99 protein-coding genes and 2 pseudogenes (1 of these 101 running past the window's edge) are annotated in these 115,343 nt (G+C 52.5%); 64 read left to right on the forward strand and 37 right to left on the reverse strand.

Annotated features, from left to right (window positions below; genetic code table 11):
• From OK409_RS21620 to OK409_RS21635, 4 genes and pseudogenes are all read left to right on the forward strand, one after another.
• Positions 1 to 1,660, forward strand: a pseudogene (locus tag OK409_RS21620) (hypothetical protein); the annotation flags it as partial.
• 393 nt (positions 1,661 to 2,053) lie between these two features.
• Complete coding sequence (locus tag OK409_RS21625) at positions 2,054 to 3,268, forward strand: TolC family protein (protein WP_071778629.1); 1,215 nt, start codon at positions 2,054 to 2,056, stop codon at positions 3,266 to 3,268.
• A gap of 142 nt (positions 3,269 to 3,410) precedes the next feature.
• Positions 3,411 to 5,633, forward strand: a complete 2,223-nt coding sequence (locus OK409_RS21630) for a type I secretion system permease/ATPase (RefSeq protein WP_256850032.1) — start codon at positions 3,411 to 3,413, stop codon at positions 5,631 to 5,633.
• A complete protein-coding gene (locus tag OK409_RS21635) occupies positions 5,630 to 6,874 on the forward strand; it encodes an HlyD family type I secretion periplasmic adaptor subunit (protein WP_010257175.1) in 1,245 nt (414 codons plus the stop codon). Before OK409_RS21630 ends, OK409_RS21635 begins: the two co-directional genes overlap by 4 nt.
• A gap of 62 nt (positions 6,875 to 6,936) precedes the next feature.
• On the opposite strand, the gene OK409_RS21640 is transcribed toward OK409_RS21635, so the two are convergent.
• Positions 6,937 to 7,254, reverse strand: coding sequence for a NirD/YgiW/YdeI family stress tolerance protein (locus tag OK409_RS21640; protein WP_033760000.1), 318 nt, complete (start codon positions 7,252 to 7,254; stop codon positions 6,937 to 6,939).
• A 40-nt stretch (positions 7,255 to 7,294) separates the two neighbouring features.
• The gene (locus OK409_RS21645; protein ID WP_264367523.1) at positions 7,295 to 10,192 is read right to left on the reverse strand and encodes an autotransporter outer membrane beta-barrel domain-containing protein; all 2,898 of its coding nucleotides are present in this window, start codon (positions 10,190 to 10,192) and stop codon (positions 7,295 to 7,297) included.
• Positions 10,193 to 10,703: 511 nt separating this feature from the next.
• Between OK409_RS21645 and OK409_RS21650 the strand changes: the two genes are divergently transcribed.
• Complete coding sequence (locus OK409_RS21650; RefSeq protein WP_264367524.1) at positions 10,704 to 11,063, forward strand: DUF333 domain-containing protein; 360 nt, start codon at positions 10,704 to 10,706, stop codon at positions 11,061 to 11,063.
• 537 nt (positions 11,064 to 11,600) lie between these two features.
• On the opposite strand, the gene OK409_RS21655 is transcribed toward OK409_RS21650, so the two are convergent.
• From OK409_RS21655 to OK409_RS21665, 3 genes are all read right to left on the reverse strand, one after another.
• Entirely contained in the window at positions 11,601 to 11,804 is a 204-nt protein-coding gene (locus OK409_RS21655) for an Hha/YmoA family nucleoid-associated regulatory protein (protein ID WP_010257166.1), read from the reverse strand.
• Between the two features lie 234 nt (positions 11,805 to 12,038).
• Positions 12,039 to 12,482: a PACE efflux transporter gene (locus OK409_RS21660; RefSeq protein ID WP_033744181.1), complete on the reverse strand. Its 444-nt coding sequence runs from the start codon at positions 12,480 to 12,482 to the stop codon at positions 12,039 to 12,041.
• 602 nt (positions 12,483 to 13,084) lie between these two features.
• Positions 13,085 to 14,095 (reverse strand): LacI family DNA-binding transcriptional regulator, encoded by a 1,011-nt coding sequence (locus OK409_RS21665; RefSeq protein WP_264367525.1) that lies wholly within the window; start codon positions 14,093 to 14,095, stop codon positions 13,085 to 13,087.
• Positions 14,096 to 14,203: 108 nt separating this feature from the next.
• Here OK409_RS21665 and OK409_RS21670 point away from each other — a divergent pair, with 108 nt between their 5' ends.
• From OK409_RS21670 to OK409_RS21685, 4 genes are all read left to right on the forward strand, one after another.
• Entirely contained in the window at positions 14,204 to 15,217 is a 1,014-nt protein-coding gene (locus tag OK409_RS21670; RefSeq protein WP_264367526.1) for a Gfo/Idh/MocA family oxidoreductase, read from the forward strand.
• 143 nt (positions 15,218 to 15,360) lie between these two features.
• On the forward strand, positions 15,361 to 15,897 hold the full coding sequence (locus OK409_RS21675; protein ID WP_010257155.1) for a tetratricopeptide repeat protein: 537 nt from the start codon (positions 15,361 to 15,363) through the stop codon (positions 15,895 to 15,897).
• Between the two features lie 87 nt (positions 15,898 to 15,984).
• On the forward strand, positions 15,985 to 16,434 hold the full coding sequence (locus OK409_RS21680; protein ID WP_033786312.1) for a sigma-70 family RNA polymerase sigma factor: 450 nt from the start codon (positions 15,985 to 15,987) through the stop codon (positions 16,432 to 16,434).
• Positions 16,431 to 17,216, forward strand: coding sequence for an anti-sigma factor family protein (locus OK409_RS21685; protein ID WP_264367527.1), 786 nt, complete (start codon positions 16,431 to 16,433; stop codon positions 17,214 to 17,216). Before OK409_RS21680 ends, OK409_RS21685 begins: the two co-directional genes overlap by 4 nt.
• Before the next feature lie 26 nt (positions 17,217 to 17,242).
• Here OK409_RS21685 and OK409_RS21690 read toward each other — a convergent pair whose 3' ends face one another.
• On the reverse strand, positions 17,243 to 17,821 hold the full coding sequence (locus OK409_RS21690; protein WP_031292304.1) for a YceI family protein: 579 nt from the start codon (positions 17,819 to 17,821) through the stop codon (positions 17,243 to 17,245).
• 697 nt (positions 17,822 to 18,518) lie between these two features.
• Here OK409_RS21690 and arnB point away from each other — a divergent pair.
• From arnB to arnF, 7 genes are read left to right on the forward strand one after another with little or no spacing between them, the layout of a single operon-like run.
• A complete protein-coding gene (gene arnB / locus OK409_RS21695) occupies positions 18,519 to 19,655 on the forward strand; it encodes a UDP-4-amino-4-deoxy-L-arabinose aminotransferase (RefSeq protein ID WP_264367528.1) in 1,137 nt (378 codons plus the stop codon).
• Position 19,656: 1 nt separating this feature from the next.
• Entirely contained in the window at positions 19,657 to 20,640 is a 984-nt protein-coding gene (gene arnC / locus OK409_RS21700; RefSeq protein ID WP_060678746.1) for an undecaprenyl-phosphate 4-deoxy-4-formamido-L-arabinose transferase, read from the forward strand.
• The gene (gene arnA / locus OK409_RS21705) at positions 20,637 to 22,616 is read left to right on the forward strand and encodes a bifunctional UDP-4-amino-4-deoxy-L-arabinose formyltransferase/UDP-glucuronic acid oxidase ArnA (RefSeq protein WP_061902466.1); all 1,980 of its coding nucleotides are present in this window, start codon (positions 20,637 to 20,639) and stop codon (positions 22,614 to 22,616) included. The genes arnC and arnA overlap by 4 nt, the downstream gene beginning before the upstream one ends.
• Positions 22,616 to 23,518, forward strand: a complete 903-nt coding sequence (gene arnD, locus OK409_RS21710; RefSeq protein WP_163790196.1) for a 4-deoxy-4-formamido-L-arabinose-phosphoundecaprenol deformylase — start codon at positions 22,616 to 22,618, stop codon at positions 23,516 to 23,518. The genes arnA and arnD overlap by 1 nt, the downstream gene beginning before the upstream one ends.
• Positions 23,518 to 25,185: a lipid IV(A) 4-amino-4-deoxy-L-arabinosyltransferase gene (arnT, locus tag OK409_RS21715; RefSeq protein ID WP_264367529.1), complete on the forward strand. Its 1,668-nt coding sequence runs from the start codon at positions 23,518 to 23,520 to the stop codon at positions 25,183 to 25,185. The genes arnD and arnT overlap by 1 nt, the downstream gene beginning before the upstream one ends.
• Entirely contained in the window at positions 25,185 to 25,505 is a 321-nt protein-coding gene (gene arnE, locus OK409_RS21720) for a 4-amino-4-deoxy-L-arabinose-phosphoundecaprenol flippase subunit ArnE (RefSeq protein WP_010257131.1), read from the forward strand. Before arnT ends, arnE begins: the two co-directional genes overlap by 1 nt.
• Complete coding sequence (arnF, locus tag OK409_RS21725) at positions 25,502 to 25,867, forward strand: 4-amino-4-deoxy-L-arabinose-phosphoundecaprenol flippase subunit ArnF (protein ID WP_022624285.1); 366 nt, start codon at positions 25,502 to 25,504, stop codon at positions 25,865 to 25,867. Before arnE ends, arnF begins: the two co-directional genes overlap by 4 nt.
• Before the next feature lie 104 nt (positions 25,868 to 25,971).
• Here the strand turns inward: arnF and OK409_RS21730 are convergent, their stop codons facing one another.
• On the reverse strand, positions 25,972 to 26,157 hold the full coding sequence (locus tag OK409_RS21730) for a hypothetical protein (RefSeq protein ID WP_033774126.1): 186 nt from the start codon (positions 26,155 to 26,157) through the stop codon (positions 25,972 to 25,974).
• 183 nt (positions 26,158 to 26,340) lie between these two features.
• Here OK409_RS21730 and OK409_RS21735 point away from each other — a divergent pair.
• The 3 genes and pseudogenes from OK409_RS21735 to OK409_RS21745 all read left to right on the forward strand — a co-directional run.
• Positions 26,341 to 26,616, forward strand: a pseudogene (locus tag OK409_RS21735) (SAM-dependent DNA methyltransferase); the annotation flags it as partial.
• A 119-nt stretch (positions 26,617 to 26,735) separates the two neighbouring features.
• The gene (locus OK409_RS21740) at positions 26,736 to 27,068 is read left to right on the forward strand and encodes a type II toxin-antitoxin system RelE/ParE family toxin (protein ID WP_031292300.1); all 333 of its coding nucleotides are present in this window, start codon (positions 26,736 to 26,738) and stop codon (positions 27,066 to 27,068) included.
• Positions 27,065 to 27,355, forward strand: coding sequence for a helix-turn-helix domain-containing protein (locus OK409_RS21745; protein ID WP_022624282.1), 291 nt, complete (start codon positions 27,065 to 27,067; stop codon positions 27,353 to 27,355). Before OK409_RS21740 ends, OK409_RS21745 begins: the two co-directional genes overlap by 4 nt.
• A gap of 269 nt (positions 27,356 to 27,624) precedes the next feature.
• Here OK409_RS21745 and OK409_RS21750 read toward each other — a convergent pair whose 3' ends face one another.
• From OK409_RS21750 to pqiB, 3 genes are all read right to left on the reverse strand, one after another.
• Complete coding sequence (locus tag OK409_RS21750; protein WP_010257115.1) at positions 27,625 to 27,912, reverse strand: type II toxin-antitoxin system RelE family toxin; 288 nt, start codon at positions 27,910 to 27,912, stop codon at positions 27,625 to 27,627.
• Positions 27,909 to 28,160: a type II toxin-antitoxin system Phd/YefM family antitoxin gene (locus OK409_RS21755; RefSeq protein ID WP_039387444.1), complete on the reverse strand. Its 252-nt coding sequence runs from the start codon at positions 28,158 to 28,160 to the stop codon at positions 27,909 to 27,911. Before OK409_RS21755 ends, OK409_RS21750 begins: the two co-directional genes overlap by 4 nt.
• Positions 28,161 to 28,300: 140 nt before the next feature.
• Complete coding sequence (pqiB, locus tag OK409_RS21760; protein WP_264367530.1) at positions 28,301 to 29,953, reverse strand: intermembrane transport protein PqiB; 1,653 nt, start codon at positions 29,951 to 29,953, stop codon at positions 28,301 to 28,303.
• Between the two features lie 594 nt (positions 29,954 to 30,547).
• Between pqiB and OK409_RS21765 the strand changes: the two genes are divergently transcribed.
• From OK409_RS21765 to yahO, 3 genes are all read left to right on the forward strand, one after another.
• Entirely contained in the window at positions 30,548 to 30,874 is a 327-nt protein-coding gene (locus tag OK409_RS21765; RefSeq protein WP_245115324.1) for a DUF3302 domain-containing protein, read from the forward strand.
• 1 nt (position 30,875) lies between these two features.
• Entirely contained in the window at positions 30,876 to 32,012 is a 1,137-nt protein-coding gene (locus OK409_RS21770; RefSeq protein ID WP_033786324.1) for an HlyD family secretion protein, read from the forward strand.
• A gap of 275 nt (positions 32,013 to 32,287) precedes the next feature.
• A complete protein-coding gene (yahO, locus tag OK409_RS21775) occupies positions 32,288 to 32,557 on the forward strand; it encodes a DUF1471 family periplasmic protein YahO (protein WP_010257103.1) in 270 nt (89 codons plus the stop codon).
• 313 nt (positions 32,558 to 32,870) lie between these two features.
• Here the strand turns inward: yahO and OK409_RS21780 are convergent, their stop codons facing one another.
• Positions 32,871 to 33,821: a sulfonate ABC transporter substrate-binding protein gene (locus tag OK409_RS21780; RefSeq protein WP_264367531.1), complete on the reverse strand. Its 951-nt coding sequence runs from the start codon at positions 33,819 to 33,821 to the stop codon at positions 32,871 to 32,873.
• Positions 33,822 to 33,916: 95 nt separating this feature from the next.
• The gene (locus OK409_RS21785) at positions 33,917 to 35,806 is read right to left on the reverse strand and encodes a sigma-54-dependent Fis family transcriptional regulator (RefSeq protein WP_122459966.1); all 1,890 of its coding nucleotides are present in this window, start codon (positions 35,804 to 35,806) and stop codon (positions 33,917 to 33,919) included.
• Between the two features lie 274 nt (positions 35,807 to 36,080).
• Between OK409_RS21785 and ssuD the strand changes: the two genes are divergently transcribed.
• From ssuD to OK409_RS21810, 5 genes are all read left to right on the forward strand, one after another.
• Positions 36,081 to 37,253: an FMNH2-dependent alkanesulfonate monooxygenase gene (gene ssuD, locus OK409_RS21790; protein ID WP_033759967.1), complete on the forward strand. Its 1,173-nt coding sequence runs from the start codon at positions 36,081 to 36,083 to the stop codon at positions 37,251 to 37,253.
• Between the two features lie 19 nt (positions 37,254 to 37,272).
• Positions 37,273 to 38,685: an FAD/NAD(P)-binding protein gene (locus tag OK409_RS21795; RefSeq protein WP_264367532.1), complete on the forward strand. Its 1,413-nt coding sequence runs from the start codon at positions 37,273 to 37,275 to the stop codon at positions 38,683 to 38,685.
• A 68-nt stretch (positions 38,686 to 38,753) separates the two neighbouring features.
• Entirely contained in the window at positions 38,754 to 40,163 is a 1,410-nt protein-coding gene (locus OK409_RS21800) for an LLM class flavin-dependent oxidoreductase (protein ID WP_033781083.1), read from the forward strand.
• Between the two features lie 358 nt (positions 40,164 to 40,521).
• A complete protein-coding gene (locus OK409_RS21805; RefSeq protein WP_033781082.1) occupies positions 40,522 to 41,982 on the forward strand; it encodes an MFS transporter in 1,461 nt (486 codons plus the stop codon).
• On the forward strand, positions 41,975 to 43,192 hold the full coding sequence (locus OK409_RS21810; RefSeq protein WP_264367533.1) for a monooxygenase: 1,218 nt from the start codon (positions 41,975 to 41,977) through the stop codon (positions 43,190 to 43,192). The genes OK409_RS21805 and OK409_RS21810 overlap by 8 nt, the downstream gene beginning before the upstream one ends.
• 297 nt (positions 43,193 to 43,489) lie before the next feature.
• On the opposite strand, the gene OK409_RS21815 is transcribed toward OK409_RS21810, so the two are convergent.
• Positions 43,490 to 43,960, reverse strand: a complete 471-nt coding sequence (locus tag OK409_RS21815) for an SgcJ/EcaC family oxidoreductase (RefSeq protein ID WP_045139858.1) — start codon at positions 43,958 to 43,960, stop codon at positions 43,490 to 43,492.
• Positions 43,961 to 44,893: 933 nt separating this feature from the next.
• On the opposite strand from OK409_RS21815, the gene OK409_RS21820 reads away from it, so the two are divergent.
• Positions 44,894 to 45,931 (forward strand): tyrosine-type recombinase/integrase, encoded by a 1,038-nt coding sequence (locus OK409_RS21820; RefSeq protein ID WP_010671927.1) that lies wholly within the window; start codon positions 44,894 to 44,896, stop codon positions 45,929 to 45,931.
• A 436-nt stretch (positions 45,932 to 46,367) separates the two neighbouring features.
• Here OK409_RS21820 and feoB read toward each other — a convergent pair whose 3' ends face one another.
• The 3 genes from feoB to OK409_RS21835 form a co-directional block, all read right to left on the reverse strand.
• Positions 46,368 to 48,695, reverse strand: coding sequence for a Fe(2+) transporter permease subunit FeoB (feoB, locus tag OK409_RS21825; RefSeq protein WP_050680248.1), 2,328 nt, complete (start codon positions 48,693 to 48,695; stop codon positions 46,368 to 46,370).
• On the reverse strand, positions 48,695 to 48,919 hold the full coding sequence (locus OK409_RS21830) for a FeoA domain-containing protein (protein WP_022624265.1): 225 nt from the start codon (positions 48,917 to 48,919) through the stop codon (positions 48,695 to 48,697). Before OK409_RS21830 ends, feoB begins: the two co-directional genes overlap by 1 nt.
• Positions 48,920 to 49,402: 483 nt before the next feature.
• On the reverse strand, positions 49,403 to 49,783 hold the full coding sequence (locus OK409_RS21835) for a YgiW/YdeI family stress tolerance OB fold protein (protein ID WP_010257071.1): 381 nt from the start codon (positions 49,781 to 49,783) through the stop codon (positions 49,403 to 49,405).
• Between the two features lie 971 nt (positions 49,784 to 50,754).
• On the opposite strand from OK409_RS21835, the gene OK409_RS21840 reads away from it, so the two are divergent.
• The 3 genes from OK409_RS21840 to OK409_RS21850 all read left to right on the forward strand — a co-directional run bounded on the left by OK409_RS21840 (position 50,755) and on the right by OK409_RS21850 (position 52,005).
• Positions 50,755 to 50,991: a YgdI/YgdR family lipoprotein gene (locus tag OK409_RS21840; protein WP_010257065.1), complete on the forward strand. Its 237-nt coding sequence runs from the start codon at positions 50,755 to 50,757 to the stop codon at positions 50,989 to 50,991.
• A gap of 63 nt (positions 50,992 to 51,054) precedes the next feature.
• Entirely contained in the window at positions 51,055 to 51,597 is a 543-nt protein-coding gene (locus tag OK409_RS21845; protein ID WP_033770122.1) for a YfaZ family outer membrane protein, read from the forward strand.
• 105 nt (positions 51,598 to 51,702) lie between these two features.
• Positions 51,703 to 52,005, forward strand: coding sequence for a hypothetical protein (locus OK409_RS21850; RefSeq protein WP_029519489.1), 303 nt, complete (start codon positions 51,703 to 51,705; stop codon positions 52,003 to 52,005).
• Between the two features lie 52 nt (positions 52,006 to 52,057).
• On the opposite strand, the gene OK409_RS21855 is transcribed toward OK409_RS21850, so the two are convergent.
• Positions 52,058 to 52,243: a DUF2256 domain-containing protein gene (locus OK409_RS21855; protein ID WP_010671932.1), complete on the reverse strand. Its 186-nt coding sequence runs from the start codon at positions 52,241 to 52,243 to the stop codon at positions 52,058 to 52,060.
• A gap of 872 nt (positions 52,244 to 53,115) precedes the next feature.
• Between OK409_RS21855 and OK409_RS21860 the strand changes: the two genes are divergently transcribed.
• Positions 53,116 to 53,517 (forward strand): H-NS family nucleoid-associated regulatory protein, encoded by a 402-nt coding sequence (locus OK409_RS21860; protein WP_010257055.1) that lies wholly within the window; start codon positions 53,116 to 53,118, stop codon positions 53,515 to 53,517.
• A 229-nt stretch (positions 53,518 to 53,746) separates the two neighbouring features.
• Here OK409_RS21860 and OK409_RS21865 read toward each other — a convergent pair whose 3' ends face one another.
• Together OK409_RS21865 and OK409_RS21870 are read right to left on the reverse strand one after the other, a co-directional pair.
• Complete coding sequence (locus OK409_RS21865) at positions 53,747 to 54,193, reverse strand: VOC family protein (protein WP_264367534.1); 447 nt, start codon at positions 54,191 to 54,193, stop codon at positions 53,747 to 53,749.
• A gap of 68 nt (positions 54,194 to 54,261) precedes the next feature.
• The gene (locus tag OK409_RS21870) at positions 54,262 to 55,824 is read right to left on the reverse strand and encodes a sensor domain-containing diguanylate cyclase (RefSeq protein WP_264367535.1); all 1,563 of its coding nucleotides are present in this window, start codon (positions 55,822 to 55,824) and stop codon (positions 54,262 to 54,264) included.
• 275 nt (positions 55,825 to 56,099) lie between these two features.
• On the opposite strand from OK409_RS21870, the gene OK409_RS21875 reads away from it, so the two are divergent.
• A complete protein-coding gene (locus OK409_RS21875; RefSeq protein WP_010257048.1) occupies positions 56,100 to 56,501 on the forward strand; it encodes an H-NS family nucleoid-associated regulatory protein in 402 nt (133 codons plus the stop codon).
• 91 nt (positions 56,502 to 56,592) lie between these two features.
• On the opposite strand, the gene OK409_RS21880 is transcribed toward OK409_RS21875, so the two are convergent.
• Together OK409_RS21880 and OK409_RS21885 are read right to left on the reverse strand one after the other, a co-directional pair.
• Positions 56,593 to 57,585 carry a GlxA family transcriptional regulator gene (locus OK409_RS21880; RefSeq protein WP_033781074.1) on the reverse strand — a complete coding sequence of 331 codons (993 nt, stop codon included), beginning with the start codon at positions 57,583 to 57,585 and terminating at the stop codon, positions 56,593 to 56,595.
• Between the two features lie 75 nt (positions 57,586 to 57,660).
• Complete coding sequence (locus OK409_RS21885; protein ID WP_264367536.1) at positions 57,661 to 58,440, reverse strand: MBL fold metallo-hydrolase; 780 nt, start codon at positions 58,438 to 58,440, stop codon at positions 57,661 to 57,663.
• A gap of 350 nt (positions 58,441 to 58,790) precedes the next feature.
• On the opposite strand from OK409_RS21885, the gene OK409_RS21890 reads away from it, so the two are divergent.
• A complete protein-coding gene (locus tag OK409_RS21890) occupies positions 58,791 to 59,459 on the forward strand; it encodes a DUF2268 domain-containing putative Zn-dependent protease (protein WP_060678730.1) in 669 nt (222 codons plus the stop codon).
• 49 nt (positions 59,460 to 59,508) lie between these two features.
• Here the strand turns inward: OK409_RS21890 and ahr are convergent, their stop codons facing one another.
• Both ahr and OK409_RS21900 read right to left on the reverse strand, forming a co-directional pair.
• Complete coding sequence (gene ahr, locus OK409_RS21895) at positions 59,509 to 60,525, reverse strand: NADPH-dependent aldehyde reductase Ahr (protein ID WP_264367537.1); 1,017 nt, start codon at positions 60,523 to 60,525, stop codon at positions 59,509 to 59,511.
• A gap of 104 nt (positions 60,526 to 60,629) precedes the next feature.
• Entirely contained in the window at positions 60,630 to 62,603 is a 1,974-nt protein-coding gene (locus tag OK409_RS21900; protein WP_264367538.1) for a methyl-accepting chemotaxis protein, read from the reverse strand.
• Positions 62,604 to 62,962: 359 nt separating this feature from the next.
• Here OK409_RS21900 and OK409_RS21905 point away from each other — a divergent pair, with 359 nt between their 5' ends.
• Entirely contained in the window at positions 62,963 to 63,202 is a 240-nt protein-coding gene (locus tag OK409_RS21905) for a type II toxin-antitoxin system RelB/DinJ family antitoxin (RefSeq protein ID WP_010257033.1), read from the forward strand.
• Positions 63,202 to 63,489 (forward strand): type II toxin-antitoxin system RelE family toxin, encoded by a 288-nt coding sequence (locus OK409_RS21910; RefSeq protein ID WP_010257030.1) that lies wholly within the window; start codon positions 63,202 to 63,204, stop codon positions 63,487 to 63,489. The genes OK409_RS21905 and OK409_RS21910 overlap by 1 nt, the downstream gene beginning before the upstream one ends.
• Before the next feature lie 44 nt (positions 63,490 to 63,533).
• Here the strand turns inward: OK409_RS21910 and OK409_RS21915 are convergent, their stop codons facing one another.
• Positions 63,534 to 63,719 carry a hypothetical protein gene (locus OK409_RS21915; protein WP_033786345.1) on the reverse strand — a complete coding sequence of 62 codons (186 nt, stop codon included), beginning with the start codon at positions 63,717 to 63,719 and terminating at the stop codon, positions 63,534 to 63,536.
• 124 nt (positions 63,720 to 63,843) lie between these two features.
• Here OK409_RS21915 and OK409_RS21920 point away from each other — a divergent pair, with 124 nt between their 5' ends.
• Positions 63,844 to 64,020, forward strand: a complete 177-nt coding sequence (locus tag OK409_RS21920) for a general stress protein (protein WP_010257023.1) — start codon at positions 63,844 to 63,846, stop codon at positions 64,018 to 64,020.
• A gap of 63 nt (positions 64,021 to 64,083) precedes the next feature.
• Here OK409_RS21920 and OK409_RS21925 read toward each other — a convergent pair whose 3' ends face one another.
• Positions 64,084 to 64,980: a LysR family transcriptional regulator gene (locus OK409_RS21925; protein WP_010257019.1), complete on the reverse strand. Its 897-nt coding sequence runs from the start codon at positions 64,978 to 64,980 to the stop codon at positions 64,084 to 64,086.
• A 202-nt stretch (positions 64,981 to 65,182) separates the two neighbouring features.
• On the opposite strand from OK409_RS21925, the gene OK409_RS21930 reads away from it, so the two are divergent.
• Both OK409_RS21930 and OK409_RS21935 read left to right on the forward strand, forming a co-directional pair.
• Positions 65,183 to 66,307 (forward strand): MFS transporter, encoded by a 1,125-nt coding sequence (locus OK409_RS21930; RefSeq protein WP_264367557.1) that lies wholly within the window; start codon positions 65,183 to 65,185, stop codon positions 66,305 to 66,307.
• A 68-nt stretch (positions 66,308 to 66,375) separates the two neighbouring features.
• Positions 66,376 to 67,401: an alpha/beta hydrolase gene (locus tag OK409_RS21935; protein ID WP_264367539.1), complete on the forward strand. Its 1,026-nt coding sequence runs from the start codon at positions 66,376 to 66,378 to the stop codon at positions 67,399 to 67,401.
• Positions 67,402 to 67,460: 59 nt separating this feature from the next.
• On the opposite strand, the gene OK409_RS21940 is transcribed toward OK409_RS21935, so the two are convergent.
• Positions 67,461 to 70,565 (reverse strand): efflux RND transporter permease subunit, encoded by a 3,105-nt coding sequence (locus OK409_RS21940; protein WP_045139847.1) that lies wholly within the window; start codon positions 70,563 to 70,565, stop codon positions 67,461 to 67,463.
• 290 nt (positions 70,566 to 70,855) lie between these two features.
• Here OK409_RS21940 and OK409_RS21945 point away from each other — a divergent pair, with 290 nt between their 5' ends.
• Together OK409_RS21945 and yajD are read left to right on the forward strand one after the other, a co-directional pair.
• Complete coding sequence (locus tag OK409_RS21945; protein WP_009093121.1) at positions 70,856 to 71,023, forward strand: hypothetical protein; 168 nt, start codon at positions 70,856 to 70,858, stop codon at positions 71,021 to 71,023.
• 334 nt (positions 71,024 to 71,357) lie between these two features.
• Complete coding sequence (yajD, locus tag OK409_RS21950; protein ID WP_003850685.1) at positions 71,358 to 71,705, forward strand: HNH nuclease YajD; 348 nt, start codon at positions 71,358 to 71,360, stop codon at positions 71,703 to 71,705.
• Between the two features lie 173 nt (positions 71,706 to 71,878).
• Here the strand turns inward: yajD and OK409_RS21955 are convergent, their stop codons facing one another.
• Complete coding sequence (locus tag OK409_RS21955; protein WP_235194763.1) at positions 71,879 to 72,409, reverse strand: cyclophilin-like fold protein; 531 nt, start codon at positions 72,407 to 72,409, stop codon at positions 71,879 to 71,881.
• 267 nt (positions 72,410 to 72,676) lie between these two features.
• On the opposite strand from OK409_RS21955, the gene OK409_RS21960 reads away from it, so the two are divergent.
• The 3 genes from OK409_RS21960 (at position 72,677) to OK409_RS21970 (ending at position 77,235) form a co-directional block, all read left to right on the forward strand.
• Entirely contained in the window at positions 72,677 to 75,004 is a 2,328-nt protein-coding gene (locus tag OK409_RS21960) for an FdhF/YdeP family oxidoreductase (RefSeq protein WP_010671945.1), read from the forward strand.
• 237 nt (positions 75,005 to 75,241) lie between these two features.
• Positions 75,242 to 76,357 carry a metallophosphoesterase gene (locus OK409_RS21965; RefSeq protein WP_033770144.1) on the forward strand — a complete coding sequence of 372 codons (1,116 nt, stop codon included), beginning with the start codon at positions 75,242 to 75,244 and terminating at the stop codon, positions 76,355 to 76,357.
• Between the two features lie 77 nt (positions 76,358 to 76,434).
• On the forward strand, positions 76,435 to 77,235 hold the full coding sequence (locus tag OK409_RS21970) for an MBL fold metallo-hydrolase (RefSeq protein WP_010671947.1): 801 nt from the start codon (positions 76,435 to 76,437) through the stop codon (positions 77,233 to 77,235).
• Between the two features lie 55 nt (positions 77,236 to 77,290).
• On the opposite strand, the gene OK409_RS21975 is transcribed toward OK409_RS21970, so the two are convergent.
• Both OK409_RS21975 and OK409_RS21980 read right to left on the reverse strand, forming a co-directional pair.
• Positions 77,291 to 79,216 carry a methyl-accepting chemotaxis protein gene (locus OK409_RS21975; protein ID WP_010671948.1) on the reverse strand — a complete coding sequence of 642 codons (1,926 nt, stop codon included), beginning with the start codon at positions 79,214 to 79,216 and terminating at the stop codon, positions 77,291 to 77,293.
• A gap of 604 nt (positions 79,217 to 79,820) precedes the next feature.
• A complete protein-coding gene (locus OK409_RS21980) occupies positions 79,821 to 81,479 on the reverse strand; it encodes a methyl-accepting chemotaxis protein (RefSeq protein WP_050680263.1) in 1,659 nt (552 codons plus the stop codon).
• Between the two features lie 642 nt (positions 81,480 to 82,121).
• On the opposite strand from OK409_RS21980, the gene OK409_RS21985 reads away from it, so the two are divergent.
• A complete protein-coding gene (locus OK409_RS21985; protein ID WP_010256979.1) occupies positions 82,122 to 82,451 on the forward strand; it encodes a hypothetical protein in 330 nt (109 codons plus the stop codon).
• A 75-nt stretch (positions 82,452 to 82,526) separates the two neighbouring features.
• Here OK409_RS21985 and OK409_RS21990 read toward each other — a convergent pair whose 3' ends face one another.
• Positions 82,527 to 82,760, reverse strand: a complete 234-nt coding sequence (locus tag OK409_RS21990; RefSeq protein ID WP_033781058.1) for a hypothetical protein — start codon at positions 82,758 to 82,760, stop codon at positions 82,527 to 82,529.
• 958 nt (positions 82,761 to 83,718) lie between these two features.
• Between OK409_RS21990 and OK409_RS21995 the strand changes: the two genes are divergently transcribed.
• The 3 genes from OK409_RS21995 (at position 83,719) to OK409_RS22005 (ending at position 86,277) form a co-directional block, all read left to right on the forward strand.
• On the forward strand, positions 83,719 to 84,936 hold the full coding sequence (locus OK409_RS21995) for a diguanylate phosphodiesterase (RefSeq protein ID WP_010256973.1): 1,218 nt from the start codon (positions 83,719 to 83,721) through the stop codon (positions 84,934 to 84,936).
• A gap of 171 nt (positions 84,937 to 85,107) precedes the next feature.
• On the forward strand, positions 85,108 to 85,317 hold the full coding sequence (locus OK409_RS22000; protein ID WP_010256969.1) for a CsbD family protein: 210 nt from the start codon (positions 85,108 to 85,110) through the stop codon (positions 85,315 to 85,317).
• A gap of 195 nt (positions 85,318 to 85,512) precedes the next feature.
• Positions 85,513 to 86,277 (forward strand): MerR family transcriptional regulator, encoded by a 765-nt coding sequence (locus tag OK409_RS22005; protein ID WP_010256962.1) that lies wholly within the window; start codon positions 85,513 to 85,515, stop codon positions 86,275 to 86,277.
• Positions 86,278 to 86,350: 73 nt separating this feature from the next.
• Here the strand turns inward: OK409_RS22005 and OK409_RS22010 are convergent, their stop codons facing one another.
• Both OK409_RS22010 and OK409_RS22015 read right to left on the reverse strand, forming a co-directional pair.
• Complete coding sequence (locus tag OK409_RS22010; protein ID WP_010256958.1) at positions 86,351 to 86,839, reverse strand: Hsp20 family protein; 489 nt, start codon at positions 86,837 to 86,839, stop codon at positions 86,351 to 86,353.
• Positions 86,840 to 87,014: 175 nt separating this feature from the next.
• Positions 87,015 to 87,254, reverse strand: a complete 240-nt coding sequence (locus OK409_RS22015; RefSeq protein ID WP_022624236.1) for a hypothetical protein — start codon at positions 87,252 to 87,254, stop codon at positions 87,015 to 87,017.
• Between the two features lie 368 nt (positions 87,255 to 87,622).
• On the opposite strand from OK409_RS22015, the gene OK409_RS22020 reads away from it, so the two are divergent.
• The 4 genes from OK409_RS22020 (at position 87,623) to OK409_RS22035 (ending at position 92,000) form a co-directional block, all read left to right on the forward strand.
• Positions 87,623 to 87,847, forward strand: coding sequence for a DUF3606 domain-containing protein (locus tag OK409_RS22020; protein WP_010256955.1), 225 nt, complete (start codon positions 87,623 to 87,625; stop codon positions 87,845 to 87,847).
• Between the two features lie 520 nt (positions 87,848 to 88,367).
• A complete protein-coding gene (locus OK409_RS22025; protein ID WP_010256951.1) occupies positions 88,368 to 90,152 on the forward strand; it encodes a GGDEF and EAL domain-containing protein in 1,785 nt (594 codons plus the stop codon).
• A gap of 200 nt (positions 90,153 to 90,352) precedes the next feature.
• Entirely contained in the window at positions 90,353 to 90,562 is a 210-nt protein-coding gene (locus OK409_RS22030) for a YdgH/BhsA/McbA-like domain containing protein (RefSeq protein ID WP_033759908.1), read from the forward strand.
• Between the two features lie 250 nt (positions 90,563 to 90,812).
• Positions 90,813 to 92,000, forward strand: a complete 1,188-nt coding sequence (locus OK409_RS22035; protein ID WP_022624234.1) for a diguanylate phosphodiesterase — start codon at positions 90,813 to 90,815, stop codon at positions 91,998 to 92,000.
• Between the two features lie 1,361 nt (positions 92,001 to 93,361).
• Here the strand turns inward: OK409_RS22035 and OK409_RS22040 are convergent.
• Positions 93,362 to 94,435 (reverse strand): RepB family plasmid replication initiator protein, encoded by a 1,074-nt coding sequence (locus OK409_RS22040; protein WP_010256943.1) that lies wholly within the window; start codon positions 94,433 to 94,435, stop codon positions 93,362 to 93,364.
• 2,058 nt (positions 94,436 to 96,493) lie between these two features.
• On the opposite strand from OK409_RS22040, the gene OK409_RS22045 reads away from it, so the two are divergent.
• The 7 genes from OK409_RS22045 to OK409_RS22075 all read left to right on the forward strand — a co-directional run bounded on the left by OK409_RS22045 (position 96,494) and on the right by OK409_RS22075 (position 105,384).
• Entirely contained in the window at positions 96,494 to 97,696 is a 1,203-nt protein-coding gene (locus OK409_RS22045) for an AAA family ATPase (RefSeq protein ID WP_010256940.1), read from the forward strand.
• Positions 97,693 to 98,664, forward strand: a complete 972-nt coding sequence (locus tag OK409_RS22050) for a ParB family protein (RefSeq protein ID WP_010256937.1) — start codon at positions 97,693 to 97,695, stop codon at positions 98,662 to 98,664. The genes OK409_RS22045 and OK409_RS22050 overlap by 4 nt, the downstream gene beginning before the upstream one ends.
• A 219-nt stretch (positions 98,665 to 98,883) precedes the next feature.
• Positions 98,884 to 99,810 (forward strand): aminoimidazole riboside kinase, encoded by a 927-nt coding sequence (locus tag OK409_RS22055; RefSeq protein WP_264367540.1) that lies wholly within the window; start codon positions 98,884 to 98,886, stop codon positions 99,808 to 99,810.
• A 157-nt stretch (positions 99,811 to 99,967) separates the two neighbouring features.
• Positions 99,968 to 101,503, forward strand: a complete 1,536-nt coding sequence (locus OK409_RS22060) for a carbohydrate porin (RefSeq protein ID WP_264367541.1) — start codon at positions 99,968 to 99,970, stop codon at positions 101,501 to 101,503.
• A gap of 67 nt (positions 101,504 to 101,570) precedes the next feature.
• Entirely contained in the window at positions 101,571 to 102,941 is a 1,371-nt protein-coding gene (locus OK409_RS22065; protein ID WP_089415091.1) for a sucrose-specific PTS transporter subunit IIBC, read from the forward strand.
• Positions 102,941 to 104,350, forward strand: coding sequence for a sucrose-6-phosphate hydrolase (locus OK409_RS22070; RefSeq protein WP_052271891.1), 1,410 nt, complete (start codon positions 102,941 to 102,943; stop codon positions 104,348 to 104,350). The genes OK409_RS22065 and OK409_RS22070 overlap by 1 nt, the downstream gene beginning before the upstream one ends.
• A 29-nt stretch (positions 104,351 to 104,379) precedes the next feature.
• Positions 104,380 to 105,384, forward strand: coding sequence for a substrate-binding domain-containing protein (locus OK409_RS22075; protein ID WP_039387344.1), 1,005 nt, complete (start codon positions 104,380 to 104,382; stop codon positions 105,382 to 105,384).
• A 20-nt stretch (positions 105,385 to 105,404) separates the two neighbouring features.
• On the opposite strand, the gene OK409_RS22080 is transcribed toward OK409_RS22075, so the two are convergent.
• Positions 105,405 to 106,595 carry a cytochrome P450 gene (locus OK409_RS22080; protein ID WP_264367542.1) on the reverse strand — a complete coding sequence of 397 codons (1,191 nt, stop codon included), beginning with the start codon at positions 106,593 to 106,595 and terminating at the stop codon, positions 105,405 to 105,407.
• Positions 106,596 to 106,617: 22 nt separating this feature from the next.
• Positions 106,618 to 107,163 carry a chorismate mutase gene (locus OK409_RS22085; protein ID WP_033781041.1) on the reverse strand — a complete coding sequence of 182 codons (546 nt, stop codon included), beginning with the start codon at positions 107,161 to 107,163 and terminating at the stop codon, positions 106,618 to 106,620.
• 382 nt (positions 107,164 to 107,545) lie between these two features.
• On the opposite strand from OK409_RS22085, the gene OK409_RS22090 reads away from it, so the two are divergent.
• Positions 107,546 to 107,791: a hypothetical protein gene (locus tag OK409_RS22090; RefSeq protein WP_010256916.1), complete on the forward strand. Its 246-nt coding sequence runs from the start codon at positions 107,546 to 107,548 to the stop codon at positions 107,789 to 107,791.
• A 1-nt stretch (position 107,792) separates the two neighbouring features.
• On the opposite strand, the gene OK409_RS22095 is transcribed toward OK409_RS22090, so the two are convergent.
• Positions 107,793 to 108,704 carry a GNAT family N-acetyltransferase gene (locus tag OK409_RS22095; protein WP_033774047.1) on the reverse strand — a complete coding sequence of 304 codons (912 nt, stop codon included), beginning with the start codon at positions 108,702 to 108,704 and terminating at the stop codon, positions 107,793 to 107,795.
• A 518-nt stretch (positions 108,705 to 109,222) separates the two neighbouring features.
• Between OK409_RS22095 and OK409_RS22100 the strand changes: the two genes are divergently transcribed.
• Both OK409_RS22100 and OK409_RS22105 read left to right on the forward strand, forming a co-directional pair.
• Positions 109,223 to 109,396: a hypothetical protein gene (locus tag OK409_RS22100; protein WP_010256913.1), complete on the forward strand. Its 174-nt coding sequence runs from the start codon at positions 109,223 to 109,225 to the stop codon at positions 109,394 to 109,396.
• A gap of 398 nt (positions 109,397 to 109,794) precedes the next feature.
• Positions 109,795 to 111,378, forward strand: a complete 1,584-nt coding sequence (locus OK409_RS22105) for a diguanylate cyclase (RefSeq protein WP_122460005.1) — start codon at positions 109,795 to 109,797, stop codon at positions 111,376 to 111,378.
• A 24-nt stretch (positions 111,379 to 111,402) separates the two neighbouring features.
• Here OK409_RS22105 and OK409_RS22110 read toward each other — a convergent pair whose 3' ends face one another.
• Positions 111,403 to 113,184: a GGDEF and EAL domain-containing protein gene (locus OK409_RS22110; protein ID WP_264367543.1), complete on the reverse strand. Its 1,782-nt coding sequence runs from the start codon at positions 113,182 to 113,184 to the stop codon at positions 111,403 to 111,405.
• Between the two features lie 346 nt (positions 113,185 to 113,530).
• Between OK409_RS22110 and OK409_RS22115 the strand changes: the two genes are divergently transcribed.
• The gene (locus tag OK409_RS22115) at positions 113,531 to 114,964 is read left to right on the forward strand and encodes a methyl-accepting chemotaxis protein (protein WP_061703016.1); all 1,434 of its coding nucleotides are present in this window, start codon (positions 113,531 to 113,533) and stop codon (positions 114,962 to 114,964) included.
• A 361-nt stretch (positions 114,965 to 115,325) separates the two neighbouring features.
• Positions 115,326 to 115,343, forward strand: partial view of a hypothetical protein gene (locus OK409_RS22120; RefSeq protein ID WP_010256895.1) — the 5' end (the start) only. The gene runs 222 nt beyond the window's last position; 18 of the gene's 240 nt are visible here — the first part of the coding sequence; the start codon lies at positions 115,326 to 115,328; its stop codon lies off the right edge, out of view.

Below are 115,343 nucleotides of genomic sequence, written 5' to 3' on the forward strand. Positions count from 1 at the left end.
TGCCATCGTGGTGTGGCAGTCGGCGAGCGGAGACGGCTCCGGCAGCTGCGTCAAGGGTCAGCTGCTGGATGCGAAAGGTCAGCCGGTCGGGGCGGAGTTCACGGTGAACGCCACCACAGCGGGCGACCAGATCACGCCGCAGGTTACCGTGCTGTCAGATGGCACTTTCCAGGTGGTGTGGAGCACGGATTCCGGTGCGCATATCAAGGGTCAGGGTTATACCTACAGCTACGACGGTGCGGGTAACGTGAACGGCGTCGTGACTAATGGCGCAGAGTACAATGTGGACTCCAGCACCGCCGCCAGCAAAATGCGCGTTCCGGTGATCACTTCGCTGGAAGACGGCGGTTATCTGGTGGTTTGGGAAGCGAGCCTGAACGGCAACTGGACGGTTTATGGCCGTCAGTATGACGCAAACGGCACGCCGGTCACGGCGGAGACCGTGCTGGCAACCACGACCCTGAACGCAAATGCCATCATTCCTGAATGGGAGCCGTTACCATCTGTTACAACGCTGGAAAATGGCCAGGTTGCGATTACTTATGCGATTAAAGCCACCGGATATGATGTTGGTGTGTCAGTTTATGATCCGTCAACGCATGCTGTAACAGGCAGCTTCGTAGCGAACCAGACCCTGACTAACAATCAGGCGTCATCCGCAGTCAGTGCGCTGCAAAACGGCAACTACGTGGTGACCTGGGACTCTAACGATACCAGCGGACCGGATCAGAATGGTTACAGCGTCTGGGGCCGCATCTACGCGGCAGACGGTACGGCGCTGACCAGCGAGTTCCTGATCAACACCACGACGGCTGGCGATCAGCACATGGCGAGGGTGGTCAGTCAGGCTGACGGCAGCTTTATTGCCGTTTTCCTGTCAACAACCGACATCGCACCGGGTGCAGGTACCAGCGGTATCTACGCACAGTACTTTGATGCAGCGGGTAATAAAGTGGGCCAGCAGATCCAGATCAACCAGCTGACCTATGGTGAGCAGGTTGAAGTCGATGCGACCTTCCTTGCGGGCGGTCAGCTCTACGTGACCTGGACCGATCAGGGCGTGGGCGACGGCGATGGCTCAGCAATCAAAGGCCGCTTAGTTGATCTGAACGAGACACTGGGACTGACGTCTGAAACGGGATCGACGCATATTGAGTATCAACCTGCTCAGTACGATCTTAATGGCACTTCAGGTAATGATGTACTGGATGCACGCGGCGCGAATTCCGTCGATGCAAAAGAGGGCGATGATACTATCGTCATTAACAGTACTCATTTTAGCAGTGTGAAAGGAGGAGAGGGTCACGATACGCTGGTCTGGGATTCTAATAACGATTTAGAACTCGGAACGGTATCAGGCAAAATTAGTGGAATTGAAGCTATCCATCTGGGTAATAACACGGCGCAGACATTATTTATCAGCGCCAGCGATGTGCTCGAAATTACTAAAGATAATGGTAGTGAAGCGAACACATTACATATTACGGGAGATGTGGGAAGCTCAAACAATAGTAATGCAACTGATACCGTTAATATTGGAAAGTCAGAATGGACGGCTTCGGCCGCACAAACTGAAAATGGCGTTAATTATGACGTCTATACCAATAATGATGACACCACTGTCAAGCTGTTAATCCAGCATGGCTTAAACGTTATCTGATAGAACTGGCGATGACTTCGGTCATCGCCAGCTTTTTTTCACATCAAACTCACCTGATGGGCCTGTTTAAGGCAGGCCCATCAGGTGAGCCCCAGATCTGATTGCGCAGATGAAAAAAATAAATAAAGGCATGTGAGCAGCATGTAAAACCTAAATATTTCTTTTTAGCAGAATTAACGTTGCCATATGACATGTCGGGCGGTTAAAACAGTTCCGGTCGCAGGATTGAATTAGCGACAGAGAAATTAGCCATCCCACTTTATTTGTTATTTTGAGTTAACTATGAAAAAAAACTTGTTCACTACAAAATCCAGATGTTCGCTGCATGGTTTAATTGCGGGGTTGCTATTTTTTAATCCCCTGTTAAATGCCCATGCAACGGACTTTATTGAAATGATTCGTATGACAGCCGACCATCCGTCGGTAAAGTCTGCTTTATCAAACAGCACCGGTGCTATGTATGATATCGATCAGGCAAAAGCCGCTGATGGTTTTCAGGTCAGCACGGGTATCAGCGCATCAGGATATTCAGGTCAACCCGGTTATGAGAATAACCCTGTCTCCCCGCATATCACTGTAAGTAAATTACTTTACGATCACGGACGTACTGATGCGAGCGTTGCCGGAAAGCAGGCTGCTTATTCCATGCAGCAGGCTCAGGTAAATGTCACGCGCGAAAATCTCAACGAGCAGGTGCTTTCTCTTTTTACCTCTGCAGCCACTAATGCCACAGTTGTCGCTGTGCTGGATAAAGAAATTAACGCACTGCAGGATCTACTTAATCGGGTAAAGAATATTGCCAGTATTGATAGCGGCAGAGCTTCTGAGATCAATCAGGTTGCGACTCGCCTCAATTCGGTGATTGCCAGTCGTGAAATGAGCTACACCACCTATATACAAGCGCAGCAGCAACTCAGCTCGCTGCTGAACCACGAGATTGTTATCACCAGAGGCCTGCCCGATCTGAAAAAAGCGGGTCTGTTGCCCGCGTCACTGGCACAGGCACAACAGGTACTGAAAGAAAATCCCAACTGGGCGGTCTCACGCGAGCGTAAAGAGGAGGCGAGAGCCGCAGTGGATCTGGCCTCTAAGTGGAACAGGCCGAAATGGAGTGTGCAACTGAGTATGGACAGTCCAAAGCGCAACGGTGAAATGGAACCGTTTAAAGCGGTGACGTTACAGGTGAGCAGCGATATCAATCTTTGGGATGGTGGGGCTGGCAGGGCAAATGCCAAAGCTGAAACTCAGCGACTCATTGCCGCAGAGGCGGATCAGGATGCAACACTCCGGACATTGAAACAGCAGCTGGATCAGCTGTGGGTCTCCTTACCGCTTCGTGAACGCCAGCTCAATGCATTACAGAGACAGTCAGAAACCGCGTTGAAAACCTGGAAAGCGGGGGAGGTACAGTTCTTCGCGGGGCAGCGTCCGTTAACGGATTTAATCTCGTTTGCTACCGACTATTACACCAGTCTCGCAAGTTATCAGGAGCAGCAGATGCAGTACCTGGCTGCGCAATGGAACATCGTTGCGGCACTGGGTAAAACCAGCCAACTGGTGCAGAAGGTTAACGCTTTACCAGCGAATACCATCGAAGCGGTGCACTAATCACGCTGACGTAAAAAACGAGTATTTCTGGCCGCTGTCATGCTTTGCCGCCAGACCAGAATGAATTAGTTGTCCAGGGGACGCCATTGTGACTGATATACAATTTGAGCCTGCTGGCTCTGAACTGAATGCTGAAAACAGAGTGTTATCCAGATCGCCATCAGATACGCAGGAGACTTTGCTGGTTGCACTGCAAAGCGCACTGCGCCTGTTTGACGTCCGGCTTACGCTAAATGCTTTACGTGTGGGTATGCCTGCATTTCCACCAGACGCTGATATCAGCGCCCAGAATGACTGGGCATTGCGCACGCTGCAGAGCCGCGGCATGAGTGCTGCCTGGCAGAAGATTGACCTGACGGATGTGAAAAGCTTTGTTCTCCCCGCCATCATGCGTCTGGAAACGGGCTACTGCGTGCTGACACAGTGTAGCGAAAAGAAGTGCGCCATTATCGATCCCGCACTGGGCAGCCAGCCTGTTGAGGTCGATTTCGCTCGCCTGGCTCAGCACTATAGCGGCGAGTTGCTGCTGCTGCGACCTAAGTCTTATCTTGATCATCGTGCCGATGACATTGTCCATGTCGGTAAAGGGCACTGGTTCTGGAATACTTTGTGGGGATTCAAACGTTATATCTTTGAAGCCGCCGCATTGTCAGTCGTTATTAACCTGCTCGTTCTGGCGATGTCCGTATTCACCATGACGGTTTATAACCGGGTACTGCCTAACCAGACCTACGTAACACTCTGGACGATGGCTATCGGCGTGAGTCTGGCGTTGTTGTTTGAACTGGCTGCACGGCTGGGTCGGGCCTGGATTACCGATCGCGCCGGTAAAAAGATCGATCTGGTGTTGGGCGCACAACTTTTTCGTCACGTGCTGAACGGCAAAATGTCGGGTCGAGCCCAATCCAGCGGTGCATTTGGCAATGTCATGCAAAGCTTTGACAGCGTCCGCGAGCTTACTACGTCAGCCGCTTTAACGACGGTTGCTGACTTACCCTTTGTTTTACTCTTCCTGGTTGTAATCCATCTGGTTGCCGGGCCACTGGTCTGGTGTGTGATCCTGATATTAGTGGTCATCGTGGCGATGGTGCTGCTGATGCAGATCCCTTTGAAACGCCACGCTGAAGAGTCAATGAAAATAGGCAGTAACCGTTACGGTCTGGTTATTGAATCACTGGATAATCTTGAGACCATCAAAGTTCTGCGTGCTGAAAACCTGGTCGCCTCTAAACACGATGTTGCCAGCGTAAAACTCTCTGCAGTGAATATGAAATCGCGGTTCCTTGCCACTATGGGCTCAAGCGTCATTCAGACGACCCAGCAGTTTGGTACCGTTATTCTGCTGGTCTGGGGTGCTTATCTGGTCGGTGATGGTGATATCTCAATGGGAGGCATCATTGCCACTATGACCCTGATGGGGCGCGCCATAATGCCCATAGCAACGCTTGCCGCGCTGGGATTGCGTATTCAGCAGGCAAAAACCTCGCTGGCCATCCTCAATAAAGTGATGCAGGCCCCTGCTGAACGCGATAATGAGAAGGTTTATGTGCAGCTTCCCCAGGGCAGCCAGACCGGGATTGTCTGTCAGGGCGTTTCATTACGTTATAAAGACGATTTACCTGCCATCGTTGAGCAGCTAGATGTCCGGTTCTGTCAGGGCGAGCGGGTTGCCATACTGGGCAAAATGGGCAGCGGTAAATCTTCGCTGCTGCGCATGCTGGTTGGGCTATATCCACCCACAACAGGCACGATCACCATTGCTGGCGTAGATATAGGCCAGGTCGAGCCGGTGGAATTACGGACTCGTATCGCGCTGGTCAATCAGGAACCACGTTTTATGTATGGTTCGCTGCGTGACAACCTGGTGATGGGAGCACCCTATGCCAGCGACGAAGAACTGATGGCCGCTGCAAAAATGACCGGGGTGAGTGATATTGTCGCGGCCCATCCCATGGGCTTTGGTATGCCTGTCAGTGAGCGAGGTGAAAACTTTTCCGGTGGACAAAAGCAGGCGATAGCCCTGGCTCGCGCCATTCTGTCGAATCCGGATGTTCTGCTACTGGACGAACCTACATCGGGGATGGATATGGGGTCGGAACGCACTATCCTGCAGGCGCTCATCCCGGCAATGGAAGGCCGAACCGTGATTATCGTGACCCACCGTCCGGCAGTGCTGAAATACGTTGATCGGGTGATTGTGATGGATGAAGGCATCAAAGTAGCTGATGGGCCGCGTGAAGAGATTATCGGTTTATTAAACAGCGGGAAGATCCCGGCCGCATCGGTGCTGCGTAACGCAGCGAAACATGCTGGCGTTGAGATAAGCACAGAGCGTCAGCCACAATCTGGCGAGGTAACAGTATGAGCAGCCTGTCCCCTGATAAAAACGTTGATCAAAAGCGCCTGACCGAACATACAGCCAGTGACATGGTGAGGGCCGCCCGTCAGGATCGCTGGGAAGGCTGGCTATTTATTGCCTGGGGCAGCGTGGCGTTAATGGTGCTGGTAATCGTCTGGGCCGCCAATTTCAACATCGAAGAGGTGACAACCGGGTCAGCCAAAATTGTTCCCAGTTCCCGCGAACAGGTTTTGCAAAGCCTTGAGGGCGGTATTTTGCAGGAGTTAATGGTGCATGAAGGCGATACGGTTGAAAAAGGTCAGGTTGTGGCCAAAATCGATCCCACGCGCGCCGAAGCCTCCTTCCGCGAAAGCGCTAACCGCCTGCTGGCACTGAAAGCCCAGGCCGCGCGTCTTGAAGCAGAAGCGACCGGCAGCGAGCTTGTGTTCCCGCCAGAGGTCATGAAAGTACCTGAACTGGTTACCCGTGAAACCGATGCCTGGAAACTACGTAAAAGGGCGGTAAATGAGTCAATTGAAGGCTATCTGAAGTCAAAAACATTGCTGCAGAAAGAGCTTGAAATGGCGCGACAGCTCTCAGCCAGATCGCTGCTGTCAAAAACTGAGGTTCTGAAACTTGAGCGTCAGATGAATGATGCCGAATTGCAAATTACCGAGCGAAAAAACCGCTACCGTAACGAGGCTAACGATGAACTGTCCAAAGTCGATGTTGAGATGACAAGCCTGCAGGAAACTGCCCATGGCCGCCATGATACGCTTGAGCGTACTGAAGTTCGCACGCCAGTACGAGGCATTGTTAACAGTATTAAAATCAATACGCTTGGCGGTGTGATCCAGCCTGGTGCCGCAATAATGGAGGTGACACCATTGGATGATCAACTGCTGGTGGAAACCCGTATCCGGCCCTCTGATGTGGCTTTTCTGGCGCCCGGTCAGGAAGCTGTGGTAAAAATTTCTGCCTATGACTATTCGATTTATGGCGGCCTGACCGGACATGTTCAAAGTATCAGTTCGGGCGCGCTAAAAGATGAGGAAAGTAAGGCTGCCCGCAGGCCAGGCGTCGATGATACTTATTACCGGGTGATGGTATTAACGGAAAATAATACGCTGACGAAAAGCGGCAGTCAGGAACTACGGGTTATTCCCGGTATGACGGCCACCGTTGATATTCGTACGGGCGAGAAGAGCCTGCTGCAATATCTGTTGCGTCCTCTGTTGCGCGTACAGGAAGCGTTTCGCGAAAAGTAAAACCTGCCCTGAATGTAAAAAAGCCAGCGCTATAGCTGGCTTTTTTACACAGAAGTCCGGAATTATTTCAGAATGAAGAGCCGATCAACATCGATTTCGCTATGCCCGTCATCGCGATCTACCTCACCCGTTATCCGTACCTTTTTACCAATAAGGAAGCCGTCGTCGTCTTCGTCATCTTCGTCGACATCAATACGGATACGACCCGTTGAGTCCTGTAACCAGTAGTGGTCATCGTCAGCCCGTCCACTAATCGTACCGGTAAGGGTAACATGACGTTCGTCTCGCATGTTTTTTGCTTCTGCGATGGTGGACTCCTGCCGTGCGAAAGCGGATCCTGAGCAGATCAAGGCCAGCAGCATCCATAATGTTTTTTTCATTAACACCTCCTGTTATACGAGCGCTTGCTGCACGCTGATTCTAAAAACTAAAACGGTAGCCAGCATTAACCTGACGTTGGTTAAAACGTTTTCCGTCTACCATATCGGCCTCCAGGAAGAGCGTATGGCTGCTGATTTGGGCACTCAGGCCGACGCCGTTATTCCATCCATTTCCTTTAAAGGAAAGACGTTCATTTGATCCGTTCAGAGCATAAGCAGCATCCCCGGCATACTCGCGCATTACACCCGTTTTTACATAGGTGTTGAGTTTGTAATTGCTCTGATTGATTTCATACCCTGCCAGCACGCTTGCCCGGCTCATCAGTGATTTGTAGCTTGAAAGTGTGATATTGAGACCATTAGACGCACCTACGGAAGCACCATCCTGATGACCTGCTGTCAGCTGTAGTTGCGGTTCAAGATAAAAACCTGCCAGCCGATCAGAGAAGCTGAACTTTTTGCCCGCCTCAAGCGATCCGCTCAGACCTGAAGAGACACCGTTACCGGATACCTGGTTATTCTGTGTATCGTGAACATTGAACTGATTCCTCAGCCGGTTGACTTTCACAACGCCATCAACATAGAAACCGGCATCATTTACCCAGGTGGTGTAGAAGCCATAATGCTCAGAACGGATGTTGCCGTTACCATTTTGGTAATGAGGCGATCCTTCAGTTACCCCCATGAACAGGCCCAGATAGATCGGAATTTCATCGGACAAACGTTTATCGACCCCAAACTGATAACCGGTGTAGTTCAGGCTGAAACGGCTCAGCTTGCCATTATCAAAGCCGCTGAACCGTCCATCTATAGCGCGCAGCCAGACATTTCCGGCTGTCTTCCCCTGACGAACATCACCCATACGCTGCATCAGCGTCTGCATTTCGGCATAGTTCATCAGATAGCCAGTGTTGAGGAAGTTAGCCCCTGCGTTGGCCGTGCTGGTAATGGGGGAAGTTGCGTTGTCTTGCCCGGCAGGCGCCGTGCCACCGTTATCGGCTGGAGTCGCGGCAGGCTCATTAGCAGGAGTCGCGGCAGGTTCATTAGCAGGAGTCGCGGCAGGCTCATCCGCAGGGATAACGGCCGGATCATCTGCTTCAGGGGTTTCTGATGCTTTAGGTGAGGAGAGTACCCAGTTGTTGCCTTGCTTATTGACCGAGTAAACATAGCCACCAAGTTCCACGTCGGCGTTGCCTTTAAAGGTGGCGATGCCATCAGTCGTTTCAACCACAGTCAGTACTTCGTTGCCAGTGGTGACGGCACTGCCGCGGTTCTGTATGGTCAGACCGTAATCACCGGAACTACTCTCTGTCACCACAACTTTATCGCCAATGTTATTCACGCCAGCACCATCGCCTGCCAGATTGGTGCGCAAGGCGAAGTCGCCGCTGCCGCTGAGGTTGGCGATAGTCAATGTTGAATAGGTTGCGTCATCCGAGGCTGCAGAGAGGTCAACCAGCGAGTTACTCAATGTCAGATTATCGACATTGGATGTTCGCGATACATTCCAGGTGCTGTCGGTCAGATTAACGTTCAGATGGCCATTATTGACGTTATCGCTGCTGGCGCTGCCAGACCAGAGTGAACCCGATGTCAGATTGAGGTCGATGAGTCCGGCCCGGGATAAAACGCTACCAACGATCTGCGCTTTTCCGTCGGTGGTAATGACACCTGCTGCATAACCATCATCATATTGCGTAGCCATGGCTATCCCATCCGGGGAGCCCATATCAATGGTCAAATCACCCGTAAGATTCGCTTTACCACCAGCCATGGCGTAGACACCTGTAGCATTCTCCGGGCCGGTAATGGTCACTGCATCACCGTTAACTGTGCCACCGCTTGTGGACCAAATACCCAGGGTCATGGTATCCACATTTTTCATCATAATATCGGTGTTCTGCAGATTAATGGTTGCGCCGGTTGACTGTGCGGATACGCCATAAAAACCTGCTGAATAGACCGTATTGCGTTCTTCTTCACTGCCAATGAAGTTAACGATGGCATTGTCGCCCATAGCCACAATGCCGCCAGTCTGATCAGAGGAGATCACGCTACCAGCACCAATGTTTGAGAGGCTGTTGTCACGGCCTGACAGACCTGCAGAGGTCTCACCCGCAGTACTGATTGTCAGATGATCGGCCTTCAGCTCACCCCAGCTCCAGATGCCAGCAGAAAGATCCCCAGTGGTAATAATGGTCGAGTTGCTGCCCAGATCAATCGAACCATTATCCTGGATATTAATACCCTGCGAATTATTGCCAAGGGTGTTGATCGTCAATGCATTTGCTTTCAACGTGGCCACGCCATTAATCGACTCACCGGTCAGGTTATCAACCTGAACGGCATTACTGTTAAGACCATTCGTCTGTAAATTACTGTCGTCGCCCAGACTGGCGTGACTTCCGTAACCACTGACGCGCAGAGCCGTTCCGCCAGTGCCCTGGGTGCTTATTTGCAGGTTATTTGCCTGCAGCGAGGAACTATTGCTGACAACGACGCCCTCGGCGAAAGAATCACCTGATGCTACCGTGGTGACCGAGGAACCTGATCCTAAACTGGCGGTTACATTTTTTCCGCCGAACTCAATGCCGACCGCTGTTTTACCGGAAACGTTGAGGGTTAACTTATCTGCAGTAAATTCACTGTTTGCCGCTTCAATAAAAATCCCTTTTGCATAACGTTCAGCATCTGTCACGCGAACTGTGCTGCCGCTGCCGATGGTAACCGTTGCGGCGGTAGCGCCATTAACCAGGATGCCATAATAACCGTCGCCAGATGACTGGTCGGCAATCAGCGTGGTGCCATCAGTTAAGATGATCTCATTGCCTGTCTGGCTTCCGATGACTGCAGCATAGCTAATCAGAGGCACAACCCCCATCCCACTTGCCAGCATTAATGCTTTTGCGATTTTATTTCGCGGGAATTTATTATTCATCTCAGTCACTCTTCCTTAAGAATTTATTGATAGTCTGATCGTTAAATGGCACCTGAATCGTGAGTTGTTATTCAGGTGTTAAGCAGCAGCGATATTTAAGCGATACCAATAAGTTGTAGGTTTTATTGATCCCATTAATGGCAGTGCGCATACAAATGTTGCGGGATTATGCAGCGGGAAAAGGATTTATGTAAAGGCATCGCAAGTGTGCCTGTTTTAAGTAAACGTTAAAGGCGATGCCGTATCCGCGATGAATTTCCATTAAAAATTAAGATAATGCATCGATTGTAATAATGGGGTTTTTGTTAATTCTCTTCACATGCATTCTAATTTTGGCTTTATTCATTTTTTAATCACTGCATTAAAGGTCTATCTGCTTATGTGTCGCGTGAGGTTGTTAAGCGCGGGTTTAGTGGCAGCACGCTATAATTATGCATCGATACCCATAGTGGTGAGTGCAGAGTGGACGGCAGAATGGAAACATGATGATTGTCACCCCTGAGGTTAACATGTGGCAGGAGAAAGGAGGATTCCTGATAAAGTCGTTGTTGTGCTATCAGACTTAATCACACCACTGGAGGGTAAATGCTTAATTCAAAAAAATAAGGTTAAGAGAGGTTTTATGATCGTCACAAACAGGTTAGCAGGAGTTTCACTGATGTTACTGGCTTCACTACTTATCGCCTGCACACCGCACAGCAAACAACCGCAGCGTTTAACAATGCGTAATCCAGCCAGTGAATATTGCGTTAATCGCGGTGGTCAGCAGGTCCAGGAAAAATCTTCGGCAGGTATAACAACCTATTGCCTGCTACCCTCTGGAGAAAGGATTGAGCAGTGGGCTCTGTATCATCGTGACCATCTGAAATGAATTCCCGTTTTGTTCGCCTGCATGCTCCCTGTTCGGGCGAACAACATTTAAAAGTAATGGTATTGCATCATCTGAATCTGCTTAATACATCCTTGGTTAACGACTGAGCAGATTTTTTATCGCCCTGACACGATTTGCCGTTCCGGGATCGGTGCTGGTGGATCATGAGCTATATTGGCAGCATATCGCCTGAACAGATAATCATTATCGTAGTCGTGTGAGTCCGGAAGGCATTATTAGTACGAGCTTTCTCTGAATACGACAGATGAAGCCAGTTTTGGCGTCCTATTTAAAACGGTTTACAGTGGTCTGGCAGGTTTGTCTTACTATTTCTTACAGCGCTTTATGTCGTGCGTTTGTTGAGAATGACAGAGCATCACAGCACTAAAGGTGATGCTCTGATTTATCTGTTCACCGATTCTGCCCGACGGAGATCAAAATGCATCGCGCCAGGATTATCAGGAATTGATGATCTGCAGGGTGATCAGCCCTCAGCAGATAATGGGTTATGAGTGATCCTGCCCTCCTTTTTACGCCTCAGCACACTAGTCTCCATACTTCTGAAGGAACTTCACTATAGGTTTCATTCATTATTAGTTCGGCTTTACGATGATCGTAAGCGCCTTCAAATGAAGAGAGGTCGTCACCAGGCAGTTTTTTCCGCATATAGCTTGTTACGATATCCAGAATATCGGTTGACGGGCAGTTCCTTAACTTATTCAGATAGTAGACTTTGTCCATAATATTCTTGCTGCTTTAACCTGTGAAATGAGCTTATACGCAGTCTGAACTTAATTTATGCAGACGCGCCGTTATATCAATGCTGCCAGGCGAGAGTAAGCTTCTCCTGACAACAGATATACTTGTTTCCTTACGCATCGGATACATTCGGGCGCGATCACTCGCACGCGAAGTTCCATTAGCCGGCTAAGCGAAAGGTTAATTTCTGAAAGTAAATTTTAATGGCATGATACATTAATTTAATATCTTCATTGATTTTGCTGATCTTCCCCAATCCCATAACAAATTGAACAGAAAAGCATAGGTCAGAAAAAATAGCACCAGTCCGGATTCAAGTCTCAATGCTGAGAATAGCGTAATATCCAGCCACCATGCTGCAAAGGGGATTAACACTAATAACAGACCCGCCTCAAACAGAACGGCATGGAGGCATCTCACTCGCAAGTTCTTTTTAAATCCTGTTTTTAGCTGAACACTGTCAAACATCAGGTTGAAAAGGTAGTTCCATCCCATAGCCAGAGTTGATGAAACCAATGTAAGCAACAACGACTGCGATGGTGCTGCGGAGGTAAAAATAATCAGGATAAAGAAAACCAGCACATTAGCGACAACTTCGAATACCACCGCGTGCAGCACTCTCTCAGTTCTGGTACGCACCGGATATAAACACTTTTCCAAATCATACGCTCATTAATTAGTCAGGCACCGAACTGGCGCAGGAAAAATTCAGGGTGGCCGTAATATCAGTGAAACGGTTCTTCATACTGCCCTGTTTTAAACCGACGAGAACTTAGCATCAACCTGGCAGAAAGTGAAACCCAATAGGAATATGACGATAAAAACCCATTAAGTTTTGATATTGATCAACTCTGCAAAGTACGCTTTTAATGGCTAACCGTTCAGGACTGCGAGTGTTATTCCTGCTCTGTTTCCGCACCTCTGTCGCACATTAATTCACCCGTTTCACTTCGCTGTTTGTTCAGTCGGATACGATATTAACGTCATCAGCCTGCATCTGAATATTAAAACCATAAAAAATGCATATATAGATTTATCTTTTAATATTTAGATGATAGTTAGATTTTTTATCTGACATAAAGGGGCGGTTTCAGCTTGTCACTGCGATCAGATTATCTGTGGCAGGCTGTTTTTTATGCACTTCTGAGCCAGTGAGCCACTTTCCCGGGCACTGTCTCGCGCGGGAAATAGTGCTGAATGCAATGATCGACGGCAGGTAAAGCATATTTCTTTACCGGTGGATATGACACAACGGGCAATTGTTACAGACAGTTTTCTGCCGTATAAATGATGAAATCCACTTTTCCTTTAATGTAGATATCGGGTTTCTCTCCCTGCTCCAGATAATTCAGCATCAGCTGCAGCGCGAGCTGGGCATGCTGCCGGGTGTTTTGATCCAGTGTCAGCGCAACGCTCTGCTGCGCCATCAGCGTGCGGGTGGTGGCGTAAAGCTCATGAGTGATCCAGATGCACTGATTCAGCCGACGATGTCGTGCCAGCGCCTGCCCGATCTCGGTATTCCCCAGCCCGGTGTTATAAATGCCCTGCAGATGACCGCTCTGTACCAGCTGCTTCTCCAGCAACTTACTGAGGGTGTCGCGATTTTCCTGGGCGGCCAGAACTTCACGTAACTGAAGATGGGGAAACCGACTGGTTATCAGGTCACGAAACCCTTCAATACGCTGACGATGCGCACTGTAATCCCGGTGCCCACTGACCATCAACACCTCACCGGGCTGATGCAGCATTTTGCCCATCAGCTGAGCGGCTGTACGTCCGGCCTGCAACTGATTGATCCCCACATGACAGAGCCGGGCGGCACCGGGTAAATCGGTGACCAGCGAGATCACCGGTACGCCACGTGCCTGGCAATGGTCCAGCGCCTCATAGATCGCCGGATGTTCATGGGCAAAAACGATCAGACCATCCCGCGTTTCACCGCCCTGCCTGATAAGCTTTGCCAGACGTTCTGGCTGAGCCTCGGGGACAAAAGTGCGGCGCAGCGTTAACCGGCGATAGCCCAGATGCGAGGCAACCTCAGTAAAATCCTGTGCCAGCTGCTTAAAGAAAAATGAATCGTTGCTGCTCAGCAGCAGTTCTATATGCCACGGATGACGATGCTCTTCCGGCAGGATCCGCTTCAGCCCGACTTCACGTGCTGCCTGCAGCACCCTGTGAACCGTCTCCGGCGCGACGCCGCCACGTTCATTGAGCACCCGATCCACGGTTGCCAGTCCCACACCTGCCCGTCGGGCGACCTCTTTCAGCGACATGCCGATCTCCTCTGAGGTAAACACCTCAAAACACCGTGCCGCCAGTGTAAAACGCAGCGTTATCCTGCAGATGCATCTTTCTGCCGGACTATGATGGAGTTCAAAAAAATGAATAAAAAGCAACGTGTTGCCCTGCTGGGGTGTGGCTTTATTGGTGAAGTTCATGCCGCGAATCTTCAGGCGCACCCCGGAGTTGAGTTGGTATGGGTTGCGGATGCGGATACCGCGCGCGCCGCCGCCTTTGCGACCCGCTTTGGTGCCCGGGCCGCGTCTGTCACTGAGGCGATAAATGATGAGCAGATTGATATGGTGCTGATCGCCAGCGCGACGCCGACCCATGCTGACTTACTGGAAGCCGCAGCCCGCGCCGGTAAAGCCATCTACTGTGAAAAACCGGTCGATCTCTCTCTTGATCGGGCCCGCTCTGCCGTGGCTAATGTTCTTCCTTACAACGTGCCGGTCACAGTAGGGTTTAATCGGCGTTTTGATGTCAGCCATCAGCAGCTGAAGCAACAACTCCGCCAGGGGCGGATCGGCCCGGCGGAACTGATTCAGATGGTCTGCCGCTCCTCAGCCATGCCGCCGCTGGCCTATCTTCAGGCGTCCGGGGGACAGATGCGCGATCAGGCTATCCACTTTTTTGACCTGCTGCGCTGGCTGACTGAAGAGGAGGTGAAAGAGGTGGCAGCGATGGGTGCAGCGCTGGCTCTGCCCTCGATCAGCGAATTTGACGACGTGGACACCAGCACGCTGCTATTGCGGCTGCAGGGCGGGGCGCTGGCACAGCTCGATAATGTCCGCCGCACCGGCTATGGCTACGATGAACACATCAGTGTGATGGGACCGCACGGGATGCTGGAATCAGCCTCTCAGCCACAGCGCGGCGTCAGCTGCTATCAGGGTGCGCAGATTCAGCAGCCAGGCTTGTTGCCCGACTGGTTCAGCCGGGTGCAGCCAACTTACTATGCTCATCTGGATGCGTTTATCCGATCGCTGAACGGTGAGCAGGTTGACGATCTTCCTGGCCTTGAGGATGGACTGAAAGCCCAGGCGATTGCGGAAGCTGCGGTGATTTCCCTGGCGGAACGGCGTTTCTGTGCGGTGGAAAAACTACCGTTCTGATTCAGCGTGGCACCCTGGCAAAAAATAATTTTATTTTTATCGAATAGAAACCGGCGCTGAGCTGTTTACCGTACAGCGCCGCGCTAGCGGACTGCATCCGGCGGGCTTTATCGCCTGTCTCACAGACCCGATAAGGATAAATTATGACAACGCGTTCTGGTTTTTCTCTGCTTGCCGTTCCGGCACTGCTGCTGATGCTGCACTCTCCGCTGAGTATGGCGATGGGCGACAATGACAGTGATAAAAAGACGCCTGACTGCCCCAAAGGTCAGGTCTATGACAGTCACACTAAAAGTTGTGTGCCTGAGAAGACCAGCAAGCTGAGTGACGACGATAAAACCCGCTATGCATGGCATCTGGCGAAAAAGGGCGAATATCAGGCGGCGCTGAACCTGCTGGATACGCTGAAAAATCAGGATACCCGCGAAGCCTGGAACTATCGTGGTTACGCTACCCGTAAACTGGGCCGCACGGACGAGGGCATTGGCTATTATCAGCGCGCCATTGCACTTGATCCCCGTTACGCTAAAGTGCGTGAATATCTGGGCGAAGCCTGGATGATCAAAGGGCGTCCGGATCTGGCGCGCGAACAGTTAAAAACCATTGCCGGGATTTGTGGCACAGACTGCGAGGAATATCGCGATCTGCAGGCCGCGATCAATGGCCACCCCGAGGTCTGATGCGGAAGGGAGGAGCGAAAAATCACTCACAGTGACATCCGTCAGCACCTTGCGGAACATCTGACGCGGCTCTGGCGTTACGGCTATGTGCTGTCACACAACCGTGACATGGCAGAAGAGCTGGTGCAGTCAACCTGCGTACGCGCGCTGGAACGCAGCGCGCAGTTCACGCCGGGCACACGCATTGATCGATGGCTTTTTTCGATCCTTCACTCCATCTGGGCCAGTGATTTACGGGCGCGAAAGGTCCGGCAGGGACAGGGATTCGTGGATCCCGATGCGCTGCTGGCCGCAGACAACCACACCAACAGCGACGACAACCGCCATTTCCAGCGCATTATGCTACAGGTTAACGTCTTACCCGAGGCGCAGCGTAATGCACTGTTTCTGGTGTATGTCGAAGGGCTGACCTATCAGGAGGCGGCAGAGACGCTCTCGGTTCCCATTGGCACTATTATGAGCCGTCTGGCCGCCGCACGTGCCACGCTGGCCAGACAGCCGGCGACCTCGCCCGCACAGCAGGAGAAACGGAGATGAACAGGGAAACTTTTACGCCACCGTGGCGTGACGAGGCGATCGTTGCCTGGCTGGATGGTGAGATGACGCCACAGGAAGCCGTGCAGTTTGAGCAGGCGATGGCAGGGGATCCCGAACTGGCGGCACGGGTTGAGCATTTACAGCACAGTAATCTCGATTTTGAACAGGCTTTTGCGCCGCTGCTGGAACAGGCACCGCAGGCCAGAATGGCACAGCAACTGGCAGCCATCACGGCACCAGAGTCAATGCCAGCCAAAGGCTACAGCCGTCGGGCACTGATTGCTGCGTCTGTCAGCTTTTTGCTGGTGGGCAGCGGCATCGGTTTCCTGGCAAGACCGGAAGATGATGAGAAAGATGAAAGCCAGAATATCCGCGATCTGGAGGCGCGTTATATGTCGCTCTACAGTGCTGAAACGCTGGCCGATACGCCTGATGACGCCGCCATGCTGCAGAAGGGGCTGGACCGAACCCGACTCGATTTAGGATTGCAGCTGCATCCACAGCAACTCAGCCTGCCAAGAGCTGAACTGAAAATGGTGCGGATCCTGCGCTACGAACGGACGTCGATTGCACAAATCGCCTGGCTGCATGCTGATTATGGCCCGATGGCGCTCTGTATCTCGCCTGAGCCGGACAGCGCGAATCCCATCGCCCATGAAAAGCGCCATGGCATGCAGCTGGCCTGGTGGAAGCGTGACGGCTATCAATATGTGCTGATTGGCCGCAACCCACCGGCTCAACTGGCTGCCACAGCGGAAACATTGCAGACAGCACTCAGTTAATCCGGCGGACCCTTCAGCGGTTACCGCTACAGCGGCTTTCTGCCCTGCGCGGCAATGGCCAGCGCAATGTTGACGCGATCATCAACCACCCCGACCAGCCGATCCATTCCGAAGGCTGAGCGGGAGATGGCGGTGGTGGCATGCAGCGCCAGCGAGCCTGAAGCCGGATCAATTGTCTTTCCGCTGTCCAGCGAGGCCAGCATCACGACTGGCCGGCTGACATTTTTAACCGTCAGCACACCAAAAATACGGTAATTCCCGCCACCCAGTGAGGCCACGCGACTGCTGACAAAGTGAATGTTTGGGTAACGCTCTGCATCAAAAAACAGATTACTTTTCAGTTGCCAGGTTAACAGGCTGTTCGAGGCCACCAGCGTCCCTACCGGAATAGTCACTTCAATACGATCGTCACGGTCTTCATCAGGATTGAGTGTCACCGTACCGGTCACACCCTGCAGTCTGGCCTGCGAAAATTGGTGACCAAAGGCGCGCCATGAAAGGCCTATCGACGTTTTATCGGGGGTAATGGCATAGGTTACCGGCGCGGCGTAAAGCACCGGGCTGAGCAGGGCTAACAGAGTGCATAAACAGGCGGCACGCATCATCACTATTTTCTCTTTTTTAGGCAGACCCAACGTTAACGCCTGAAACCGCGATCCTATTCACTTTTTTTAGCACTGTTTTTACCTTACAGGCACAGATAATCTGACAGATATTAACTGACTGTCACCTGAGAATCACCAAAGTGTAATGATTATTGCCAGGGCAGAACATTAATAACGAAAAATATTAAGAATACATTAAGACGGCTTTATTAATCTGTGATTCATTCTGAGATGAGCGGAGCGCTATTTTTTCGATGTGATACTGTGAGTAGCAGGCTGAATTTAGCCCAGCAATATCAGCGTGTTAATTTTTCTCTCCAGAAGTGACTTCATCAGGATGAGCTGAACCCTGCTCTGGTGACTGACAGAGCCTGCTGTTTTTAAACAAAATATCAATAAATCAAAAAGAGTTGAGGCCAGAGCTATTATTAGCCATTTAATTGTGAACTTTTTCTGAAGTCCTTAACTTGCTCTCCCTTGATTTTATTTAAATTCACACTCTTCATTTAATGTTCAGTTAACTTTCATACGGTAGTTTGTATTAGCAGTCCGGTAACCTTAATTCCAGAACGGGAAAGCGTGGTGTCGATAACACCCTGGCCGACTGTGAGTCATTCGCTATTTCAATTATTTTCTGGCGTTGTGCCTGATTAACAACGCGCGACAGCTTATGGGTTTGATCTGCAGGAGTTTTAGCATGGATTTTTTGCCATTTTCCCGGCCTTCATTCGGTGATGAAGAGCTGGCTGCTGTTAAAGCGGTATTTGACTCTGGCTGGATAACGACCGGGGCAAAATGCGCCGAACTGGAGCAGGCCTTTGTTCAGATGACCGGCAACCAGCACGCCATTGCAGTAAGCTCTGCCACTGCCGGAATGCATGTCACGCTGATGGCGATGGGGATCGGGCCTGGCGATGAGGTGATCACGCCGTCCATGACCTGGGTCTCTACCCTGAACCTGATCACGCTTCTGGGTGCCACGCCGGTGATGATTGATGTGGATCCCGACAACCTGATGGTCACGCCGGACCGGATAGCGCAGGCGATTACGCCCCGCACCCGCGCGATTATTCCGGTGCATTACGCTGGTGCACCTGCCGATCTCGCGCCAATCTATCAACTGGCTCAACAGCATGGCATCGCCATTATTGAAGATGCGGCTCACGCGGTGGGTACCACTTATTACCAAAAACCGGTCGGGCATCGCGGCACGGCGATTTTCTCTTTCCACGCCATCAAGAATATCACCTGCGCGGAAGGGGGCCTGGTGGTGACCGATGACGCCACTCTCGCCGATCGTATACGCAGCCTGAAGTTTCATGGCCTGGCAGTAGATGCGTTTGATCGTCATACCCAGGGGCGTCTGCCGCAGGCGGAAGTCATGATGCCGGGCTTTAAATATAATCTGCCCGATATCAGCGCGGCGATTGCGCTGGTGCAGTTACAGAAACTGCCGGGCTTTATTGCCCGCCGCCGTGAGATTGCTGAACGCTATTTTGAAGCGCTGCGCACGCTGCCGTTCACGCCGCTGTCACTGCCCGCCTGGCCACATCAGCATGCGTGGCACCTGTTTATTATTCGCATTGATGAACAGCGCTGCGGTCTGTCGCGCGATGCCTTTATGCAGGCACTGAAGACGCGGGATATCGGCAGCGGATTGCATTTCCGTGCGGCGCATACCCATAAATATTATCGCGAGCACTATCCCGATTTACGTCTTCCCGCCAGTGAACTTAACAGCCAGCAGATGTGTTCGATTCCACTGTTTCCGTCAATGACGGATCAGGATGTCGAACGTGTGATTCAGGCTTTACATGACATTGCCGGAGCCTGAGATGCGCGATATCAAACCGATCAACATGCTCTCCGTGGTCATCCCGGTCTATAACGAGCAGGAGAGTCTGCCGGAGCTGCTTCAGCGCACCTGCGCCGCCTGTGACTCAATTAAGATTGAGTATGAAATTCTGCTGGTGGATGACGGCAGCAGCGATCGTTCTGCCGAACTGATTGAACAGGCCGCCACCGTTCCCGGCAGCCGGATAACCGGCGTGCTGCTCAACCGCAACTACGGTCAGCATTCCGCCATCATGGCCGGATTCAGCCAGGTCCGTGGCGATGTGATTATTACGCTGGATGCCGATCTGCAGAACCCGCCGGAAGAGATCCCGCGGCTGGTTGACGCCGCGCGTCAGGGTTATGACGTGGTGGGTACCGTCCGTCAGCAGCGCCAGGACAGCTGGTTCCGTCGGAAGGCCTCGCGCACGCTCAACCGGCTGATTCAGCGGGTCACCGGTAAGGCGATGGGCGATTACGGCTGCATGCTGCGCGCCTATCGTCGCCACATCGTCGAGGCGATGCTCAACTGTCACGAGCGCAGCACTTTTATTCCGATCCTGGCCAACACCTTTGCCCGACACACCATTGAGCTGCCGGTGATCCATGCCGAGCGCGCTTTTGGCGATTCGAAATACAGCTTTATGCGGCTGATTAACCTGATGTACGACCTGGTGACCTGTCTGACCACCACGCCGCTGCGATTGCTCAGCGTGGTCGGCAGCCTGATAGCGCTCTCCGGCTTCGCCTTCTCTTTGGTGTTGATCGTGTTGCGACTCTTTTTTGGTGCGGCCTGGGCGGGTGACGGCGTCTTCGTGTTGTTCGCCGTGCTGTTCATGTTTATCGGCGCCCAGTTTGTGGGTATGGGACTGCTCGGGGAGTACATCGGGCGCATTTACAACGACGTTCGGGCACGTCCGCGCTATTTCGTTCAACGCATTGTTCACGCTCCAGAAGAGCCTTCAGTACAGGATATTCAATCATGAAGACCGTTGTTTTCGCCTATCACGACATGGGCTGTGTCGGCATCAATGCGCTGCTAAGTGCAGGCTATGAGATCACCGCCATTTTTACTCACAACGATGTGGCGACCGAAAACCACTTTTTCGGCTCAGTGGCCCGTCTGGCGGCAGAGCATGGCATTCCGGTCTATGCACCTGACGAGGCGAATCACCCGATCTGGCTTGACCGCATCCGTACCATGGCACCAGAGATGATCTTCTCCTTCTACTATCGCCATCTGCTGAGTGATGAGATCCTGCAATGCGCTCAAAAGGGTGCTTTTAACCTGCACGGCTCGCTGCTGCCAAAATATCGCGGCCGGGCACCGCTGAACTGGGCGCTGGTCAACGGCGAAACTGAAACGGGCGTTACGCTACATCGCATGGTAAAGCGCGCGGATGCCGGTAATATTCTGGCGCAGCAGAAGGTCGCTATTGAGGATCAGGACAACGCGCTGACGCTGCATCGTAAACTGACCCAGGCTGCAGTGCAGTTGCTCGGCGACGTTTTACCTCGTCTGCGCGAGGGTGAGGTGAGTGAATGGCCACAGGATGAAAGTCAGGCGACCCGGGTTGACCGCCGCACGGCCGAAGATGGCCGCATTGACTGGAATCAGCCTGCTCAGACGATTCACAATCTGGTCAGAGCGGTTACCGATCCCTGGCCTGGCGCATTCGCCTTTGCCGGTTCGGTTAAATTTATCGTCTGGAAGAGCCGGGTTCATCCGCAGCAGCATCAGGCAAAGCCAGGGACGGTACTTTCTAAGCAGCCCTTCCTGATCGCCTGTGGCGAAGGTGCGCTGGAAATCCAGACCGGCCAGTCCGAGCATGGCGTTTACATGAATGGCAGCCAGCTGGCGCAGAGTCTGGGCATCGTGCCTGGCGCACTGCTCTATTCAAAACCGCAATCAGCGCTGCAACGTCGTACCCGCGTGCTGATCCTTGGCGTTAACGGCTTTATCGGTAATCATCTCACTGAGCGTTTGTTACAGGATGAGCATTTCGAGGTCTATGGCCTGGATATCAGTTCAGACGCGATCAGCCGCTTCCTGGATCATCCGCGCTTCCATTTCGTCGAAGGGGATATCGCTATCCATTCCGAATGGATTGAGTATCACATCAAAAAATGCGACGTCATCCTGCCGCTGGTAGCCATCGCCACGCCAATTGAGTACACCCGCAATCCACTGCGCGTGTTTGAGCTCGATTTCGAAGAGAACCTGAAAATCATTCGCGACTGTGTGAAGTATCAGAAGCGCATCATTTTCCCATCCACTTCAGAAGTTTACGGCATGTGTACCGATGCCAGCTTCGATGAGGATTGCTCTAATCTGGTCGTCGGGCCGATCAACAAACAGCGCTGGATCTACTCGGTATCCAAACAGCTGCTGGACCGCGTTATCTGGGCCTACGGCGAAAAAGAGGGGCTGCGTTTTACCCTGTTCCGTCCGTTCAACTGGATGGGACCGCGTCTGGATAACCTTAATGCAGCGCGCATCGGCAGTTCCCGCGCGATCACTCAGCTCATTCTTAACCTGGTAGAAGGTTCGCCCATTAAGCTGATCGACGGCGGTAAACAGAAGCGCTGCTTTACCGATATTCAGGATGGTGTTGAGGCGCTATTCCGCATTATCGAAAACAAACAGCTGAATTGTGATGGTCAGATCATCAATATCGGTAATCCGGACAACGAAGCCAGTATCAAAGAGCTGGCCGAGCAGCTGCTGGCCAGCTTTGAGCGTCATCCGCTGCGCAGCCAGTTCCCGCCGTTTGCCGGTTTCCGCGAAGTAGAAAGCAGCAGCTACTACGGCAAAGGCTATCAGGATGTGGAGCACCGTAAACCGGCTATCCGCAATGCGCGTCGCCTGCTCGGCTGGACACCGACCGTGACGATGGATGTCACTATCGACAACACGCTCGACTTCTTCCTGCGCACCGTTGAGCCACAGGCTGATAAGTGATGAAGAAGATCGGTCTGCGGATTGACGTAGATACCTGGCGCGGCACGAAGCAGGGCGTGCCGGCGCTGCTTGAGCTGTTCCGGCGTCATGCGGTGCGGGGCAGCTTTTTCTTCAGCGTGGGACCAGACAACATGGGCCGCCATCTCTGGCGGCTGGTGAAACCGGCGTTTCTTATGAAGATGCTGCGCTCCCGTGCCGCGTCGCTCTATGGCTGGGACATCCTGCTCGCCGGAACGGCCTGGCCGGGAAAGCAGATGGGACGGAGATTGCGGCACATCATGCAGGACGCCACTCGTCAGCACGAAGTCGGTCTGCACGCCTGGGACCACTTTGCCTGGCAGACCTGGGCCGGCGTCTGGCCGCAGGATAAGCTGGTTGAGCAGATAGCACGCGGCACCGAAACGCTGAGTGAGATACTCGGTCATCCTGTCAGCTGTTCGGCCGCCGCGGGCTGGCGAGCCGATGGCCGGGTGATCGCCGCCAAACAGGACTTTGGCTTTCACTACAACAGCGACTGTCGCGGCAGCGGCCCGTTCCGGCCCATGCTGCCGGATGGACAGATCGGTACCGTACAGATTCCGGTGACGTTGCCCACATGGGATGAAGTGGTTGGCCGCGAGGTCAGCGCAGAAGGCTATAACGACTACATTCTGGCGAAAATGCTCTCTTCTGATGATGGGGCGGTCTACACCGTGCATGCCGAAGTCGAAGGGATTATCGGCTACCCGGACTTTGACCAGCTGCTGGCTGCTGCGGCCCGTCACGGCATTCAGTTCTGTCCGTTAAGCGAGCTGCTGCCCGACGATCTAAGTACCTTGCCGGTGGGCAGGGTGGTCAGAGGCGAAATCCCCGGACGGGAAGGGTGGCTGGGCTGCCAGAAACTGACTGAAGAGGCGAACTAGTGCGGATACGTAACAACACGAAGTGGCTACTTTTTTTCAGCTTTTTTATTCTCTATTACCTGCTTCCGCCGATGTTCCGCGATCTCTGGCAGCCGGATGAGACCCGTTATGCGGAGATCAGCCGGGAGATGCTGGCAACCGGTAACTGGGTGACGCCACACTTCTTCGGTCTGCGCTATTTTGAAAAACCAATTGCGGGTTACTGGGTCAACTCGCTGGGTCAGTGGCTGTTTGGCCACAACAACTTTGGCGTGCGGGCGGGATCGATATTCTCCACGGCGATGACCGCCGTGCTGATCTACTGGCTCGGCAGGCGGTTGTTTGGTTCGGTACGCACGGCTGCCGTCGGCACGATTATTTTCCTCAGTTCGCTGCTGGTCTATGGCGTTGGCACCTATGCGGTGCTCGATCCGATGCTGATGCTCTGGCTGGCTGCCGCGATGTGCAGCTTCTGGCTGGCGACGGAGGCCAGCGGACGCGCCGAGCGGGCGGGCGGCTATCTGCTGCTGGGTCTCGCCTGCGGCATGGGGTTTATGACCAAAGGCTTTCTGGCGCTGGCAGTGCCTGTGCTGGCGATTCTGCCTTGGGCGATCTGGCGGCAGCGACTGCGCGAACTGCTCTGCTTCGGTCCGCTGGCGCTGCTCTCAGCCGCGGCGATCAGCGCACCCTGGGCGCTGGCGATCTATCATCAGGCACCGGATTTCTGGCACTACTTCTTCTGGGTTGAGCATATCCAGCGCTTTGCTGAGGACAATGCCCAGCACAAAGCGCCTTTCTGGTATTACCTGCCGGTTCTGCTGCTGGGAACGCTGCCGTGGCTGGCGCTGTTACCGGGCGCATTGATGACCGGCTGGCGCGAGCGTCAGCAGCATCCCGGTGCGCTCTATCTGCTGAGCTGGACGGTGATGCCGCTGCTGTTTTTCAGCCTGGCAAAAGGCAAGCTGCCAACCTACATTCTTCCCTGTTTTGTGCCGCTGTCGCTGCTGATGGCGCACTATGGCCTGAACGCCGCACAGCGGGCAGGGCGCGCATTAACAGTCAATGGCTGGCTCAACCTGATTTTCGGCATCATTACCTTGGCAACGGTCGTGCTGGTGCTCGCTCCCTGGAGTGTGACGCATCATCCGCTGTTCGCCACGCACGAGATGCTGAAGCTTGCGCTGGGGGCACTGGCATTTCTCATCTGGGGGCTGGTGGGCGCATATAGCTGCCGCTCTGCACAGCGCCGCTGGCTGGCGGCCGCGCTTTGCCCGCTGGGCGTCGCCCTGTTTATTGGTACGGCAATCCCGGATAAAATCCGCGACGCCAAACAGCCGCAGCGTTTTGTCTCGACGATCAGCCAGCGTCTGGCCTCAAGTCACTTTATCCTGGCGGACAATCCCGGCGTGGCATCTGCCGCAGCCTGGCATCTGCAACGTAGCGATATCGGCTTCTATGACACCAAAGGCGAGCTGGAATATGGGCTGAGTTACCCGGATGCGCAATCCCGCTTTGTCTCTCAGGCGGACTTCGGCGGCTGGCTTGCCGATCATCGCCGTACGGGAAGCGTATCACTGCTGTTGCTGGTTGATTCAGTACACAGTGATATCGGCGAGGATGTTCCGGTGCCGGACGCCGTCTATCGCCAGGGCAGGCTGGTCTGCCTCTATTACAGTCAGATGAAGTGATGCTGCTGCTGATTGTACTGGTCAGTCTGCTCAGTTGCAGCGCGCAACTGTGCCAGAAACAGGCGACTCACGCGGCATCGCGCCGGGTCCGCTTAAGCTGGATTGGGGTGAGCGTGCTGTTGCTGGGTGTCGCGATGCTTCTCTGGCTGCTGGTCCTGCAGCGGGTGCCTGTCAGCCAGGCCTATCCGATGCTGAGCCTTAACTTCATTTTCGTTGCGCTGGCAGGACGCATCCTCTGGCGCGAGCGCCTGACGCTGCGGCAGATCTTCGGCACGCTATTGGTGGTGACGGGTGTGGCGCTGATGGCGAGCCAGCTATGAAAGGGTATGGATGGGTCGCATGCAGCGTGCTGCTGGTCTCAGCGGCACAGCTGATGATGCGCTGGGCGATGCCGCGACTGCCCGATGTCAGCAGCATAACGTCGCTGCCTGCTGTTGCCCTGCTGCCCGCCTTGCTGCTGCTGGCCGGGCTGGGCGCTTATGGAATTTCGATGCTCTGCTGGATTAGGGCGCTGCGCTATTTTCCACTGAACCGCGTCTATCCGCTGCTCAGCCTCAGTTATGTGCTGGTGTGGCTGGTGGCTGTCTGTCTGCCGGTATTCCATGAGGCGTTCAGCTGGCACAGCCTGGCGGGCGTAGTGATTATTGTCATCGGCCTGCTGTGTATTGTGGTTAAGCCCTGATTTAAGAATATTGTTAGTGTTTTCGCATCAACTATGCTTTTTCTTAGCCTTTTCGGGCAGCGATTAAGGCTAAACGCGTACAGGGATTAACAGGTAACGGCTGGTTAGCAGAGCGGTTTTATCTTAGTGGCTAACGCACCTATATCGCTGACCATCAGATCGGGTGCAGGTGCTAGTGGGTAGAGTGCCTGCCCTTTGCGGGTAACAAATGCAGTTTTCATGCCTGCATGTTTTGCTCCACCCACATCCCAGCCATGCGCAGCCACCATCATGCACTCTGAGACGGGCATGCCCATCTCTTTCATCGCTTACTGATGCGCTGGGGAGACTCTATCCGCTGAAACAGGCATGCAATGAGAACGGGGACTGTGAAACGTTCATGTTTGCAGAAATGTACTGCGGCGGGATAACGGACATTTATGCCCGTATCGGTGTGCGTTACTTCCGCCTGCTTAATTACACCCACATAACCGATGCTACCTTATGCAGATTGCCTGATTGAAGTCGGATTTAATCCATCAGTTCAGATGTCCGTCAGTTGATTTGATATTGATCCTGTCACGGTGGATATGGCGTTTATACAGCTTTCCCTGCTGGGCATTGCAGCCGAGGTTGTCACCGGTAATACGCTGACGCTGGAGTTTAACCGGGTGCGCTATACACCGGCTTACTATCTCAACGATTTTGAAGAACGTCTCAAAAGCCAGCGCCGGATCAAGGCGATGCTGGATTTTATAAGGGCAATGTAGGCCATGGACAAAACAGCAGGAAACTACATGGTAGGGAAGCAGTGGTTACGGGTTTGTATGGGGTGCATGAGTAATGCAGAAATTGCACAATATACGAAATTTCGTATAATGAGGTGATGATGCGTAAGAAAATCAGTTTTATTGACAGCAGTCTTGAGGATCTACGGGCTTTCCCGGAAGAGGCCCGGACCGCATCAGGGTATCAGCTTGACCTGATCCAGCAGGGACTGGAGCCGGACGACTGGAAGCATTTTGCTACGGTAGGTCAGGGAGCACGTGAAATCCGAATCCGGGGTAATGACGGCATTTTCCGGATCATGTATGTCGCCAAATTTGAAGAAGCCGTGTATGTGCTGCACTGTTTCCAGAAAAAGACACAAAAGACCAGCCAGAGTGACGTAGAACTTGCCCGAAATCGTTATCGCCGATTGGTTGAGGAGCGTAAAAAATGAATATTCAGACTTTTGATAATGTGTGGGACGCTCTTAGCGAAACGCCAGAGCAGGCGGAAAATATGAAACTCCGCGCCGAGTTAGTAGGCCGCCTGAATAGCTGGATTAAACGTAATGGCCTGAATCAGGCCACTGCTGCTGCTGCGCTGGGCGTTTCACAGCCCAGAGTGTCCGAGCTGGCAGGAGGTCGGATCAACTGCTTTTCAATTGATAAGCTGGTCAGCATGATGTCACATGCCGGACTGCACATAACCAGTATTGAGATAAGCGAACCAGAGGAAGCTTGAGCTGCCTTTTTGCATCGCGCGAACTGCCAGGACGGTAGCCCCTTCGGGGCAGGATAAACCCGGCGCTGATGCACCGGCTATACCCTTTCACCTGACCGTCTTCATCCCTTCCCATCTGACGCTGATAGCTTGCCGTTTCTGCTATCAAGTGACACTACCAAATTGGCCATCTGCAGAAGTGCGCATAATGTAATTTATGTTAAATAAAGTGTCTGATTATCAATATCGCTTGAATTACGTCAATACTCATCGGACACAGCCCTCCCTCCCTACCGCATCCTTTCACTGGCAAGATGATAAACATCGCTGCGCTCGCGTTTACCCACAGCAACAACGGCAATCACCAGCTGGTCGTCTATTACCTGATAAACCAGGCGAAACCCGGACGCTCTGAGTTTGATTTTATAGCAGTCTTTAATCCCACGTAGTCTGGCAGAAGGAATATGGGGATTGTCACAACATTTCTTCAGTTTTTTGGCAAACTGCTGCTGGAGAGATTTGTCCAGCTTCTGCCACTCTTTAAAAGCCTCTTCCCTGAATTTGACGGTATAACTCACAAAAGCGCATCCAAATCGACATCAAGCAGACGCTGGCCGCTGCGTTCACTGACGAGCTTAACCAGTTCCTGATCGTCAAGGGCATCAAGCATCTGTTCATAAAGCTCAGCCGGGACGCAATAGAATGCAGGCTGGTTGCGGTTAAGAATGGCGACAGGATAACCGTCACCTGCATTAACCGTGGCCATCGGGTTTTTCTTCAGTTCGCTTACGCTGGCACTGGTATCGCTTAAAATAATGTTTGGCATAGAGCCTCCAGGACTGCTTAACAGGTCTTTATAGTAGCAGCCTGAAGACCTGATAACCAGTCTCTTTCAATAGATACAAATGGCTATGTTTGATGAACTGCAAAGGCTGAATGAGCTATTTGAAATGCCGGAAGATGGGGTTATTTTTCATTTCTCTTTTTCGCGCCGACAGGAACAGGATCGTCAGTTGCAGCATCCTGAATAATCAGCGCGTTGCTTTTCTTATCTAATGTCTTGAGAAGTGGCTGCAATTCTCTGAGCACAAGGTCCAGGCGCTGCATATCCCCCGTCAATTTTTGATATACGGGCGATCCAGGCTGAATACCTTTTATGCTGCGGCTGAGCTGTTGCAGGCTTTGCTGCATATCCTCAGACAGTGTTTTCATTGCAGGGCTGCTGATAAATCCATCAATATGCCTGAGCGATTTTTGTATTTCTGTCATGGTGCGCTGACTTTGTTTTAGCGTACCGGTCGCAACTGAAATCAGTGGCCGAAGCGGAAGGCTGTTCATCTTATCCACTATAGCCACAATCTTTTGCTGTATCTGGTTTAAACCACCAGGCGTTGTGGGGATGACTTTGTAACCCGCGACGATATCCGGTCCTTTGTCGGGTGCAACATTTGCATAATAGTCTAAGTCGATAAACAGCGAACCGGAAAGCAGACTGCCTGTTTTCAGGGAGCCTCTTAACCCCTGTTTTTTACCCAGCTGTAGCTTTTTCTCCAGGTCAAAGTCTTCCCTCATACCGCTCATGAATCTCTGGGGTTCAATGTGAATCAGTACGGGAACCTCATAATGGCTGCGAAAATTCTGGGTTATCTCTGGCGAGTTAAAAGGAACCTGAGCAACCGTCCCCAGGCGTATTCCACGAAACTCGACAGGCGCGCCTGCCTGAAGTCCGCGAACAGAATCGGAAAAGAACATCACGAAGTCGAGGTGTTCGGTATACCGAGAATTCGCGATGCTTCGCAGATCGTCATAAAGAGTATAAGTTGCTACGCCCTTAACCGGCTGGCCCAGGGCCACGCCTTCAGGCAGGTCAAAACTGACCCCGCCACTTAATAATGTGGTGATGGACCCCATCTCCACGTGCATCCCGGATGAGGATAAATCCACAGCAATCCCACTATTCTTCCAGAAACGAACGTTTGAGGTGACAAGCTGATCAAAGGGCGAAGCGATAAAAACCTGATAACGCATCATCCTTTTTTCCATATCAAACCGGCTGTTCTCGACTGACCCGACACGCAGGCCGCGAAACAGAACCGGGTAGCCCGGCATGAGTTGCCCCGCTTCACGACTATTAAGCGTGATTCTGATCCCCTTTGCATTCGGTGAGGCCTGGGGAGGCGCATCTGACAGCTGATAACGTTCCAGCGCTGGCCCCGGAGAACCTGGCTGTAAGGCTATATAGGCGCCTGAGAACAAGGTACTTAAGCCCGTTATTCCTTCGAATCCAATTTCAGGCCTGACCACCCAAAAAGCGCTATTGCCGTTCAATAGTTTTTGCATACCAGTGTGCATGCGAACCTTGATCTCGACGTGCTTAAGATCGTCAGTAAGCTCGGTACTTTCAACGACACCCACATCAATGTTGCGGTTTTTTATTACGGTTTTACCTGCCTTAATCCCCTGTGCGTTTTCGGTCATCAGAATCACCAGAGGTCCCTGCTGGCTTTTATGGTAATACAATAAAAAGGCACCGATGAGCAGCGTGACAAAGGGAATGATCCAGACAGAAGACCATCTTTTGTTGGGGTTTACATGAGCACTATCCGGCTTATCCGACAAAGTATGGACTCGTGTAAGAACAGAGTAACCTGAACTTTTCAGGGCGTTCTGTTGAAGAAGGATTCGATCTCAGGGCTATGTATTCGCTCGTCTTTCCTGAGGCCATGATAGTTAATCTCATCATTAAGCGTTAAATTTAGATAAGTCAGGATCATAAAATCTACTATCAAACTGAGATCCATTATTTTCCAGTAAATAATGGATCGGATAGTATGTAATAACTTCGGAACAGGAGGGTTAATAAGTATAAAGATATTTTTTTAAATAAAGCTTAAAAAATACAAATCTGTGATCAACGTGTCATGTTATTTTAATAAAACCAAATCAAGCAGTTACCCATACCAGGGAAGTTAAAGACTCAAAATAAAGAGGAATAATTCTGCGTTTAAAGTGTAATAAATCCACTAAAATCATCACTAATGAATAGGATTGTTTATCCCCGTCATTGCTGGAGTGCCTCAAATCCCTGAGCACAGCATGATTTTCTGGTATTGCGTCTGTCAACAAGGTGTGTCAGGTTAACTCTTTTACGAATAGAAACATTCTTGCAGACGTTCTAATTTCACTTCGCATTCCAATTTAGCAGAGGCACCTATGTTCCTTAACTATTTTGCTTTGGGTATGCTGATCTTCGTTTTCATAATTATTTTTTATGGAATTATCGTTCTTCATGATATTCCCTATTTAATCGCAAAGTCCCGTAATCATCCTCATGCCGATGCCATTCACGTCGCAGGTTGGGTAAGTTTGTTTACACTGCATGTCATATGGCCTTTCCTGTGGATCTGGGCCACTCTTTATCGTCCGGATCGTGGTTGGGGTATGCAGAACCAGTACACTTCATTACTGGAACTGCAGCAGCGCATAGCAGAACTGGAGCGTTTACAGGCTGATTCGAAACCGCTGCGACCGGAGCGATGATATGGATCTGCTCATTATTTTAAGCTACGTTGCGATAGCCTGGGCTGTTTTTAAAATATTTCGCATACCCGTCAATAAATGGACAGTGCCAACAGCGGCCCTCGGTGGCGTTTTTCTGGTCAGCGCGCTAATTCTGCTAATGAATTATAACCATCCCTATACGTCACTGGCACAAAAAGCGGTTGTCGCGATTCCTGTTACCCCACAAGTGACCGGCGTCGTAAATGAAGTTACTGATAAAAAAGAAGTGCTTATTAAAAAGGGAGAAATGCTCTTCACCCTGGATCAGACTCGTTATAAGGTCCGCGTCGAAAGATTACAAGCCGACCTGAGCACCGCTATTAACAATATTGAAGCGATGAAAGGACAATTAAGCGAAGCCGTTGCCTACACAACCCATGTATCTGCTGAGCGGGATAGATTATTTCTGGACTATCAACGCTATCTCAAAGGCAGTAAGGCGAAAGTCAATCCATTCTCCGAACGTGACATTGATAATGCCAGGCAGGCATTTCTGGCGCAGGATGCCCTGGTAAAAGGTTCACTGGCGGAACAGGAGCAGCTCAGAAGCCAGTTGACCAGTGTATCAGGAGGAGAACAATCCCAGATAGCCAGTCTGCGCGCGCAATTAGCAGAAGCCCGGTATAACCTGGATCAGACAGTTGTTCGCGCACCCAGTGATGGTTATGTCACTCAGGTCTTAATCCGTCCCGGAAGCTACGCAGCCGCCCTGCCGCTGCGTCCGGTCATGATATTCATTCCTGTACAAAAACGTCAGATCATTGCTCAGTTCAGACAAAATTCCCTGCTTCGCCTGACGGCGGGAGATGAAGCAGAGGTCGTTTTTAATGCCCTTCCGGGACAGGTATTCTCAGGAAAACTGCTCAGAGTTTTGCCAGTGGTTCCAGGCGGAGCTTATCAGGCACAGGGAACGGTGCAATCACTGAGCCTTGCTTCAGGTTCTGATGGCGTATTAGCCATAATTGAATTAAACCCAAATCAGGACGTTGATGCATTGCCAGACGGCATATTTGCTCAGGTTGCGGTCTATTCTGACCACTTCACGCATGTTTCGGTCATGCGTAAAATTTTGCTGAGAATGACCAGCTGGGTGCATTACCTCTACCTGGATCACTGATGATGATAAATATATCCTTAACTTTCCATCGATTAACCGTTTGCCCCCTTTCAGAAGAAGTTAATCAGAACAGTTATGAGCGGCCTGACTTTGTAATAAGCCCTGATTTGAAATTACCCTGAAAACACGATGGGTGGTTAATTAAATTACTGATCGGTTATCACAAAACAGGATCGTAAATAAGCTTTTGAAATAGCTGTTTGCATTGAATATGCTATGTTTTAAATGTAGTTACGAATTCTAATCGTCTTTTATAACATTCCGAGGATACGCATATGAAAAAATTAATTTTTGGTGTGGTTATTTGCTCTTTATCGTTTGGCTCATTTGCTGCCGAAATGATGTCAAAGAATGATTTTATGAAAGTGAAGGATCAGTATGAAAAGATAGGCGATATCTCAACATCAGGTGAGACCAGCCCTTCAGATGCAAAAGCGGAGCTATCAGAAATGGCCGATAAAAAAGGCGGCGATGTGTTCGTGCTGACCTCAGCTAATACGAATAACAAAATTAAAGGTACCGCTGATGTATACAAGAAAAAATAGTGAAGTAACGAAGCTATCTGTCTGAAATACAGACTGAAATAGATGATTTTTTCGGAGCCTCAGGAAATATGTTCTTAATACAGGTTAATCGATGCCCTTTACTAACGTAAAGGGCATCTTTCTTACAGCACCATCAGGACTTTAAACCGTTTTCAGCGAGGATGAGCTGAACGTCGGTGACAGGACTTTATCTGCCCAGGCTGATGCGCGGATAACACGTCACGCTAATCCGCCTGCACTTGATTAACTCCAGGCGATTACGTTATCAGCCGTCAGGCGAAGGTTCCCCTAATCAGCCGCCGCCCGCCTCACCCTATTTGTTATCCAGCGACCAGGTTGCACTGCGGATATCGACCTTCACTGGTAACAGACCAATCTGGGTAAACTTATCGGCCAGAGCCTGCTGCTGCGTGAAGACTTCAGGTGTCATCCGCTCAGCCCCGAACGGCATCCTTGCCAGCGCCCGTTGCCAGATCGGCTGCGGCAGACCGGTTGAGGTGGACATGATTTTTGCCGCCTCTTCCTGATGTTGATTGGCCCAGGTACTTAGCGACCCAAGCTCATCCACCACCTGGCTGGCGATTTGCGGCCAGGTTTCCGCAAACTTACGGCTGGCAAGATAGAAGGTGAAGTGTGGCACCAGGCCTTCGGCATTTTTAATCAGCCGCGCGTGGGCGTTGGTTTCAACTTCTGCGTAGTAAGGATCCCAGATTACCCAGGCATCCACTGCACCGCGCTGGAAAGCGGCACGCGCATCCGCGGGTGGCAGATAGACCGGTGTAATGTCTTTATAGCTCAGCCCCGCCTGCTCCAGCGCAGTGACCAGCAGATAGTTAACGTCAGAGCCTTTATTCAGCGCCACGCGTTTGCCTTTGAGATCCGCCACGCTTTTAATGGGGGAGTCGGCGGGCACCACAATCGCCTCAGTTTTGGGGTTGGCGGGAGAATGTGCCAGATAAACCAGATCGGCCTGTGCGGCCTGAGCAAAAGTCGGTGGCGCGTCGCCGGTTGCGGCCAGATCGATACTGCCGATGTTCAGGCCTTCCAGCATCTGCGGCCCGGCCGGGAACTCAATCCAGTGAACCGCAATCCCCTGTTTCTTAAATTCCTGATCCAGCGTGCCGCGATATTTCAGCAGGGCGAAGATATTGGCTTTCTGAAAACCAATGTTAACTATTTCGGGTTTCTCTGCTGCTGCCTGGGTGTTGAACGCTAATCCCGCCTGGGCGGCAATAATCAATGCGCTAAGCAAAACTCTTTTCATCTCTCATTCCTGAGTCTGGTTGTTGTCAGCGCAACATAACAAACGCGGGTTGAAGCGCTTAGCGATCAAATGTTCGATGCTTAGCGAAAAAAACGCTATGGATGCCAGACCGACTCACGTACCCGAATGGCGCGACTCAATAGCCCCAGTGCATAGAAGCGGTCAGCGATGGTCTGCTGTTCCCGGATGATGGCCAAGTTCATGCGCTGGGTCTGGTGGCTGCGCCGCGCTAAGGCATGCATCAGTGAAGGCGCTGATATCCCGAGTTCGGTGGAGAGCAACGCAGCGGCTTCAGCACGGTGTGCATCGATGTAGCGGCCAGTCTGCTCCAGCGCGGTGAGCAGAACCTGCAGCAGATCGCCCGACTGCGCGGCGAACCCGCGTTCGGCAAGGTAAAACTGATGATTATTGACCCGGCCGGTGCCATCAGCGATCACCCTGAACTGTCCGCTGTTCTCTGCATCGCTGAGCAGCGGATCCCACATCATCCAGGCATCCACTGCGTTGAGATCGCTGGGCGTCAGCGGATATTTGGGCGGTGCATAGACGATGCGCACATCATCCAGCCCTAAACCCGCTTCATCCAGAATCTGCAGCAGCAGATAGTGAACGTTGGAACCACGATTTACGGCGATGCGTTTTCCTCTGAGATCGCCAATCTGCTGAACCGGGCTGCTGTTCGGTACCAGCAGTGCCACGCTCTGCGGCGCGGCGGGTTCCCAGGCCACATAAACCATCGGGCTGTTGCTGGCCTGCGCAAACAAGGGAGGAACTTCACCGGTCGTGCCGAAATCGATCTCCTGTTGGCTCAGCGCATGCAGAAGCTGCGGACCCGCAGGAAACTCACTCCACAGCACGCTCACGCCTCTATCGGCCAGCTGCTGTTCCAGTGACTGGCGCGCTTTCAGGATGCCGAGGTTGCCAAATTTCTGATAACCGATGCGCAGTTCCCGCTCCCGTTCGGGCTGCTGATTCAGAGAAGGGTCGCGCTGACGCAGTGAAGTGCGGCGCGGTTTAATAACTCCCAGATGGCCCAGTTGGGTGCGCAGCGTATGACGACTGATGCCAAGCAGCGCGGCGGCCTGCAGTTGATTGCCCTGAGTGAGTTCCAGCGCATTCTTTATCAGCGCCTCAATCACCCGGGGATAGAGCGGTGTTTCGCTCTGCTGCATCTGCTGCCGTAAAAACTGATCCAGCGCCTCCTCTCCCGGTGGTAACTCGCTACCCGTGAGGTTATTCAGCCGGAGCTGCTGCGGCGTGACCAGCGAGGTTTTGCTGAGCAGGACGGCATTATGCAGGGTGTTCTCCAGCTCGCGAATGTTGCCCGGCCAGCTGTAGTCCATCAGCGTGGCGACAGCATCTTCACTGAGACGTAACTGAGGTCGGCCCAGACGGCGCGCATAGAGCTGCAGGAAGTGAGTGGCCAGCACCGGGATATCTTCGCATCGCTGGCGCAGCGGCGGCAGCGTGACGCTGGCCACATTCAGCCGGTAGTAGAGGTCTTCCCGGAAGCGCCGTTCACGAATCGCCACCGCCAGGTCACGGTTGGTGGCCGCAATGACCCGCACATTGACCTTTACAGCCCTGGAGGAACCCACACGGGTAATCTCGCGTTCCTGCAGCACGCGCAGCAGCTTCACCTGCAGTGACGCACTCAGTTCACCGACTTCATCCAGCAGCAGCGTCCCGCCCTCTGCCGCCTCAAACCAGCCACGATGCCGATCCTGTGCGCCGGTAAATGCCCCTTTCTCATGACCAAAGAGCTCCGACTCCGCCAGACTCTCAGTGAGGGCACCACAGTTGACCGCCAGAAATGGCTGTCTGCTGCGGGCGCTGTGATGATGCAGATAGCGCGCCATCACCTCTTTGCCGGTGCCGGTTTCACCAATGATCAGCACCGTCGCGTCGGTAGGCGCAAGCTGATCCAGCACGCTTTTAAAGGCGCGCGATGCGGGGTCAATCAACTCAGGGCTGGTAATCTGCATCTCATTTACCGGGTTAACTGGAAAGCCATGACCATACCGCGTGGCTAACGCGGAAACGAGAGGCTAACCGGACCGGATTGTTGCCAATGCAGCAGGCTGTAACTTTACCTGTCGCAAATGCAGCAATATTCAGCAAGAGGAAATATAAATATGTTATTGAATTTATGAGGTAAATTTTAATAAACAGACTGGCACGCATCCTGCTAACACCTATATAACTAAAGAATTTATGCCTATGTATTAAATTCAAATATCGTTATAAAGGAATCTGCTAATGAGTCATGCGACACAGGAAAACCTCAACCTCTTCTGGTTTCTGCCCACCCATGGCGATGGGCGCTATCTTGGCACCACCGAAGGCGGCAGAGCAGTCGATTTACCCTATTTACAGCAGGTTGCGCTGGCGGCAGATAATCTGGGCTACTACGGTGTATTAATCCCGACCGGTAAGAGCTGCGAGGATTCCTGGCTGGTCGCCTCTGCACTGGCTCCGATCACCAAAAAGCTGCGCTATTTAGTAGCCGTACGTCCTGGCCTGCAACCGCCAAGCCTGGCGGCGCGTATGGCGGCTACGCTGGATCGGCTTTCTGGCGGACGTTTATTGATTAACGTGGTCACGGGCGGCGATCCGGTTGAGAACAAAGGTGACGGCATCTTTCTGAGTCATGAAGAGCGCTATCAGGTGACCAGAGAGTTTCTTGAGGTCTACTCCCGCCTGCTGAAAGGCGAGAAGGTCGATTTTTCGGGTGATCACATCCGCGTGGAAGGCGCTGAGATCCTCTTTCCGCCGGTGCAGGAAAATGGCCCACCGCTCTATTTTGGTGGCTCGTCTGATGCCGCTATCGACGTTGCGGCGAATCAGATCGACACTTATCTGACGTGGGGTGAGCCGGTTGAACAGGTAGCGGAAAAACTGGCGGTGGTTCGTCAGCGGGCGCAGGAGAGTGGCCGTAGCCTCTCCTACGGCATCCGGTTGCATGTCATTGTCCGTGAAACCGAAGAGGAAGCCTGGGCGGCGGCCGAGCGGCTGATTTCTCATCTGGATGAAGAGACCATTGCCGCCGCACAGAAGATCTTTGCCCGCATGGACTCAGCCGGACAGGCGCGGATGAGCGCGCTGCATCAGGGCTCGCGAGACAGCCTGCGCATTGGTCCCAATCTCTGGGCAGGCGTCGGCCTGGTGCGCGGCGGTGCGGGTACTGCGCTGGTGGGGAGTCCGCAGCAGGTAGCCGATCGCATCCGGGAGTATCAGGCGCTGGGGATCGAGAACTTTATTTTCTCCGGCTATCCGCACCTTGAAGAGGCGCACCGCTTCGCTGAACTGGTGATGCCGCTGTTACCGCTGGCTGCCAACGCCGAAAAGAGACAGCGCAGCGTGAACACCGGTCCTTTTGGTGAAACCATTGGCGGCGACCGTCGTCCTGATAAACAGGCCAGCGCCAGTTAACAGAAGAGAAGGTTCGCTTATGTCACAGCAGCAGATAGTCATTATCGGCGGTGGTTTTACCGGCACCGCGCTGGCGATCCATCTGGCCCGGGCTGGCCAGGCAGGGTTGCACGTGACGGTGATTGAACCACGAGCGCAGCTTGCTCAGGGTGTGGCATACGGCACCACCGATCCGGCCCACCGCATCAATGTGCCAGCCGCCAGAATGCAGCTTGCTGGGGATGAGGAGGGCATATTTGACCGCGACTATCGCGCATCGCCCGCCTTTCAGGCCGACCCGGACGCGTTGTGGCGTGACGGCAATGTCTACCCGCAACGCGGGGAGTTTAGTCGCTGGGTCAATGCGCAGTTTGTGCATCAGCAGCAGCATTCGCCGGTAAAACTTAGTCATCTGCGTGATAGCGCGGTTGCGCTGCAGCATGGTGTAGTGACCACAGCCTCAGGGCAGAAGATCCGGGCCGATCAGGTGGTGCTGGCCATCAGCCATCCACCGCCGGACCTGCCTGCGCTGCTGAAGCCCTTACAGGGGCATCCGGGGTTGATTGCCAATCCCTGGCAGAATGGCGCGCTGGCACAGGTCGCACCTGACGATCGGGTAGCGATTATCGGTTCAGGGCTGACCATGTCCGATGTGGTGGCATCGCTGCATCGCCAGCAGCATCGCGGAGAGATTACCGCCTTCTCACGCCGTGGACAGCTGCCGCGAGCCAACCTGAGCGGCAGCGATGAGAGCTACACCCTGGATTACAGTCAGCCGCAGCCCGCCAGCGCACGTGGCTGGTTACATCGGGTGCGTCAGGAGGTAAAACAGGCAGCCGCGTTAAATCTGCCCTGGCAGCTGGTGCTGGATGATATCCGCCGTAACGGCCAGCGTATCTGGCAGAGCCTTTCACTGCATGAGCAGCAGCGTTTTCTGCACCATCTTCGCCCCTGGTGGGATGTTCACCGCTACCGGATTGCCCCGCAGGTAAGTCAGATTCTCAACCAGCAGCAGGCGAGCGGTCAGTTGTCACTGCTGGCGGCGCGGCTGATGGGCGCGGAAGCGATGGTAAACAATCTTCAGCTGACGCTGCGCCGGCGTGGAGCGCAATCAGAAATCCGGGGGGTGGATAAAGTGATTGTCACCACCGGGCCAGCGCACAACGCACTGCTTAAAAGCAACGCGCTGCTGCGCCAGCTCCACGACGACGGCGTGATTCAGCCCGACCCGCTGGCGCTGGGCATTCAGGTTAACGCGCTGTCACAGACGCTGAATGCGCAGGGTGATGCCAATCCTCATCTCTATGTGGCCGGGCCTGCCGCGCGTGGTCGCTTTGGCGAACTCATGGGATTACCGCAGGTTGCAGAACACGCTGAGTCCGTAGCACGGCAACTACTCTCCACCACGCCGCTGCCCATCAGCGAGCGATGTCCCGGCTCACTCATCTACTGAATCACCCTTCCGGAACAATCACTAAAAGGTGGGCGGCAAGCGATTGCCGCATCCGCCCAGGAGTCGCTATGTCATCGCAACGTGAAATTCGCCTGAATGCTTTCGATATGAACTGTGTCGGTCATCAATCGCCCGGCTTATGGGCGCATCCCCGGGATCGTTCCTGGCAGTACAAAGATCTGGAGTACTGGACCGACTTAGCACGCCTGCTGGAGCGCGGCAGGTTTGATGGACTGTTTATTGCTGACGTGCTTGGGGTCTACGACGTGCTCAACGGTAATAACCAGGCCGCGATTCGGCACGCCACGCAGGTGCCGGTAAACGATCCGCTGGCGTTAATCACGCCAATGGCGCTGGTGACGGAACATCTGGGCTTTGGCCTGACCGCCTCACTGTCGTTTGAACACCCCTACCCGTTTGCGCGACGGATCTCGACGCTGGATCATCTGACCAAAGGCCGCATTGGCTGGAATATTGTAACTTCCTATCTGGAAAGCGGTGCGCGTAATATCGGACATCAGGCTCAGACCGACCACGATGCGCGCTACGACTATGCCGATGAATATCTGCAGGTTATCTATAAGCTGCTGGAGGGAAGCTGGGAAGATGGCGCGGTCCTGCGCGATCGTGAACGTCATATTTTCAGCGACCCGAATAAAATCCATCCGATAAATCATCAGGGTAAATTCTTCCAGGTGCCCGGCATCCATCTGTGCGAACCTTCGCCGCAGCGCACGCCGGTACTTTACCAGGCAGGCGCCTCCAGCCGCGGTAAAGCGTTTGCGGCGGAGCATGCCGAATGCGTGTTCGTGGCGGCACCTTCGAAAGTTCTGCTGAAGAAAACCGTGACGGATATTCGCCGGAGAGCCGCTGAAGCGGGACGCGATCCGCGCTCCATACTGATCTTCAACCTGCAGACAGTCATTGTTGGCGAAACCGACCTGGCGGCGCAGGCCAAATGGCAGGAGTACAAGCGCTATGTCAGTTACGAAGGCGCGCTGGCGTTGATTTCAGGCTGGACCGGTATTGATTTCGGGCAGTATCAGCCGGATCAGGTACTGAAACATCTGCACACCAATGCGATTCAGTCGGCGGTTGAGACATTCTCCACTGCCGATCCCAACCGCCAGTGGACGGTGCAGGGCCTGGCAGACTGGGTGGGCATTGGCGGATTTGGTCCGCTGCTGGTGGGCAGCGCCGAAACGGTGGCCGATGAGCTGCAAAGCTGGGTCGAAGAGACAGACGTCGATGGTTTTAACCTCGCCTACGCCGTGACGCACGAAACCTTTACTGACGTGGTGGAACTGCTGGTGCCGGAACTGCAAAAGCGTGGCGTCTACAAGCAGGAGTATCAGCCCGGCACGCTGCGTGAAAAGTTATTTGGTCAGGGGCCGCGGCTGGCGTTGCCGCATCCGGGTGCCGGTTATCGCCGGAGTGCTGGTGTGGAACAGCCAGCAGCCAGGGTGGAAGTTTCATAACAGAGACGGCTGGCTGCCTGGCATGAATAACCGGCGCATAGCAAAGTGCAAAGAGGCAAGAGTACGTCTTGTCGCCGGTTGATGGACAGGTATTACCGGGCCGCTCATTGCTGTTAACCGTTGCTGAACCGGTCTGCCATGTGCTGCTGAAACCTCACCCGTTTCAGCAGTATAAAAACAACATTTAGCTGAACGCTACCGGATGAATTTTATATTTCATGCGGGGTCTGGTGTGGGTGAGATATAATCCTATCTTATTGAATTAATTATAATAGTTATCTGATTTTGTTGGTTGTTAACTATGCCAGTAATTCATATAAAACCCTCGCTACCTGCTGAATATAATAACGAGGATACGATGAGTACATTAGAAATTGACAACACCTTAACTGCGCCACCGCCTCACTCTCAACCGGTTCGATCGGTGAGTGATGTGGCCCGGCTGATTAACAGTAACACCGAAAAAAACAGCTATGCGCGCTGGATTGTTTTCCTGGCGCTGGGCGGCGTGTTTCTTGATGCCTACGATCTCACTACCCTCTCCTACGGCATTGATGATGTGGTGAAGGAGTTTGGTTTAACCCCGGTACTCACGGGCCTGGTGACGTCGTCAATCATGATCGGCACCATTGTGGGTAATCTGGTCGGCGGCTGGCTGACCGATAAATATGGCCGTTACTCAGTGTTTATGGCGGACATGTTGTTTTTTGTCGTCTCCGCCATTGCGGCAGGTCTGGCCCCCAACGTCTGGGTGTTGATTGGTGCCCGTTTTCTGATGGGCATCGGCGTCGGGATCGATCTGCCGGTTGCCATGGCCTATCTGGCAGAATTCTCTAAGTTCTCCGGCAAGGGCAATAAAGCATCGCGCCTCGCAGCCTGGTGCCCGATGTGGTATGCCGCTTCGTCTGCCTGCTTCTTTATTATTTTTGCACTCTATTTCCTGCTGCCCGCCGAACATATCGACTGGCTGTGGCGCGCCTCGCTGCTGTTTGGCGCCGTACCGGCGCTACTGATTATTGCGGTGCGCAGTAAGTTTATGAATGAGTCACCGCTGTGGGCGGCGAATCAGGGCGACCTGAGCGGTGCGGTGCGTATTCTGCGTGACTCTTACGGCATTGTTGCGCATGAGGAGCCGCCCGCTAAAACCGATGCGGTGAAAGCGAAGCCGAAAGTGCGTTTCCGCGTACTGTTTCAGAAGCCTTATCTGGAGCGCACGGTCGTCAGTGCGGTGATGAACGTCTGTATTTCATTTGAATACACCGCCATCGCTTTCTTCCTGCCCTCTATCCTGGCGCAATTTCTCGGCGCGGGCGTATTTGAAACTATCTCTGCCTCGCTGGGACTGAATGCGTTGTTCGCCTTTACCGGCGGGCTGTTGGGGATGCGACTGGCGTGGAAATTTCCCTCACGGCATGTCGCAATCGCCGGATTTGCGCTGCAGTTTATCGCGCTGATTTCGCTGGCATTGATTGGTCATCCCCAGGCGACAGCTGGCGTGGTGTTTGCGGTGCTGATGCTGGGTTTGTGGCTCTTTGCAGAGGGATTCGGACCCGGCGCGCAGTTGATGATCTATCCGGCGCTCTCCTACCCGACCCACATACGCGCCACCGGTGTCGGCTTTAGTCGTTCGCTCTCCGGTGTGGGCAGCGCGCTGGCGCTGTTTATTCTGCCAATTTTGCAGGCGCGTTACGGCACCAATATGTTCTGGATTGTCTCGCTGGCCGCCCTTATCCCGATTATTTTCCTGTTAATCATTCGTTTTGAACCGACCCGACAGGACATCGATGAACAACCCGATTCAGGAGAGGATCATGTCTGAATTAAATCGTACCGAATTTGCCGAACTGGTTCAGCATTTCAGGCCGCTGTTCGCCCGCATCGCTGAGGGGGCATGTGCCCGTGAAACCGAACGCACACTGTTGCATGAGCCGATCAGCTGGCTGAAAGCGGCGCGCTTCGGCACCCTGCGTATCCCTAAAGAAGAAGGCGGCTTTGGGGTTTCGCTGCCGCAGTTATTTGCTCTGCTGACCGAACTGGCTGAGGCAGATTCGAACCTGCCACAGGCGCTGCGTGCGCACTTCGCATTTATTGAGGATCGCCTGAACCAGCCAGCCAGTGAGGATCGGCGTCGCTGGTTCCGCCGCTTTGTGGACGGTGAGCTGGTAGGCAGCGGCTGGAGCGAGATCGGCGCGGTGAAGCTGGGTGAAGTCAACACTCAGGTTTCTCCCGATGAGGGGGGATGGCGGATCAGCGGTGAGAAGTTCTACAGCACCGGCACACTCTATGCGGACTGGATTGATGTCTATGCTCAGCGCGCGGATAACGGTCGTGATGTGATTGCCCTGGTGAACACCCACCAGAATGAGGTGGAGCGCGATGATGACTGGGATGGCTTCGGGCAGCGACTGACCGGCAGTGGTACTACGCGCTTTCATCAGGCCCGGGTTGAACTGCCACATGTCTATGATTTCAGTGAGCGTTTCCGCTATCAGACGGCATTCTATCAGCATGTCTTACTGGCCACGCTGGCGGGCATCGGGCGGGCGGTGGTGCGCGATGCTGCTCAGGGCGTGGCGCAGCGTAAGCGTATTTACAGCCACGGTAATGCGCCGCAGGTGAAGCAGGATGTGCAGGTGTTGCAGGTGATTGGTCAGATAAGCAGCTGGGCATGGGCAGCCGAAGCCGCCGTCGACCGGGCGACCCATTCGTTGCAGCGGGCATTTGAGCTGCAACTGAGTGGCGCAGATGAGGCACAGCTTCATGCGGCAAATGTGCTGGCCGAAGTAGAGTCCGCTCAGGCACAGGCGGTGGCCGTTGAGCTGGTGACGCGTGCGGCAACAGAATTCTTCAATGCGCTGGGTGCATCTGATACCCGAGTCAGCAAGGCACTCGACCGCCACTGGCGTAATGCACGAACGGTTTCGTCGCACAATCCGGTGATCTACAAGCTACGTAACGTGGGTGACTGGGAGGTGAACGTCACCGATCCGACCTTCATCTGGCAGATAGGCAATGGAAATGGAGTGTAAAACCGCTATTTCATGGGCAGATATTTGCGTTTGGGAATTGATCAGCCTGCAATGGAAGTACCAAACCGACAGATTTCATTTTATTCGGATGGGAAACTGACGCTGGCCATTTAATAGCACTTATACTGTCCGTGATACAGGAAACAGACACGCTAAATGCGAAGAATATTAATTGCCATTTCTTAAGTATGAGTCAGGCGTTATTATCTTCAAGCCCGAGCGTTTATTTTCGCGCAAAGGGAAAAAGAGCCAGCATCACACCATGACGCTGGCTCTTTTTTCATCAGTGCGTCTGTTTTAAGGCTTGCTTACAGGCTCTGGCATAGCTGAAGAGTGATGGGTTGAGATTTTCCAGCCCTTACCATCCCAGACATAAGTGAAAGTGTAACGTGCTGTGACGTGCGTGTTATCTTTAAAAGTAAATGTATAAACGCCGGTATCAATCGCTTTATTACAACCGATTCTGATAGTCCGGGAATCAATTTTACCGCTCGGCCCTTTTTTCAGGAAATCTTTAAAATAATCGATACGTTCCTGATCGGTCAGACGTACCTGATTTGAAATGGTCGGCAGCAAAACGGCATCGCTGACATATAATTCAGAGACTTTGGTTGCATCACCGGTTGCCAGAGAGTCATTCCAGGCGTCAAACAGGTTGGCCACATCCTGCTCTGAGGCTCTGACACAGGCCACGGACTGTTGTGCCTGCGTAACAACTGGGGCGCAGGAAAGACCTAAAAGGCACAGCGATAATAACGTTTTTTTCATGAAAACATCCTCATATTTACCCTGGGTGAAGCCGACGTTCTGTGCGTTCTTCCAGACGCCGCCATAAAATGTGTATAACTCGTTAATACGTTTTAATCCTGCTGATCAGCCAGAATAAGACCGCTGCGATAAATACATTAGCCGCTTTATTCGATTAAAAAGCTGATGCATATACTTATCGACGCTTTTGATATGCAGGGGAACAAGATAGATGAAAGGAAGTGCTGTCTGGTATTTAAATCGGCGATAAGCTGGTATTTAGTTTTTTGTTCTAAGGGTTAATGCCTGGGTCTCTTTTGGTAGCGTAAATGACATGTCGCCTGTTCAGAACTATGAACGTAATATCGGGAAGTTGTGTTTAATTTATGTACTCTATAAAAATTTTAAAAGGATATTGCCTGTGAGCAGTGTTATATGGAACCTTTTTATGATTTATTAATTTAACTGACTAACTAATTAACGTCGTCTGCCATTTTTCAACATCTCTATTTTGATGCTCCTGCTCATTATTGCGCTGGGAAAATAAAGCATCGTGATGTGCTGATTTAATTAAATAATGATTAAACCGTTCATACCCTGGTTTAAACGCGCCTTAGTTTGAGACATTTTTTTGCGTCGTGGTTTCACTTGAACAACTCGCAGTGAGTTACGTTCAGCTATTGATAAAGCGTGTGACCTGTACCTGCCCTGACTGACTGCGATGAGCGTCAATCCGTTAAAAGCCAGACGGGATCGGTTACGATATACTAACTTCGTATAATTGTTCTTATACGAAGTCATGACATAGGGAAGGTGCCGGGTTAAGATGGATAGCAGTAGAGTTCGTCCTGAAAATGACAACGCTACGTAAATTCTGCCCGGTTATCCCCCTGCTTAGTTCTCAGAATTAACGTAGCGCGATCATCGGCATCTTTGGTTGATAAGTGAGCAAATATGAGTGAGTTAGTGCCGTTAACCCCTCTGACGGTTGACCGGAATAGCGATATCACCGAGCGGCTCCGGCAGTTCGTTCAGGATAAAGAGGCTTTCTCACCTAACACCTGGCGACAGCTGCTTAGCGTAATGCGAATCTGCAATCGCTGGTCGGAAGATAACCAGCGCAGCTTCCTGCCGATGAGTGCAGACGATTTGCGTGACTATCTTTCTTTTCTGGCTGAAAGCGGCCGGGCCTCCTCAACCGTCACTTCACACGCGGCGTTAATTTCGATGTTACACCGTAACGCCGGATTGCCGGTGCCCAATGTCTCTCCGCTGGTTTTCCGGACGATGAAGAAGATAAACCGTGTGGCGGTGATCAACGGTGAGCGGGCAGGCCAGGCCGTGCCCTTCAGGCTGAGTGACCTGCTGGCGCTGGATAAAGAATGGTCAGGTTCTGATAACCTTCAGGCGCTTCGCGATCTGGCTTTTTTACATGTGGCTTATGCAACGCTATTGCGTATCAGTGAACTGTCGCGTTTGAGGGTGCGGGATGTGATGCGTGCCGGTGATGGTCGCATCATTCTGGATGTGGCATGGACAAAAACTATTGTGCAGACCGGCGGATTGATTAAGGCGCTCAGCGCCCGTTCAACTCAACGACTGGAAGAGTGGATTGAAGCGTCAGGGCTATCCAGCCAGCCTGATGCCTGGCTGTTTACTGCAGTACATCGGTCTGGCCGGCCACTGATTGCCGAAAAGCCGATGAGTACAAGGGCACTGGAACAGATTTTTAGCCGGGCATGGCGCACTGCCGGAAAAGAGGGCGCAGTAAAGGCCAACAAAAATCGCTACACCGGCTGGAGTGGCCACAGCGCCAGGGTAGGAGCTGCGCAGGATATGGCAGATAAAGGTTATCCGATTGCCAGGATCATGCAGGAAGGCACGTGGAAAAAACCAGAAACACTGATGCGCTATATTCGCCATGTGGATGCACACAAAGGTGCCATGGTGGAGTTTATGGAGCAATATGGTGACCCTGATTATCCTGGCTGATGGCTCCTGAAAAGAGAATAAAGCCCCTTTTTCAGGCTGAAGTTATCCACAGAAAAAGTGGACAGCCTGTGTGTAAGCCGGTACGGATGAACGCTGCGGCGGGCATCCACAGCGTTCATCCGGCTGATTTAATTGATTTATCCTTACTGCCATAACGCATGCTGCGAATCTGTCTGCAAAACAGGAGCCGCTATCCATAATAAGGGCATGCTGCAGTGCATGGTCAGACCTGCTTTGGTAAGTATCCGCCTTAGCGGGAAGGATAATGCTTCTGGCGGGGTTAATTGTCATGCTGCCTTTGTCACTGCTCATACGCTAATCATCCCACCATTCTGGCTTCAAATTCGTAAGAACAATCAACAGGACAATCCTCACCTGTCCGCTGCGGCCAGCAATCGCCGGCAGCGGAAAGAATGAATGTCATCAGTACTTATTTTTACCGGGCAAAGCCTTTCTGCTTATCACAGCCGCCGTGGCAGCCGCTGCAACTCCCCTTTTCCTCCCTGAGCATGACCGGTATTGACTGCACCCGGCTTCCCGCTTTTCGCAATGCCAGCAGGATGATTCCGTTCAGCACCAGCACAATTATCAGGCAGGTCGCACTAAATGCAGGATGGTCGGCAAAAGTGACGGTCTGGTAAAACAGCGTGGCGGTGGCGTAGGCAATATTGAGTCCCCAGAAGAAGGAGAACATCATCCATTTTTTACCGGCTTCCCGCGCAATAGCCCCCATGACCGAGACGCAGGGAACATAAAGCAGGACAAAAATTAAGTAACTGTAAGCGGCAAAGCCACTGCCAAATTTGGCTGACATCACGCCCATCGAACCAGTCGCCATCTCACCATCGCCTTTACTGGCATCGATGGGATGGGCCAGCGCATCAATTCTGAAGGCAGCCGTTAACCCCGCCCAGGTCTCTGTCAGCGCCTCTTTAAGCTCACCAGGCAGGTCAAAAGCCTGCGGATCAAATGGACTGCTCTGGATTGCCTCTGTGGTGTAAAGGCTGTTGAGCGTGCCGACCACGACCTCTTTCGCCATGATGCCGCTCACCAGCCCCACTGTTGCCTGCCAGTTATCCTGAGTGACACCAATCGGCAACAGCACGGGCGTGATCGCTTTGCTGGTCGCCGCCAGCGCAGAGTGGTTAATGTCATTAACCATCTGGCCATTAAAGGCAAAACTGCTCAGTACGCCAATCAGCATGCTCACCAGGATAATCACCTGTCCGGCTCGCACCACAAACATTTTCAGCCGTTGCCAGGTCTGCAACAGCAGGCTTTTGAGGTGAGGCCGGTGATAGACCGGCAATTCCATGATAAACGGCGAGGCTTCTCCGCCCAGCAGGGTATGCTTAAGCACCAGCCCGGTCGCGATGGCCACCACAATGCCCAGCAGATAGAGGGAGAAAACCAGGCTGGAACTGTGGGTGTTAAAGAATGCCGCAGCGAAAACCGCAAAAATCGCCAGCCGTGCGCCACATGACATAAAAGGCGCAATCAACACCGTCAGCAGACGCTCACGCGGTGTATCCAGCGTCCGTGTCCCCATGACCGACGGGACATTACAGCCAAAGCCGACAATCAGCGGCACAAAGGATTTTCCCGGCAGGCCCAGTGACTGCATCAGACGATCCATCACAAAAGCGGCGCGCGCCATGTAGCCGGAGTCTTCAAGGAAAGCGAGGAACAGGAACATCAGGCCAATCTGCGGAATGATCGGCAGCACGGTATTGATACCGGCACCGATACCCTGCGCCAGGAAAACCGTCAGCCAGTCAGGGAAGTGGCAGACATAGCCCAGCCATTGCGCACCATGAATGAATATCGCCACCGAACTGCTGTCGAACAGTGGCTGTAGCGCAGCACCGATGTTAATTGAAAGCACGAACATTACATACATCACCGCCAGGAATATCGGAATGCCCAGCCAGCGGTTCAGCACAATTTTATCGATCCTGCGGGTCAGACCGGCGGGCATTGCGTGATGAATGTTACTCACTGCCGCGCAAAGCGCATTGATGGTGCGATAGCGGTAATCGGCAATCTGTACGCCGGTCTCTCCTCCGGCCTGCTGCATAATCTCGGGCAAATGCGGAACCAGCGCCGGACAAAGTTTCTGACTGTTGATATCCCCTTCCAGCAGTTGCAAGGCCAGCCAGTAGCGTTTTTGTGGGGCTATGGCGGCGGGCATCTGTTGGCAGAGCTGCTCAATGGCCGTTTCAATCGCAGCCGGATAACGTACCCGTTCCGGTGCTCTGTAAATATGGGGCTGGTCAATCAGCGCTTTGAGCTGGGCAATGCCATCACCTTTGGTTGAGGTCAGTGAAACGACCGGACATCCGAGATGAGCTGACAGTGCTGCGACATCAATAGTGATGTTCTGGCTGGCGGCAATATCCTGCATGTTCAGGGCGACAATGCAGGGTACGCCCAGTTCCAGCAGCTGAAAGGTCAGGAACAGATTACTTTCCAGACTGGAGGCATCGACGACGTTAATCACCACATCGGCGTGATCCTGATAGAGATACTGGCAGGCGATGCTCTCATCTATCGAGCTTTCAGCAGATAGCGTTGTCAGCGATCGGGTGCCTGGCAGATCAATAAGCCTGACATCTGACTGCGCGGTAAAAAATTGACCCTCTTTGCGCTCAACCGTGACGCCAGCCCAGTTCCCGACCCGCTGTCGGGCACCGGTGAGCTGGTTAAACAGCGTGGTTTTGCCGGTATTAGGATTACCAATCAGCCCGATGGTTATCTTCTTCATCAGACGATTTCCTCCAGGATGATGTCATCCAGGTCACGCTGCCGCACCGCCAGGCTGACACGGCGGGTAGAGATCTGCACCGGATCGCCCATTGGCGCCACGCGAATGACCTCAATAACTGCGCCGGGAAGCATGCCCATTGTCAGTAATTTCTGGCGCCAGGCGGAATTTACCGATGGCTGATAGCCAAGGATCCGGTAGGTGCTGCCCATATTCATTGCCATATCACGCCCTGCCTAAAAGTAAGAAGCACTCATTCTATAAATGATACTCGTTTCGGTTTTTGATCTGGCATCGGGCAGGCAGAAGAAAACTGCCGTCAGGGTCAACGGCAGGTCAACAGCGCATTAAATGGGGGTTCTTCCAGGCGCGGGTTCAACAGTTAAAGGCGGATGTGGAGAATGTTGAATCATTCCCGCACTCTACATTTAGTTACATCATTCAATGTACCGTAAATAACTATTACGGCCCTTCGGGCCGTGCGGGGCGGCTGGTCAATGAGCACTCGGATTCACAGAACGGCTCCGTTCAGGTTTAATCAAAAAAACCAACCTGGCAGGATAGCGCCGGTAAAGTAATCTGCTCAAATAGGGTGTTGTAACTAATTGGCGGCCGCTGTAATGAAAGAAAGGCGTCCTGGAAGGATCATTTTCACAATGGCAGTGCCCTGATTTTCAGGCCACCGCCAGGTGATGAGCGAATAAGGATTACTTAAGAACCCGAACCGTTTTTACATCAATCTCAACACTATTCCAGTCTTTATCAACTTCACCTTCAAGACGGACTTTATCACTCGGTGATAACGATTGTCCCATCCAGCGCTTGTCATCAATATCGACATTAATCGTTCCGGTAGCATCTTTGAACTCATAAAGTTCATGCCCGACTTGTCTGATGATGTTACCTTCCAGAACGACCCATGCGTCATCACGCAGCGTCTTAACCTGAGCGACAGAAGAGACGCCGGGTGTCGGACCTTTAAATCCGCCCTGAGAATACCCCTGCCCTGCTGGATTAACAAAACCTTCCTGTGCAGCAACTCCAAAACTCATACCGGCAAACAATGCTGCTAAAAGAAACTTTTTCATATTTATCTCCGTTAAAATTGTCGGGCTAATTTACGATGCAGATCTTAACGGGATCTTAAGAAAATTGATTACCTCCATGTGTTTTAAAAATGTAATGAGCATGATGCGCACGATAAATCCGCATCAGAAAAACAATCAAAGTTAAATCCATGTTGTTAACAAAATAAATTGATAGATAAAAAGTTACGTGAGAGCTGAACTTTTAACATTCACTGTATTATGGTCATTGTTACGCTTTCACTTTGCATCATTTCTTATAAATCCCATAGCTAACATGTCTGTTAACAGATATTATTTCCTGGCATAGATATATCCCAGTATTAAAACATTATGTATCGCAGCTTTGCTCATTAACTATTTTTTTCTTTTTACAACCACTCAACTGAGTGGTTTTTTTCTATGCCTGATTCCCGATGATAGTAACAGAACCCAGTAACGCTGCGTATGCAGTGTATCGACAACGGATTCCATTCGGAATGCAGCCCTTTCTGGCATTAAAAGGGGAAGAATGTTGCCTGATACTGTCTGAAAATGCATAAACAGAAGAGGAGAGTGGTGATAGCCTGATGCCCACCCAAACTGACAAGAGATAAAGGAACATGCGGAATTTACCGAAGAGCGGAGATTCGCCAGCGTTAGCCTCCGAATAAATGCGTTTAGTTCAGTCTTTGAGCATCAGCCTATGCTTCTTACAGATTCATTTTTGGGATTCGAGCTTAAGTTTCTTTTCCTCTACCTTGCCGGTTTTCTTCCTGATTCTCTCAGTACAACCTTCTGCCTTCGCTTCCGCAAGTACTGGTCGCAAAACAATCAATACCCGCCATGGTTGCTTACTCCTGAGCAACCCATGATATTGATCCAGATCATTCTCATCCTGATAAAGAGGCAAACTGCCGGATTGTTAGCATGTCGTTTAACAATCACAGCGAATAATGCCGAATCTTCTTAAAAAGAAACGACAGGAAAGTAAAATGACATCTTTTAATTCTGGCAAGAAATTCGCTTTTGCTATAGCGATGATAACTTCTGTTATGTCCCTTTCCGCCTGCTCAAGCAATTATGTGATCTCCACCAACGATGGGCACATGATTACGACTCATGGCAAACCCGCAAAAGATAAAGAAACAGGCATGATCTCTTATAAAGACACGGATGGAAACATGCATCAGTTACAACAGCACGATGTTAAAGAGATTGTGCAAAAGTAAATCTGCTTTAATAGCACTCTTAATCATTATCCTGAAAATCTGATTCTGTGGGAAAACTGAGCAATGAAAATTTCTGTAATTGGCTTTGGCTTATTATTGTGTGCATCCTCCTCTGCCATGGCCATTGGCCTGAATGCTGAACAAAGTAAAAACACCTCGGTACTGGACGCAGAAATCGGCCGTTCATCCGGCGGGCTTTATGTTGATGGTCAGTGGATCAAAAATACGGCGGATGGTGTTCAGATTGGTCAGGCGGGTACCGGTTATAACCTTGAAATTGGACCTGTGATGCTGACGGCTGGCGTTAAAGCCGCTTACATCGGCGGCAAAAAAGGAGATAACGGCGTTGCGTTTCCTGTTGGCGGCGGTGTGAAAATCAATCTGCCCGCTAATTTTGCGTTGTATGGAGAAGGTTATTCCGCCCCGGAACAGCTGACCAACAGCGTTAAGAATTTCGTTGAGGCCAATGGCGGTGTCAGCTGGTCACCTGTGGATCCACTGGTTTTAAAAGTGGGTTATCGCTATGCGGGTGTTGATGGCAAAGATGGACGTCCGGGTCATACCCTGATCGATGGTCCCTATATCGGTGGCGGCCTGACATTTTAACGTCTGATGACTCTTCCCTTTTTTTGTGGTGAGGAAACCCTGCCGATCGGTTTCCTTACTCAATCACTCGTCTCAACTCAGGCGGGGAGCACTGAGAAACAGATTATGAAACCTCTTATGCTGATGTTATTTACTCTCTGTCTGACCGGATGTGTGCAGTATAAATGGGTCAAGCCAGATGCATCTGAACAGCAGGAAACAATAACGGAAACAGCCTGTCGGGCCCAGGCACTGCGGGATTTACCCCCTGACAATGTCGTTAGCGGTAAATACACCTCAAAAGACAGTAAATATAAAACCACTGACACCGATTACTCCACCAGCGACGCCAATGAAAGCCAGCGAGAGATACTGGTTAAAGATTGTATGTTTAAAAGAGGCTGGCAACAGATCGAGGTACAGCAATAGCCCCATTCCCCTGACTGAGGCCAGGTTAATCCCTGGCCAGCTCTAGTCAGCGTCAGAGGTCAGGTTCAGGTTTTATTTCTGTATCATCCTCTTGCCGATCAGTACGCTGCCGCCGGCACCGTTCCGAGCAATACAACACCTCGTCCCAGCATCGTTCCCACTTTTTTCGCCATGACATCGGTTTATTACACGTTTTACAGTAGCGAACCGGTAATGACTTTTTATTGCCTTTGAACACGCCAGTCTCTCCTGATAACCCCTTATAACGCTGACAATAGCGTCTCTTGTACAGTTTAGCTTGCTTGTGAGTAAGTATTGAGGGCAATTGAGAACGCACTGTTTACCGCTTCATCGGCGCATAAGGCAATATGGTACCCGGATGATGTGGCTCAGGTTGCCTTGATTAGCGGACAGCCTCTCTGGCCCCATACGGCGGCTAAAAAGTCATTACGCCCGTAAATAATCAATCCAGGGTCATACAGGTCACGCGTGATTCTGACTGTTTTATCCCCCTTTACTGGGGTTTGTCTCTCCAGGCTTTTAAAACAAAGCCATAACCCGTCTGGTGATGATCGCCTTAACCAGAACGTTATTTAAGTGATAAATTAATCTGATTTCATGGCCTTACATATTGTCTGAATAAATCAGCCACCTGATGGTTATTTTTTAGTAATTTTGCTATGCGTCCTTTACAACCCTATTATGGTGGCCTCATGGACATATCCAGCCTTATCTGGAGAAGTATGCACGGTGACTGCCTCTCAGAACAAAGCAGGTCCGCGATTAGCGAAGCGATTCCGCTGGAAAAGCGGCGTGAAAGCCCGGTTTATCCATAACGTAACTAAATTATTGGGCATCATCAGATGAGGCACCTTTTTGACATTTTGAGCGAAGAGTGTAAAAAAAAGAGTAACTTTACTTTTGTTTAAGGGTCTTACGTTAATTACAGTTTAAACTCTTTGAGAAAGCGATTAATATGTTGGCGTTGAACTATCGGTTCTGTATTTTGATTCTTCGAAGGCAAGCATCTTAAAAAAGCAGGTCTGACGAAAAGCATCAGCGTGAACCCGCTCTGTATTTTATTATCTGAACATGACTATGGTGACTTTGATGAGTGACACTCTCAACAGCTTGAATAATATCCGTACCCTTCGCGCAAACGCTCGCGAGCTTGACCTTGCTGCCCTGGAAGAAATGCTGGAAAAACTGTCGGTTGTGGTGAGTGAGCGACGTGAAGAAGCACAGGCTTCTGAAGCAGCTAATCGTGAAAAAGCTGAGAAACTGGCAAAATACCGTGAATTACTGTTGCAGGAAGGTATCGATCCTAACGAACTGTTAAATGGTATGCCGACTGCACCAGCCGTGAAGAAAAAACGCGCTCCTCGTCCGGCTAAATATCAGTACACCGACGAAAATGGTGAGGTTAAGCAGTGGACTGGCCAGGGCCGTACCCCATCTGCTATTAAATCTGCAATTGATGCAGGTAAATCGCTGGATGATTTCCTGATTTAATCCAGTATGCATAATGAAACACCGCCTGCATCAGGCAGGCGGTTTTTTCGCCATAAATCGTCAGGCTCAAGCATCTCAATTACCGGCCAGCCTGTACCCTTTCCTTTCTCATCTTGTTATTGTCTCTCCATCCATAATCCTGCTCAGGCGTTACCCTGAACTCAATAACTGAAAAGCTTTACGCAGTCACGCAACAAGTAATGGGATTCATTCTGTTCTCTCAACCGCTTTATTTATTCAGCGATTGCGTGTTGCGGGCTGTGATAATTTCCAGTCCGATCTGCTGACCATAAGAGAGCTCAAGCGTATTGCCATCAGGATCGGCAAAAAATGCCCAGTAGCCGACTGGCACACCAGATTGCTGCACGTCGCGTCGCAACACACCTTCGAGCCGAGCGAGTGCCACTTTTTCATCTATGTCTTCACGGCTGCTACAGGCCACCCCTATATGACCAAATGGACCCAGCGGCGTATCTTCATTGTTGTCAGATTGCACCAGCACCAGCGCAAAAGGTCGGGTTAAATCCGACAGCCACGCCACTTTCTGTGCTTCAGGAATGCCAGGTTCACGCTGATGTATCACCTGCATCCCGGCATAACGCTGATAAAAATCTACGCTCTTCTCTAAATCCCGTACCTGTAAAGCAAGATGAGTGAAACCGGTATCGTTTGACATGGCCGCTCCCTGTTTAAGTTGAGCTGTCACCATGCCACAGGCAGGATTCAGGATTTGATCACGGATGCTCAGCCGTTACGTTCTTCACACATGGCCTGGTTACGCCCTGCCCGTTTCGCGTGATACAAAGCCTCATCCGCGCGCGCTATCAGCGATTCTTTTTCCTGTTGTGAGTCTGAAGCAAGATAGACGGCGCAGCCTGCACTCAGGGTGACGTGCTTTTGCGGCAGTTCCGTGGTGAGATGCGGAATATCGAGCCTGTTAACGGCGTCGATGATCAATTCAGCGAAGTTCAAGGCGGCTGACAACGGCTGTCCGGGCAGAATAATGGCAAACTCTTCGCCGCCATATCGGGCCGTAAGTTCGTTTTTGCGGCGGGCGGCGTTTTTCAGAACAGTAGCCACTTTTTTCAGGCAGTCGTCACCCGCCACATGGCCGTAGGTATCGTTGAAACGTTTAAAATAATCGATATCGAGCAGGATTAATGACACCGGCTGGCCACTGCGCTCCGCGTTCTGCAGGCATTCAGTCAGCATGTGATCAAAATGGCGCCGGTTGGCAACACCCGTCAGCCCGTCACTCTGTGCCAGATTTTCCAGTGCGCGATTAGCCGCGGTCAGATCATCGCGTAATCGGGTCAGCTCAAGCTGATAACGCAGCGTATGCCGTGCCTGACGCAGTACAAATGCACCCAGTAAAAGAATAACAATCAGCAGCGCCAGGCTCAGAATCAGATCATGTACCCAGCTCTTGAGCCAGTGGTTAAACAGCGCGCGCTTGTCATATCCCGCGGCCACCACCAGCGGGTATCGCTGTGAGCGGACAAAGCCAAAGATGCGTTTTTTACCATCAAGCGCAGCGGTCCACTGACCGCTGCCTTTATCCGCATGGGCAAGCATCCTGAGGAAAAGCGGACTCACTGAGAGGTTTTTGCCGATGTAGCTATCCGGCATCGGACGGGCGTAAAGCACGGTACTGTCTGCCAGCATCAGTACCAGTACATCGCCTTCGCTAAGTTCATAATAGCTGTAGAAACGGCGGAAATAGTCCACTTTGACGGTGGCGAGTAAGACGCCCCGAAAGCCGTTAAAGGCATCGTTCACACGCAGCGTAACCGGGATCACCAGCTCGTGAGTGGTGCGGCTGCGAAGCACCGGGCCGACGTGCAGGGTATCGCGCGGGCTGGTGCGGTGATAATCGAAATATTCACGATCGGAATTATTGATGTCAGGCGGTATCCGGCTCATAGAAGTCGCTATCCATTTCCCCTGCGCATCATAGTAGAACAAGCCGTGTAGTTGTGGCAGGTGGCTCTGCAACAGGCGCATCGTCTGGCTCAGCGCCTCGCCATCTACACCGGTTGTGGCAATCTGCTTTTCGAGCTCGCGTTGCACCTCGCGCAAAGAGAGCTCGGTCTGCAAAAATGTATCGTCCGCCTGGCGCGCCTGTGACAGCGACAGATTAACCGCCGTATCTTCAGCTTTATCGACGGTTTCATTCCAGTCTTCCCGCAGCGTCCACACATTTAAGCCAATCACCGCCACGCTGAGCAATACGCCTGAAAGGATAATACTTCTTAGCAGCGGCGAGATTTTTGGCGCTGAACCCTCATTTTTTTGGCGAAACTTCATGCCTGTCCTTAATAAACCCTGTTGACTGATTTAAGCACAGTTAATCAAAAGCAAAAATGCAAATCCCACAATCCTGTTTCAACAATGATAATCCGCAATTAACCAGCAGATTTCGCTTAAAATTTCTTCTTTGGTGGTTCAACCAGCACCCTTAATAGAGGATTAATAGCGAATAAGGCTACACTAGCGCTTCAAATATCACGTGGGTAAATGTTACCCTTGCCAGCTGAATAATTTGCACTTCATTGATTAAGTTGAGTATTTGAGGATTTGTTATGAGTAAGAACCTGAGCAGCCTGAACAATATCCGCACGCTTCGTGCAGAGGCGCGCAATATGGCTTTAGATATGCTGGAAGAGTTACGCCAGAAATTAGAGACCGTGGTAAATGAACGTCGTGAAGAGGAAAACGCGCGGGCAGCGGAAGCCCGTGAGAAAGCAGAAAAACTGGCGTTCTACCAGGAGCTGTTAATGGAAGAAGGGATTAACCCGGCGGAGCTGGTGAATAGCGCATCCCCCTCGGTAACCGGCAAAAAGAAACGCGCAAAGCGTCCGGCGAAATACCGTTACAATGACGAAAATGGTCAGGTTCGTTACTGGACGGGTCAGGGCCGAACGCCCTCCGTAATTAAGGCGGCCATTGAAAACGGCCAGTCGCTGGATGATTTCCTGCTGTAGTCGCATTTATTTCTGCCGGAATAGTGACCGTCATTACGCGGGAATATTCCGGCAGGTAAAGTCACAGGCGCAGAAATTCATCCGGGCCTGGTCACTCATCGTCCTGTCGTAATGTCTCATCACTCATCACCGGATGCGGCCCCCGAAATGTCCGGCGCCACTCGCTGGGAGAGACGCCAAACCGGGATTTAAAACGCTGACGAAATGACACGGGCGAATCAAAACCCGCCTTTTCTGCCACACATTCAATGCTGATGCCGGTGGTTTCGAGTAATAGCTGGCTGCGTTGCAGACGCTCTGCTGTCAGCCACTCTCCCAGGGACATGCCTGTCGCCTTGTGAAAATGACGCGTCAGCGTTCGCCTGCTCATGCCAAGCGTCCGCGAAAGTGAGTCAAGATCCTGCGGCTGATGCAGATTCTGTCGCAGGGACGCCAGCAACGCGTTGATCTTACTGTCACGCGTTGTTTCCGGAACCGGCCGCTCAATGAACTGCGCCTGACCGCCTTCACGGTAAGGCGGCACCACCATGCGTCTGGCTACCCGATTAGCCATGGCGCTGCCATAGTGGTGACGGATGATATCCAGGCAGCAGTCGATGCCCGCCGCGGTGCCGGCAGAAGTGATCAGACGAGTGTCCCGGGTATAAAGAGCATTACTGTCGAGGTGAACCTGCGGAAAGCGCTCGCAGAAGTCACGCTCAAATTCCCAGTGAGTGGCAGCACGATGCTTATCGAGCAAACTTGCATAAGCCAGTACGTAAGTGCCCAGACATAGTCCAACGATCTCTGCGCCGCGCTGCCAGGCTGCCACCAGCTTATCAAGCAGCGCCTGCGCAGGTTTTTCAGCCGGATTATGCCAGTAGGGCACGATAATAATGTCCGCCTGATCAAGCGGGTCAAGACCCTGTTCCACCGTAATTGACAACCCCATCTCTGAGATGACCGGGCCTGGTTTCAGTGCGCAGATATCGACATGAAACAGATCCGGCTGCGGCAGGGCTGAGCCGAACAGAATACAGGGAACTGAAAAATGAAACGGACTAAAACCGGCCGTTGCCAGCACCGCGACTCTCAGAGCAGCCATCCTCTCCCCCTTATTGTGTGAAAGCGTAGTGTTGAGAACTCACGGCACAATTGTGCCGGTTTAGTGCCACGACGCTCAGAACGTCATTGTTTCACCATCTTCCGGGATCAGCACCTGGTCAGTAATACCCTGTTCGGTAGTCCAGGCTCGCAGCTCTGCGCGCGTCAGCAAACAGTGGTTGATCGCCTCCATGTGTGAGGCAACCAGCGTTGCGTCAGGCAGGATATTCAGCGTGCGCTGGGTATCCTCTTTTCCCATGATAATCGGCCCATAGAGATCGTTGGTTGCATTGCCGATATTCATTACCACCACCTGCGGCTGAAAACGTTGCAGCGCTCTGACATAGGGTTTGACCCATACGGTATCGCCAGCTATATAGAGGGTTTTTTCTGCCGGATGGGTAAAGACCAGGCCACAGGCGTCACCCAGAATATCGCCCATCACTTTGTCGGCATATAACGCATTGCTGCCGTGCTGACCGTCGGTTTTATAAATCGTCAGGCCATCAACAAACGGATTCTCATCCTGCAGCACGCGAACATTTTCAAAACCCTGCGAACGAATCAGCGCTGCATCTGTTTCGTTCTGGCTGTAGATCATCATCGTCTTCGGCACTAGCTGCTGCGCAGCCTCATCCCAGTGATCCATATGCGTGTGGGTGATAATAACCACATCGACTGCCAGCAGTGCAGCGACCGGGACAGGCAGCTCAACCATCGGATTTCTCAGATGGGGACGGGCATTTCCGGCAAATCCGGGCCAGGCCTCTTTTTCGGCCAGCATCGGGTCGATCAGGAATTTTTTGCCTGCATAGTCCAGTAGCAGGGTGGCATTACGAATCTGGGTCAGCTTCATTTTGGCTCCGTAAACAGTTTCAGTGAAATCAGCCAGGCTTACTGGCTACCATAAGGTCACTTTACGGCACTGTTTACCTGCGCGTAACAGGCTCAAAGGACAGTGTTCGATGGAATCGGGCCAAACTGCACTATTTTCTTGTGGCAGGGTATCTATCGGTGCTGGCGTCGCGACGAAACAGCCCTGAATGTTCAGTAATGGCAGGAGTTCCCGAAGTTGCTTTTAACTCTTTACCGACAACGATAACGCTCTCTGCCGATGTCTGTTTAAAGCATTGCCGGTTAAGGTATTAGTAGCCCTGGCGGGTCCCGGACCTGTGTTCTGATTATCAACCTTTGACAGGAGAGTCTGTGAACGACTTATGGAAATTGCACTGGCTGGAGGCATCGGGTGATGTTGAACCCTATAAATCGGCAATAGTCAGGGCCGCTGAGCTCGCCTGCGAGCACCTCTCCTCCGTGACACGTGTCCCTCGTCTGGATATTCTGGTTCAGTGCATGCCGGAGGCAGTAATACCTGAAACCGGTTTTGCAGGCCGGGCTTACGGGCCCACCCTGTTCGGCCTGGCCATTGACCCGGCAAATCCGAATCTGCCCGGGATGCTGGAAAATGGCACGCTGGTGCGGCATATCGTGCATGAAGTCCATCACTGTTTGCGAATGCGCGGGCCGGGATATGGCTGGACGCTGGGTGAAGCGCTGGTCAGCGAAGGTCTGGCGGGTCAGTTCGTCTGCTGGCTGCTTAAAACGGCAGCAGAGCCCTGGGAACGAGCCATAGAGCTAAGCGAATTACAGGCTAGTCCAGTGCCGCTGACCACGCTGCAAAGTCCTCATTATGATCATTCTGCCTGGTTCTTCGGCACGGGTGACTTTCGCCGATGGTATGGCTATACGCTGGGCTACCAGATGGTTGCCGCATGGCGCCGTGATAACGCGGAATGCGCTACAGAGAAATGGTTCAGCGTGACAGCCGATGAGGTGATTGCCGCAGGGCTGGCTAAGGGATTGCTGACAAATTGAGGATAAAAAAATGCCGCAGCAGGCTGCGGCATGTCATTTCAGATTCGCATCAGAAATCGGCTTTCAGAACCACACGGTAATTGGCTTTACCGGCGCGAACGTGATCCAGCGCTTTATTGATGTCAGACATCGGGAAGAACTCAACCTGTGGCGCAATATCCGCACGCGAGGCGAGTCGCAGCAGCGAACGCAGCTGGCCTGGTGAGCCGGTTGATGAACCGGTCACCGCTTTATCGCCCAGGATCAGATCAAAAGCACTCACTTCAATCGGCTTCATCACGGCACCCACGGTGTGGAATTTACCCTGAGGTGCCAGCGCAGCGAAATAAGGTTTCCAGTCCAGGTCGACCGCCACAGTACTCAGGATCAGGTCAAAACGGCCTGCCTGCTTTTTCAGAGCTTCTGGATCACGGCTGTTAACCACTTCATCCGCGCCCATATCCAGGATCGACAGCTTCTTATCTGGCGTTGAGCTGAATGCCACCACTTCGGCACCCATCGCGTGCAGGATCTTGATTGCGATATGGCCAAGTCCGCCGATACCAATCACACCCACACGGCTGGTTGCCGTGATGTTGCTCATCAGCAGCGGTTTAAACACGGTGATACCGCCACACAGCAGCGGACCGGCGCTCGCCACATCCAGTTTTTCTGGCAGCGGAATAACCCATTGCCAGTCAGCACGCAGCTTCTCGGCAAAACCACCTTTGTTCATGATGGTCGGGATGCTGCCCTGCTGACAGTTAACCTGCTCGCCGTTAATACAGGCATCGCAGTGCTGACAGCTTTTTGCTGTCCAGCCGATTCCTACACGCTGGCCGACTGAAAGACCTTTGTTCTTAGCCGCTTCGCCCAGGGCTGAAACCCGGCCAATCACTTCATGTCCTGCAATCACCGGGAACTGAGAGATGCCCCACTCGTTGTCGATCATCGACAGATCTGAGTGGCAGACGCCACAATATTCGACCTGGACTTCGACTTCTTCGGCTGCCAGTTCGGCGGCATCGTACTCATAGAGTTCAAGGGCCTGGCCAGCCTGCATGGCTGCATAACTTTTAATTTTCATTCATACCTCTGCGTGGTTAATCACCGACAAGTGTAACAACTGAAAGCCCGCCCTGCCTGGTCGTTACGCTTACACCGCACTTTTTTGTCTTTTATGCTGATAAATCAGCCCTTAACCTGCGCACCGGAAAGAGTTTGTAACACCTTGAGCTGCGCGACGGCTTCCTGCATCGCATCCATCCCCTGCGTCAGTTCACGCAGGCTGCCGAGATGCTTCGCAATGTCAGCGCGCTCATGTCGCGTCTGTTGATTCATGGCCGCCAGCGTATCGGCTGCACTGATACTGCGCTCTGCCATCTGGGCGGCGTTCTGCGCCGAATCACTGGCCACCAGCCGGATACGTGAGATGGTGCTGACTGCCTCACCGATGTTACTGGCCGTAGCTTCAGCCTGCTCTTTTGAGGAGTGCGCCAGACGACGAACTTCGCCCGCGACCACAGCAAATCCCCGCCCAGCCTCGCCTGCACGAGCCGCTTCTACTGCGGCATTCAGCGCCAGGATGTTGGTCTGGAAAGCAATATTGCTGATGCCATGCGTAATCTCATTGATGCCGTTGGAAATTTTCTCCAGATCGTCCAGACCATCATCCAGCCGGCCCTGCGCCTGCTGACTCTCGGTGGCGATATTACTGATGTTACGGATACTGCTCTCTGCCAGGCTCAGGGTTTCTCCCTGGCTCTGAGTGGCTGTTTCCAGCACCGGCAGCGCCTCCATCAGCGGCGTCAGCGCCTGCTGATAAGTGATAACCCGATCCAGCACCCGCGTCTGGATGCTGTTCAGCGCTTCCCAGCGGCGCAACGCTCGCTGCGCGTAGTGTGCCGCGTAGCCGGCGTACTCTACCGGGAACTGGCTCATCGCTTTGACGTCATGATTAAAGAACACCAGCGCGGAGAGCGTCTGATTGATGGGCACACCCAGGATTTCGCCGAAGCTGGAAAAACCGGCGGCGGCAATGCCTTTGAAGAAATGGGCATTATGCAGCTTATCGGCATTACCGACACGGCGCAGAATACAGTCGTTCATCAGGATCGCCGCGGGTTTGCCATGCTGAGCGGTAAAAGCCTGCCACTCCTGCTGCGTCGTCTGTTTAAAGTCTTTCTCTTCCATCAGGAACAGTCGATCGCCAAACTCAAGATCGCAGAAAAAGTGTACGCCGCCCGATTCAATTTTGGCGATCGAGCGAATAAAGTACTCGCCGCCAACTTTAACGCCAAAAGTGAGTCCCTTTAGCCGTTCGCTCAGTTGCGCTTCGTTGCAGTTGAGATGTTCACACAGCGCCGCAACAAACGATTGCTGCTGCCCCTGGCGGTTAAATACTGACGTTACAGTACGCGCAACCGGATCGGCTTCAGCAATCAGCCAGCTCTGATCGCGTGGCGTAAAGTTCTGGCTTTTAAAAGGAGCAAATGATTTTCCTGGCGCCATCTGGGAGAACACAATCACAGCCTTGCCCTGCAACACCCTGCCACCTGTACCAATCCAGGTGCCATCAAAGGTGATTTTACCCCCGGCAGAACCGCCAATCGCCAGGCAGGGAAAGCGCCCGCTGTTATACCAGGCCTGCATCAGAAAGCCTTCGGATGCCGACAATCCGTCACAGTAAATCATGGCGAAAGTACGATCAGCCGAGAGCGGCATCCGCACCTTCAAGCGCGCCAGCTCCTGCTGGATGGCGGTGATGCGCTGGCTGGCCGTCTGCGTGTCGGCGACATGCAGATCAACAATATGCGTCTCATGGCGTGCGATCAGTGTGTCCGGCAGCCAGAGGTAGCTTCCCTCCGGGCCATTGCCATCACAGTAGGTGCTTTGCGATCTGCTGCTGCTCAGCGCGCCGTTGGAAGAGAGCGTCAATACCGTCAGGTCGGCGGAATTGAATCGCTGCCAGGCCTGACTGACCCGCTGAAAATCGGCTTCAGGCGGAACGAAGGTCATCAGGATGCCGCCCGCCCGCGAGCTTAAACCCACGGAGGCCAGTGAATCTGGCAACGCACGACAATCGTAGGTGCCATTGGCAGGCTGACTGCTACGCCTAAGACGGGCAACAGGCAGGTGTCTTTTGATCGTCTTAATGATCGACATATTATTATTTTCGCTTTTATTTGAGTAATTTGCGCTTAAATTAGCGCTTTCTGGTGTGTATAAAAGGAGGGCTAAAAGCAGGTCCGTTCGCGTTCAGAACTCGTCGCGGAGTGCCGGGTTCATCAATGATCGGCGCGCTCAACGCCTGTTGGTTATCGCCAGTAGCGGGAAAACCTTTAACGATTGCTGCAGTTGGTTTAATGGATGAAGATGTTATATTTTCGTAGCATAAAATAAGCTTTAGCGTGATTTTACCGGGAAGATATAAGGCTGTGCGGGTGACTGATGTTTACTGTTTGCGATACAGACTCATCAGTGCGACAATTGTAATGTCAAGTGTAAATACAAAGGAACTCGCTATGGGCACAATTAACATTCGAATCGATGATGACCTGAAGACACGATCCTATGCTGCGCTCGAAAAAATGGGTGTGACTCCTTCTGATGCGCTGCGCCTGATGCTTGAATATATTGCAGATAATGAACGTCTTCCCTTTAAGCAAACGTTACTCAGTGACGAAGATGCGGCGTTAGTAGACATAGTTAAAGAACGCCTGCGAAACCCTGAGCCTGTCCGGGTCACACTGGATGACCTTTAATGACCTGGCAACTGGAGTTCGATCAGAGGGCACTGAAAGAGTGGCGCAAGCTGGGCCCGACAGTACGTGAACAGCTTAAAAAGAAGCTGGCTGAGTGTCTTGAGTCACCCAGAATTGAGGCGAACAAACTCAGCGGGATACCTGACTGCTATAAGATCAAGCTAAAGTCATCCGGTTATCGACTTGTATACCAGGTTATTGATGACCGGGTGGTGGTTTTTGTGGTGGCTGTCGGGAAAAGAGAGCGCTCAGAGGTTTATTCTGCCGCTTCCAGGCGTCTCTCTTAAACAGGCGACTTCACCGCTAACAAACAAAGCGGCGCTATTCCTGTTTACCTGTCACTCTGCTGGTTCCAGTGCTGTTCGCAGCGCTCCCGAGCTTCGGCAGGCAGGTCACGTAAGTCTGGGAGCGTGTCGCCGGAACCGTAGCCTATTGATCCCCTCGCTTCCTGCTGTTCATCCTGCGCGGCGAACGTGATTTTCTCATCCAGCTGCTGCCAGCTATCACCCTGCGACAAATTAAAATCAGTCTTATCAATACTTTAATTCTGTGCATTTGCATAAACGAAGCGGACGACTATGCTTGCAGGTGTGACTAGCTAGTCCTTTTTATCTAATGGAACATTGATATGAGGTCTTCCTATGACACAACAGAAATACAGAGGTGGTGCCGGCAATTTTGCCAACGATCCAGAACGGGCGAGTGAAGCTGGCAGTGCAGGAGGCAAGGCCAGTGGGGGCAATTTCAAAAACGATCCTGAAAAAGCCAGGGAAGCCGGTCGGAAAGGAGGCAAAATTAGTCGCCGTCCTTCTAAGTAATTCTGAATAAAGCGCTTTAGGACGTATTACGCCATGGAATGGCATCTATTCCAATCAGGTTCATCATGCCCCCTCTTTTAGCCTTAATGCCTCTCTGACCAGGGTAAAAGCGGGTGAATGTTGCTTGCGGCTGGGATAGTAGAGGTAATACCCGGGAAACGGCTCGCACCAGCGCTCCAGCACGCGGATCAAGGTGCCCTGCTCCAGCCCTTCTGCGACTTCCTGCTCAGGCAGGAAAGCGATCCCCAGCCCGGCGAGAGCCGCTTCTGCAATGTGTGCCGAAGTGTTGAACGTTAGCTGTCCATCCACCCGTACATTTAACGGCCCCTCTTCACCGTCAAACTCCCAGACGTACAACCCACCCGCTGTCGCCTGCCGCATATTAATGCAGTTGTGATGCAGCAGATCCTGCGGAACCTGCGGCGCAGCATGACGACGAAAGTAGTCGGGCGTGGCCACCGCAGCCATCCGTAATGGCGGGCTTATCGGCATCGCCACCATGTCTTTATCAATGGTGTCTCCCATCCTGACCCCTGCATCAAATCGATCGGCCACGATATTGCGTAAGCCATGATTAGCATCGAACTCAAGCCGGATATCAGGATAAGCCGCCAGCAATGGCGTCAGCTTTGGCATCAGGAGTGAGCTCAGAATATGCGGCCCGCAGGTGATCCGTACCGTGCCGGCTGGCTTGTCCCGCATCGCGGTCAGCATATCCAGTTCCGCCTCAATTTCATCGAATCGGTTGCCAATCGCCTGGATTAACCGTTCACCCGCCGCAGTCGGTGAAACGTTACGGGTCGTGCGGGTAAGCAGCCGAATCTCCATCCGGTTTTCCAGCGCGGTAATGGTCTGACTTAACGCGGGCTGCGTCACGCCCAGCAGCGCTGCCGCGCGGGTAAAGCTGCCCTCACGCGCCACGGTAATAAAAGCCTGCAGGTCATTCATGTTGCGCTTCATACTGCACTCCCGCCGATAGATTTATAAGGTCTGGTTATAACCCCATTAAGGATTCATTAGCTAGTCAATATAAAGCGAAACAGTAAAATTTCCTGAGTTCATCAGCACCGCAAACAATGAAACAGGACACAACATGACTTCCACGGAAACAACTGACTGTTCCCCCCGGCATAAAGAAGCGCACTGGGGTGGTGTATGGGCAATGACGCTGTGTGTATTCGCGCTCATCGCCTCTGAATTCATGCCGGTCAGCCTGTTATCGCCGTTATCACAAGATCTGGCGGTCAGCGAAGGTCTGGTCGGACAGGGCATCGCTATCTCCGGCGCACTGGCAGTGATCACCAGCCTCTCAACAACCCGCATCGCAGGGAACCTCGACCGCAAAATTCTGTTGCTGGCGCTCACGCTGGTAATGGCACTATCCGGATTGATGGTGGCGATGGCACCCAACTATCTGACTTACATGACTGGCCGGGCATTGATTGGCGTGGTGATTGGCGGTTTCTGGTCGATGTCAGCGGCGGTCGCTATCCGGCTGGTCCCCACCGGGCAGGTGCCGCGCGCGCTGGCCATTTTCAATGGCGGGAATGCGCTGGCGACGGTTATCGCTGCACCGCTGGGCAGCTATCTCGGTTCTGTCATTGGCTGGCGCGGGGCTTTTTTCAGCCTGGTGCCGGTAGCCTTGATCGCCCTGCTCTGGCAGGCGCTCACGCTGCCATCAATGCCAGTCGATTCGGCCCGGCAGCGCAGCGGAAAAATTCTGCAGCTGCTGCGTTCGCCGCTGGTTACGGTGGGTCTGACCGCCTGCGGCCTGCTCTTTATGGGCCAGTTCACCCTGTTTACCTATCTCCGCCCGTTTCTGGAAACCGTGACACAGGTTGACGTTTCTGCGCTGTCGCTGGTGCTGCTGACCATTGGCGTCGCCGGCTTTATCGGCACGCTGATTATCGGTGCTGTTTTGCAGCGCGGATTCTATCTGACCCTGATGATTATCCCGTTGATTATGGCGCTGGTTGCGATGCTGCTCATGGTGTTCGGTCATCACCTGTGGCTGGTGGCGCCACTGCTTGGCATCTGGGGACTGGTGGCAACAGCGGCACCAACCGGATGGTGGGCCTGGATCGCCAGAACCTTTCCGGATAATGCCGAGACCGGTGGCGGATTAATGGTGGCCATCGTACAGCTGTCGATTGCTTTGGGGTCGACGCTGGGTGGCCTGGCCTTTGACCATGCAGGCTGGCAGACCACCTTTGCCATCAGCGCCACATTACTGGTCACTGCCGCCGGACTGGCGATGATCACCGCCCGTAAGGAAAGCGCTGCCTGATAGCAGATGCGTTGTTTAACCGGGCAACCCGTTGCCCTCACGTCGTCAACCCCGATAAGGATCTTCTTATGAGAGCATTAACCCTGATGTTTGGACTGTTGATCAGTTCATTTGCGGCCAGCGCTGCCGATATGTCACGCGGCGCCGATAACTTTTATCAAAGCGATAAAGTCACCCGCGAGAAAGTCACCTTTAAAAACCAGTATCAGATGGGTGTGACCGGCACGCTGTACAGACCAAAAGAGGCCGGTAAAACGGCGCGCCTTCCGGCGATTGTGGTAGGTCATCCGATGGGCGCAGTCAAAGAGCAGAGCGCCAGCCTCTATGCGCAGAAAATGGCTGAGCAGGGATTTGTTACCCTGGCAATTGATCTTTCATTCTGGGGCGAAAGTGAAGGTCAGCCACGCAACGCGGTCTCTCCGGATATCTATTCCGAAGACTTCAGCGCCGCCGTGGATTACCTGGGTACCCGCCAATTTGTCGATCGCGACAGGATTGGTGTGCTGGGCATCTGTGGCAGTGGCAGTTTTGTCATCAGCGCAGCGAAGATTGATCCCCGCATGAAAGCCATTGCTACCGTCAGCATGTATGACATGGGGTCAGCCAACCGTAATGCGCTGAATAAAAGCCAGACACTGGCGCAGCGCAAGCAAATCATGGAAGCAGCAGCACAGCAACGCTATGTAGAGTTCACCGGGGGTAAAACTGAGTACACCAGTGGTACACCACATAAAATCGATGCTGATTCGCCTCCGATAGCCAAAGAGTTCTATGATTTTTACCGGACGCCTCGCGGTGAGTTCACACCGAAAAACAGTTCAGCTGCGCTGACCACGCACCCGACGCTCACCAGCAACGTGAAATTCATGAACTTTTATCCGTTTAATGACATTGAGACCATCTCACCGCGCCCGATGCTCTTCATCACGGGTGATAAAGCGCATTCACGCGAGTTCAGCGAAGATGCGTTCCAGCGTGCGGCACAGCCCAAAGAGCTCTATATCGTGCCTGATGCAGGCCATGTGGACCTTTATGACCGCACTGACCTGATCCCGTTTGCGAAGCTGACCGCCTTCTTTAAACAGCATTTGTAATCTTCCGCTGATCATTGATCCCAGCCCGTCTGCAGCCGCCTGCAGACGGGCTTTCTGCGTTATTGGCCTTTGCGATGGCGGGTCAGGTAGTGCTTCACCAGCACAAAGAAGAGCGGAACAAAGAACAGCGCCAGTACCGTGCCTGCCAGCGTACCGCCGATGATACCGGTACCGATGGCGATGCGGCTGTTAGCACCGGCGCCCGTCGCCACCGCCAGCGGGATCACACCGGCGATAAAGGCCAGCGACGTCATCATAATCGGCCGCAGACGGGTTCGCGCTGCCTGCAACGCAGCCGCGCTCAGCGAACTTCCCCGACGAACCGCATCCTCCGCAAATTCGATGATCAGTATCGCGTTTTTGGAGGTGAGTCCAACTGTGGTCAGCAACGCCACCTGGAAGTAGATATCATTGCTTAATCCGCGCAGTGCCACCGCCAGCACGGTACCTAGCACGCCGAGCGGCACCGCTAACAGCACGGAGAAAGGCACCGACCAGCTCTCATACAGCGCAGCAAGACAGAGGAAAACCACCAGAATCGAGATCGCATACAGCGTGGTTGACTGCCCGCCCGCCTGCTTCTCCTGCAGCGAAAGACCGCTCCATGCCCCTGTGGTCCCTGCCGGGAGTTCATTGGCCAGTCGCTCAATGGTGTTCATAGCATCGCCGGAGCTGAACCCTTCGGCGTTCTGCCCCTGTATTTCGTAGGAGGCAGAGCCGTTGTAGCGGTTAAGGCTTTCGGGTCCCATGGTCCATCGGGTCGAGGCAAACGCCGAGAATGGCGTCATGGTGCCCTCACTGTTACGGATGTACCATTTATCCAGATCAGAAGGTGATGAACGATACTGACCGTCGCCCTGCACATAGACCCGCTTTACCCGACCCCGGTCGATGAAGTCATTGATATAGGCACCGCCCCAGGCGCTGGTCAGCGTATCGGTCACGTCATCCAGCTGCAGTCCCAGTGCCACCGCTTTGCTGGTATCAATATCGACCTGCAACTGCGGCGTTTGCGGCAGGATATTGGCCCGCACGCCGAGCAGTTCCGGGCTTTGCGCTGCGCTTTGTAAGAGCTGATCGCGCAGGTTGCCCAGTTGCTCACGCGTGGTGCCACCACTGGCCAGCAGCTCATAGGTAAAGCCGTTGTTCTGTCCCAGACCCGGCACCGACGGCGGCGTCAGCGCAAAGATCTGCGCATCCCGAATCGACGCCAGCGCGTAGGTGGCGCGCCCGGCAATCGCTTCGGCAGAGTTTTCACTACCCGGTCGCTGATCCCAGTTCTTAAGCTTGATAAACGCCATACCGGCATTCTGCGCAGCACCGCTGAAGTTAAAACCGTTGATGGTGAAGACCACATCAATATTCTGTTTCTCTTCGGTCAGGAACCAGTCAACAATCTGCTGATTGACTGCCTCAGTGCGACTGGCCGTGGCACCCGCTGGCAATGTCGCCTGAAGCATGATGCTGCCCTGATCTTCAGTCGGCAGGAAGCTGCCCGGCAAGCGGGTAAACATCACAAACAGCACAACGCCCATTGCCGCATAAAGCGATACCATGATCAGCGGACGGCGCAGAGTGCTCACCACTTTGTGACGATACTGGCGCTCGGTGGCGGCATAAAAGCGGTTAAAACCGCCAAAGAAGCCTTTACGATGGGGTGAGGTCGGCCGCAGCAACATGCCACACAGTGCAGGCGTTAGGGTCAGTGCCACCACCACGGAGAAGGTCATGGCGGCGATGATGGTGATGGAGAACTGCCGGTAAATCACACCGGTCGACCCGGCGAAAAAGGCCATGGGCAGAAATACCGCGGAGAGCACCAGCGCGATAGCCACCAGCGCGCCGGAGATCTCTTTCATCGACTTTTCCGTTGCCTCACGCGCCGGCAGACCTTCGTCATGCATAATGCGTTCGACGTTTTCGACGACCACGATGGCATCATCCACCAGCAGCCCGATGGCCAGCACCATAGCAAACAGCGTCAGGGTATTGATGGTGTAGCCGCAAAGCGCCAGTACGCCAAAGGTGCCGAGCAGTACCACCGGCACCGCCAGCGCCGGGATCAGCGTCGCACGGATGTTCTGCAGGAACAGGTACATCACCACTACCACCAGCGCAATCGCTTCGATCAGGGTGATCACCACATCCTCAACGGAGATTTTGATGAAGTCAGTGCTGTCGAGTGCATAAGCCACCTCATAACCTTCCGGCATTGAGTGGCGATACTCTTCAACTTTGTTTTTCACCAGCGTTGCGGTGGCCAGCGCATTCGCGCCCGGCGCCAGCATCACACCGACACCCGCCGCAGGATGCCCGTTGAGTCGGGTGGTCATGTCATAGGATTCGCCGCCCAGCTCCACCCGCGCCACATCACCCACGCGCACGATGGCACCGCTTTTGTCGCTTTTGACGATGATGTTTCGGAACTGCTCTGGTGTCTGCAGTCGCGACTGCGCTCTGACCGTGGCGGTGAGCTGCTGATTGTCGGGCGATGGCAGGCCGCCGATTTTACCGGCTGAAACCTGAATGTTCTGCGAGCGTATCGCCGCCGACACATCGGAGGGCTGCAACGCAAAGGAGTTTAGTTTGAAGGGATCGAGCCAGATGCGCATCGCGTACTGACCGCCGAACACCTGGATGTCACCTACCCCTTCGGTCCTGGCCAGCGGCTCCTGCATATTACTGACCAGCCAGTCACCGATATCCGTGCTGTTGCTTTTGCCCGTGGTGTCATACAACCCCATCACCAGCAGGAAGTTTGACTGCGATTTGGTCACGGTAACACCAAGCTGCTGCACTTCGCTGGGCAGACGGGAGAGCGCCTGCTGCACCTTGTTCTGCACCTGCACCTGAGCCGTGTCCGGATCGGTGCCCTGACTGAATGTGACGGTAACCGACACATTCCCCTGTGAACTGCTGCTGGAGGTAAAATAGAGCAGATTATCCAGCCCGGTAAGCTGCTGCTCGATCACCTGCGTGACGCTGTTCTCCAGCGTTTCCGCAGAAGCACCGGTGTACGTTGCGCTGATATTCACCGAAGGCGGCGCAACATCGGGATATTGTTCAACCGGCAACAGGGTAATAGAGAGCGCGCCAAGCAGCATGATTAAAATGGCAACAACCCATGCAAAAACGGGACGATAAATAAAAAAACGAGAAAACATCAGCGGGATCTCTTCCTTTTGGGCGGGTGCAAAACCTGCATTCCTGCAGGCTAACAAACAGCGTTGATTATAGGGTGTAACCTCAGGCTGAACATCCTGACGTGATCTTTTCTTAAGGCTGGCTGATCGTACCGTGACGCTGCATTTTCGATTTATCGCGGATTTAACTGTGCTGACATCCGATGTGGGCATCAAAGAGAAAGCCGATCCATAACGAATCTGCTGATGCATTAAGCAAAATGGTGAGCCCTGACTATTCTCAAATAAAAGATATTGATCAGGAGAAAACCATGAAATTTTTCTACTTCGTTTCGCTTATCGCCTCTGCCCTCTATTTACTGGCCTTCCTGCCTAAACTCCGTACCCGTCGTGAACCCATAGCCTACTGGGGATGCTGGACTTATCTGGGTGCTAACGCCATTTTCTGGGCCGTTTATGGTGTCATGCATTACATTTGATGTCATTTTTTAAGCAAAGCGGTAAACAGGGATGTTTTGGGCGCTATCCTGCTGATTAATTGGGTTAGCGTGAGCGGGAACGTAGAGATATATCATTTTTGAGTTTTCATCACAGCGACATGATTTTGTGCCTTCTCACAGGCCCGGCAGTTATTCAGGATTGCGAGACGTGCTGGAAAAATCATATAAGGCGGCTACGCTGATTTTCAGCTAACCCTCTGGATTTTAAAGCCTCCCGTCCCGCGGAACACGATGATTTCTTCTTCTGTTCCGTTATGGGATATATTGGCATCACTATCGTGAAATTTTCTCTTCATAACAGGTTATCCCGGCAATGGCTTTGATCCCTAAAAACTACACGCGGCTGGAAAGCGGCTACCGTGAGAAAGCACTTAAAATCTATCCGTGGGTGTGTGGACGCTGCTCACGCGAGTTTGTTTATTCAAACCTGCGCGAACTGACGGTTCACCATATCGATCACGACCACACCAACAACCCGGAAGATGGCAGTAACTGGGAGTTGTTGTGTCTCTATTGTCATGACCACGAGCACTCAAAGTACACCGAGGCTGACCAGTATGGCACCCGTGTAGTGGCTGGCGAGGACGCACAAAAAGATGTTGGTGAGGCCACCTACAATCCCTTTGCTGACCTGAAGTCGATGCTGAATAAGAAGAAGTAATGGCTGAACTGTCAGGCTGGCCGACCGGCCTGACAGTGTCGCTTCCCGAAGAGAATCACAATGTCTGGCCGCGGCCAGAACATAACGTAGTCCGTCATGCCAGATGCCACCCTGGCCAGACTCAGCGCGATATGAATCCTTTACCAGCCGGTTATTTCAGATTTTGATATCAGTTATGGCCGGGAGAACCGTACGTCAATCCCCCCCTCACCGACACGCTTTTTGAGGCTATCTGTCGACAGCACCTTTCCTATTGGCGTGTAGCTATAGGAGGTCTGGAATGTCTCGTAAAAAAGAACCAGCGTCTTATTGCCATACAGCATCACATCGCCCTGCTGGATCGTGCCGGGTTTATGCGGATCGCTATTAAGAGCAGCAGGCAGGTCTGCAAACTTCTCATTGCCGTTCAGCTCCTCCATCGTCATGGTCAGCGGGAGTTGCTGTACAAATGCTTCCGCGGTGGCGTTATCCGCCAGCGCAATCTCATACGACTGATGGTTGATCGTCATAATAATCTTCATGGGACGCAGCTCTCCTGCCCGAACCGGGCCACTGGCTTTAGCGGGTATCAGACTATAGGTGGAAAGTAAGATCAGAAAAAGTAAGGCTCTTTTCATAAGGTTGCTCTCCGGATTATGGCGCATCTGTTCAGACATGGAGTGCGTTACTGCGATCGCCGTCCAGCCCTGAAGAAACTGGCTCACTTACCCGCCGTTATCTGATGGTAAAGATTTATCCTTCACCCTTTCGCTGCACCATCACCCTGTCGGCGGAACTCGCGCGCCGCTTATTCTGCAACAGCCCGGATGCGCTGCGCTTCATCTGATGTGCTGAACTGATTTGCGGCTTACGTTTCGGACTGTCGAAACATTTTGAGAAATAATTTCCCTGAATAACAGCCGGTTTCCACGTTGTTGCAACTATTTCTGTACCAGGCTTAACAAATAACAACAGAGACAATGTGGAGCATTATGAAAGAGCAAAATCGCACAAATGGCATCGCTCCTTATGGGGGTGCCGCCGGAGGCTGGGGCGCACTGAAGGCGGTTGCCGATGCTATCCGCGGCCAGATGTCTGTGAAACAGGATGTGATCGCCCTGTTCAAAGTCAACCAGCCGCAGGGCTTTGACTGTCCGGGCTGCGCCTGGCCCGACCCGCAACATGCCTCATCATTTGAGTTCTGCGAAAACGGCGCAAAAGCCGTCTCCTGGGAAGCGACCAGCAAACGCACCACACCGGAATTTTTTGCCGCTCATACCGTGACTGAACTGTGGGAGCGCAGCGCACTGCATCTGGAGGGCGAAGGCCGCCTGACCCATCCGATGAAGTACGATGCCGCTACGGATACCTATCAGCCCATCGAATGGGAGACGGCGTTCCGGGAGATTGGAGAGCATCTGCGCAGCTACGACGATCCGGACAGCGTAGAGTTTTATACCTCGGGACGCGCCTCCAATGAAGCGGCGTTTCTGTGGCAACTTTTCGCCCGCGAATATGGCACCAATAACTTCCCCGACTGCTCAAACATGTGCCATGAACCGACCAGTGTCGGGCTGCCGGAGTCAATTGGCGTCGGCAAAGGAACGGTAGAGCTGGAAGATTTTGATCACTGCGACCTGGTGCTTTGTATCGGTCACAATCCAGGTACCAACCATCCGCGCATGCTGGGCACGCTACGGGAAGTGTCGAAACGCGGTGCCACTATTGTGGCGATCAATCCGCTGCGTGAACGTGGGCTGGAGCGCTTTACTTCGCCGCAGAGCCCGATTGAGATGCTGTCAATGAGCTCCACTGAGCTGGCATCGACCTACTACAAGGTCAGGGTTGGCGGTGACGCAGCGATGTTGAAAGGGGTGATGAAGATCCTGCTCACGATGCACGAGGAGGCGCTGAGCAAAGGCGAACCCGGCGTGATTGATGAAGCATTTATTACTGAGCACACTGAAGGCTTTGACGCCCTGAAAGCCGACCTGGAAAGCACGGACTGGGAGCATATCCTGAAAGTCTCGGGCATGGCGCGTGAGGAAATCCAGCATATCGCCCGGCTGTACGCCAGCGCTGAACGTACCATCATCTGTTATGGCATGGGAATTACTCAGCACCAGTACGGCACTCAGAACGTGCAGCAAATCGCTAACCTGCTGCTGATGCGCGGCAATATCGGCAAGCCGGGTGCAGGTATCTGTCCGTTACGCGGTCACTCCAATGTGCAGGGCGACCGCACAGTGGGCATCACAGAGATCCCGCCGCAGTCGCTGCTGGATGGCATAGAGAGGGTGTTTGGTTTCCGCCCGCCGCAGAAGCATGGTCACGGCGCCATTGAAGCAATAAAGGCGATGCGCGACGGCAAAGCCAAAGCGTTGCTGTGTCTGGGCGGCAACCTGGCGGAAGCGATTTCCGATCCACAGGTCACGTTCCCGGCGATGCGCAATCTTGATCTGGTGGTACATATGGCGACCAAACTGAACCGCTCGCACCTGTTACTGGGTAAACATAATTATCTGCTGCCGGTGCTGGGCCGAACAGAGACCGATGTTCAGGCAACCGGCGCGCAGAGCGTCACCGTGGAAGATTCGATGTCGATGGTGCATGCCTCACGCGGTTCGCTGGATCCCGCCTCACCCCATCTTAAGTCTGAACCGGCGCTGGTCGCCTCACTGGCGAAGGCAACGCTGCCGGACAGCGTGGTTGACTGGTCAGCCATGGCAGCCGATTACAGCCGCATCCGCGATGCCATTGAAGCGGTGTTCCCGGCGTTTGAAAACTTCAATGAGAGGATTAAGCATCCGGGCGGTTTCCGGCTCTATAACGCCGCATCAGAACGGGTCTGGCTGACGCCATCTGGCCGTGCGCAGTTTAAAGTGATGCAGGGCATCAATGAAGATCCCCGCTCGCTGAAGTGCCATGATCTGGTGCTCACTACCCTGCGCAGTCACGATCAGTACAACACCACGCTTTACGGGCTGAATGACCGCTATCGTGGCGTGACAGGCCGCCGCGATGTGCTGTTTATCAATGCGGAAGAGGCGGAGAAGCGACAGTTACGGGTCGGTGACCGTGTCGATCTGATGGCGCTGGACCCGGATGGCAATCCCACTTCGCGCCAGATGAAAAACCTGACCATCGTGATTATTGATATGGCCCCAGGTTCGGTCGGCGCTTACTATCCGGAGGCCAATGTGATGGTTCCGCTCGACAGCCACGATACTAAAAGCGGCATTCCCGCCTATAAAAGCATTCCGATATCCATGAAGCGTGTCACTGACGAGACCCGGACGACCTCAGGCGTTTTACGCTAGTCAGGCGTCTCAATACGTGAATGTTGCCAGCGTGGCCGGTGCTCCGGTCACGCTGTTTTCATTGTTGCGCCCTGAAGTTTTATCGATCCTCTCTGCCTGCTTTACCGCCTGTAAAGCACCCGACGTGAAGCAAGCCTGACGGTAACATCATATACACTACAGTCCTGAAAACGGCTCTATAAACGATCGACTCTTTTTTGCCTGCGCAGATGTTCAGCGCCCTACCGGAAAACTGCCATGTTTCACCTGATTTTCAGCTTACCCAGCTGGTATGTAATTGCGCGCGTCATTATTCCTTTGTCCCTGCCACTTGTCGTAAAGATCCTGCTCTCCGCTCTGGTGCTGCTGGCGTCACAATATCTTCTGGTGAGCCGTTTTACCTCGGGCGGGATCTTCTCCGCTGAAATGCCCCGCATCATCATCATTCTGTTTAACTGGGCGTACAGCACCGTGCTGCTGCTGGCGCTGCTTCAGATGCTGATGGATGCGGTCATGCTGATTGCCCTGCTGTTGCGTCATCCGCTGGAGCTGGTTCCCGGTGTTCGCTATCTGGCCGTAGTGCTGGCGATGGGGCTGGCTGCCTTTGGCGTTCAGCAGGCGATACGCGTGCCGCCAGTCAAAGAGGTGACCCTTACGCTGCCCAATCTGCCCGCTGAATTCGATGGCTATCAGCTGCTGCAGCTGACCGATCTGCATATCACCCGGTTGTTTAATGCGGCCTGGACCGCCGCAATGGTTGAACGGGCAATGTCTCTCAAAGCCGATCTGATTGTGGTCACGGGCGATGTGATCGATGGCAGCCTGGCGCATCGGCGGCAGGACGTTGCGCCGCTGCGCGGGCTGGCAGCGCCTGACGGCGTATGGGCTATCACCGGCAACCATGAATATTTCTTCCATCAGGCAATCTGGACGGCGCATCTGGCCTCACTGGGTCTGCAACCTCTGCTCAACAGCCATACCGTGATCCAGCGCGGAACCGCAAAGCTGGTGATTGCCGGCCTGCCGGACGCCTCCGCACCCGGCAGAAACGCGGTCGGCCCGGATCTGGCCCGCGCGCTGGAACAGGCACCTGAAAACGCGCCGGTAATCCTGCTGGATCACCAGCCACGCAATGCACGCCAGAACGCAGCGCAGGGCGTGGATGTGCAGCTCTCAGGACATACGCATGGCGGCCTGATTATCGGGCTGGACAGGCTGTTTGCTAAACCCAACGCCGGGTTTGTTTCCGGGCTTTATCAGGTCGGCGGAATGCAGCTCTATGTGAATAACGGCACGGCACTCTGGCCAGGCATGGCGGTGAGGCTGGGTCGTCCCTCAGAACTCACCCGGATTACCCTTCGCCGCCAGCCGTAATCGCGTAACAAAATGGCGTCAGGAAAGTGCGGTTTTCGCAGGTGTGCATAAGATTGAGGGAGACAAAGGAGATCACCATGACGATGTTATGTACCGCCTGCGGAACAGCTTATCCCGCTCATTCCACTCATCAGCACTGTAAAATCTGTGATGATGAACGCCAGTACGTTCCAGCCGCCGGTCAGCGCTGGATCGCGTTTGATGAACTGCGCGCCAGCCACGCCAATAAGTGGACGGCTCACAGCGATGCGCTGTTAAGTCTTAAAACCGTGCCTGAGTTTGCCATCAACCAGCGCGCTTTTCTGCTGCGCACGCCGCACGGCAACGTGCTGTGGGACTGCATTGCCAACCTTGATGATGCCACCTATACGCTGATCGCGGCGCTGGGCGGCATTGATGCTATCGCCATTTCACATCCGCACTACTACACCACCATGCAGGAGTGGGCTGAAGCGTTTAATGCGCCCATTCATCTGCACGCCCGCGATCGTCAATGGATTGTGCGGAAGAGTCCGCATATCCAGTTATGGCAGGGCGAGTCGCTGACGCTGATGCCCTCTGTGACGCTGTTACGGCTGGGCGGTCATTTTCCCGGCGGCAGCGTGCTGCACTGGGACGAAGGTGATGGGATGATTCTGGCGGGTGATATTATCCAGGTCACTCCGGGTGCGCATGGCGTTTCGTTTATGTGGAGCTACCCGAATATGCTGCCGCTGTCAGCCGCTACGGTAGGCGACATACTGCATCGGCTCTCCGGCGTGACATTCGGGCAACTGTATGGCGCGTTTGAAGGGCAGGATATCCATCAGCAGGCAAAAGAGAAGGTGATGCGGTCGGGAGAGAAGTATCTGGCCTGTCTGCAGGATCATCAGGCCTAGCAGGCTATAAACGCTGAGAAGAGAATAGCCGCCCATAGGCGGCTGTTTAACATCATTATGCAGTCTGGAACACCGCAACCATCGTACGTAACTGCCCTGCGCGCGCGGCGAGTTCATCAGCTGATGAGGCCGACTCTTCAACCAGCACGGCGTTCTGCTGCGTCACCTGATCCATCTGGTTTACCGCGATATTGACCTGCGAGATACCACTGCTCTGCTCTTCGGATGAAGAAGTGATGTCGCGCATCAGCTGAGAGGTCTGTTCAATGGCGCTGACGCTCTGTTTCACCTTATCGCCTGCGTTCTGCGCCATGGCGATCCCTTCCTGCGCGTGGCCGACCGACTGCTCAATCAGACCCTTGATCTCTTTAGCTGCACTGGCTGAACGTTGTGCCAGTGCCCGCACTTCCGACGCGACGACCGCAAAACCTTTACCCTGCTCACCAGCGCGTGCCGCTTCAACGGCCGCATTCAGTGCCAGAATGTTGGTCTGGAAGGCGATACTGTCGATCACCGAGGTAATCTCTTCAATTTTACCTGAGCTGCCACGAATTTTGTGCATGGTCTCCATCACCGAATCCATCGCTGCACCACTGGAGAGTGCAGCCTGCGTGGCAGATTCTGCACGGGCAGAGGCAAAGCGCGTGTTATCCGCGTTCTGCTGAATGATTGCCGCCAGCTGCTCCATGCTGGCAGCCGTTTCAGCCAGTGAAGCCGCCTGTTGCTCGGTGCGCGACGACAGATCGCCATTGCCACGGGCAATCTCTTCTGAGGAGTTGGCGATGGTAGCCGCGTTACCTTTGATATCCGACACCAGCTGAGCAAGACGCTGCTGCATCCGCATCAGTGCATTCAGCAGCTCAGCCATCTCATTGCTGCCGGAAACGTTCAGCTGTGCCGTCAGATCGCCCGCCGCGACACGGCTGGCAACTTCGACCGCTTCTTTAACCGGCCGGGTCACTGAACGGGTAATCATGACGGCCAGCAGAATGGCCAGCAGCGCGACAGCAAACAGACCTGCCAGTAACAGATACTGCGCATAGCGGCGTTCCTGGATCTGCGTCTGCATCATTCCTTCCAGACGATGGCTGGTTTGTTCACCCAGCTCGCCGTAACGGTTAATCGCCTGGGTAAAGACCCGCACATAGTCAACCGGCGTCACGCTGGCGTGACCGCTGACAAAGACACTATCAGCCAGATTCAGCGCACTCAGCGCCTGCTGGTTCGCATCCTGTGCCAGATTGCCAAAGGTAGTTTTAAGCTCTGGCTCAATGGAAAATACTTTATCCATATTGCCGCTAAACTGCCTCAGCGCCGTTTTGCCATAATCAAGCTGAAATGCCATGCGGCTGCGATCGGCATCCGACACATTCCCACCTGCAATCAGCGACGTGCCGCTAGCACGAATCTGTCCCAGCGTTTCAGTTAGCTGCGGCAGGCGACTAAAGATGCTGACAATCAGCTGGTAGGTATTCAGATCGGCATCCAGCGATAGCTGATAGAAATCAAGCACATCCTGGTTCGTATCGAGCAGCGACTGAATCAGCTGAGCATGTCGCGTCAGGCTGGTTGCCAGGGTCAGTTTGCCCGCGTTAATATCGTTCTGCAGCTGGCTCCACTCCTGATTAACCCGCTCCAGCCGTTTCAGCGGCTGCGCCTGCTCATTATTCTGACGTAATTCGTCAGCAATCGTCTGAGATAAGCGATTAACCTCACTGACCAACGCCATACGTGGCGCGTTATCTGGCTTGTTCAGCGAGATAGCGATCGCGCTTTCCGCACGGTGCCGCTGCAGCAGGTTCAGCAACTTGAGCACCTTTCTTTCGACCGGTATACCGGTCAGTTCCACATTCTTTGTATCGATAAGCTGATTGCCCGTCTGAATAAACAGAAAGGTGGGTAAAATAAACAGCACCAGCGCAAAGGATCCGAGTAACAGGAATTTCGCTGGCAAATTAATCCGGTCGAGTATTTTTTTCATTCTTTTCCGCTCTGATGTGTGAGACGTGCAGGTGTGTAGCGCACGAAATAGCTTTCGTAATATTATTTTTACCGTTTCTTTGACATAGCCAGAGATGCCTCATGCAGCACAATGTCGCTATGAAGAAAGGAGTTTCGTATAAAAATCAGAAGTACATATAACACGGAAGGGAGTATAGATTGCGCTGCGTTATTTTACAGTGAATAAAATGACAATATTTACTTCAATATTCACCTAAGCCAAACTTAAAAAATATCCTTAAAAATCATAAAATTGAAATAAAAACACATGGCAAAAATCATTAAGCCACAAGCCTGACTTCAGCGTTATTGTTTTGAAGATAAAGAAATTCAAGTTGCGTCATGAATAGCCGATAACTGACATCCTGCCTGTATCTGACTCATTATCACCAGACTATCAAAACAAATATCTACGCCCGGCAAATTCCAATTTAAACCTTATAACCCTAAAGAGTTACCTGCACTTTTATAATGAAATCGATTTCATTTTATATTTATTTTCAGAAAAAGTCGTTTATTTATTCTGATTAATGATAAAAAAAAAGCCCCCACATTGTGGAGGCCCTTAAGTTACTGCTCAACCATTAAAAACTTTCCCAGTTCGCCTTAGTCAGGTCGATGGTCTGCTGCTCAGGCTGCTTTGCGTGTAATACCGGACGCCGTACTGCAACGGTCTGCTGCGACTGCACTGCACGGTGATTGCTTTCCAGCTTAAAGGTCGCCACCAGTCCCGACAGCGTTTCTGCCTGCTCCTGCAGCGACTTAGAGGCGGATGAGGCCTCTTCCACCAGTGAGGCGTTCTGTTGCGTCACTTCATCCATCTGACCAATGGCCTGATGAACCTGTTCAATGCCTTTACTCTGCTCAGAGGTAGCCGCCGCAATCTCATTGACCAGATCGGCCACCTGCTGAATCGCCTGACGGACATTTTCACTGTTAGATCCAACGCCACTGGCCTGCTCTAAACCGTGTTCGACCTGTGAAACCGATGTTGAGATAAGATCCTTAATTTCACGGGCGGCAGAAGAGGAGCGCTGCGCCAGATTACGCACTTCAGAGGCAACAACAGCGAAGCCGCGACCATGCTCGCCCGCACGCGCTGCCTCGACTGCCGCATTCAGCGCCAGAATATTGGTCTGAAACGCGATGCCTTCAATCAGTCCGGTAATTTCAGAGATTTTGGCAGAGCTGGCGCGGATTTCATCCATGGTACTGAGCATCTGCTTCACCGCCGTCCCATTCTGGATTGACATGTGATTCGCGTTATTTGCCAGGCTACTGGCCTGTTGCGCACCCTCTGAGTTCTGTCGCACCGTTTCGCTCAGTGTCGCCATGCTGGCTGAGGTTTGCTCCAGTGAAGCCGCCTGTTCTTCCGTGCGTGCAGAGAGATCTTCGTTGCCCGCCGCTATCTGCGTTGATCCGGTACTCACCGATTGCGCGGCGTGACTGACGGAAAGCAACGTGCCGGAGACGCGTGCCAGCAGCTGATTAAATGCCATCGCCGTTTTGCCGATCTCATCCTTACTGCGGACCTCCGCGGTATGAGTCAGGTCGAGGGTATGACTCACCTGCGTCATGGTATTGACCATGCCTGAGAGGCTCTTTTTGATGCCGAGAATCACCTTAGTGGAGAAACCGGCCAGTATCAGAATAAGCAGAAGCGATCCGCCAGACATCGCCCACAGGGTCTGGCTATAAACGCGCTTGTTCTCCGCCCTGAGCTGTTCGCCAATATCGATATTCAGCTGAATCTGACGGGTGAAATCCGCTTCCATCTTACGGGATGCGGCACCAATACCGCCCTCACTCTGCAATAATGGCAGCGTGACCGCATCATTATGGGCGCGTGACGCGGCAAGAAATGCCGGCAATGCGCTGCGGACCGCATCCAGATTTTTATAGGCCTGTTCCGTCATCGCCTTATCTTCATCGCTGGAGATGTCGTTAGCCATGTAGTAATCATTGAGCGACTTAATCTGCGTAAGCAGATTCTCAATGCGCTCTTCCGCAGCAGGGAATTTTGCCGCATCGCTGGTGCTGTGGTGGCGATAAAGCGCAATACCCAACTGATTGGTCACGCTGATTGATTTATTGAGATCGCGAATGCTGGGTATTGCGTTCATCTGTACATATTCAAAGCGGGATTGAAAGCCCGAAATCACTGATAAAGAGATAATCACCAGCGCAATCAGTGACATTGCAAGCAGTGAGAAAATCAATACCAGACGTTGTGTAATAGTCATACTTGCCCCCGGCAAAAAAAGAATAATCTGGACATAATTTAAAGTTGGATCGTTCTTATCGGCTCTTGTCTGCAGGGCTTTAATTAAGCATGGCGAATATATTTTTTTATTTTTCCTTGCGAATGGTACAGAGTGAACTAGCCAGAACACTACTCTGCCATTTATTCATTTTTATTTTGACACACCTTTTTACATCTCATCATCTGAGATAAATTTGCCACATGGTCTATCAGAAGATTTCCATTGCCGGATGGCCACAATGACGCGGAAGCAGCCATTCATTTGAATCTGATAATTAGCCCGCTAATTCAACAGCGATGCTGACGATAATTGTTAAGGAAAAGGCGATTTAAATTCGTGGGATACCGTCGCAGACGCAGCAAAGGCAGGGCTTGTAAAGCTGAAGAGCTGAAGGGGTGAAAAACCAGCATGACAGTCTGTCATCAGATTTTCTGATAAAAGGATGACTGGCTACCTGTCAGATAACAGGCGACGGTAGGAGATTTTAGCCTTTTGTGTCAGGGCCAGATTAAATCAGTGAAATCGCTGGCGGAATGCTGAATCTGGTCTATGCTCACTGGCCCGACCAGGCTTTAGTCTGTTGGGTAGCAATAACGCTTAAAATAAAAAAAGGTAGTCGTCATGGATTTAGCCACATTTGAAACCAGAACCGGTCTTTGGCCACACATGCAGTTTACGGATGTTGAATATGAAGTGTGCAGCGCAGGTGTAGAGATCTATGCCATTGATGTCAGTCGTCAGACCAAGAGCAAGCTATTTATCTGTCGTGTCACCAACGAGCAGCAGGCAGCGTCGCTAACGGCACAGTTCAAAGAGTGGTTGCCGAAGTTAAAGCTTAAAAAACGCAAAGTCGCATTGAATCTGGCGCGCATGGCGTGCGAGAAGAGCTTCCCCGCGAATCCTAAATTCCAGGATCGGTCTGACATGCGTCGGAACACATCCAGGCTCTGATGCCTGCTTCAGCCTGTATCTGTTACAGCAGTCAGGCTGAAAGCCTTTCTTATCCTGTCTGCGCTGCGGCACGTTTTAATCACGCGCCGCAGGCACACGGAACAATCGACATTCTCCGGGCTCAATTGAGATATCACTGAAAGTCGTGATATGCATCTCGATCCAGGTATTCGCGGCCCGAAGCGTGTGAGGTGATTTGCGTTGTTCCAGTTCAGCCACAAAATCCCGGGTACTCACTGTGCACTGACCGGTATCATCCCGCCTCACCGCCTCTTTGAATGCTGACCAGACCTCATCATCCTGTGACATCTCTACCCCACACCGGCTCTCAATCGATAATATGCTGTATATATAAACAGTACAATTATTCGCTTTAAGGGTCAAGTCTGCTCTGTTTACCAGTCTCAGATCGCTAAGCAATGGCTTAATTGTGGCCATTTATAGCAGAAGCAGCAGCCGAAACAGGACTTTAATCCTAATCTTAGAAATCGTTTTCATATCTGATTAAAGTATTGATTTAAATAGCCATTGAATATTGTTAGCTTTTTAATTGTTTGATATCTAATTAAAAAAAGAGTTAACCGTAGCGGCATAAACATCGTTTTTGCCCTATCTTTGAATGGCTCTGTAATGAAATCCACTTCTTTTACAGAGCGATCTGACTCCTACCCTTGCCCCCTTTTACAGGGGGCACTTTTTTCAGATAAGGCAGATATCAACATCTGATTGTCTCTGTAGACCGACAACGTTCATGCGTTGCTGACTACTGTGCTGATGACGTTAAGGGAGTGTCTGGAAAAGTGGTTGATTTGTAACCTGATAATTCATTGGTTGTGCTGACATCGCCTGAAGCCTGAAACAGTGGATTGAATCTCAAAACAATTTTCCGAAATAGCAAATAAACGGATTTTTACCCGCTTAAAAGCCTCGCCAGAATGACGTGGTAAGGAGAATAAAAAGTGCGTAATAATCTGGCAATATCAGATTGACCAGCGCCTCACCAGGGAAGCTGTAACGTTATAATAATGCGCTATATCTGCTGTTCGCCCCCGACTTTATGGGGGTTTTTCTTTTCCCTTCATTTCTATGCCCGGTTATTGCCGCACTGCGATCTGATGTCCTGATTGTCGAATCCTTTAGTACTACCTGAATCTACGATTAAATTAATGCTGCAAATATAACGGCATAATGGTCGTAGTTGTGCGCTTAACCAGCAATATTTCTGTGATATGTTTAATCAGTAACTTTCTGCCACGTGAGTCTGATTATGCTCTCCACCCTTATTTACCGTAGCCAGCTTGCGGGTTCTGTCTCGCCAGAGAGATTGAAAGCGCTGGTGGAGCGCGCCAGTATCAAAAATGCTGAGGCTGAAGTCACCGGGATACTGCTCTATGACGGACAGCACTTTTTTCAGGTGCTGGAGGGTAGCGTCGACAACGTTCACACGGTTTTCCAGCGTATCAGTCAGGATGAGCGGCATTTTAACCTGATTGAGCTGATGCGGGATTACGCCCCTGCGCGTCGCTTCGGTCATGCCGGTATGGCCTTATTTGATTTACGTGATTATCAGAAACACACCGTAGTGGATGCCCTGCTTAAGCGGGTCACCCTGAGTGATGAACGGATCAGAGATGACCGGGTGGTGAAGTTCCTGCGTTCTTTCGTCGAGGGGCGGGATAAAGAGACGTTTATCAAAATTGATCCTGCCAGTCAGTGGACGCTGACAACACCCGTCACCTCCGAATCTCAGCCAGCCTGGCAACCGGCACCGGGTCAGCGTTGTGAATTTGCGCTACAGCCTATTGTGGATACAGCGAATCGCCGGATTGTCTCCTGTGAAGCCTTGATACGTGGCCAGCACGGCGCATCGCCCGCTGATTACTTTTCGCAATTGCCAGAAAGCGAGCGCTATCAGGGCGATCTGCACTCTAAAACCTACGCTTTCCAGCTGGCCAGGCATCTGGGGTTGCGCGAGCAAACGCTCTCCGTCAACCTGCTGCCCATGTCGCTGGTGGTCATTGACGACGCTGTTGAACATCTTATCCAGCAGATCAGGCAGCAGGGATTGCGACCAGAGCAGGTGGTGGTTGAGGTGACCGAAGATGAGATCATCTCGCGCTTCGACGCATTCCAGTTTGCTGTCCAGCAGCTGAAAGCGGCCGGGATCAGCCTGGCGCTCGACGATTTTGGCGCCGGTTTCGCCGGCCTGTCGCTGTTAGCCGATTTCCAGCCCGACAAAGTTAAAATCGATCGCAAGCTGATCACCGATATCCACCGCAGTGGCCCGCGTCAGGCGATTGTGATGGCCATCATTAAATGCTGTCAGGCGCTGGAAATTACGGTTATTGCGGAAGGAGTTGAAAAAATTGAAGAGTGGCTCTGGCTGGAAGGTGCCGGGGTGCGCTATTACCAGGGCTTTCTGTTTGCCCGTCCAGCCCTCAATGCCCTGCCTGCAGTAAGCTGGCCAGCACGACGCCCGGAATAGACCCCGCCGTGATAATCCCCTTTCCTTCCCTTTTGCCCATAATTTGATGCGGCTCACACCGCTTCGCTGCAAAAGGCAAAAGCTGTGCCATGCTTGATTCATCTGACAGCCTTCAGGCAACACAGATATTCATCAGGTCACTGGATAACAACCGGAAATGGGAGAGTCACCATGAACGAAGATCGCATTGGCGGTAACTGGAAGCAGTTCAAAGGTAAAGTTAAGGAAAAATGGGGTGATCTTACGGATGACGATATGACCGTTGTAGAAGGGAAGCGCGATCAGCTGGTCGGTAAAATTCAGGAACGCTACGGCTACGAGAAAGATCGTGCCGAAAAAGAAGTGAAAGAGTGGGAAGATTCCAACAAGTACCACTGGTAACGTGTGCTTAATCGCCGGGCGTCTCTGCGTCCGGCATCTGCCCTGTACCCCTGTTTAATCCCCCTCACCCACTGCCATCTCAGCACCCGATACACCAGCAGATTTTGGAAATGATTGTTTCTTTATTTATTCCTGACGCGCATACTGCGTCATCTTCCCTGTTCATGGGATCTCAATGCCTTTCGGATATCAATTATGCCCCAGCACTCTACCGACACCGTATGTGGTCTCGTCGGTGTTCTTCCTGAAACTCTGCGCCGCTGGCGCCGTGCCGGGCTGATAACGCCGCCTGGCCCTGCTGGTTACTCAGATAATCAGCTTACGCGTGCGCTCTGTGTGCGTGAAATGACCTCAGGGGGTCATACGCTCTTTGATATCCATACTGCATTTAACTGGCCCAGCGTTGCGCTGCCTGGCGGCTGGGCCTGCCGGGAAGAGGATATGTTGCATCTGCTGGCGCATAATACGGACGCAGATGTTGATCGCGAACTACAGATGATGAATACCGACTATTGTGGTGATGATTATGTTAATCGCTACCTGCGGCCGCTCAACCTCTGGCTGCGCACTGACCTCAGCGAAGGTGCGGCGCGGCGCCAGCAGCGCTTTCATTCAGCGGTAGTCAGTCAGTGGGAGCGCCTGGCGCTGGCCTCACAACGACGCAGCACCGTACCGCTGTTTCTTGAAGCAGTCAGCGTCACAGATGAAACCGAGATCTGGATGGAAGCGATACGGCTTAACGGACAGGGCTTTCGGGTTGAAGTTGCAGCAGATGCGTCAGGTATCCCCGCCGTGGCGCAACGCCGCTTTGAGCATCATCTGATGTGGTGTGGTGATGGTATCAGTGCATCGATGAAGGCTGCATTTCACTCCAGTCTTGAGGCGGGTGAACCGATCATGCTGACCGGAACGAATACCGGCTTACCGTCGCAAATCAGCCTTATGGCAGCCAGCGCCTGAACTCTTTTGACTTTCTTACCTGCCAGTGAATAAAAAGGCGGAAACAGCCTGTGCCGTTTCCGCCCTGTTCATGTTACTGATGTTCAAGAGTTCGCTGACCGCCGATCGCAATCGGGATACGGCGCGGTTTCTCGCTCTCCGGTATTTCCTGGATCAGATCAATGCTAAGCAGACCCTCCGCCAGGCTGGCTCCGGTGACCTTCATGTGCTCTGGAATGGAAAAGCTCAGCTGGAAATCGTGTCGGGAAATGCCGCGGTGGATCCAGCTGGTGTTCTCTTCCCGCGCCTCGCCAGACGCTTCCTGTGACGGTTTCTCTCTGTGACCGGCCACTGAAAGCCGTCCGCCTCGTAACTCGATCTCCAGTTCATGCTCTTTCCAGCCAGGTACACTGACGGTCAACGCATAGCGATTATCCTCTACCCGCTGCAGATCGTAAGCGGGAACCGACGTTACCGGGCTGTCGCCAGTAAGCTGACTGAACAATTTATCGATGCGATTAAAGCGGTCTGAAAAGACTGAATCAGACAGCGAAGGGAACACTGAAAATTGTTGTACTGACATGGTGATAATCTCCTGAACAGGTTCATCCAAAAGTTCATCTGATCGGGCTCATATTTCCGATCATCTCCATAAATAGGGATCAGTAGTCAGTTTTCAAGTTGGTAAATATAATTTTTTTACCGTTATCAGACAGCCGGTTACCACAGAAATAAATTTCAGGGTATTAACGCAGCCGTTACTTTTTGCTCTGAGGTGCAAGAGCAAAATGGGGATGACAGCCAGCCAGTAATAACAGCAACTCATATTCTCCCTGACTTAATAGTGTCGGGTTACCTGCGGCTTCTTTGGTTTGCCAGACGCGCAGGCTAAGGTCAAAACGCTCAGCAGCGCTCTGCTGTGAGAGCCCGGCGGCAAGACGAAGTTCACGCACATTACTCTGGACGACCACAGGCGGCCTGGGGGGACGATTCACCAAACAAAGACTCCTTCAACATGATTAAACCGCAAAGGCACAGCGCTTCACCATCAATAAAAGCGAAGCAACCTGAGAGCGGCCATAACGAAAAGACCACAGAATAATTGACTATTTTAAATAAATGTCAAATTTCAGGTTTAAAAATTATGCATGATTTTTTATAAGCGAAGCGGCATATTTCGCCCTGACGGAGACTTTTCTATTTCCATAGAGTGCTTTATTCCTCCTGCCAGGAATTATCCTGTTATTTGCCTTAAGGGCCATTCAGGGATTATTCCGCTACCTCAAGCGCCCTTTCTTCATCAGGATAGAGGTATAGCCTGAGGGTCATGTTCAGGCAGAATCATTGAAAAAGAGGAGGATAATGAATGAAAAATCCTATCCAGCGTCGCTCGCCCGACGATCTGTCGCAGGTGGAAATTCGTGAACAGTGGCAAATCACCTACTGGACCCAGGAACTGAGGACAACTCAGGAAAGGCTGACACGCGCGATCCGCGAGCGAGGGCCGCGGACCGAACAGGTTCGTGACTGGCTGGAGCAAAACCCGCCGCCACGTCGTCCGACACAATTCACACACGGCATGAAAGGTTAAACTGATTACTGTCTGAAGCGACGCGTTACTGGCAGTCTTGCGGTGGATTGACCTATAGCAGTCAGGAGTACACTGACAGGTCATATCTGCCGGTCTTCATTTTTTCAGGCTTTTACCTGTATTTTTAATAGGTTATCTTCCTGAGCAACCAGCGGATAGCGATCCGTCTCTGGCTGCAGACCTGTTTAATTGTAAAACTGACTTAGAAATAACATTAACCACCCTGAATGCTTATTCATCTCCTGACGGAAAATAAACATTAACAACCGTAAAAACCCTCTCCTGGCTATATAAAATGTACAAATGTAAATAATCAGGCGCATCTTCGATTAAATTTTCGAATCGTAACAACCCCTTTAATGCGTTAAAGAAAATATTAAGAGACACCCGCTGCATAGTCCCTTATTATCCAGTTGAAAATAAAAAATCACGCCATATTTCCTGCCGCCCGAATCACATTTCGCTCCGGACAGTTTTCTTTTTTCGCTCCGTAATCAGCCGGTGCGGGGGTTCTACACACATGTTAAACAATTTAAACGGCGACAATGAGCGCCGCAGCCGCGCCTTACAGGCGTTGCGCGACCCTGATGAAAGCCGCGATGAAGTTCTCCGGAAGTTTGTCCGGTTAGCCAGTCAGGCCCTGGGTATCCCGGGCAGCTTTATATCGGTGCTGGATGACGAGTTCCAGACCGTTCGGGCATCACACAATTTTGAACTGCAACGCTCAACGCGTGCGGATTCACTTTGTCGCCACGTGGTTGATAGCGACAGTGCGGTAATCGTCCCTGATACTTATTACGATGCGCGTTTTGTCACGCATCCCCTGATCACTGGCTCACCCTTTATCCGCTTTTATGTCGGTGTGCCACTGAAAACACGCGATGGCATTATTCTGGGCACACTATGTGTGACCGACACCGAGCCGCATGCGTTTCCCAGTGACCAGGTGACGACCTTAACGCTGCTCTCTACGCTGGTAATGTCCTTTCTTGAAGCCTGGCACTCGGCGGGTTTTACCGATCCGGTGACCGGGCTACCTAACCGTCAGCGCCTGATACGTGATTTGCAATATCTTGCCGTTGCCGGCGATACCACGCCACGCCGTCTGGTTCTGATTGATTGCATCGATATGTCGCGTGCTTATGAACTGGCCCGCACCATGGGAATGAGCCCGGTTGAGAGCCTGCTGAAAGATATGGCCACTCTGCTGCCGCTGCGCCTGCGTCCGGCGGTTGGGGAGATGATCTATACGGTGGCCACCGGCCGCTTTGCTATCCTGACCCGAGCGGATAGCCGACTCAGTGCCGCGTGGGTAGCCGGTCGTCTGGAAGGTATCAGTGCGGACATGGATGAAGGTCTGTCGGTCGCGCTGACTCCCCATACCGGTGAGGCTGACTTTGTCGCTGGCAGCATGCCAGCATCTGAAATATTAGGCCGTGCGGTCAGTGCGCTGCATGAAGCGGTTGGCCGCGGCCTGCCCTCTCAGCGCTTTGACGCTGAGGCTGAAACGCAGCGTTCAGAAGATTTCCTGCTGATGACCGATCTTAAAACGGCATTACGCGAGAACACCGGGCTGTATATGGTCTATCAGCCGAAAATTTGCCTGCAAAGTGGTAAACCCGTGGGTCTGGAAGCGCTTATCCGCTGGCAACATCCCAGCCGGGGCGAACTTTCACCTGCCGCCTTTATCCCGCTGGCTGAGCAGACCGATCTGCTCTCTGTGCTGACAGCCTGGATTATCGATCGGGCGGTTGAGCGCCTTAGCCGGCTGAGGAATAACTGTATCCAGCTGCCGCTAACGATAAACGTCAGCGTACGTGACTTTGCGCGCGAGGGGTTCGCTTCAGCACTGGAAAGTAAGATGGTCAAATCTAAGCTCCCGACCTCTCTGCTGGGAATCGAATGTCTGGAAACCGAACGTATCCTTGAAAGCCCGACCGCCCTGCGCGGGCTGGAGATGCTCAGAGCACGAGGATTCACTATTTCACTCGATGATTTCGGTTCCGGCTACAGCAATATCAGTTATCTGCGTCGCATGCCGCTTGATGTGATTAAGCTGGATCGTTCCCTGATCAGTGAGCTTTCCTCTGACACGGCTTCACGCATTATTGCACGCAGCATCATCGCCATGCTTAAAGAGCTGGACTATACCGTGGTGGCAGAAGGGGTTGAGTGTCCGGATGCAGTAACATCCCTGACCGAGTATGGCTGCGATCAGGCTCAGGGATATTTCTATTCGAAGCCGTTAAACGAAGAAGCATTGGATCACTGGCTGCACTGGAAGCTGCGTGGCGAGTGTCATTAATCTGGAGCTGGCGCAATCTGATATCAGATTGCGTTTTCAGCGATCTGAACGATCTCTGATATCCCCCCATGGTAATAATTCAAAATATTTGATCAATATCAGCAAAAGTTAGCTATATCAGTCTGGCGAGATCGCGCCTATCATTCATTCCATCGAGGCAAAACGCCTCTCCCTGACTGAAATACGCTAAGGAATTGACTATGAACCCCATCAAAATTTTCGTTGCTGTTACTGCACTTTCTCTGATTTCATTCGGTAGTTTTGCCCAGACTATTACCGCTACCGCGTCTACCCTGGATGCTGCTGAAGCTAAAGTCGCGGCACAGGCCAAAGATGCAGGTGCATCCTATAAAATTACCGGCGCACGCGTTGATAATCGAGCTTATGTCTCTGCTGAACTGATCAAATAACATTTACCCCTTCAATACAATGAGGCTGCCATTACGGCGGCTTTTTTATTATGCAGTAAGCATAAGTTCGTCTGCTCAGGTTCAGCGTCTCTGATCCCATTACGATTGTTGGAACCGTGCCCCGTAATTTGCCGTTTCGCTTACTGCCACCTGCCATGGTGCAGTCTGTGCGACAGTGAATAAGTAGAGATGAAACATTTTTTGAACAATGCTAGCGTGTGCGCAACAATCTTATAAAACGGAGCTGCACATGCTGACTACCATAATATACCGCAGCCATATTTCAGATGACTTTCCCATCAGAACCCTGCCCGCAATGGTCGACAACGCCAGCAAAATAAATGCGGCTCACGACGTGACCGGCATATTATTATTTAACGGTACCCATTTTTTTCAATTGCTTGAGGGTCCGGAAGCGGGCATTCAGGCAGTCTATCAGAGAATTTGTGCAGATCGACGGCACCACAATGTGGTGGAGCTGATGCGCGACTATGCGCCTTACCGCCGCTTTGGTAATGCGGGCATGGCACTCTTTGACCTGCGTGAACACGATCGCTCATCGCTCCTGCAGGCCGTGCTGGATAAAGGGACGTCAAAATATCGTCTGACCTATGATGATCGGGCACTGCAATTCCTGCGCACGTTTGTAGAGTCTCGTGAGAAAGAGAACTACTACGAGGTCCTCCCGCCGGGTTACTGGGAGTTTATTTCTGAGCACAATGATGTGCCGGACTCCCGTCCGGAGACAGAAGGCGTCAGCTTTCGCCCGGTGGTGGATCCCCTCGCTCGTCAGGTCACAGCGATTGAAGCGACCACTCTGCGACCTGCTCCCGCCGACGACATCTCAGGCGATCAGCTTTATGTTAACGATCTGGAAACCGTGAAAAAGACGTTTGCCCATGCTGGCCTGGTCTGCCCGGACGGTATGACACTGTACGTCAGCCTGCTGCCTATGACGCTTGTAGTGATACCCAATGCCGTCGATCATATTGTGGCCGCTATTCAGCAGGCGGGACTGGTTCCTGAGCAGGTTGTAGTTGGCGTAAGTGAAACCGCAGTGATCTCGCAGCTGGAAGCGTTCTCTGAAGCCGTACGCGCGCTAAAAGCGGTCGGAATCAGTCTGTCGATCGACAATTTTGGTGACGGCTCTGCGGGATTGTCCTTGCTGACTCACATTCAGCCCGACCGCATTCGTATTGATGCCGGTATCACCCGCGATGTTCATCGCAGTGGGCCAAAGCAGGCGGTGGTTCAGGCGATTATTAAATGCTGTTCCGCGCTGGAAATTACCGTCATCGCAGCAGGGATCGTACAGGCAGAAGAGTGGATGTGGCTGGAGGCTGCAGGTGTGATCAACTTCCAGGGCACGCTGTTCGCAGCCGCAGGGCGCTATGAAGCACAATCCGTTGCCTGGCCGGAATACCGGGAGGCGATGTAACACTCTCTGTCCCAATGGTGATAAAGCGGTACGTCAGCGCGAGGCCGCTTTCTTCACCGATGTCCTGCAGAGCAGTATCAAAGCCGCAGCGGCCCCGCTAAACACCTCCCCTCCCCCGCGCCCCCATCGGACCCGTTCTTGTGACAGGGATAACGGCAGCGCCTTACTGATGGTTCTGGCCATACCTTAATCTCTGTACTCATTCTGGCTTAGCTCTATTTGATAACCACTGTAGCGAGTAAAGTTACCTGTTTAACTCTTCCAGTAAGCAAATCAGTGGCGGATCCTTTTTAGGATCGAACTTCATCGCCTATCCACTGTAGCGAGTAAGTAACGATATTCAGGGTTCGGAAACCACTGTAGCGAGTAAGCAGAGCAAGTAAATCGTCATCCGTCCTTCTAAATTGCAGCGCGAAGGCGCATTAGCCTTTGTTTCAGGTACTCCAGGTACGGTTTCATTCAGTCATAACCACTATAGCGAGTAAAAAACCGATCTCCCTCTCAACAATGAATTTTGACCCTTGATTGCAGAATCCGCCCTGTGTGGGTCCTCGCAAAGGTGCTTTTATGAATGCAGCTAAGCTCTTTAACTGCAAAAATCTGAAGCACGGCACACCGTTTAACGGCTGTGGCGAGTAACCATTTTTAGGTGTGGGAATTTGGCAATTTAACAGGAAGTCTTTTACTGACAGTGCAATAAATGATAGTGAGTGCTTACTATATTTAAGGTAACCACTATATCGAGCATAGGCCAGTGACAATAACAACCACTATAGCGAGTAAGCTCCTCATTTCTGCTCCCAATTAACAACCACTGTAGCGAGAATATCGCATTCATCAGCGCCAGTATCTGATCATTAACTGAACGCTTTAGCGATAAAACAACCTGATAACCACTGTAGCGAGTAGTTTACTCACCCTGGATGGACAAAACGGAGATGAAAAAGCGCGGTAACGGAGGAGATAACCACTATAGCGAGTAGAGTAATGACACCAATTCCCCTGCACGGCCTGCTTGAATACTTCATGACGGGCGTACTTTCTGTGCTGTGATCAGGTAAGTAACCACTATAGCGAGTGAACATTGGGTCTCATTCTGGCTATTACGCTTTTGAGGCCGCTCTTCCGGGAGAGACTAACCACTATAGAGAGTATACATAGCACCGGGCTCAATTCAGGTCCTGCCGATGGAGAGTGATGAATAGCGCGATTAGCCCTGTTCAGACAGGCGTTACGTATGTTGCTGTCGTGCTGGTAACCACTATAGTGAGTAACGTTACTCGCTACAGTGGTTATTGCGTTTCAGCCCGGCGTTCCCGATAAGAGATTGAAAGCGGAGTAGCATGCTAGCAGAAAGCGTGTCATTGCTTCTTCTGCTTCCTGATTTTGTTCAGTAGCTCTTTTTCTTCACGCGAGACCATCACCAGCTCACTGCTATCCTCTTCAATCACCGGTTCAGGCAGGCTGACGTCAATTACGTCGGAATCGATATCAAGATCGTCAAACTCATCCATCTCATCATCGATCAGGCCTGACTTACTGAGCGGCAGTTCGGCCGGGCGCAGCTTAGGATGACGATAATGAACCCAGAAGTAGACTGATGAGCCACGTCGGGTTTCGGTGTAGTCGAGATAGCCGATCTCTTTTAACTGCTCCATGGCCTTTCTGACGGTGGCATTCTGGGTAATCACACGCGATGTCAGGTTAAGTCTTGCGCGCAGACGCGCCATAGATATCGGCGCAGGCTTCGGCGGAAGGCTTTCAATGAAGGTGTAGAGCGCCTGAGCAGACTCTTTGCGTGCCAGCTCATTGATGGCTTTAAGCTGCAGCAGAACCTTTCTGTCGAACTGATACAGCTCAAAGATCTTGGGATCGGCCTGCAGCGTTACCGTGTCCTTCTTGATGCTGTATTTCGCAGACTGCACCAGGTGCGTCGTGTAGTTCTCTCCGCCCTTGCTGGTAAAAGTCAGGGTGTTAGAGGCAATACGCGTCAGCGAAGCATCCAGACGGCTCCTGAGCTTCGAGGAGAGACGCACTGAGGGTATGCCGCATAGTTTGGCAAATTCAACGAAAGAGAGCGTTACCGTGTCTCCCAGACACTCATGCGTAGCGAATGCACGAATGATCCCGACCCAGGTTTTGAAATCATTATCCATATCCAGGCGGGCACCCAGAATCTTAATGTTGTCATAGCCTTCTGACCTGACCAGGGATAACTGTTTAAGATCCTGGGTCACATCCATGGCGTTCATCTGGTTTTTCTGACTGCGCGCTGTGGATTTTAACGTCGGAACAAATAAACCGAGTCGCATCAATGCTACCGGCTGGACGGTGTTGTTACTGTTGGGGGTAAGAGTAACAACTTCACCTGTACGTTTATCTGTTTCGCTAAACGCATCAGCTATGTTCAGGATATCTGGTTCTTTTCTTGGCATTAGGAAGATCCGTGATGTGAACAGGCGAGAGCCGCTGTTACTCGATACAGTGGATACTATCACTCACTACAGCGGTTAATCTACTTACCATAGTGGTTATTTCTCTCGATATAGTGGTTGTTTTACTCGTTATAGTGGTTATCAACCCGGCTTTAACCTAGTCATACCGTGGCCTGAGGCGGTGCTGGGATCTTTAAGGAACTTAATAAGGATCTTAAATGGATCTGTTATTGGATCTATTCAGTGGATAACCTGAGAAAACTAACTGAAAAAGAGTCGAGCCACCGCCCTCCCCCTTTACTGGATCTCCCTCTTTCATCGCAAGCACTCTGGAAAAAGCCGTCATCTACACATAATCAGGGTTATGCACACCGATTCAGACCACTTACTCGCTATAGTGGTTGTTGAGTACTCGCCAGCGCGGTTGCTTTTCTCGCTATAGTGGTTGTTATACTCGTTATAGTGGTTATTCTTCTCGCTACAGTGGTTACTGCCCCCCTTCCAGGCCTTGTGTCACAAGGCTTCAGACGCTGCAGGGATCTGTTAAGGATCTCAATTTGATCTATTGAGGATCGACCAATTGGATCTGGCCTGTGGATAACGGGGATAAAACACACAAAACAAAGAATTAGCTGAGAGTCCCAGTCAGAAGTGATTTTCACCTTCAGTTCTGAATGTGCGGTTTATCAGAAGCACGACTGAGAAGGTCTTTTACTGCTAAAACGATCTAACGCTGAGCATAGGTAAGACTGGAATGTTGCATACACCTATAACCATTAAATCTTTAGGGTTATAAGTTTAAATCAGGCCTCAGAAAATCGGTCAGTGAAAATACAGAAAACTCACCATGATGTTAATCGCCTATCTATTTGATAAATAATGGATTATTTTTTATTTTCATGATGAAAACACCATAAGATTCTTACTTAACGTAATATCTTTGTTTTGTCAGTACTCAGAATCTGTCAGACATACTAAAAAGGCACTTAAAATAACTTTCCCGGAAGAAGTTAATAAGGCACCAGTGAAGGAACAACAGGAACAACAGGAAGAACAGGAAGAACGACAGTAAGAAAAATGCGTTCGGCATAATAACTTAAACTAATAAATAGGCTTAGCGTGAATGAAGTAATTTCAGGAATGTAAGAATGATATGAAGATGAAAAGATTGTATCGGGAGCTGAATCAAGCACAGTAGAGCGTTAATTCTGACTGTCCGGCATAGCTACATTATGGTGACTTGCCACAATTAATATTGCTCTAAGCCTTGCCGCATTAAGCCTGTTCTCTACTCCTACTCCTACTCCTACTCATGCTCTTAAATCGGCAGTCTTAACTCTTCGATGATTTTGATTCGTGACATCACATAATGATGAAGGGAATTAAATCCCTCTCTTTTCTGAATTAAGCCTTGCAATAAAAACCCTATGCGGAAAACGCCTGACATTATGTTGACAGGCAGCAACACAGATTATGAACGATACATAATGACAAGGCATAAAAGGTATAGATTTGGAAGCAGTGATCTTAAGTTAGCAATGATAACGGTAACGATTACTTGCGCACTTTACCGTTATGCCTACTCCTTCAGGTTCAAAAGCACTGTAATAGCTTCTGATTAAAACTCTACGTCAGCAGTAAATGTTGAGTGAAAGTGCATTAATCCTGGAAATTTTTCACCAGGCTATTTCACGCTTAATTAAATGATTTATAATAACTTTTATTGAATTTTCATGCTGAAAACACCATTAAAAAAACACGAAAACAATTTAACGAGCAAGCTGCAGACTGGCAGATGATTTATCAGAATCGGAATGCACCGCTCCGAATCATTAGTCCTTAAAATATTCGTTTAATGTCGCCATTTTAAGTTATCTGTCTCAACCGGCCTGTAAGACAAAAAAGCAGAGCGATTCACTTTCCAGTGATTCACAAAAGTAATGCTGCTTGCATCTCACCATCGCGGAGAAAAAATCCAGGTTTTTGGCATTTTTCTAAAAAATTGGCAGATATGTGCTTTTTGTGTAGTATGCAAAAAACATTAACGCAGAGGGGCTTATGAAGCGTGATTATGGTGGAGTGCTGGAAATGGCCACACGTGCCAATTCCATGTTACATGGACTGAGTAACCATATTGAGCAGCAGCGTCAGGAATTTAACCAGACCGGTTTTTACCAGACCTTCTCCCGGAATGCTGTCGCCAACATGCCATTGCTGAGTAAGCATGCTGTTGTCGCCGCAATTGGTGATATGGAAGCAGCAGGTTATCAGTTTGGGAAAAAACAGACCGGCAGCACCTCACAATATGCCCTGACTATCCAGAATGTGGTCGACATCTATCAGCATCGTAAAGTACCGAAATATCGTGATCGGCACGATGGCCCCTTTGTCGTATTCGTTGTCAGCCTTAAAGGTGGTGTCTCAAAAACAGTGAGCACAGTCACGCTGGCCCACGGTATGCGTGCACATCCTTCTATGTTACATAATGACCTGCGTATTCTGGTTATCGACCTGGATCCACAGGCATCAAGCACGATGTTCCTGAGCCATACCAACAGTGTCGGTTCAGTTCTGGAGACGGCAGCGCAGGCGATGCTGAACGATCTGGATGCTGACCAGCTTCGTAAGCAATTCATTAAACCTACTGTCATGCCAGGCGTTGATGTGATCCCAGCCTCTATCGACGATGGTTTTGTTGCAAGCGACTGGGAAGAGCTGGTTGCTGAGCATCTGCCAGGCGTTGCGCCTTCGGAAGTACTACGCCGCAACGTGATTGATCGTCTGGCGGGTGACTACGATTTTATCTTCCTTGATACCGGACCTCACCTTGATTCATTCATGCTGAATGCAATTGCGGCCAGTGATGTACTGCTGACGCCGACGCCCCCGGCACAGGTCGATTTCCACTCCACCATGAAGTATCTGACGCGTCTGCCTGAAATGCTGGAGCGTATTGAGTCCGAAGGCATTGAGCCACGGCTTAAAGCCAATATCGGCTTTATGTCCAAAATGACCTCTAAACACGATCACCTGACTTCGCAAAGCTATGCCCGGGAAGTGTTTACTAAATCGATGCTGGACTGCAGCCTGCCGCGACTGGATGGATTTGAACGCTGCGGCGAATCCTTTGATACGGTGATCAGTGCCAATCCCTCCTCTTATCCGGGCAGTGCGGACGCTCTGCGCAAAGCTAAATATGAAGCCGAGCAGTTCTCAAGGGCTGTGTTTGACCGCATTGAATATATCAGGAGTACCTTGTGAGCAAACCTATACAGCGCATCGGGCGCAAGTTTGGTGATTCTGCTATCGCAAACATGATCGACAGCAGCAGCCAGTCGCGCACATTTACGCTGAAGTCGGGCGCGAAGGCCACCTTTGTGCGCCAGCTAATCCTGCATGATGATATTGAAACCAGAACCAGCGTTGACCCAAAAATCAACGGACGTGACCAGAGCACGCTGACGCCGGAATCGCTTCAGGAGATCACCCGTACTATTACGCTGCAGCAATTTTTTCCGGCTATTGGTCGTGTCAACGGTGACCGGATTGAAATCATGGATGGTTCGCGCCGCCGCGCCGCATGCATTCTTACCGGTGCCAGTCTGGAAGTACTGGTCACCGCTGATGAACTGAGCCTTAGTGATGCGCGTCAGCTGGCTGCGGACATTCAGACAGCAAAAGAGCATAACCTGCGTGAATTAGGCCTGCGCTTTATGCTGATGAACGAAAATGGCATGAGCAAAACAGAGATTGCTAAAGCAGAAGGCATCTCAAACGCAAAGGTCTCACGTGCGTTCCAGGCCGCAGCCGTACCCGCTGAATTTATTGAACTCTTTCCGGTCGTATCAGAGCTGACACTTCAGGATTACCAGCTACTGCTCGATGTCTGGGAAGAGGCGAAAGCGGAAGCGGTTGATGTCACCGCGCTGGTCAGCGATATTAAGCAAACGCTTAAAGCTGATGATTCCCTGCTAAGCGCCAATGCGGATGAGAAGAAGAGCGCGATTCTTAACGGCTTTAAAAGCGCCCGTCGTCAGTTAAAAAAACCTGCACCTGTCAGCAAGACGGTGACGGAAAAGCTGGCTACTTTTACCACAGCTAATACCTATGCGCGTCGTAAAACTAATGATGAGAAGCGCACTGTGCAGTATGAATTCAGCCGTCTGCCAAAAGAGATTGCTGAACAGATCGACGCGTCAATCAGACAGATACTCTCCACATTAAAATAATCCTCTTTACGTTTTTGATATCAGAACCGGCCTCTGTGCCGGTTTTTTAATTCTTTCCTCCACCGGCCTCCCGACAGTGCAATCCGCATCTTATCGCTTCGCCTGATAACGACTTCTGTTAATTACGCATCATTTCCGCAGGGTAATACTTGAACTCAGCACGGTTTATCGCTATAGCTAAAACGGTTTAGCTATCAGGTTTAATCAGAGGAGTTTTTTATGTCTGTACGCGTATGGTGCCTCGGGGATGCCGTGGTTGATTTGCTTCCCGAAATGCCGGGTCGCCTGATGCAGTGTCCGGGTGGGGCGCCCGCCAATGTCGCCGTTGGAGTTGCCCGTCTGCAGGGAAACAGCGCTTTTATCGGGCGGGTAGGGGATGATCCCTTTGGTGAGTTTATGCGGCAAACGCTCATTGAAGAGAAGGTTGATACCCGCTACATGATCGCTGATACGCAGCACCGCACTTCAACCGTGGTGGTCGGATTGGATGACCATGGCGAACGTTCCTTTACCTTTATGGTGAGGCCGAGTGCTGACCTGTTTCTTGAGGTGCAAGACATGCCCGTATTCCGGCACGGGGAGTGGCTGCACTGCTGTTCGATTGCCTTATCAGCTGAACCTTCACGCACGGCGACCCTGACTGCCATGGAGCAGATCCGGGCAGCAGGCGGGCATGTCAGTTTCGATTTAAATCTGCGTCATGACCTCTGGCCCGATCCGGAACTGCTGCATGCGGTGGTGAACGAGGCGCTGAGCCATGCGGACGTGGTTAAACTGTCCGACGAGGAACTCAATTTTCTCTGTCCGGATCAGGAACCGGCTATCACCATGCCGCAGCTGGCAGTGCGATTCAGCATAAAATTATTGCTGGTCACGCGGGGCAGGGAAGGTGTGATCGCCTGCTATCAGGGCCAGCTATACCACTATGCTACTTCGCCCGTGGCCAGCATCGACACCACGGGCGCAGGTGATGCCTTCGTGGCCGGATTACTCTGGGGGCTGGCTAAGTCGGGTCTTCCTGCCGATGAATCGCAGCTGGCCATCTGCCTTACCAGTGCACAACGCTGCGGTGCACTGGCAACCACGGCTAAAGGGGCCATGACAGCACTTCCGCGGCTCCACCAGCTGGACGACCTGCCAGGCTGATTATCTTATTGCCCCTGTTTTGGGAGCTATCTCACAATCACTAAACCGGTTTAGCAATTTTCATTGCGCAGGGAAATTACCCGTGGCTATGATTTGCGCCTAAACCGGTTTAGCAAAAAATCCGGTGATGATAGCCTCTCTTCAGGGACATAAAAAAATGAAAAAAAGCACGTTAGTAGTGAGTCTCTCAACGATATTACTTTCCACATCAGTCTGGGCCGACTCCAGTATGAGCAGCATTGAAGCACGCCTTGCGGCCATGGAGCAGCGACTGCAGGCAGCCGAGCAGCGAGCGAATGCAGCGGAAACCCGCGCACAGGTCGCGGAGAAACAGGCACAGATGGCTGAGAAGCAGGCACAGCAGCTGGCTGCCGTGCAACAACAGACCCAAAACTCCACCGCTGAGGTCGCGCAGCGCACCGCGAAACTGGAACAGAAATCAGCCGATGAAGGTGGCTTCGAGTTCCACGGTTATGCCCGTTCAGGATTGCTGATGAACAGCTCGGCCGCCAAAACTCAGGGTGGCCCGACCGTTACCCCTGCCGGGGAAACCGGCGGTCACGTTGGTCGCCTTGGTAATGAACCGGATACCTACGTTGAGCTCAACCTCGAACATAAACAGACGCTGGACAACGGCGCGACCACCCGTTTCAAAGCGATGCTGGCCGATGGACAGCGCACCTACAACGACTGGACAGCCGCCAGCAGCGATCTCAACCTGCGTCAGGCGTTTGTCGAGCTCGGGCAGCTTCCCACCTTCAGCGGCGCATTCGATAACGCCACGGTCTGGGCCGGTAAGCGTTTTGATCGCGATAACTTTGATATTCACTGGATCGACTCCGATGTGGTGTTCCTTGCCGGTACCGGTGCCGGTATTTACGACATGAAATGGAGCGATCAGGCGCGCAGTAACATTTCCCTTTATGGTCGTACCTTTGGCGACATCGAAAACAATGAAAACACTGCGCAGAACTACATCCTGTCGCTGAATAACTTTGTCGGGCCGGTGCAGCTGATGGTCAGCGGTATGCGGGCCAAGGATAACGACGATCGCCGTGACATCGACGGCCTCAGAGTCAAAAGCGATGCGGCAGAAACCGGCGTACATGCGCTGCTTGGCCTGCATAACGACAGCTTTTATGGGCTGAGAGAAGGCACGTCGAAAACTGCACTGCTCTATGGTCATGGACTGGGCGCAGAAGTGAAGTCGATTGGTTCTGATGGCGCACTGTTGCCGGAAGCGGACACCTGGCGTCTGGCGAGTTACGGTATTACCCCGCTGGGCGGTGGCTGGCACATTGCACCTGCTTTACTGGCTCAGCGTAGTGACGATCGTTACGTCAAAGGTGACAGCTATGACTGGGCGACAGTCAACCTGCGGCTGATTCAGGAAATCACCCAGAACTTTGAGATGCAGTATGAAGGCTCTTATCAGTACATGGATCTGCGTCCCGAAGGCTACAACAACCGTAATGCGGTCAGCGGCAGCTTTACCAAACTCACCGTTGCGCCAACCCTGAAAGCCGGTGATGTCGGTGACTTCCTCAAACGTCCGGAAATTCGTCTCTTTGCAACCTGGATGAACTGGGATCACCGGCTGGATAACTATGCCAGTGACGACGCTTTCGGCAGTAAAGGATTCGATGCCGGTGGCGAATGGAACTTCGGCGTACAGATGGAAACCTGGTTCTGACCGGGCGGCCCCGGATGCCGGGGCCAGAGATCAGGATGGATAAAAACATAACAAGATTGAGGTGTGTATGGACTATATAAAAATATCGCGGGCATTGCTGCCCCTGCTGGGTGGTAAAGAGAACATCGCCAGCGCTGCTCACTGTGCCACCCGGCTGCGGCTGGTGCTGGCCGATGATGAAAAAGCGGATACCACCGCGATTGGCCGGATTGAGGGCGTTAAAGGCTGCTTCCGCAATGCGGGCCAGCTTCAGGTTATCTTCGGCACCGGCGTGGTGAACAAGGTCTACGCTGCCTTTATCGCCGAGGCGGGCATCAGTGAATCGAGCAAATCTGAGGCCGCTGATATAGCCGCACGTAAGCTCAACCCTTTCCAGCGCATCGCTCGCCTGTTGTCGAACATCTTTGTGCCGATCATTCCGGCGATTGTGGCATCAGGTCTGCTGATGGGCCTGCTGGGGATGGTCAAAACTTACGGCTGGGTCAATCCGGAAAATGCGCTCTACATCATGCTGGATATGTGCAGCTCGGCGGCCTTTATTATCCTGCCGATCCTGATTGGCTTTACGGCTGCCCGCGAGTTTGGTGGTAACCCGTTTCTTGGTGCGACGCTGGGCGGCATTCTCACTCATCCGGCGCTGACCAACGCCTGGGGCGTCGCCGCCGGTTTCCACACCATGAACTTCTTCGGCATTGAAGTGGCGATGATTGGCTATCAGGGCACGGTGTTCCCGGTGCTGCTGGCGGTCTGGTTTATGAGCATGCTGGAAAAGCAGCTGCGTCGGGTTATCCCGGATGCGCTGGATCTGATCCTGACCCCGTTCCTGACGGTGATTATCTCCGGCTTTATTGCGCTGCTGATTATCGGTCCGGCGGGTCGTATGCTGGGTGATGGCATCTCCTTTATTCTCAGTACGCTGATTGCGCACGCCGGCTGGCTGGCAGGACTGGTGTTTGGTGGACTCTATTCGGTGATTGTGATTACTGGCGTCCATCACAGCTTTCACGCTATCGAAGCCGGACTGCTGGGCAATCCTTCCATCGGCGTGAACTTCCTGTTGCCTATCTGGGCGATGGCGAACGTGGCTCAGGGCGGTGCCTGTCTGGCCGTATGGTTTAAAACCCGCGATGCGAAGATCAAAGCGATTTCGCTGCCTTCAGCGTTTTCCGCGCTACTGGGGATTACCGAGGCGGCTATCTTTGGTATTAACCTGCGCTTTATGAAACCCTTTATAGCGGGTCTGGTGGGTGGCGCGCTCGGTGGTGCCTGGGTGGTGTCGGTCCATGTTTATATGACTGCGGTCGGGCTGACCGGTCTGCCGGGCATGGCGATTGTCCAGGCGGGCTCTCTGCTCAACTATGTCATCGGCATCGCAATCGCGTTTACCACTGCGTTTGTGATCTCTTACCTGCTTAAATACAAAACGGATTCTGAATAATGGCCTCATCAACACGTCTTGCCGCCATTCTGCAGGCGGTGATGCAGGGTATGCCAAAGGCGCTCAGCGACAGCCACTATCCTGGCTGGCATCTGGCACCGGTAACCGGCCTGCTAAACGATCCCAATGGCTTTATCCATTTCGACGGTGAATATCATCTCTTCTATCAGTGGAACGCGCTGGAGTGCGCGCATCAGCAAAAATGCTGGGGACACTGGCGCTCAGCCGATCTGCTGCACTGGCAGCATCAGCCCATCGCCCTGATGCCGGACGAGGAGTATGACCGCAGCGGTTGTTACTCGGGCAGTGCGGTAGAGGATAACGGTGTACTGACGCTGATCTACACCGGCAATGTGAAGTTTGATGATGGTTCGCGCACCGCGTGGCAGTGTCTGGCGCAGCAGAACAGCGCCGGCGGTTTTGACAAACTCGGTCCGGTTATCGCCGTGCCGGAGGGCTACACCGGCCACGTTCGCGATCCCAAAGTGTGGCGTCATGAAGATTACTGGTACATGGTGCTGGCCGCGCAGAATACCCAGCTGCAGGGCAGGGTGCTGCTGTTGCGTTCTGATAATCTGCGCGAATGGCAGAATCTCGGCGAGATTGCAGGCAGCGAACTGGGCGGGCTGGACGCCGCTGGCTACATGTGGGAGTGCCCGGATATGTTCATGCTCGGCGACAGCACGTATCTGATCTGCTGTCCGCAGGGTGTTATGCCTGAAGAGAAACGCTACCTGAACAGTCACGCCTGCGCCTGGCTCAGTGGCTCGCTGGATTATCAGCAGGCTGCCTACCTGCATGGCCCGCTGAACGAAATGGATGCCGGGTTTGAATTCTATGCACCACAAACCACGCTGACCGCTGACGGCCGGCGTCTGCTGGTGGGCTGGATGGGAACGCCAGACGGTGAAGAGATGGCCCAGCCAACCGTGGCGCATCACTGGATCCATCAGATGACCTGTCTGCGCGAGCTGAGCTCCCGCAATGGCCGGCTCTGTCAGCAGCCGATTGCAGAACTGCAGGCGCTGCGGGAGAGGGAGCTGCACTATCAGGGCCGCGCCGATGACGCGCCGCCGATCGCCGCGCAGCGGCTGGAGCTTGAGCTGGAGAGCCTGGGCGATATAGAACTCAATTTCGCCGATACGCTGATCCTGACGTGGCAGCAGAATGAACTGCGGCTTGCCCGTCGCAGCCTGGTATCGGGTCAATGGACCTATCGTTACTGGACAGGGGCTGCACGCCGGTTGCAGATCCTGTGTGACCACTCCAGCGTTGAGATCTTCATCAACGACGGGGAAGGGGTGATGAGCAGCCGTTATTTTCCGGACCATCCGGCGATGCTAACCCTGCGCGGTCGCGCAGAACTGCAGGCCCGCTACTGGTCGTTACGTCGCTGCATGGTAGAATAAGCCCTTGTTTCACTAACCGATGCCTTGCCGTGAGAAAAACCAAACGCGTTACCATCAGTGACATCGCCGGGCTGGCTGGGGTTTCTAAAGCCACTGCCAGCCTGGTGCTCAACGGCCGTGGCGAAGAGTTACGGGTGGCGAAGGAGACGCGTGAGCGGGTTCTGACACTGGCCCGGGAACACCATTATCAGCCCAGCATACACGCCCGTATGCTACATGACGCCCGCAGTCATACGCTGGGGCTGGTGGTGCCGGAGATCACCAACCACGGCTTTGCGGCCTTTTCCCATGCGCTGGAAAATCTCTGTCGCGCCGCCGGTCTGCAACTGCTGATCTCCTGCACCGATGAAAATGCCGGTCAGGAGATGGCCGTGGTCAATAACCTGGTGGCGCGTCAGGTCGACGGGTTGATTGTCGCCTCCAGTATGCTGAGCGACAGCGACTATGTCAGCCTCAGCGAACAGCTGCCGGTGCTGCTGTTTGACCGCCACATGAACAATACCAGGCTGCCCTGGGTCATCACCGACTCTGTGACGCCCACCGCTGAGCTGGTCGAAAAGCTGGCGCGCACCTGTCCGGAGGAGATCTATTTTCTTGGCGGACAGTCTGACCTCTCCCCGACCCAGGATCGTCTGACGGGATTCAAAGAGGGGCTGATGCGGGCGGGTGTTACGCTGCGGCCGGAGTGGATAATTCAGGGTAACTACCATCCCGGCAGTGGCTATGAGATGTTTGCCGCGCTCTGTCGCCGGCTGGGACGCCCCCCTAAAGCGATGTTCACCGCCGCCTGCGGTCTGCTGGAGGGAGTACTGCGCTACATGAGCGAGCATAACCTGCTGACCAGCGACATCCGCATTGCCAGTTTCGATGATCACTATCTCTATGATTCACTCTCCATTCCGATCGACACGGTTGAGCAGAATGTCCCGGCACTGGCGCAGGCCTGCTTTTCTATGCTGACCACGATGATCGCTGGTGAGGATCCCGCTGACAGTCAGCTTATCCTGCCCGCCACGCTGCGGCTGCGCGGTTAACCGCCGGGCGTTGCAGTGCTTTACCATTCGACCGGCAGGGCGCTGACGCCGCGCAGATTAGCTCTGTGGTTGCGGCGAACGCCAGCGGCCACGGGCCGCATCTCTGGCAATCGCGTCAGTAATACTTCCAGCGCCACCTCCATTTCTGCCAGTGCCAGCCGGTAGCCCATACAGTGATGTATACCGCCACCGAATGCCAGACAGCGCCCCTCATGCCGCCGGATATTCAGCCGTTCCGGAGAGGTAAATACCAGCGGGTCGTGATTGGCTGCACCAAGGCTAAGGAAGAAGCGGGTTCCGGGCGGGATGAGCTCTCCTGCCAGCTCAATCTCTTCCAGAGTCGTGCGGTAAAGCATCTGGACCGAACTGTCGTAGCGCAGACATTCCTCTATGGCATCTGGTATCAGCGCATGATTCTGTTTCAGGCTCGCAAGTTCCTGCGGATGAGCATGCAGGGCCAGAATGGTGTTGCACAGCATGTTTGACGTTGTCTCATGACCGGCAAGAAACAGCAGTATCACATTGGCGATGATCTCATCGTGATCCAGCCGGTCGCCGTCACTGCCGCTGCGCAGAAAAAGCGACACCAGATCGCTGGCGGTGCTATCACGTCGGGATACGATCACGGCACTGAAGTAACTTTCCAGTACGGCAAAAGCTTCAGCGGCTTTCAGCAAATCTGGCGGACTGATTTGAGGATCGAAAACCCTGACCAGTGCAGAGGTAAGGCGACCCAGTTCTGGTGCATCAGATTCTGAAACATCCAGCATCCGGCAGATAATGCGCACCGGTAGCGGAAAAGCGAATGCCTGAGCCAGATCGCAGGCACGACGCCCTTCCAGTTCATCAACCAGTTCATTGGCTATCGTCAGCGCCATCTCCCGAAGAGATTTAATCTCCCGGCCGCTGAACGCCTTCATAACCAGTCCTCTTAACCGGTTATGATCGGGTGGGTTCAGCACCAGAAACATTCTGCTGATACCCTGAAACAGCGGCAGTCCGGCTGCATAATCACCAAATCTTACTCTGACACTTTCCATATAATTTTTACCGACCCGCCGGTCGTTCAGCAGGGCGTCCACCACCGCGTGACTGCCGCTGATGATGATCTTATCTCCGGCAGGGATAAGCGGTCCTTGCTGATGCAGTTTTCGATAAAGGGGAAAGGGATTGTCAGAGTAGTCGGGGTCCATGAGTTCATGAAGCTGCATAGCGTACTCCGCTGATAGAGGATTAGTGCTGGCGCTGAATGCGGGAGAGGGAAGCGAACAGGCTGTTTTTATCACTCTCACTGAGGTGAGGTGCCGTGAGGTGTGACATCAGAAATTCTTTGTCCTCCTGCGAGAAGGCGCCGGTCATCAGCCGCTGGCTGATCGCCGTCAGGAGCTGGGTATCCAGCTGTTGTATCTGCTGTCTGGTCTCGGCCAGATCCCTGACAGGAACAGCGCTGTCTGGTGATGAGAGCCAGTCAGCCCGATAGCGATACTGGATCGCCTTGCTGGCGTTCATCAAAGCGTGCACAAACGGCTCCACGGAGTGGGGTTCAAGCCCGGCCTGTTGTGCGTTTTGCAGCATGTTATCCAGCACCACCTGTTCCCGTGGCAGATCCTCAATAGGTAAATGATGCAATGCTTTATAACCCGCCACCGCTTTCATTACCTGCATCCGTTCGTTGAGTGAGGTAGAAAGCGCCCCAAGAGAGACGGATGAGACTGAACCTGCGAAAACGTTACTGCACATAAACAGTGAAGAGAAAAAAATTGCCACAAAGTGAGTCATTTGCCTGCTCCATAAATGAAAACTGGCACTAATTTATGCATGAAAAAATAACTATGTGTGATTATTTTGTTTTCAAAATGTGAATCACAAGGCGGGTCAGTGAAATGAGAACAGGTCATTAATTTTAAAGTTATTTTTTATCTTTATGGTCATTAAAAATTCACATTAATTTGCAATGCTGGCGGGTTGATTGGATATGACGTCTGAATGGATTCCCCCCTGATGCAGGTGGCGTTGCGCCATTTACGTCATCTCTGTGATGCCAGAATGAGTTTACGAGGCATGCCGGGTAGTGCGCACAGGAAAGCGCCATGCCGATCAGGGTTCAGGTATAATATGTTCCGCGAGTGTGGCCGTTTTTTAGCAGCAAAACGAGGTAGGTATGTCTGTATCCGAAGCTACTACCGGTGGTAAAAGTGTCGCGGCGTTAGTTGAGAGCCTGGAAAAACAGGCGGCAAAACGTTCAGACGCGAACTGGCACGAAGGTCTGAAAAGCAGCACCAAAATCGCACTGGAAAAAATTAATGGTGCGTTTGCTGCAAAATGGATCAGCGCAGACGAGAGCCTGAGCCTTAAGCAGCGCGTTTACAGTGTGCAGGATAAGTTGATTGAGCTGGCTTTATGGTGATTTAAATTGCCCGTCGGCTCGCACGTAAATCGGCAGGGGTAAAAAACTGATATTTCAGCACGCAGCGTCGCCCGGCATTTTGCGCGCTGCGCAGTGAAGGGGTGTTACCGGGCAGAATGGTACCGGTCAGCAGTGCCTTCTCACCATAATGATGATGAAGCTGCTGCAGCAAACGCTGCTGAGCGCGCGCGGCGAGTCCACGGCCCTGATAAGCGGGCATAATCACCTCATCCATAATCTGAAACCCCTCAATAAAGGTCAGTCGCCGGGGGACACAAATCATCAGCCCTGCCACTATGCCCTGCCAGATAATCAGAAACACATGTCCCGCGGCGATATCCTCCCGTAATTCCTGCCTGCTGGTTGCCAGTAGCTGATCGCGCAGATGCGGCAGCGTGTGCCAGCTGGCACGATAGGCGCGGTTAATCGCCGTGATACAGGCGGGATAATCCTTCCGGCGGGCTGTCACCAGTGAAATATCTTCGTCGACAGGAACAGAGAGTGAAGCCAGGTCGCTGAGGAAAAGCAGTTGATCGGTTATACCGATGTCAGGATAAGTCGCAGGCAACAGGATGCGCAGCTTCAGAGGTTTCAGCGGCTGCCATGCCTGCATAATGGCGCTAGCGACCCTGTAATCGATGATGCCGTCACGCGCAACAACCTCAATAAAGGGCTGTGCAGGATCGCCACCCAGATAGCGCGGCCCGGTGAGATAACGCTGGCCGTTTATCGTCAGTTCTCGCTGCAAAAAGGCGTGCTGGGGCAGACCGGTTTCACGCCATGGAAAGGCGGAAGAAAAATGGTGATCGTGGCATCGTGTCTGCTGCTGCGCCAGCCAGCTGGCAAGCCAGTCGCTGAGACGTTCAGATGAGACAGGAACAGTACGGTAGAGCGACACCATATAATCCAGCATAAGATTCCTTATTGCCCGCCGTCAGTGATCTCCTGCCTCGCTCCGCGATACATCTGTACCGTTACCGGATTGCAGATGAGGCTGATGAGAGTGTAAACGATGTGCTCTGTTTATGACCATCTCAACCTCTCAGTCAGCACCATTACATCCCCTCTGCATGACGGCTCTGGACCTGCCAGACGGTGCAATGCTGACAATGTGAGCAGGTATACGTCATCTTCTGCGATCGCTTATCGTCGCCACCCTCTGAGCTGCATTAAACATGGGTTACGATCTATTCGGGTCTGGCTGGATTTCGTATACATGGTCAAATTAATTGATGAAATAAGGCAGGGTTGCCCAAAAATTTAAATGGGAAATAGATGCGAAATTTTTACGTAAATAATACGGAATCAGATAATCGGCAGCCGATAAATGGATTATGATAAAGAGGATTTTCAATAATTATAAAATGTTCGATCTTTTTAACACCCGGGGGTTACATGGTTCATATTGATTTATGCACCCAGGAGGGCGTGATGAAAGCTTATGCTTTTCAGACGCCGATGCAGGCAATGACCCTGCTGGAAAAAATTAAAAATGATGAATTTCAGTGGTTTAATCTGGAGTGGGAAGGGCGCCGCTATACCTGTCCGCATCATTTTATTAAAAGGCTCAGCAGCCGCTCTTATATTAAATCGTTCTGGCGTTAAATTCGCTTAAAAGATAAGGCTGATGCACAATTACTTATTATTGATGCAAGTTTTATTTAACTGTTCTACGCATATTTTTAACGTAATGATAAACGGGGCAGAGCCTGCCCCGTTATTTTCAGCGACCATATGGCGTTGTTATCACGGTCAGCGGTAATAATAGTGCGTCATCTGCACAGATACCGGCCTGCTCAGTATCATTATTACCGCTTAATCATTTTCTGCTGTTGCTTATCAGGGCTATCGAAACGCTAAACAATCCTTTATGCAGGGCTGGACGGTTGTGTGCTGCGCCCGGCAATGCGCCGTGATCCTGTGTAAATCATCTTCTGTTCGGCCCTTGACGTGAAACGTCTACTGTTACACTCAGATGACACTTAATCCGGATCCCGACTGCAATGCCCCATGAAAAAATGCGCCTTCGCTCGCTGCTGACTTTGCTTTCCATCGGGGGCGTCATTCTGACCTCCGGTCTGCTGCTGAGTGCGCTGCTGCTCTTTCAGAAGGCCAACATCGAAGACAGTCTGCTTGAGGGGAACATTGCCTATGCCCGCAAGCTGGCTGATACCACCGATCGTTACCTGGCGACAGCACAACGTGAACTGGCCTGGAGTGCGTCGCAGATCAAGGAGCTTAGCGATATTAAACGACTGGAAGGAGAGAGCGATCGCCTGCGAATGCAGTCGGGCTTTTTCAACTCGGTGGTGGTGGTAAATCATGGTGCCATTATTGCAGCAACCTCACCCGATAGTCTGAATCTTATTGGCGTGAAGCTGCACTCACTTGCCAGCCTGCAGGCCATAGCGACCCAAAAGCCTTTTATCTCAGCTCCTTTTACCTCCGCGGCCGGTAACTATGTGGTGTTTTTATCACAACCTCTGTTCAGCGAAGATGGCCGCTATCTGGGCTACATTGGCGGGACTATTTATCTCAAGAAACAGAGCATGCTGAGCGAAATCCTGAGCCAGCATTTCTATTCCAATGGTTCAACGGTCAGCGTGGTCAGCAATGAAGGGCTGATTATTTTCAGTCATGACGCGGCGCGCGTCGGAACAAAGATGCTGCTGAGTCTGGCACTGCAGAAACGGCTCGCCACGACGGAAAGCGGGCATTTCACGCTGGAGAGTGAGGGGCAGCACTATCTGACCGGCTATGGCACACTGCATAAAACCGGCTGGAACGTTTTTATTACCGGCACCTCTGAAACGGTCAGGCATATTCTGATGCGCACGGCAGAAAGCGCCGTCTGGTTCGTTCTGGGCATTATTGCCGTAACAGCGGCCATTATTGCCTTTATGGCCGGTCGAATCGCCTCTCCACTGGAAAAGCTGGCGGACAGAGTGCGCGATGGCGGCAGCGAAGCCCAGGCGGAATCTCTCGCCACGGTTAAAACCTGGTATTACGAGGCTGATCGGCTTAAAGAAGCCGTGCAGGCTCATCGGCACGCCGTTGCGGGTCATCTTGCCGCGCTAAACGATGAAGCGATGACCGATCCGCTGACCGGGCTCTGCAACCGACGCGGATTTTCGGCGCTGGCGGCGCAGTCAGACAGTGAGCATGAACAGTGTGCCATCGCCATTGATATTGACCATTTTAAGAAGATAAACGACTGGTACGGGCATGACGCGGGCGATGCGGTTCTGGTGAGCCTGGCAGCGTTGCTGCGTCAGGCTTGTCGTACCGGCGATATCGTCAGCCGGTTTGGTGGCGAGGAGTTTATTCTGCTGCTGCCGCATACCACGCTGGCTGATGCCGTCCGCACCGCGGAGCGCATCCGTGAGACCGTCAGCGCCACCACCTTTCCGTTTGCCGGAACGATGACCATCTCAGCCGGGGTGGCTTCGCGGAGCGATCAGGATAGCGATCGCGACTCTCTGCTGCGGCGTGCCGATGAAGCGCTTTACGAAGCAAAAGCCGCCGGACGTAATAACGTCATCATTGCCGGAGCTGAGGGGTCCAGCGTGTCTGGGTCGGCCGGGTAAGATTCCGGGGTGGGTGGGACAGGCTCAGCACTTACTGCGTAATCGCCAGCCGAGCCACTCATCCAGTGCCGCTTCCGGCAGCGGCCTGGAGTAGAAAAAGCCCTGCGCCTGGTCGCAGCCGAACTCGGTCAGCGCCGCAACGGTTTCCGCATTCTCCACGCCCTCAGCCAGCACCATATAATCGAGATCTTTAAGCATCGCAATAATACTGCGGGCGATGACGCGCGATGCGGTGTCAGATGAAATTTCGCTGATCAGTGAACGGTCCAGCTTGATCACATCCAGCGGAATGCGCCGCAGATAACTGATGTTGCTGTAGCCGGTACCAAAGTCATCCAGTGAAATACCGAATCCACGAAGTTTCAGCATCTCAAGCCCCCGCATTGCGGTCGCGCTCTCCAGAATCCGTTCCGTCTCCAGACACTCAATGCCCAGCAGCGAAACCGGGAGCTTCGCCCTGATCATCTGCTCTTCCAGCTCGTCGGCAAAACCGTCACGTGAAAAATCGCTGCTGCTGACGTTAATGGTGATGGGCAACTGAATATAGCTGTTGCGCAGCCGGGAGAGCCGGGCGATGGCGTGCTCTGTCACCCAGGTGGTCAGTTCGCTGAGCAGCTCGGTTTGCACGGCAAAGGGTAAAAACTGTGCAGGTGACAGTTCGCCGCGCTGCGGATGCTGCCAGCGGATCAGGGCCTCCAGGCCAATCGGCTTGCCGCTGTGCAGACAGATTTTAGGCTGATACGCCAGCCACAATCCCTTATCCTGGCGTATCGCGATGGCCAGGTCATGCATCAGGGTAAAGTCCTGCGTATGGCGCGTATCAGTGGCCTCGCTGAAAGGCATCGAGGCGACGTCGCGTGTGATGGCCTCGTGCAGCGCGCTGACCGCACGCCGCAGGATCTCCTGGGCAGGCATCTCCCCGGTATTGAAACTCGCCTCACCGGTGTGGGTCATCAGTGCAACCGACAGCCCATCGCCGAGATCCGCGCTGATCCCGGCCAGCTTGTTTGCCACCCAGTTAGCAGTGAGTCTGCTCTCCTGACGTGTCAGCAGGGCAAAGCGCCCGGTGGCTACGGTGTAGAGCATCTCTCCTGGCGCAGGCCTCAGGCGCAGCGGCAGCAGTGTCGCCACATCTTTCAACAGGCTTTCAACCGGTCCCATGCCCATTGAGCGCGCAAGCTCGTAGGCGCGCGGCATATCGATACAGTCAATCAGCACCAGCCGCCGTGGCGTGGTGTCACCGGAGGCGGCCAGAAACTGCAGATCGCGAATCAGACGCTGGCGGTTGGGCAGACCGGTTACCGGGTCGGCAAAGCCAGCCGAGTACCAGGCCTCAAGAAATGACATCACCAGTGCCGCCAGCATCTTCAGCATGGCGACCTGATCCGCATTAAAGGGATGAGGCGCGGTGTCAGTCACGCACAGCGTACCCAGTATCAGACCTGTGCTGCTTTTAAGCGGTACGCCGGCATAAAAGCGGATAAAAGGCGCGCCAACAATCAGCGGATGCTCAGCAAAGCGGGTATCCAGCAACGTATCGGGTACTACCACGGTGCTGTCACTGTCCACTGCATGCCGGCAGAGCGAGTCCTGCCGGGAGGATTGAGTGAGTGTGAAATTTTGCGCAGCCTTAACATGCTGCATCTCATCATCCAGTACGGAGATAAAGCTGCCGGGTATACCGAGTGCCTGGCTGGCCAGTCGGACGAACTGTCGCAACACATCGTCACGACTTTCGTCGTTACTGCGCAGCGCGTGCAGGGTTCGCGTACGGCAATCGTCGCCGTCGCTGAGACTCATAAGCATGGATTCCTCCGCACCGGCTGATTACGGCGCGAAATTAAACAGAAAAATTGAAGGGTATGATGTCATGACTACAGGCAAATTCTGCAAAAAGAAAGAGTCATGACCATTTATTTTTTATCACACTGCACGGCATTGCTGGTCAGAATAGCAAATCACTTTTCTTTAACGAAATATTTTAGTAATCACGATTCTATTATTTTGTCGTTAAAAACTTTTAATTTCTTAAATATCCTGCCAGTATACAGAGTATAAACATAGTGCACTATATAATAATGCACTAAAGTAGATGACATAATTTATTTTTGTTTAATTTTAACTACACCAATGACAACATCGGGGAAACCTCATGAATTCACTCAGGCATTTCACTATCCGCCGCGTTGTGCTGTGGATGATGATCGTCTCACTGGGCATCGTCGTGCTGGCCGGTGGCTACAGCAGCCAGGTCGTGCGCGATATCTTTCGTCAAACCGATCGTTCAGCCGTTCTGACGCAGCAGCTGAGCTTTCTGGCGCACAGCGCTATCGTCATGCAGAGCGGTACGCCAGCCGATAAAAACGCGCTCGTCGCCTCAACCCCGGCCGATGCTGACTGGGATAAAGTCCGCGCGGCACTTACGACAACCCCCTCAGAATACGCAACGGTTGCACGTGCGCAGCTGGACAAGGTGACGCAGCAGCTGGCCCGGAATCAGGCACCCCTGAAGGCTGACCGGCATCGGCTTGAGGGCGTATTGCTGGCAGCACTGCTGGCGGCAGTGGCGTTGCTGCTGTTTTGTGACCGCTATCTGGTCGTCCATCTGGTGCGTCCGGTAGGTAAAATTCGCGGTCATTTAAAAATTATTGCCGATGGCGATCTGACGCGCGAGCCGGAAGATCTGGGGCGCAACTGTGTCGGGCAACTGGTGCCGCTGGTCAAAGAGATGCAGCACAGTCTGTTGCAGACGGTCAGCGCTATCCGAGACAACGCAGCCATTCTTCATCGTGAAGCGGGGGACATTGCTGCGGGTAACGCCGATCTCTCCGACCGGACATCCACTCAGGCTGCTGCGCTGGAGCAGACCGCAGCCAGCATGGAGGAGATTACCGTCACCGTGCGTCACAATGCACAGAATGCCCGCGAGGCACGTGAACTGGCTGCCAGCACCACGGATACGACTCAGCAGGGCGTGGAACTCGTTCAGTTGGTATCGGCAGCCATCACCAGCATCGCTCAGGGATCAGAAAAAATCCGGCAGTTCACCACCACTATTAATGGTATTGCGTTTCAGACCAACATTCTGGCGTTAAACGCCGCTGTAGAAGCTGCCCGTGCGGGTGAGCAGGGCCGCGGCTTCGCGGTGGTCGCCAGTGAGGTACGTTCACTGGCACAGCGAAGTGCTGCTGCCTCTAAAGAGATCGAAGAGCTGATTGCCGATACCGTGGCACGCGTCGACGATGGCCGGCGGGCGGCTGAGAGCGCAGGAACCACCATGGAGGCCGTGCTGCGCGGCGTCGGCGGCGTGAATGAACTGATCGGACAGATTGCGCTGGCTTCGGATGAACAGAGTAAAGGGATTGCCCAGGTCACGGTCGCCGTTGCAGAACTTGACCGCGTAACGCAGCAGAATGCGACGCTGGTTCAGCAGGTTTCGGCGACAGCAGACAGTCTTAGTGGACAGACTGAAACGCTGGGCAGCGTGATTACGCGCTTTACCCTGCCGCATCACCCTCTTGCCGTAGAGCCTAAACGCGTCACGCCTGATGAAAAAGGCGGCTGGGCAACGTTTGCGCGGGCATAGCCTGAACGTATTTTTTCTGAACTGTAGATAATGTCTGTCCGGCACGGAATAACGATTAATATTCACTCTTTTTAAAAGAGGGATGAAACGGTCATTTTTTGTGACTGTGATTGACGTTGATCATCATTCGATCAACGCCACCATTCAGAATGGCAATTACTATTCTCAGCGGTGCAAAAATTATCCGGGCAGCGATTTAAATATAATTCAGGTTATTTTCTCTGTTTTTACTGGTGCGTTACGCTTTCCTGATAAGTGTAAAACGCCGGGCTGTTAAAACTTAACTCAAATTTATGTTTTGGCCGCAGGCGTGTACTTCCGCCCGGCCATCTCGCCGGGGCACCGTATGCGGAGCGTTTATATGGGAAATCAGATTTTA

Origin of the sequence: Pantoea sp. RG18, assembly GCF_025910075.1 — a bacterium.
GTDB lineage: Bacteria > Pseudomonadota > Gammaproteobacteria > Enterobacterales > Enterobacteriaceae > Pantoea > Pantoea agglomerans.

Coding starts and splice junctions, on each gene's coding strand:
- OK409_RS21625 (WP_071778629.1), top strand. CDS start 2,054: ATGATTCGTATGACAGCCGACCATCCGTCGGTAAAGTCTGCTTTATCA.
- OK409_RS21635 (WP_010257175.1), top strand. CDS start 5,630: ATGAGCAGCCTGTCCCCTGATAAAAACGTTGATCAAAAGCGCCTGACC.
- OK409_RS21640 (WP_033760000.1), bottom strand. CDS start 7,254: ATGAAAAAAACATTATGGATGCTGCTGGCCTTGATCTGCTCAGGATCC.
- OK409_RS21645 (WP_264367523.1), bottom strand. CDS start 10,192: ATGAATAATAAATTCCCGCGAAATAAAATCGCAAAAGCATTAATGCTG.
- OK409_RS21655 (WP_010257166.1), bottom strand. CDS start 11,804: ATGGACAAAGTCTACTATCTGAATAAGTTAAGGAACTGCCCGTCAACC.
- OK409_RS21665 (WP_264367525.1), bottom strand. CDS start 14,095: ATGTCGCTGAAAGAGGTCGCCCGACGGGCAGGTGTGGGACTGGCAACC.
- OK409_RS21670 (WP_264367526.1), top strand. CDS start 14,204: ATGAATAAAAAGCAACGTGTTGCCCTGCTGGGGTGTGGCTTTATTGGT.
- OK409_RS21675 (WP_010257155.1), top strand. CDS start 15,361: ATGACAACGCGTTCTGGTTTTTCTCTGCTTGCCGTTCCGGCACTGCTG.
- OK409_RS21685 (WP_264367527.1), top strand. CDS start 16,431: ATGAACAGGGAAACTTTTACGCCACCGTGGCGTGACGAGGCGATCGTT.
- OK409_RS21690 (WP_031292304.1), bottom strand. CDS start 17,821: ATGATGCGTGCCGCCTGTTTATGCACTCTGTTAGCCCTGCTCAGCCCG.
- arnB (WP_264367528.1), top strand. CDS start 18,519: ATGGATTTTTTGCCATTTTCCCGGCCTTCATTCGGTGATGAAGAGCTG.
- arnC (WP_060678746.1), top strand. CDS start 19,657: ATGCGCGATATCAAACCGATCAACATGCTCTCCGTGGTCATCCCGGTC.
- arnA (WP_061902466.1), top strand. CDS start 20,637: ATGAAGACCGTTGTTTTCGCCTATCACGACATGGGCTGTGTCGGCATC.
- arnD (WP_163790196.1), top strand. CDS start 22,616: ATGAAGAAGATCGGTCTGCGGATTGACGTAGATACCTGGCGCGGCACG.
- arnE (WP_010257131.1), top strand. CDS start 25,185: ATGCTGCTGCTGATTGTACTGGTCAGTCTGCTCAGTTGCAGCGCGCAA.
- arnF (WP_022624285.1), top strand. CDS start 25,502: ATGAAAGGGTATGGATGGGTCGCATGCAGCGTGCTGCTGGTCTCAGCG.
- OK409_RS21730 (WP_033774126.1), bottom strand. CDS start 26,157: ATGCCCGTCTCAGAGTGCATGATGGTGGCTGCGCATGGCTGGGATGTG.
- OK409_RS21740 (WP_031292300.1), top strand. CDS start 26,736: ATGCGTAAGAAAATCAGTTTTATTGACAGCAGTCTTGAGGATCTACGG.
- OK409_RS21745 (WP_022624282.1), top strand. CDS start 27,065: ATGAATATTCAGACTTTTGATAATGTGTGGGACGCTCTTAGCGAAACG.
- OK409_RS21755 (WP_039387444.1), bottom strand. CDS start 28,160: ATGCCAAACATTATTTTAAGCGATACCAGTGCCAGCGTAAGCGAACTG.
- OK409_RS21765 (WP_245115324.1), top strand. CDS start 30,548: ATGTTCCTTAACTATTTTGCTTTGGGTATGCTGATCTTCGTTTTCATA.
- OK409_RS21770 (WP_033786324.1), top strand. CDS start 30,876: ATGGATCTGCTCATTATTTTAAGCTACGTTGCGATAGCCTGGGCTGTT.
- yahO (WP_010257103.1), top strand. CDS start 32,288: ATGAAAAAATTAATTTTTGGTGTGGTTATTTGCTCTTTATCGTTTGGC.
- OK409_RS21780 (WP_264367531.1), bottom strand. CDS start 33,821: ATGAAAAGAGTTTTGCTTAGCGCATTGATTATTGCCGCCCAGGCGGGA.
- OK409_RS21785 (WP_122459966.1), bottom strand. CDS start 35,806: ATGCAGATTACCAGCCCTGAGTTGATTGACCCCGCATCGCGCGCCTTT.
- ssuD (WP_033759967.1), top strand. CDS start 36,081: ATGAGTCATGCGACACAGGAAAACCTCAACCTCTTCTGGTTTCTGCCC.
- OK409_RS21795 (WP_264367532.1), top strand. CDS start 37,273: ATGTCACAGCAGCAGATAGTCATTATCGGCGGTGGTTTTACCGGCACC.
- OK409_RS21800 (WP_033781083.1), top strand. CDS start 38,754: ATGTCATCGCAACGTGAAATTCGCCTGAATGCTTTCGATATGAACTGT.
- OK409_RS21805 (WP_033781082.1), top strand. CDS start 40,522: ATGAGTACATTAGAAATTGACAACACCTTAACTGCGCCACCGCCTCAC.
- OK409_RS21810 (WP_264367533.1), top strand. CDS start 41,975: ATGTCTGAATTAAATCGTACCGAATTTGCCGAACTGGTTCAGCATTTC.
- OK409_RS21815 (WP_045139858.1), bottom strand. CDS start 43,960: ATGAAAAAAACGTTATTATCGCTGTGCCTTTTAGGTCTTTCCTGCGCC.
- OK409_RS21820 (WP_010671927.1), top strand. CDS start 44,894: ATGAGTGAGTTAGTGCCGTTAACCCCTCTGACGGTTGACCGGAATAGC.
- feoB (WP_050680248.1), bottom strand. CDS start 48,695: ATGAAGAAGATAACCATCGGGCTGATTGGTAATCCTAATACCGGCAAA.
- OK409_RS21830 (WP_022624265.1), bottom strand. CDS start 48,919: ATGGCAATGAATATGGGCAGCACCTACCGGATCCTTGGCTATCAGCCA.
- OK409_RS21835 (WP_010257071.1), bottom strand. CDS start 49,783: ATGAAAAAGTTTCTTTTAGCAGCATTGTTTGCCGGTATGAGTTTTGGA.
- OK409_RS21840 (WP_010257065.1), top strand. CDS start 50,755: ATGACATCTTTTAATTCTGGCAAGAAATTCGCTTTTGCTATAGCGATG.
- OK409_RS21845 (WP_033770122.1), top strand. CDS start 51,055: ATGAAAATTTCTGTAATTGGCTTTGGCTTATTATTGTGTGCATCCTCC.
- OK409_RS21850 (WP_029519489.1), top strand. CDS start 51,703: ATGAAACCTCTTATGCTGATGTTATTTACTCTCTGTCTGACCGGATGT.
- OK409_RS21860 (WP_010257055.1), top strand. CDS start 53,116: ATGAGTGACACTCTCAACAGCTTGAATAATATCCGTACCCTTCGCGCA.
- OK409_RS21865 (WP_264367534.1), bottom strand. CDS start 54,193: ATGTCAAACGATACCGGTTTCACTCATCTTGCTTTACAGGTACGGGAT.
- OK409_RS21870 (WP_264367535.1), bottom strand. CDS start 55,824: ATGAAGTTTCGCCAAAAAAATGAGGGTTCAGCGCCAAAAATCTCGCCG.
- OK409_RS21875 (WP_010257048.1), top strand. CDS start 56,100: ATGAGTAAGAACCTGAGCAGCCTGAACAATATCCGCACGCTTCGTGCA.
- OK409_RS21880 (WP_033781074.1), bottom strand. CDS start 57,585: ATGGCTGCTCTGAGAGTCGCGGTGCTGGCAACGGCCGGTTTTAGTCCG.
- OK409_RS21885 (WP_264367536.1), bottom strand. CDS start 58,440: ATGAAGCTGACCCAGATTCGTAATGCCACCCTGCTACTGGACTATGCA.
- ahr (WP_264367537.1), bottom strand. CDS start 60,525: ATGAAAATTAAAAGTTATGCAGCCATGCAGGCTGGCCAGGCCCTTGAA.
- OK409_RS21900 (WP_264367538.1), bottom strand. CDS start 62,603: ATGTCGATCATTAAGACGATCAAAAGACACCTGCCTGTTGCCCGTCTT.
- OK409_RS21905 (WP_010257033.1), top strand. CDS start 62,963: ATGGGCACAATTAACATTCGAATCGATGATGACCTGAAGACACGATCC.
- OK409_RS21910 (WP_010257030.1), top strand. CDS start 63,202: ATGACCTGGCAACTGGAGTTCGATCAGAGGGCACTGAAAGAGTGGCGC.
- OK409_RS21920 (WP_010257023.1), top strand. CDS start 63,844: ATGACACAACAGAAATACAGAGGTGGTGCCGGCAATTTTGCCAACGAT.
- OK409_RS21925 (WP_010257019.1), bottom strand. CDS start 64,980: ATGAAGCGCAACATGAATGACCTGCAGGCTTTTATTACCGTGGCGCGT.
- OK409_RS21930 (WP_264367557.1), top strand. CDS start 65,183: ATGACGCTGTGTGTATTCGCGCTCATCGCCTCTGAATTCATGCCGGTC.
- OK409_RS21935 (WP_264367539.1), top strand. CDS start 66,376: ATGAGAGCATTAACCCTGATGTTTGGACTGTTGATCAGTTCATTTGCG.
- OK409_RS21940 (WP_045139847.1), bottom strand. CDS start 70,565: ATGTTTTCTCGTTTTTTTATTTATCGTCCCGTTTTTGCATGGGTTGTT.
- OK409_RS21945 (WP_009093121.1), top strand. CDS start 70,856: ATGAAATTTTTCTACTTCGTTTCGCTTATCGCCTCTGCCCTCTATTTA.
- yajD (WP_003850685.1), top strand. CDS start 71,358: ATGGCTTTGATCCCTAAAAACTACACGCGGCTGGAAAGCGGCTACCGT.
- OK409_RS21960 (WP_010671945.1), top strand. CDS start 72,677: ATGAAAGAGCAAAATCGCACAAATGGCATCGCTCCTTATGGGGGTGCC.
- OK409_RS21965 (WP_033770144.1), top strand. CDS start 75,242: ATGTTTCACCTGATTTTCAGCTTACCCAGCTGGTATGTAATTGCGCGC.
- OK409_RS21970 (WP_010671947.1), top strand. CDS start 76,435: ATGACGATGTTATGTACCGCCTGCGGAACAGCTTATCCCGCTCATTCC.
- OK409_RS21975 (WP_010671948.1), bottom strand. CDS start 79,216: ATGAAAAAAATACTCGACCGGATTAATTTGCCAGCGAAATTCCTGTTA.
- OK409_RS21980 (WP_050680263.1), bottom strand. CDS start 81,479: ATGACTATTACACAACGTCTGGTATTGATTTTCTCACTGCTTGCAATG.
- OK409_RS21985 (WP_010256979.1), top strand. CDS start 82,122: ATGGATTTAGCCACATTTGAAACCAGAACCGGTCTTTGGCCACACATG.
- OK409_RS21990 (WP_033781058.1), bottom strand. CDS start 82,760: ATGTCACAGGATGATGAGGTCTGGTCAGCATTCAAAGAGGCGGTGAGG.
- OK409_RS21995 (WP_010256973.1), top strand. CDS start 83,719: ATGCTCTCCACCCTTATTTACCGTAGCCAGCTTGCGGGTTCTGTCTCG.
- OK409_RS22000 (WP_010256969.1), top strand. CDS start 85,108: ATGAACGAAGATCGCATTGGCGGTAACTGGAAGCAGTTCAAAGGTAAA.
- OK409_RS22005 (WP_010256962.1), top strand. CDS start 85,513: ATGCCCCAGCACTCTACCGACACCGTATGTGGTCTCGTCGGTGTTCTT.
- OK409_RS22010 (WP_010256958.1), bottom strand. CDS start 86,839: ATGTCAGTACAACAATTTTCAGTGTTCCCTTCGCTGTCTGATTCAGTC.
- OK409_RS22020 (WP_010256955.1), top strand. CDS start 87,623: ATGAAAAATCCTATCCAGCGTCGCTCGCCCGACGATCTGTCGCAGGTG.
- OK409_RS22025 (WP_010256951.1), top strand. CDS start 88,368: ATGTTAAACAATTTAAACGGCGACAATGAGCGCCGCAGCCGCGCCTTA.
- OK409_RS22030 (WP_033759908.1), top strand. CDS start 90,353: ATGAACCCCATCAAAATTTTCGTTGCTGTTACTGCACTTTCTCTGATT.
- OK409_RS22035 (WP_022624234.1), top strand. CDS start 90,813: ATGCTGACTACCATAATATACCGCAGCCATATTTCAGATGACTTTCCC.
- OK409_RS22040 (WP_010256943.1), bottom strand. CDS start 94,435: ATGCCAAGAAAAGAACCAGATATCCTGAACATAGCTGATGCGTTTAGC.
- OK409_RS22045 (WP_010256940.1), top strand. CDS start 96,494: ATGAAGCGTGATTATGGTGGAGTGCTGGAAATGGCCACACGTGCCAAT.
- OK409_RS22055 (WP_264367540.1), top strand. CDS start 98,884: ATGTCTGTACGCGTATGGTGCCTCGGGGATGCCGTGGTTGATTTGCTT.
- OK409_RS22060 (WP_264367541.1), top strand. CDS start 99,968: ATGAAAAAAAGCACGTTAGTAGTGAGTCTCTCAACGATATTACTTTCC.
- OK409_RS22065 (WP_089415091.1), top strand. CDS start 101,571: ATGGACTATATAAAAATATCGCGGGCATTGCTGCCCCTGCTGGGTGGT.
- OK409_RS22070 (WP_052271891.1), top strand. CDS start 102,941: ATGGCCTCATCAACACGTCTTGCCGCCATTCTGCAGGCGGTGATGCAG.
- OK409_RS22080 (WP_264367542.1), bottom strand. CDS start 106,595: ATGCAGCTTCATGAACTCATGGACCCCGACTACTCTGACAATCCCTTT.
- OK409_RS22085 (WP_033781041.1), bottom strand. CDS start 107,163: ATGACTCACTTTGTGGCAATTTTTTTCTCTTCACTGTTTATGTGCAGT.
- OK409_RS22090 (WP_010256916.1), top strand. CDS start 107,546: ATGTCTGTATCCGAAGCTACTACCGGTGGTAAAAGTGTCGCGGCGTTA.
- OK409_RS22095 (WP_033774047.1), bottom strand. CDS start 108,704: ATGCTGGATTATATGGTGTCGCTCTACCGTACTGTTCCTGTCTCATCT.
- OK409_RS22100 (WP_010256913.1), top strand. CDS start 109,223: ATGAAAGCTTATGCTTTTCAGACGCCGATGCAGGCAATGACCCTGCTG.
- OK409_RS22105 (WP_122460005.1), top strand. CDS start 109,795: ATGCCCCATGAAAAAATGCGCCTTCGCTCGCTGCTGACTTTGCTTTCC.
- OK409_RS22110 (WP_264367543.1), bottom strand. CDS start 113,184: ATGCTTATGAGTCTCAGCGACGGCGACGATTGCCGTACGCGAACCCTG.
- OK409_RS22115 (WP_061703016.1), top strand. CDS start 113,531: ATGAATTCACTCAGGCATTTCACTATCCGCCGCGTTGTGCTGTGGATG.